The sequence below is a fragment of the Streptomyces sp. TLI_55 genome, assembly GCF_900206255.1.
Taxonomy (GTDB): Bacteria; Actinomycetota; Actinomycetes; order Streptomycetales; family Streptomycetaceae; genus Streptomyces; species Streptomyces aquilus.
In genome coordinates this window covers 7645230-7759670 of sequence record NZ_OAOJ01000001.1, presented here as the reverse complement: position 1 = coordinate 7759670, position 114441 = coordinate 7645230, and the positions used below count along the sequence as shown (strand labels likewise).

The following is a 114441-nucleotide window of genomic DNA, read 5'->3' as shown; positions in this document are numbered from 1 at the left end:
CAAGCCGACGTGGCCGACCCGGCCTCGCTGCGGGCGCTCGCCGAGCACGCGCGCGTGGTGGCCTCGACGGTGGGCCCCTACGTGACGTACGGCGAGGAGCTGGTCGCCGCCTGCGCGGAGACGGGGGCGGACTATCTCGACCTCACCGGTGAGCCGGAGTTCGTGGACCTGATGTACGTCCGCCATGACGCCCGCGCGCGGGAGACCGGGGCGCGGCTGGTGCACGCGTGCGGCTTCGACTCGGTGCCGCACGACCTGGGCGCGTACTTCACGGTGCGGCAGCTGCCGGAGGGGGTGCCGCTGCGGGTGGACGGGTTCGTGCAGGCCGACGCGATGTTCTCGGGCGGTACGTTCGCCTCGGCGCTGAACCAGTTCGCGCGCGGGCGGCAGATGCTGGCCGCCGCGCGGGACCGGGGACGCCACGAGCCGCGTCTGGTGGGGCGCCGGGCGACGACGCCGAACGGCGCGCCGCGGTTCGCCGGGGAGATCGGCGCCTGGGCGCTGCCGTTGCCGACGATCGACGCGCAGATCGTGGGCCGGTCGGCCAGGGCGCTGGAGCGTTACGGTCCCGACTTCCGCTACCGCCACTACGCGGCCGTGCGCCGGCTGCCGGTGGCGGTGGGCGGGGTCGCCGCGGTGGGCGCGCTGTTCGCGGCGGCCCAAGTGCCGCCCGCGCGGCGCTGGCTGTCGGGCCGCGTCAGGCCCGGGGACGGGCCGAGCGCGGAGAAGCGGGCGAAGAGCTGGTTCTCGGTGCGCTTCGTGGGCGAGGGCGGCGGCCGGCAGGTGTTCACGGAGGTCGCGGGCGGCGACCCGGGGTACGACGAGACGGCGAAGATGTTCGCCGAGGCGGCCCTCTGCCTCGCCTTCGACGACCTTCCGACGACGGCCGGGCAGGTCACGACGGCCGTCGCCATGGGCGACGCGCTGATCGAGCGGCTGCGGGCGGCGGGGATCGTGTTCCGGGTGGCGAAGAGCAGGTAGCGGCGGCTCAGCCCAGGATCAGCGGCAGCTTCTTGTCCAGCTCGCCCAGTTCGGCGCGTTCGGCGTCCGTCGGCGGGCGGCGTCCGGTACCGACGAGCAGGGCGTCCGTGTCGGTGAACGAGGCGGGGAACGCGGCGCCGGCGATCTGCTCCAGCAGCGCGCGGGACCTGGCCAGTCCCGCGCTCGGCGGTGCCGCCGCGTCCGGGAGGTGGGCGATCAGGTCGAGGTGGTGCAGCGTCCACTCCAGGACGTAGGCGCCGAGATAGTCCCCCGCGGTGAGGACCATGTCCTGGGTGCTCACCAGGGCGGCGGGGTCGGCGAGTCCGGCCGCGCGCCCGGCGGCGGAACCGACGTCGTCCAGGTGGAACCTGAGCAGATGCGGCTCCTGGTAGGCGGCGGCGAGCCGGACGATCAGTGCGTCGAGCGGGTCGTCCCCGGTGGGCGGCTCGTCGGCGACGTGCCAGTAGGTGACGGCGTCGGCGGTGGGCTCGGTGTCGGCGGGGGTGACGAGGGTGATCAGCACGTCCTGCGCGTCGATCACCAGATGGCACACGAGGTCCCGCACCAGCCAGCCGGCACAGCCGGACGGCTTCTCGAAGTCCTGGTCCGGAAGTTCCGCGACGGCCTTGCGCAGCGCCGCCCACGTCTGCGAGAAGAGATCCACCCTCGGCAAGCTAGTGCGCCGCTGAGACGCCCCACAAGCGCATTGCCGGGCGCGCCCTACAGCGGCCAGGTGGCGACCGTGTAGATCATCCCGCAGATCCAGGCGAGCCCCGCGAGCACGGCCAGGACGAGCGCGGCCATCACCGCCCGCTCGACGGGCCGGTTGGGGTCGGCGAGGGGCTTCGGGGAGCGCCGGCGGGGCATACGGTGCGTCGTCATGCGGCACAGCCTGCCGATCACGCCGACGCGCCACATCCGTACAGATACTCAGTTCACGTACTCAGGAGCCGAGTAGGGCCGCCACGCGCGCGTGCGTCTCAGCGAGGAAACGGCCTCCACGCGCGTGCGTCTCAGGCCGTCGCCTCCTTCAGCGCCCTGCGGCACAGGGCGTCCGCGCGGCGGGTCGTTTCCGGGAGGCGGTATTCGGGGGTCAGGGAGAGGGTGTGGGCGCAGGCGTTGTCGAGGGTGACGCGGTGGCCCACGGAGACGAAGACCGGCTTGACCGAGTCGCGGGTGCGGACGGCGCGGCCGACCTCCTCCGTGCCCGCCAGGAGCGGGCTGGTGCTGCCGCGCGGGGCGGCCGGGTCGTCGTACGTGAAGGTGAAAGGGTTCTTCGCGACGCCGATCGTGGGGAGGTCCGTGAGGACGCCCAGGTGGCTGGCGAGGCCGAAGCGGCGGGGGTGGGCGAGGCCGTAGCCGTCGCAGACGATCAGGCCGGGTGGGCAGGGCAGGGCCTGCAAGGCCGCCAGGACTGTGGGGATCTCGCGGAAGGCGAGCAGGCCGGGGACGTAGGGGAAGGAGACGCGGCCGACCGCCGTGCACTCCGCGACGACCTCCAGGGTCGCCGCGTCCAGGACGACCGCCGCGGCCGCGACGACGTCCCGCTCGTCGTCGTAGGCCACGTCGACGCCCGTCACCCGGCCGGTTCCGGGTGCTGGGCCGGGGTCGTCGAGCACCACTTTCGTCCGCAACTCGTCCTGCACGGCGTGGGCTTCGTCCTCGGTCGCGGGCCAGCCCGCGGGAATGCGTACGGTCGTCATGATGTCGACGAGCGTACGCACTTCCCTACGGGCTCCGGTCAGCCCTTCTGGCCCAGCGCCTGCTTCAGCTGGCTCTTGTTCATGTCCGAACGGCCGCTGATGTTGCGCCGCTTGGCCTCCTCGTAGAGCTGGTCGTAGGTCGGGCCCTGCGCACCCTTGCCGGACCGCTGGCCGCCCCGCTTGCCGGACGACATGTCCTGCGTGGAGGTACGGCTCGCGGTCTTGGACTCGCCGGAGCGGGCGCGTTCCTTGTTGACCGTGCGCGCGGCGATCTCCTCGGCCCGTCCGGTGCTCTCCCCCCGGTCCTGGGCGCTCTTCTTGATGTGCTCGTACTGGCGTTCCCTCTTCGGGCTCGAACCGCGTGGCATGGGGCTCTCCTTTCGCGCTAGGCGACCGGGTACCCACATCCGCGCTCAGCTCTCCAGCCGGGCCACCCGCCCCTTCTCGCCGGCCGCCCAGCAGCCCAGGTCGGGGGTGCAGTCCACGGTGTCGTACGAGCCGGTGTCGACCGTGCGCCAGGTGCGGCCGCCGTCGGTCGTGAGGTCGGTGCCCGTGGGGCCGACGGCGAGGGCCGCGGTGCGGCTGTGCGGGAGCCAGGCGACGCCGGAGCGGTAGGCGGGCGGCGAGGTGGCCGCGGGCCGCCAGGTGCGGCCGCCGTCCCCGGTCACCGCGCCCGCCTGCGGGGAGGCCTGGTCCGCGCGGTAGTCGCCGCCGACCGCGAGACCGTGCGTGCGGTCGCGGAAGGCGAGGGCGAAGACGCCCTTGGCGGGGTCCCCGGCCGGGATCGGGGTGTCGGTGGCCGTCCAGGTCAGGCCGCGGTCGGACGAGTGGAGCACGCGCGCGTGTGCCGCGCCTCCGGTGGCGAGCCAGACGTCCTTCGGACCGGAGGAGACGAGGCACTGGCCGCTCGCAGCGAACCCGGCCTCGCCCTCCAGCGCGGGCGGCATGCCGTCGCTGGGGAGCACCTTCCAGGAGCGGCCGCCGTCGTTCGTCGACAGGATGCGGAACTTCCCGTCCACAGGGTCGCTCATCGCCAGCCCGTGCCTGTGGTCGAGGAAGGTGAGGCAGTCGTAGAAGGCCCGCGCGTCGGTGTTGCGGAAGGACTCGGTCCAGGTGGCCCCGCCGTCCTCGGTGCGGTAGACCCTGGACGCCTCGCCCTCGCCGATCGCCAGGACGACGGCCCGCCGTGCGTCGAAGGCCTCGATGTCCCGGAACTGCAGTTCGTCGGCCCCGGGCGGAGATACGTTCCGCCAGGTCGCGCCGCCGTCCGTGGTGCGCAGCACGGTCCCCTGGGTGCCGGACACCCACGCGGTCGTCCGGCTGACGGCGGACAGGCCCCGGAACCGTACGTCGGGAGTGCCGCTGTCCTTCAGCTCCCAGTGCGGCGCCCGGTGCTCCGGTCCGCGCGCCTGCGCGGGTACGGCCGTCAGGGCGGCCAGCGCCGCCGCGCAGGCCACCCCCGCGGCCATCCGGGTACCGGCTCGCATCGTGCGGCTCGTACGTCTCGTCCGTCGCGTGTTCCCCAAGCGCCTCATGGCGGGCGAAGCTAGCCCACGCGCGCGTGGGCGTCCAGATGGGGTCCTGGGCGTCACAAGTGCCCTTCGTGGCACGGCAGGTCGACTGCGTCACTCCCGTGCATGAAACGCGGTGACCGAGGTCACTCGATTCCGGTGTGCACGGATGGGCCCGTTCCGACGTCTCTTCCAGTGTCCGGCCCCGTCCGCCCGGAGGTCGGTCCGGCCGTCTCAGCCGTCCGTCCAGCCGTCCGTTCAGTCGTCACAAGGGAGCAAGGCGTTGTCCACCGTCATCGAGCAGCCCGTAGAGGCCCGCCTCGTCGCCGCCGCGCCGCGGATGCCGAGCATTCCCGCCACACTGCACTACGACCGGCGCGACCCGTTCGCCGTCCGGATGACCTTCCCGGCCCCGGCCACCCTGGAGGGCGTGGACGTCTGCTGGACGTTCTCCCGCGAACTCCTCGCCGCGGGCATGACGGCCCCGGAGGGCCATGGCGACGTACGCGTGCGGCCGTACGGGTACGACCGCACGGTGCTGGAGTTCCACGCCCCCGAGGGCACTGCCGTGGTGCACGTCCGCTCGGGCGAGGTGCGGCGTTTCCTGGAGGCGACGGCCGAGCTGGTGCCCGTCGGTCTGGAGCATCTCCAGCTCGACCTGGACCAGCAGCTGGCCGAGCTGATGCGGGACGCCTGCTGACCTACCGCTGACGGCCCCCGCCCAGCAGCGCGTTGAGCTCGCCGTAGTCGAATCCGTCGGCCAGCGAGTCGTACGTGCCCGCGTCCAGCAGCTCCCGCGCGGCGCGGTGCACCAGGGCGTGCACGGCCATGGGGATGCCCGCGCCCGCGCTCACGCGCGCGACGCCGAGCGCCGCCAGGTCCGCGACCGGTGGGGCGCCGGGACCCACCATGACGTTCACAGGGCCGTCGACGCCGTCGACGAGCTCCTTCACGATCCCCGGGTCGACGGCCCCGGGGACGAAGATCCCGTCGGCGCCCGCGGCCCGGAAGGCGGCGGCCCGCTCCAGCGTCAGGTCCACTCCCCCCGCCCCGCGCAGGAACGTGTCGATCCGGGCGTTGACGAACAGCGGCACGTCCGCCGCGTCGGCGGCGGCGCGGGCGGCGGCGATCCGCTCGGCCTGCTCGGCGACGTCCCGCAGCGGTCCCGCGCCCTCCCCGTACAACGCGTCCTCGATGTTCACGCCGACCGCGCCCGCCGCGAGGACCGCGCGGATCGTGTCGGCGACTCCTTCCGGGTCGGCGGCGTAGCCGCTCTCGACGTCCGCGCTGACGGGGACGTCCACGGCGGCGGCGATGTCCGCGACGACGCCCAGGACCCGGTCCCGGTCCACCCGGTCGCCGTCCGCCGCACCGAGGCCCCACGCGAGCCCGGCGCTGGTGGTGGCGACGGCCGCGGCTCCGGCGTGCTCGATGATCCGGGCGCTCGCGGTGTCCCAGGCGTTGGGCAGGATCAGCGGGCGTCCGGGGACGTGCAGGGCGTGGAAGGCGAGGGCGCGGTCGCGGAGGGAGGTCTGCTTGGTCATGCGTTCACTCAAGCAGCGGGGGCGGGCCGGGGCTGGCAGGAAATCGACATCAACGTGACGGCTGCCGCCCCCGGCCCAGCCCGGACGTGACAGCTGCCCGCCCCACCTCTCAGGCTCCCGCCGGCGCGGCCGCCCGCGTCAGCGCGGCCCTCAGCTCCTCCCCCGCCTTCCGCGTCACCGGCCCCGCAGCCCCGCTGCGCTCGGCCAGGTCCGCCAGGCGGTCCTTGTACCGGCCGCGCTCGTCCCGACTCATCAGGGTGCGCAGTTCGGCCGCAGCGGCCAGGGTGACGACGGCCGCGTCCCGGTCGGAGACCTCCGCGACCGGCACCGGGCCTTCGAGGATCCGCCGGGCCTCCGCGCGCAGCGCGTCCACGACGGCGACGCGCTCCAGGGCGTACTCGACGGTCGGGAACACCCCGAGGGCCCGCCGCTTCTCCGCGCGGAGGTACCCGTCGGCGGCCAGTTGCTCCCGTACCGCGTCGAGCGTCACGCGCGCGTGCAGCGGCACCCAGCTGTGCCAGTGGTGCGGCCGGGACTCCCGTACGAGTTCCAGCAGCCCGTCGAGCACGGCGTCCCCGGTGTCGGAGTCCAGGTCGGCCGGGGTGGCGATGCCGTCGTCGTCGAGGAGGAGACCGCGCCGGGCCAGTTCGGTGAGGGCGCCGGCCCGCACGAGGTGATCGACGTGGGTCGTGTCGGTGAGTTCGTCGCGCGTGGTGTCCCAGGCCAGCAGGTAGAGCCGGGCGGGCAGGGACAGCGAGCCGTCGGGCACGGGGGCCTCCTCCAGATCGGGCTTCACGTTAATTCGATTGACGGTCTCGGCGCCGCTGCCTACCGTGGACAACGCTTCTGCTGCCGTCGATCGGAGAAGGACGTTGCTCCTCTGAGGTCATGAGACACCGCGTCACACACCTGAGGTGTGTGCGCCGCGTGCGACCTCGGCGTTCGAGCCGTCCTTCCGGTGCAGGGCTTTTCTCATACCCCTCTTCTGCCCGCGGAGCCTCCCTGTGGTCGCAGGTGTTCTCGATACGCGTTTGCCCCTGACCGCATCAAGCAACCGCGAGGCCTGTATGTCCGCTTCCCTCACCTGTACCTCCCTTGCCTTCTCCTGGCCCGACGGCACCTCCGTCTTCGAGGACCTCGACATCGCCTTCGGCCCCGGCCGCACCGGCCTCGTCGGCGTCAACGGGTCCGGTAAATCCACCCTGTTGAAGTTGATCGCCGGTGAACTCACCCCGGCCGACGGCACCGTGCGGGTCGCCGGTGAGGTCGGCCATCTGCCGCAGAACGTCACGCTCGACACCACCCTGCGGGTCGACGAGGTGCTCGGCATCGCCGCCCAGCGGGCCGCGCTGCACGCCATCGAGGCGGGCGACGTGTCCGAGGCGCATTTCGAGACCGTCGGCGACGGCTGGGACGCGGAGGAGCGCGCCCTGGCCACCCTCGGCGAACTCGGCCTCGGCCACATCGGGTTGGACCGCACGGTCGGCGAGATCTCCGGCGGCGAGTCGGTGCTGTTGCGGCTGGCCGCGCTGCTGCTGCGCCGTCCCGACGTGCTGCTCCTGGACGAACCGACCAACAACCTCGACCTGTACGCCCGCAGGCGCCTGTACGCGGCCGTCGCGTCCTGGTCCGGGGTCATGGTCATCGTCAGCCACGACCGTGAACTGCTCGAACTCGTCGACCAGATCGCCGATCTGCACTCCGGCGAGGTCACCTGGTACGGCGGCAACTTCTCCGCCTACGAGGAGTCCCTCGCCACCGAACAGGATGCGGCGGAGCGGATGGTGCGGGTCGCGGAGGCCGATCTGAAACGGCAGAAGCGTGAACTCGTCGAGGCCCACTCCAAGTTGGCGCAGCGCACGCGGTACGCCAACAAGATGTACGACAACAAGCGTGAACCCAGGGCGGTGATGAAACTGAAGAGGCGCTCGGCGCAGGTCTCCGCGGGCAAGCACCGCATCATGCACGAGGGGAAGCTCGCCGAGGCCAAGGAGCGGCTCGACGAGGCGGTGGAGGCCGTACGGGACGACGACGTGATCCGCGTCGACCTGCCGTACACGGCCGTGCCGCCGGGTCGTGACGTGCTGACCCTCATGGATCTGGAGCTGGCCTACGGCGCGCGCGTGAAGGGCGGTTTCGACCTGCGCGGTCCCGAGCGGGTCGCGCTGATCGGCCGCAACGGCGCGGGCAAGACGACGCTGCTGCGGACGATCGCCGGGGAGCTGGCACCGGTGGCGGGCGAGGCGCACGCGCATGTGCCGCTGCGGTTCCTGCCCCAGCGGCTCGACGTCCTCGACGACGAGCTGTCGGTCGCCGAGAACGTGGCCCGGTTCGCGCCGGCCGCCACCAACAACCGGGTCCGGGCGCGGCTGGCCCGCTTTCTGTTCCGGGGCGCCCGCGCCGACCAGAAGGCGGCGACGCTGTCCGGCGGTGAGCGTTTCCGGGCGACCCTGGCGGCGCTGATGCTGGCCGAGCCGGCCCCGCAGCTGTTGATGCTGGACGAGCCGACGAACAACCTCGACATGGCGAGCGTGCGCCAGCTGACGTCCGCGCTGGAGTCGTACGAGGGGGCGCTGATCGTGGCCAGCCACGACCTGCCGTTCCTGGAGTCGATCGGCATCACGCGGTGGCTGCTGCTGGACGGCGAACTCCGGGAGACGACGGCGGAGGCCGTCGCTGAGGTCGACGACTAGGCACGAGGGCCGGCCGCAACGGCACGGCGCCGGCGGCCCCACGGAGGTGGAGGTCGCCGGCGCCGTGGTTACTGCCGCGTATCTCAGGAGGGCCACAGCCTGGCAACGGGGGTTTTGTGTGCGCGGGCCCGCCCTGCATGATGGCGGACCGGTGCCGCTTTTTTCGGGGCGCCGCCACCTGCCGCCGTTACGGAGTTCCTCGTGCCCAGCAAGAAGGCCCTCATCCGCCGCCCCAGCCCGCGCCTCGCCGAAGGCCTGGTGACGCACATCGAGCGCGAGAAGGTCGACGTCGACCTCGCGGTCGAGCAGTGGGAGGCGTACGCCGAGGCCCTGCGCGCACACGGCTGGGAGACGATCGAGGTGGACCCGGCCGACGACTGCCCGGACTCGGTGTTCGTCGAGGACACGGTCGTCATGTACAAGAACGTCGCCCTGATCACCCGGCCCGGCGCCGAGTCACGGCGCGAGGAGACCGCCGGGGTCGAGGAGGCCGTGGCCTCGCTGGGCTGCTCGGTGAACTGGATCTGGGAGCCGGGCACCCTGGACGGCGGTGACGTCCTCAAGGTCGGCGACACCATCTACGTGGGCCGTGGCGGCCGTACCAACGCGGCGGGCGTCCAGCAGCTGCGGGCCGCCTTCGAACCGCTCGGCGCACGGGTCGTCGCCGTACCCGTGAGCAAGGTGCTGCACCTGAAGTCGGCCGTGACGGCGCTGCCCGACGGGACGGTCATCGGGAACATCCCGAAGGTGGACCGGCCGTCCCTGTTCCCGCGCTTCCTGTCGGTGCCGGAGGAGGCCGGCGGTCACGTCGTGCTGCTCGGCGGTCACAAGCTGCTGATCTCGGCAAGCGCGCCGAAGACCATCGATCTGCTGGCCGACCTCGGCCACGACCCGGTCGTCGTCGACATCAGCGAGTTCGAGAAGCTCGAGGGATGTGTGACATGCCTCTCGGTCCGCGTCCGGGAGCTGTACGCCTGACGAGTGAGCGGAACATCCGTCCAGCCCCGGGACCTGCGGTCCTGGGGCTGACGCATATGCCCCGAAACACGCTGGGAACACAGGCTGATCAGGGATCTTTACGTCAGGCTTAACCTACGTCTTCGTAACCTACGGGTTCGTAGCCTACGCTCACGTAGGTTGGGGAACCGCTCGCCGGTTACCCGACTCTCCCCCGCTTTGTTATGCGTCCCCCTGGAGTTCCCGTGACGATCACTTCCCCGCACCTCGGCAGCCCCGCCGTCTGGACCGACGCCAAGCTGCTGTACGCCCTGGAGGAAGTCGTCGAGACCGAGCTCAACCGGCATCTGAAGGTCGCCAAGGACTGGATGCCGCACGAGTACGTGCCGTGGAGCGACGCCCGTAACTTCCCCGGCTTCTTCGAGGACGGCGAGGCCTGGGACAAGGAGCAGTCGAAGGTCACCGAGATCGGCCGCATCGCGCTCGTGGTGAACCTCCTCACCGAGGACAACCTCCCCAGCTACCACCACGAGATCGCCTCCCTGTTCGGCCGCGACGGCGCCTGGGGCACCTGGGTGCACCGCTGGACCGCCGAGGAGGGCCGGCACGGCATCGTGATGCGCGACTACCTGCTCGCCTCGCGCGCGGTGGACCCGGACAAGCTGGAAGCGTTCCGCATGCAGCACATGTCGGAGGGCTTCGAGTCCGACAACCGCCACTCGATGCTGCACTCGGTCGCCTACGTCGCCTTCCAGGAACTCGCGACCCGCATCTCGCACCGCAACACCGGTCACCAGTCCGGCGACCCGGTCTGCGACCGCATGCTGGCGCGCATCGCGACCGACGAGAACCTCCACATGGTCTTCTACCGCAACCTCCTGAAGGCGGCGTTCGAGCTCGCGCCCGACCTGACCATGCAGGCGGTCCGGGACGTGGTCGTGAACTTCCGGATGCCCGGCCACGGCATGCCCGGCTTCGAGCGCTTCGCCGCGCAGATGGCCATCGGCGAGGTCTACAACATGCGCATCCACCACGACGACGTCCTCCAGCCGGTCCTGCGGCACCTGAAGGTCATGGAGATCGACGGCCTGGGCCCCGAGGGTCAGCAGGCCCAGGACGAGCTCGGCATGTTCATGGGCGGCCTGGACGCGGAGGCCCTGAAGTTCGACGAGAAGCTGGCGGCGCGCAAGGCGCGCATGGCGGCACGCGCGGCGGGCTGACCACAGCCGGGGTCCGCCGATTTTCCGGTGCGGTACGACCCCGACCAGCGGCATCATGCCGCCATGCGAGAGAACACCAGGGCGGAGCGGGCGGTCGGGTTCCTGCTCGGCCTCGTCGACGAGGAGATCGCCGTACGGGTCCGGGCCCGGACCGGCCTGCCGGAGCCCGAGAGCCCCGCGCAGGCCCGGGGCCGGGTCACGCGCGCGTGGACCTGGGCCCGCAATCTCGAGGCCTCCGTCGCGCTGTGGATCCTGGAGAACGACGACCCGCAGCTCAACGCCGTGCTGTGGCGGCACATCCCGACCGACGCGGGCCTGCGCCGCGCCATCGCGCGCGGGGTGCCGTTCACCCTCGGTCGCGTCGATCCGCTACCGGTCCACGCGGCCCTGCCCGGGCAGGAACCCGAGGTTCCCGAGGCCTACGTCCGCCACGGCCTCGTCGGCGCCTTGCGCGAGGCCGGCGCCTGGAGCGAGGCGCGCACCGCCGCGTCGATGGTGCTGACCCGCGCCGACTGGGAGACGGTCGGCGCGGCGGACCGCGAGCGTCCGCTGCCCGGTTACGCCCGCTGGGCGCTCTCCGTCCGCCCCGACTGCCCGCCGTCGGTGCGGGCCGGTTTCGGCACGCACCCGAAGTTCACCCACCGGCTGCGCCAGGCGGGCGTGTTCGAGGGCCCCGCCGACTACGTGGCCTCCGACGGCCCGGCGCTGCGGGTCCTCGAAGTGCTGTCGCTGGGTCACCTTCTGTTCCCGGCGCGACTGGCGGAGGCCGAGGACACCTTGCGGCCCTTGGTCCAGGAGCACTTGGGCGACCGTGAGGACGCGTGGGCGGTGCTGGCGCAGCTGACGGAGACGTTCCACGGGAACGCCCCGGAACTGATCGTCACGGCGGGCGCCATCGCGTAACGGGCAGGGGGGCGGGGCGGCTGGATTCGAACCAGCGTGCTTCAGTTTTGGAGACCGATGCGCCTGCCTCTGCGCTACGACCCCGCCCTTGGCGCCCGATCGTAATGCCTTGGCCCGATGTCAGTGGGCCCTGGTACCAATGAGCCACGGGGGAAACGCATTTCGGGGGGCGGGACATGGCGTACGGGGAGCGGGGGCGGCGTCCCCCGGTGGTGGACCTGGCCGACCGGCGGGCGCTGGAGGCGTACCGCCCGGCCGATCCGGAGGTCGTGGCTCAGGCGCGGCGGCTCAAGGAGGCCGCGCTGCTGGACTTCGGGCTGACGGAGTCGGCGGTGGCGTCCTGGCTGTACGCCAAGTGCCATCACCAGATCCCGACGACCGCGATCGACACGGCGGCCGTGGTGGCGTCCGGCGACGGCAGCTGTCTGCTGCTCTACAACCCGGGCTTCTTCACCGGGCTCGGCCTGGACGGCGTCAAGTTCGTGCTGTTCCACGAGGCACGCCATCTGGTGCACCGCCATCTGTTCGCCGACCCGGAGCTGCGGGACGACCCGGTCTTCGAGCTGGCCGCCGAGGTGTCCATCAACCATGTTGCGCTGGTCCGGCTCGGCAGGACCGAACTCCCGCTGCTGGACGGCCGGCCGACGGGCATCGACCCGCGCCAGGTGTACGAGCGCTACCGGGCGGACCTGACGGCGCACGACCTGGAGCCCGTCCCGTACGAGACGTTCACCGAGACGGACATGCGGGTGTACGGCGAGCTGAAGCGCATGCACCGCCCGCCGGTCCCGGAGCACCGACTGTGCGTGCATCTTCAGGGCGGCCTCGTCCCCGCCGACCAGGAGACCGTCGACGCGGTGACGTCGTCCGCGCTGCTCAACTCCCTGCTGGCGGCCCGGCGCGGGCACGCGGGCGCGGAGCGGGAGCTGCTCGACCTGATGGGCCGCACCGAGGACGGCAATGCGCGGGCCGCCCGGATCTGGGGAAACCTGGGCGCGGGCCTGCTGCGCGGCGAGACCACGCGCACGCGTACGGTCGACTGGTGGCAGCGCTGGCTCGTCGACGTGCTCGGCTCCAAGCTGCGCGACGGCGAGCGGCTGGTCTACCCGAAGAAGCGGGGCGCGCTGCTCGCCGCCCTCGGCCAGGACCCGATGCTGGCGCGGCGCGGCCCGGTGCGGGACAAGGTGCTGGTCATCGCATACGACACGTCGGGTTCGATGCCGCAGCACGTGATCGGCTGGCTCACCGAACTGGTGGGCCGCATCGACGGCGTGGAGGCGCACTGGCTGTCCTTCGACGCCGTGGTGATGCCCTTCCGGCCCGGCGAGCGGGTCTATGGCGGGGGCGGCACCAGCTTCCAGGCGGTCGCGGACTACGTGGAGGGGCGCACGGAGGTGAACGGACGCCGTTTCGACGTGAGTCCGGACGCTGTCGTGATGCTGACCGACGGATACGCGCCACCGATCACGCCCGCCGAGCCGGAGAAATGGATCTGGCTGATCACCGAGGGCGGCAGCGAGTGGCCCGAGACGCACACACCGGCGATGGACTGCCATCGCGTCACCACCGGATCGCGGTAAAGGCCCAGGGGATCACGGCACATGACCACGGACACACAGCAGTTGACCGTCTCGCGGCTCGAGTCCTTCATCGACGCGATGATCGACATGGGGCAGACGGGGCAGATCTTCGGCGAGCACGGCATCGGCAAGACGGCGACGTTCTTCGCGCACATCGGCCGCGCCCACCCCGGCACGAGCCTGGTCTACGTCCCGGCGGCGAACCTGACGCCGGACGACCTGCTCGTCAACGCGCCGGTGCGCGATCCGCACACCGGTGAACTGGTGCTGCGCCAGCTGGTGATGAGCCAGTTGAAGCCGGGCAAGCCGTTCGTGCTGCTCATCGACGACTCGCTGCAGGCGGGCGACACCATCCAGTCGCAGCTGATGCAGATCGCCTGCAACTGGACGCTGGGCGAGCACGATCTGCGGGCGCTCGGCTGCGTCGGCGTCTTCCTCACCGACAACGAGTCGCTGTCGGAGACGTCGTCCCGGCGCGGTGACCTGGCGCTCCTGGACCGTATGGTCACGCTGCGGATCACGGCCAACGACACGTCGTGGCGGCGGCATCTGGCGGCCAAGTACCGCCCGTGGGACCTGCGTCCGGTGTTCTCGCTGTGGGCGTCCCTCTCCCCCGCCCTGCGGGAGCTGCTGTCCCCGCGCACGCTGGACCATGTCCTCGCCAACGCGAAGGAGGGTTTTCCGCTGCGCTGGGGCCTGCCGCTGGTCGACGGCGACCGGCTGCGCCTCGCCGAGCCGGGCCCGGACGGAAAGCCCGGGCAGAACCGGACACGGGAGATCCTGGACCGCATCGCAGAGGCGGTGGGCGTGGCCAACCCGTCCACGATTCCCGACCCGGTACGACAGGTCGTGCGCGCGGCGCTGCGCAACCGCTGGACGGTGCTGCTGCAGGGCCCGCCCGGCTGCGGCAAGACGGAACTGGTGCGGGAGACGGTACGGGCGGGCCTGGGCCGGGAGCCGCTGTACTTCTCGCTGCCGGTGACGAACGTCGAGGACCTGTGCGCACCGATCCCGTCTGCGGACGGCACCCTCGACAACCTCCTCGCCGCGCACTTCACCGGTCCCGAGCCGAAGGCGATCGTGTGGGACGAGTACAACCGGCCCAAGGACAAGGCCGCGTTCGCCAAGCTCATGGAGATCACCCAGGAGTGGTCGCTGGCCGGGCGGCGGATCGAGAACCTGCGCGCCCAGATCGCGGTGCAGAACCCGCCGTACCATCTGGGCCGCAAGCTGCTCGTGTCGCGGAACAACATCGCGCAGGCGACGCGTTTCACGGCCTCCCTGGAGGTGGCACCGGAGGACATCCCGGCCAACGAGTGGCTGCTGGCCCGCTACGGCGCGGACGCCGAGACGGTCCTGGAGTGGTGGAAGCACGACATCGACGACGACGGCCGCGCCTGGATCACCAAGCGCACCCTGGAGCGGCTCATCAAGCTGCACCGGCGCGGGCTGCCACTGGAGATGGGCACGGTCTATCTCGGTGACGGCGAGTACGCGCCGGTGCCGCTCACCGCGCTCCTCGACCGGCTCAAGGGCCGTGAGGTCACCGGGCTGCGGGAGCTCGCCCGGGACGCCGACGCCTGGGAGGCGAGGCTGCGGCGGGCCGCCGAGCAGTCCGGGGAGGGCGGCAACGACAGTGATGTGGTCCACCAGATCCTCGCCAACGCGGAGTTGTCGCAGTTGACGAAGCACCGCGCGGTGGTGGCCCGGCTGGTGGCGCTGCTGCCGGCCAAGCTGCGGGCGACGTATCTGGTGGGGGCGTCGGAGAAACAGCAGCGGTTCTGGACGGAGGTGTTCATGGGGATGCGGAGACAGTAGGTGTCAGGCCTCGGGCGGGGCCGTGCGGTGCACGCTGCGAACGGCGGCCACGTCGGCCGGGACCGCCGGTCGCGGTACGTGCGCGCTGTGCGCCTCCAGACGCCGTTTGACGCTCGCCGCGATGCCCGATCCGAGAACGAAGCGGGTGGCCGTGACGGCGTGGGGCGCGGTGTCGAGGAGGCGGTGGGCCTCGCGGCTGCGCATACCGGTGTGGGTGAGGACGAGGTGGGTGAGGCGGTGCCGTTCGGCCGCCAGGGCGGCGGCGATGGTGCCGGCGGCTGCCAGGTCGAGGTGATTGTCCGCCGCGCCGAGGACCGCCGCCGCACGCACCCGGCCGAGGTCCAGCAGGGTGACCCCGGCCGCCTTGGCAGCCGTCACCAGCCGGGCGGCGGCCCGCGGTCCGATGCCGTTGCTGGCGACGGCGAGCCGGGTGAGCCGCCCGTACGGCGCCCGCTCCAGCGCGTCGGCCAGCCGGTCGGCGCCCGTGTCGCCCAACCGGGCGGCGGACACGTACAGTTCGTCGATCGCCCCGGCGGCGACCACCGCGCCGAGCCCTTCCGCGCCCGCCTCGCCGAGCGGGTTGCCGCCGACGAAGAGCCGCTCGATGCGGCGCCCGTTGTCCGCGGCGGCCAGCAGCGCGTCGGCGAGGACCAGGGCGCCGCTCGCGTCGAGGCCCGTCTGGACGAGGTCGAGGGTGCGCAACGACCGGGCCGACTCGATGAGTTCGGCCGCGGCGCGGCCCCCGCCGGAGCCGAGCGGGTTGCGTTTGAGCCACACCCCGGTGACGACCTGCGGCGAGGCGCGCAGCTGGTCGGCGATCCGGCAGGCGCCGCCCGCGGTGATCCCGTTGCACCCGAGGTAGAGCGTCTCGACCTCGGCACTCGCCCCGGCCACCGCCTCGGCCCCGGTGTCGCCCAGCCCGTCGGTCCCGAGCAGCAGATGCCGTACCGGAGTCGGGCCCTGTCCCAGCGCCTGGGCGACCAAGGACGCCCCCTCGGCGCCCAGTTCCTGCTTGCACAGGTCGAGGCGCCCGTCCGGCAGGGCGGTACCGGCCGGGAAGTCCAGCCGTTCCCCCGCGGGGCGCCCGGCTCTCAACCAGTCCAGCAGCGGGGCGAGTTCGGCGGCCGGGCGCGGTACGACGGACGGCACTCCGGCGAAACCACTCGTCTCCTCGGTCACCACTCCGCCTCCTGGTAGTCCTTGAGGAACACCCCGGACAGTGGCTCCCCCGCCTCCCCGCGCACGATCGGGTCGTACACCCGGGCAGCCCCGTCCACGATGTCCAGTGGCGTCCGGAACCCAGCCTGTGCCATGCGGGCCTTCTTCGGTGCCGGGTTCTCGTCGGTGATCCAGCCGGTGTCGACGGCGCACATGTGCACGCCCTGGCCGGCGAGTTCGGCGGCGCTGGTGCGGGTGAGCATGTTGAGGGCGGCCTTGGCCATGTTGGTGTGCGGGTGGCCCGCCATCTTGTTGCGGACGGCGAAGCGGCCCTCGACGGCGGTCACGTTGACCACGTACCGGCGCGGCTGCGGCGAGGCCAGCAGCAGCGGCAGCAGCCGGTCGCACAGCAGGGCCGGGGCGAGGGCGTTGACGAGCTGGGTCTCCAGCACCTCGGCCGGGTCGAGCGCGCCGAGCCGGGCCGACCAGGAGTTCTCCGGGGACGGGTCGGGCAGCAGCCCGGCCTCGTCGGCCTCGCGCAGGGCGACGGGCAGGGACGCGGCACCGCTCTCCAGCATCCGCATCGGCGTGAACCCGGGTGCCTGCCGGGCCCCTTCGGGCAGGGCGTCGTACTCCCCGGCGGCGAGCAGCGCGTAGGACTCCGGCGGTCTGCGGACCGTCTGGGCGGCGTTGTTGACGAGGATGTCCAGCGGCCGCCCCTCCTGCCGCAACTCCTCGCACAGTCCGAGCACTTGGCGGGGGTCGCGGAGGTCGACGGCGAGCACGGTCAGCCGGTCGAGCCACTTCCCGCTGCCCGGCTCGGCCCGGAAGCGGCGCAGGGTGTCGTGCGGGAAACGGGAGGTGACCAGGAGCTCGGCGCCGTCCCGCAGCATCATCAGGGCGAGTTGGAAGCCGATCTTCACACGGCCGCCGGTGAGCAGCGCGCGTCGGCCGGTGAGGTCAGTGCTCAGGGCGCGGCGGGCGGTGTTGTCGGCGGCGCAGGACGGGCAGAGCCGGTGGTAGAAGGAGTCGACCTCTCGATAGGGCGACTTGCAGACATAGCAGGTACGGGGCTTGCGGAAGACGCCCGCGGTCCCCGGCCGGGCCAGCGGGGCGTCCTCGCGGCGCTCCGGGGCGCCCGTCGCGGTCGCGGCCATCGCCGCCGCGTCGGCGGCCGAGACCTCGGTACCCCGTGTCCTACGGCGGCGCAGGCGTCCGTCGCGAGCGAAGGAGGCGGCGACCTGCTCGGCGCGCAGCCGCACCGGATCGTCGACGGGCAGGGCGCGCAGCTTGCCCACGACCTGGTGGAAGGCGGCCAGTTCCGCCTCGCTGATCGCCTCGCCCATGTGCCGTCCCCGCCCGTGTCCGCCGTACCGCGGTCCCGACCGGATTCGAACCGGCGTATCCGCCCTGACAAGGCGGCGAGTCTGCCTCTGCTCTACGGGACCCCACACGCATCCGGACGGCCGGATTCGAACCGGCGTGTTCGCCTGCGCAAGGCGGTGCGTCTGCCTCTGCGCTACGTCCGGATGCGCTCCCGGATCTTAGCCGCCCTCCGATCGGCCGGTCGCACGGATTTACGGGAGGCTCTCGCGGTGCAACGGTGCCCGCAGGGGGTGACACACCATGGCCCAGACCCATGAGTGGATGTTCTACGAGGTCATGTGGCGCGGCTGGGCGGGTCGGGACCGGGTCCCGTATCCCGTGCCCTGGTGGGCGCAGCAGGCCTTCCGGCGCTGGAGCGACGACTTCGACTCCGGCACGTACGACTCGAAGGAGGCGGCCTTCGCGTCCAACGCCCTGTACCGGTACTGGCACATGGTCGGGGTGAAGGACCATCGCCAGGAGTCACTGATCGGCCAGGCGGGCGAGATCGAGCCCGTCTACGACAAGTACAGCCTCTGCTTCTTCCTGCACGACCCGGCGACGGGTGCCCTGCGGCTGCCCCAACTCCCGGACGGGGGAAGGGTGGAGCAGCGGATGGAGGCACCGCATCTGCCGGTGGTGCTGACGACGTTCCGCACGCCGGAGGACGTGGAGTTCGTGCAGCGCACCTTCGCGACGACGGTCGGCGCGAACCAACGGGACCTGGTCGTCACGCGGGTGACCGTGGGCAGCCCCACCGGGCAGCCGCGCGAGGGTCTGTTGTGCGCGGCCGTGCTGCCGGCCGGGCCGAGCGGCTTCCAGCGGCACGACCGCAACGGCCGCGAGATCACCGACCGGCGGCTGACGTTCCTGCGCCATCTGCCGGACGAGCAACGGGTGGAGACCAATTCGGGCTGGGGCCCGGTCTTCGACACCGCGCCCGAGCAGTACGGGGTCTACGGCAACCCGGACTTCTCCCTCGATCCGGACGGCTACCTCACCCGCAGCCCGTTCCACGACCTCGTCGTCGGCGGCAAGCTGAACGGCGCGCTGGAGGCGCAGGACCAGGTGGCGGGGATGTGCAGCGCGGTGTTCGCCTGGCCGTTCCGGGTGGCGGACAGCGAGGTCTTCGAGATCGACGTACGGCTGCCCGTCGACCTGTTCAGCGGCGCGGCCGACCTCGCGGAGCTGCGGGGCACACCGGTCGCCGAACTGGAGGACGCCAACCGGGAGTTCTGGACGTCGAAGATCCTCGGACAGGGCGTGCAGCCGGGCCTGCCGCGCCCGGTGGCCCACCTCACGGACCTGTTCCGGCAGGCCCGTACCCAGCTGCTCATCCTCTCCGACCACGGCGAGATCCATCCGGGCCCCACGGTCTACGACTCCTTCTGGATCAGGGACTCCTCCGTCGAGGCGACGGCCTGCACTCTGGTCGGCGACTCCGCCCTGGCCGAACGGCAGTTGCGCACGCACTACCCGCTGAAGTTCAACCTCGGCACGGGTCGGATCGGGCCCTGTGCCGAGTACGGCTTCTACGGCGGCCCGCACGAGAAGGAGGACCGCGAGTGGGACAGCAACGGCCAAGCCCTGTGGGCGATCGGCCGTTTCGACCGCACGAGCGGGCAACAGGCGGCCTTCGGCGCCAAGTTGTACGTCCCTTATGTGCGGGACGGGGCACGCTGGCTGCGCGACAACCGCGACCAGTACGGCCTGCTGCACAGCGGATGGAGTGCCGAGCACCTCGGCGATCGCGACAAGCCGCACTACTGGGACGACTTCTGGGCGCTGGCCGGGCTCTACGAGGCCGCGCGCCTCGCCGAGCGGATCGGGGCGCCGGAGGTCGGCGAACTCTGGTCCGTCTTCGACGACTTGAAGAGGGCCACGGGCGACTCGATCCGCTGGGTGCTGGACGAGCAGCGTCGCCGTGGCGCCTGGGAGACGTACATCCCGACGGGGCCGGGCGACGTCGGACGCCTCGACTCGACGATGATCGGGGCGGCCGCGTACTTCCACCCGCTGCGCCTGCACATGGGCAGCAAGCTGGGAGACGACATCGACCGGGCCGCCCGCTGCACGCTCGACACCCTGTACGCACACTTCGTCACCGGCGGCTACCGGCACGAGGCCGCCTGGCAGGCGTACGGGCCCTATCTGACCCTGCAGTTGGCGCACGCCTACCTGCTCGCCGGGGACCCGGAGCGGATGGACGCGCTGCTCGGCTGGACGGTCGCGGCAGGGTTCGCGAGCGTGGCGGAGCGCGCGGTGGCGCTGGGCGCGTGGAACGAGCAGCACGCGTTCCCGATCGCGTCCGACTTCCGCGAAGTCCCGTACAGCCGTTGGTACATGGGCGACATCCCGCACGGCTGGGCGGCGGCAGAATATCTGCTGCTGATCCGCGACATCCTCTTCTTCGAGGCCGACGAGGACCACGACCCGCACCTGTACATCGCGCCAGGGGTACGGCCGCACTGGGTGCCCGGGGGTGAACCGGTCACCGTGGAGGCGGCACCGACGCTCTTCGGCGCGCCCTTCGGCTACCGGCTCGCACACGACCGGGCGGAGCGGAGGGTGACCGTGGACATCACCCAGGCGCCGGAGGGGGTGAGGTTCGTCTACCCGTGCCGCTTCGGCGAGGTGCGGTCGGTGGAGGCGGACGGGCGGGAGCTCGGCCGGACGGGTCAGGACGTAGGGGTGCCGGCGGGGACGAGGCGGTTCAGCGTGACGTACGGGTGATCCGTGCCTACGCGCTGCTCGGCGTGACGTACGGCGTGATCCGGGGCGTACGCCCTGCTCAGCGGGACGTGCGCCGGATCTCCAGCCGTTCTTTCTCCGACAGGCCGCCCCACACGCCGAAGCGCTCGTCGTTGTCGAGGGCGAACTCCAGGCAGGCGGAGCGGATCGGGCACAGACCGCAGATCCGCTTCGCCTCCCGTACGGAGCTGCCCGGCTCGGGGAAGAAGAAGTCCCCGCCGGTCTGCGCGCACAGCGCCTCGTCCTGCCAGTTCAGGTCGGGTGGCGTGATCGTCTCGATGAGCATGGGCAGGATCGTGCCGGGGGGCGCAAAACGTTCGATCAACGCGGGATCAACGCGGCGCGCGGTATTGCGGCGCGATTGTCAGTGGGCGGTGCAAGACTCGGGAGTGCAGTGGAACGTGACCCCTCGGAGGAGGGCAAGGATGCTCACCACCAGCTATGTCACCGGCGCACCCAACTGGGTCGATCTCGGCACCCCCGACATCGACGGCGCCGCTTCCTTCTACGGAGCGCTCTTCGGCTGGCGCTTCGAGCCCGGGCCGCCCGAGTCCGGCGGCTACGGCTTCTTCCAGCTGGACGGGAAGACCGTGGCGGGCGGCATGCAGTCCACCGCGGAGGACGGGCCGCCGTCCTGGACGGTGTACTTCCAGACGCCTGACGCGGACGCCACGGCGAAGGCCGCCGAGCAGGCCCACGGCAAGGTGCTGATGCAGCCCATGGACGTGATGGACCAGGGCCGGATGGCGATCCTCGCCGACAAGGCGGGCGTCCCCTTCGGCATCTGGCAGCCCGGCCGCCTCAAGGGGCTGGACGTGACCCAGGAGCCGGGCTCGCTGTGCTGGGTCGAGCTGTACACGGCGGATCAGCCGATGGCCGCGTGGTTCTACAACGCGGTGCTCGGCCTGGAGACGTACGGCGTCGACTTCCCGGGTGGCACATACACGACGATCAACCCGGCCGGCACCTCCGAGGACGGCATGTTCGGCGGCATCGTCCCGCTCGCCGAGGCCCCCACAGAGGCGGACGGCGCCCCCTACTGGCTGCCGTACTTCGAGGTCACGGACGTGGACGCGGTGGTGTCCGAGGCGGAGGCGGGGGGCGGCCGGGTCCGGATGCCGGCGACCGACATCCCGGGGGTGGGCCGGGTCGCGCGCCTGGCCGATCCGTACGGGGCACGCTTCGCGGTGATCAAGAGCGCACCGGCGCAGGGCTGACCCGGCGGTACGGGAGCCGAGTCGGCCGGTGAGCTGTGTCGGGAGTGGTTTCCCTCCACAGCGGGCGGTGTCGTGGCGGCCTGCTGCGACGGCCACTGCCGTGACGCTCGGGGCGTGAGCGCGTGGGGACTGTCCGCCGTTCACGCCCACGAGCACTCAGGGAGGGCCGTCCCGATGAGGTCTAGGCGGACGCTCGCCGCACCAAGGTCGTGGGGAGCACGACCCCGGACCTCACGTCCCCGGCCCCCTTCAGCAGCAGCCGGGCCATGAGTCGGCCCATCTCCTCGATGTCCTGCCGGATCGTCGTGAGGGGCGGGTCGGTCTGTTCCGCGATCGGGAGCATGTCGTCGAAGCCGATGACGGCGACGTCGTCGGGGACGCGCCGGCCGTGCTCGCGCAGGACGCGCAGGGCCCCGGAGGCGGTCAGGTCGTTCGCGGCGAAGACGGCGTCGACGTCCGGGCAGCGGTCGAGGAGTGCGCGCATCGCCCGCTCCCCGCCGGCCGGCGTGAAGTCGCCCTCGACGACGAGCCGCGGGTCGACGTCGCCCATCACGTCCCGGAAGCCCTCCAGCCGGTCCACCGCCGACGTCTGGTCGAGGGCGCCGGTGATGTGGGCGACCCGGGTGCGGCCGAGGCCGACGAGATGCCGTACGGCGTCCCGGGCGCCGCCGCGGTTGTCGCTGTCGACGTACACCACGTCCTCCCCCGTGCCGTCGCTCCAGCCGGGCCGGCCGCCGAACACGGTCGGGATTCCGGCCCGTTGGATCAGGCCGGGCAGCGGGTCGTCGAGGTGGAGGGAGAAGACGAGCGCCCCGTCGACATGGCCGCCGGCGAGATAGCGGCCGACGCGGGCGTGGTCGTCCCGGCCCTCGGTGAGCAGCAGGACGAGTTGGTTGTCGTGGGCCGTCAACTCCTTGCTGATGCCCCGGAGTTGCAGGGCGAAGAAGGGGTCGGCGAAGACCCGGGTCTCCGGTTCGGCGACGACGACGGCGATGGCGTCGTGCCGTCGCGTCACGAGGCTGCGGGCGGCCTGGTTGGGGACGTACCCCAACTCCTCCACGGCCCGCCGCACCCGCTCCACGAGCGGCTCCCTGACCCCGTCCCCGCCGTTCACCACCCGGGACACGGTGGCCCGCGAGACCCCGGCCCGCGCGGCCACGGCCTCCAGCGTGGGACGCGGCACTGTCTCGCTCACTTCGGGGCCCTCCTCCTGGTTGCGGCCCAGGATAGCCCTGGCGAGGAGCGGGAGTGAGAGCGCTCTCGGGAGGACGGAAAGGCGGTTGCGGCGGCGGACGTGACGGCATCAGCCGCCCCCGCGCACCCTCAGTGCTCGTGCCCTGCCATGTGCTCGTGCGGCTCATACCCAGGAATCGTGCCGTCCGTCTTCTTCACCAGGAACAGCCCCACCATCCCCATGTCCGAATGGCTCTGGACATGGCAGTGGTACATCCACGCGCCCGCTCCGACGCCCTCCCCCGCGATGACCTGGAAGCCGAAGGAGTCGGCCGGGCCCACGATCTTGTTGTCGATGACCTGGCTCGGGTCGTCGGGGCCGGTGAGCAGGCCGGTGCGGTTGTCCGCCCAGCGGTGACCGTGCAGGTGGAAGGTGTGGTAGTACTCGCCGTGCGTGATCATCACGAACTCGACCCGATCGCCCACGGTGGCCTCGAAGTTGGGCCCCGAATGGGCGGGCTTGTTGTTGATGAGCATGTCGTTGAAGACGATCGTGTGGGTCGCGTCCGGGAGGATGTCGCCCTTGCGGCGGACGATCACCGGGCCGTAGAGGCCTTTGCGGATGCCACCCGTGCCGTGTTCCGTGCCGACCACGTGGTCGTGGTAGTGCCAGTAGCCCGCGCTGCCGGACCGCCACGTGCCGTCCTTGCGGCGGCCGGGGGCGTGGGTGCGCCACGTGTAGGTGCGGGTGCCGCCCGGTTCGACGTCGCTCTTGTTCAACTTCGTACCGTCGCTGGAGATTTCGTAGTCCAGGCCGTGGACGTGGAGGCTCGCCGCCACGTCCATCGTGTTCTCGAACTCGATGTGCAGCGTGTCGCCCTCGTTGAGCTCGATCAGCGGGCCCGGGACCGTCGCCTTGCCCTTCTCGAAGCCGTAGCCCATCTGCCCGTCGGCGAGCTTCTCGGCGTACAGCTTGATGTGCCGGACCTCGCCGCCCGCCGGGGCCGTCTTCGCCGGTGTGTCGGCGCTCGCGGCCTCCGGGGCGGCCGACAACGATGTCGCGACGGTTCCGGCGCCCACGACGGCCGCGCCGCCCAGCAGCATCCGTCTGTTGAACCCGCGTCTGTCCATGCGGAACTCCCCAGCCTGGTAAGGAATTTGCAGAGACGTACCTGTGATGAACCGGTGAGACGGTACCGGCCGTTCCGCTGTTTATCCACACTCAGGACAAAGTTGACCCCAACTCGGTCATAGGTATTGGCGAGGTGCGCGAAGACGTCTAGCTTCCTTGGCGCTGTCGCTGTGACCGAGGAGGTGCCCATGCACTTACGAGGGTTGAGCACGAGAAGACGGATCGGTGTGGCGGGCGTGACCGCCGGGGTCGTCGTGGCCGGGCTGCTGTCCGGTCCCGCCGCCACCGCGCGCCCGGCGCCCGAACCACCGCTGACAACGATGTCCGTCAAGTCGCCGCCGGGCGGCGCGAATGTACGGGTGCTGCTCTTCTACGGATCCGCCGCGGCCGGCGAGGAGTCGCCGGTGGTGAACGCCGGGATCGAGGCGATCGAGAGGATCGGGCTGTCCGGGCCCACGAACCAGCGGTTCAAGACCGTGGCGACCGACGACGCCTCGGTGTTCACCGACGAGACCGAACTGGGGCGCTACAACGCGATCGTCTTCCTCACCGGGGGCGGCGACATCCTCGACCCCGAGCAGGAGGCGGGACTGGAGGCCTATATGGAGGCGGGCGGCGGGTTCGTCGGCATCCATGACGCCGCGCGCGCCGAGCCGTACTCGGACTGGTTCACGGGGCTCGTCGGGGCCCGTCCCGCCGCCTCCAGCCCAACCGCCGTACAGAGGGCTGTGGTTGAGGTGGGCGATCGTCAGCATCCGGCGACCAAGGATCTGCCGGTGCAGTGGAAACGGCCCGATCAGTGGTTCAACTGGGCCAAGAACCCTTCGGGTTCCGTGCACACCGTGGCCCGCGTGCGCGAGTCGACCTATCAGCCCGGCGACGGGAAGAACGGCTGGGACCACCCGGTCAGTTGGTGCCGTGACTACGACGGCGGGCGTTCCTTCTACACCGGCATGGGCGGCACGGTCTCCTCCTACGACGAGACCGACTTCCGGGCCCATCTGCGCGGCGCGCTGCTGTGGACGACCCGGCTGGCGCGGGCCGACTGCAAGGCCACCATCACCGGCAACTACAAGGCCGAGCGCCTCACCCAGCCCAACCAGCCGGGCCAGAACGACCAGATCGGCGAGCCGCACGGCCTGGTCACCGCGCCCGACGGACGGGTGCTCTACATCGGCCGGGGCGGCGCCGACTCCTCCCAGCCGGTGGTCACCGACTGGAACAACCCCGACATCGGCAAGGGCAAGGGCGAGATCCACGTCTACGACCCGAGGACCAAGAAGGTGACCCTGGCGGGCGCCCTGACCGTCTTCGGCAACAAGGGCGGCGGCGACGAACTGGTGAAGGTCGAGGAGGGGCTCCTCGGCATCGAGCTGGACCCGCGGTTCGAGGAGAACGGGTGGGTGTATCTGCACTACACCCCGCACTCACAGATCAACCGCGAGACGCGGATGGCCGAGCGGCGCGTCTCCCGCTTCACCCTCGACCTCACCACGAACAAGCTGGACCTGGGCAGTGAGAAGGTGCTGCTCAAGTGGCCGGTGCAGATCCACAGTTGCTGCCACGCGGGCGGCGGGATGACCTGGGACTCCAAGGGCAACCTGTACATCGCGACCGGCGACAACAACTCCAGCCGCTTCAGCGACGGTTACTCGGGCAACAACCCGGAGCCGAACTACAAGGGCGTCTCCTTCGCCGACGCGCGCCGCACCGCCGGCAACACCAACAACCTCAACGGCAAGATCCTGCGCATCCACCCGGAGGCCGACGGGACGTACACCCTGCCCGCCGGGAACCTCTTCACCGGGCAGGAGACCGAGGAGGGCGGCGGCAAGACGCGCGGCGAGATCTATGTGATGGGCGTCCGGAACCCGGCCCGCATCTTCGTCGACAAGAAGACCGACATCCTCTACGCGGGGTGGGTCGGCCCCGACGCCTCGGCGCCCTCCACCACCTGGGGCCCGGCGAAGTACGACACGTTCGCCGTCATCACCAAGGCGAGCAACCGGGGTTGGCCGTACTGCATGGGCAACAAGCAGCCCTACCGCGACCGCAACCTCCCCGACCCGACGAAACCGCTGGGCTGGTACGACTGCGACCACCCGAAGAACGAGTCGCCGAACAACGACGGCCTCGTCAACCTCCCGCCGGTCACCGGCAACAACATCTGGTACTCGCCCCAGGGCGGCGCCCCGGACTTCCCGCGCGACGCGAACGGCGTTCCTTCGTACAAGCAGGAGGAGTCCACGTATCTGCTGCCGTGGCTGAAGGGCGGCGGGCAGGCCGCGATGAACGGGCCGGTCTACCGCTACGACGCCGCGAGCGCGAGCGACGTGAAGTGGCCCTCGTACTGGGACGGCAAGTGGTTCGTCGGCGACTTCTACGACGCCGACCAGCCGCGCAACGCCGTGATCACCGACCCGAAGAACCATGGTGAGGGTGGGCTGCCCGTGCACTCCGAGTCGTTGAAGAAGATCGTCCCGATCGGCAACGACGGCATCAAGAACCTCATGGACTGGAAGTTCGGTCCGGACGGCTCGCTGTACGTCCTCGACTACGGCCGGGGTTTCTTCACCTCGGACGCCAAGTCGGCGCTGTGGCGGGTCACTTACACGGGCGGTGGTCCGACGCCCGCCGCCGACCAGCTGGCGAGGGGGGCTGCGCAGTGACACGGCGACGAAGAGTCCTCACCGCCCTGTTGGCGGCGGTGCTGATGCTGCTCGGCCTCCAGGCCGTACCGAGCACGGCGCAACCCGAACAGGCCGCCGCCCAGACCCTCACCTGGACCGCCGGCGACGACATCACCCGGTACACGTCGGCGCCTACGACCGCGGTGGCCGGTCAGGCGACGATCGTCTTCGAGAACAGCGCGGCCACCGGCAACACCACCGGTATGCCGCACACGTTGACCTTCGTGACGAGCGATCCCGAGTTCAACAGCGACGTCCAGCTCAACATCCTGGCCAACCCGAACGACGACATGGGCGGCCGGCACACCGCCGAGGTCACGCTCACCCCGGGCCGCTACTTCTACCACTGCACGATCCCGGGCCACGGCTCGATGCAGGGCATTCTCGTGGTGACGGAGGGCGGCGGCTCGGACACCACGCCGCCGCAGACGTCCGCGCAGGTCACGGGGGCGCAGAACGCGCAGGGTGAGTACGTCGGTTCGGCGAGCGTCGCGATCAGCGCCGGCGACGAGGGCGGGTCCGGGGTCGGCAGCGTGCAGTACGCGATCGGCGACTCGGGCGAGTGGCTGCCGTACACCACCCCGGTCGTGGTCGACCAGGTGGGCCGTCACAAGATCCGCTACCGGGCGCTCGACAAGGCGGGGAACGTCTCCGCGGAGAAGAGCGTCGAGTTCACGGTGGTGCCCCCGGCCTCCGACGACACCACCCCGCCGGACACCTCGGCGACGGTGACCGGTCAACAGGACGCCGACGGGGCGTACTTCGACATGGCGACGGTGACCGTGTCGGCCTCCGACACCGGCTCCGGGGTCAACACGATCGAGTACGCGCTCGGCACCGGGGCCTGGCAGCCGTACACCGCGCCCGTGATGGTGCACCAGCTCGGCAGCCACACCGTGCGCTACCGGGCCACCGACAAGGCGGGCAACGTGTCCGCCGAGAAGAGCGTCCAGTTCAAGGTCGTCGCGACACCCACGCCGGACACCACCCCGCCGGTGACGGGCGTGACCGTCGAGGGGACGAAGAACTCCGACGGGGCCTACATCGGCAACGCCAAGGTGACCGTGAGCGCGACGGACGAGGGCGGTTCCGGGGTGGACCGGATCGAGTACTCGATCGACGGCGGACCGTACCTCGCGTACACCACCCCCGTGGTCGTCGACCGCGCGGGCACCCACACCCTCGCCTACCGGGCCACCGACAAGGCGGGCAACACCGCCGCGGCCCGTACCGTGACCTTCACGGTGGTGTCGAGCCAGGTGCCCGCGCCCAACTGCCCGGAGTTCGACGAGCGGTTGACGGTGATCGTCGGTGACGTCGACTCCGGGGTGCCGAACCGGCTGACCAACAACCGGTGCCGGATCAACGAGTTGATCGAGGACGAGAAGGAGTGGACGTCCCACGCGCTGTTCCTCAAGCACGTGAAGACGGTCCTGGACAAGCTCCTCAAGGAAGGCGTCGTCGACCAGCGCGAGTACAACGCCGTCCAGAAGGCCGCCCGTCAGTCCGGGATCGGCAGGCCCGGGCAGACCGAGGGCTACCGGAAGATCCTCGACGGCAGCCCCGCGTCGTTCGCCAAGTGGCAGCAGGTGGGCGGAGGTTCGTTCGGGCTGAACGCCGACGGATCCATCACCTCCGGCACCACCAGGGCCGGGCTGGGCATGCTGTGGTTCCCCGAGCGCAAGTACGGCGACTTCTCGCTCCGCCTCCAGTGGCGCGACGACGCACCCGGCACCGGCAACGCCAACGCCGGTGTGTTCGTACGCTTCCCGTGGGTCCACGACCACCCCGAGGAGTCCCGCCCGGAGTGGGTCGCCATCAAGTACGGGCACGAGGTGCAGGTCCTGGACCGGCCCGACGGCGACATGTACAAGACCGGGTCGATCTACGGGTTCGACCGCGTGGGCCTGGCCGGCGCGGGCGTGACGCAGAAGGGCACCTGGAACGACTACGAGATCCGGGTGGTCGACCAGCACTACTCGGTCTACCGCAACGGCGTGCTCATCAACGAGTTCGACAACACCGGCGGCCAGGAATTCGTCCCGCCCCGCTCGGACGACCCGGGCACGGACGGCAGGCGGTTCGCCTCCGGCTACGTCGGGCTCCAGGTGCACGGCACGACGGACGTCATCTCCTACCGGGACGTGCGGATCAAGGAGTTGTAGGCCCGTCCTACGCAGTCCCGTCCTTACGGGCTCGGCTCGGCTGTACCCGCTTGGGTTCCCCCGGCATCTTCGGATACTCGGGCGGGTACGGCAGATCACCGAGGCCGTGGTCGTGCTCGTCCCGGCGGGCCAGTTCCAGCAGGGGCTCCAGCGAGAACGCGTGATCGTCCATGTCCGCGTGCACATCACCGAGTTCGGCGAAGCGCGCGGGCATGGTCGCGAGGTCGAAGTCCTGGGGGTGCGCCACGCCCACCTCGTCCCAGCGCAGGGGTGCGGAGACGGGGGCGTGCGGCCGGGGTCGTACCGAATAGGCGGACGCGATCGTGCGGTCCCGGGCGGTCTGGTTGTAGTCGATGAAGATGCGCTCGCCGCGCTCCTCCTTCCACCACTTGATCGTCACGTGGTCCGGCATCCGGCGTTCCATCTCGCGTCCGACCGCGATCGCGGCCCGCCGCACCTGGGTGAAGGTCCAACGGGGTTCGATCGGCACGAAGACATGCAGGCCGCGTCCCCCGGACGTCTTGGGCCAGCCCCGCAGTCCGCCGAACTCCTCCAGCACGGCCCGGAGTTCACCGGCGGCGCGGACGGCGTCGTCGTAGTCGGTGCCGGGCTGCGGGTCGAGGTCGATGCGGAGTTCGTCGGGGCGGTCGACGTCGTCGCGCCGTACCGGCCACGGATGGAAGGTGAGCGTGCCGAACTGGGCGGCCCACAGGACCGCGGCCTCCTCCGTGGGGCACATCTCGTCCGCGCTGCGGCCGCTCGGGAAGGTGATGTGGGCGGTCGGGATCCAGTCGGGCATGTTCTTGGGCGCCCGCTTCTGGAAGAAGTTCTCGCCCGTCACGCCGTCGGGATAGCGCTCCAGGGTGGTGGGGCGATCGCGCAGGGCGCGCAGGATGCCGGGGGCGACGGCGATGTAGTACCGGGCCAGGTCCAGCTTGGTGAAACCGCGCTCCGGGAAGAAGATCTTGTCCGGGCTGGACAGCCGTACCGTCCGGCCGCCCACCTCAAGCTCCACCGCGTCACCCATGCGAGCCACGGTAGGCCAGCACGACAAGCCTCGCATACCGGGCGAAATCCATCAGGGGCCAGCAGAATCGGAGGCATGGATCTGCCGGTCATGCCTCCCGTGAAGCCCATGCTCGCCAAGTCGGTCGCGAAGATCCCGCCGGGCATGCAGTACGAGGCGAAGTGGGACGGGTTCCGGGCGATCGTGTTCCGGGACGGGACGGACATCGAGCTCGGCAGCCGCACCGGCAAGCCGCTGACCAGGTACTTCCCGGAGCTGGTGGAGGCCCTCGGGGAGCGGGTGCCGAAGCGCTGTGTGCTGGACGGGGAGATCGTCATCGCCCGTGACGGACGGCTGGACTTCGACGCGCTCACGGAGCGCATCCACCCGGCCGACTCCCGGGTGCGGACCCTCGCCGAGCGCACCCCGGCGTCCTTCGTGGCCTTCGACCTGCTGGCGCTCGCCGACGAGTCGCTCCTCGACGTCCCGCTGACCGACCGGCGGGCCCTGCTGTCGACGGCCCTGTCCGAGGTCACCCCGCCGGTCCACCTCGCGCCGGCGACCACGGACATCGACGTCGCCCAGAGCTGGTTCGAGCAGTACGAGGGGGCCGGCCTCGACGGCGTCATCGCCAAGCCGCTCGGTCTGCGCTACCTCCAGGACGAGCGCGCGATGTTCAAGATCAAGCACGAGCGGACCGCGGACGTGGTCGTCGCCGGCTACCGCCTCCACAAGAGCGGGCCCGTCGTCGGGTCCCTGCTCCTGGGGCTGTACGACGACCGGGGCGCCCTCCAGCACGTCGGCGTGTCGGCCGCCTTCACCATGAAACGGCGCGCCGAGCTGATCGACGAGCTGGAGCCGCTGCGCATGGACGACGCCACGGGACATCCCTGGGCGGCCTGGTCGGACGAGGCCGCGCACGAGACGGCACGGCTGCCGGGGGCGCCCAGCCGCTGGTCGGGCAAGAAGGATCTGTCCTGGGTGCCGCTGCGGCCCGAGCGGGTCGCGGAGGTGGCGTACGACCACATGGAGAACGGGGCACGCTTCCGGCACACGGCCCGTTTCCGGCGCTGGCGCCCGGACCGCACGCCGGAGAGCTGCACCTACGGGCAGCTGGAGGAGCCGGTGCGCTACGACCTGGACGAGATCCTCGGCACGGCCGGCTGACGCAGGGCTTCAGCTGACTCCGGGCTTCATCAGCACCTTCACCGCGCCGTCCTGCTTGCGCTGGAACATCTCGTACGCGTGCGGTGCCTCGTCCAGCGGCACCCGGTGGGTGGCGAAGTCCTCGACGCCGAGCACGTCCTCGTCGGTCAGGTGCGGGAGGATGTCGTCGACCCAGCGGCGCACGTTGGCCTGGCCCATGCGGAGCTGGATCTGCTTGTCGAACAGGGTGAGCAGCGGCAGCGGGTCGGCCATGCCGCCGTAGACGCCGGACAGCGAGATGGTGCCGCCGCGGCGGACCAGGTCGATGGCGGTGTAAAGGGCGGCGAGCCGGTCGACGCTGAAGCGTTCCGCGAAGGGGCCGCTCAGCTTGCGCGGCAGCAGGGCCGTGGCGTTCTGGGCGAGGCGGGCGGCGGCGCTGCCGTGGGCCTCGGTACCGACCGCGTCGATCACGGCGTCGGGGCCGCGGCCGGCGGTGCGGTCGCGGATCGCGCCGACTAGTTCCTTCTCGTCGTCGAAGTCCCGCAGGTCGAAGGTCTCCACGCCGCGCTGCCGGGCCCGGCGCAGCCGCTCGGTGACCAGGTCGACCCCGAACACCGTGCCCGCGCCGCGCAGTTGGGCGACCCGGCAGGCCATGTCGCCGATGGGCCCGAGACCGAGCACGGCGACGCTGCCGCCCTGCGGTACGTCCGCGTAGGCGACCGCCTGCCAGGCGGTGGGCAGCACGTCGGAGAGGTAGACGAAGCGGTCGTCGGGCGGCCCCTCGGGCACCTTGATCGGGCCGAACTGGGCCTGCGGGACGCGCAGATACTCGGCCTGGGCGCCCGGTACGGACCCGTACAGCCGGGTGTAGCCGAAGAGCGCGGCGCCCATGCCCTCGCCGGTGACCTGGGTGGTCTCGCACTGGGTCGGCAGGGAGTTCTCACACATCCAGCAGCTGCCGCAGGCGATCTGGAAGGGGACGACGACCCGGTCGCCCGCCTTGAGGTCGGGCACCCCGGCGCCGACCTCCTCGACGATGCCCATGGGCTCGTGACCGAGGATGTCGCCCGGTGTCATGAACGGGGTGAGCACCTCGTACAGATGCAGATCGGAGCCGCACAGTCCGCTGGAGGTGATGCGGATGACGGCGTCCGTCGGCTCCTGGATCGTCGGATCGGGCACGTTCTCCACTCGTACGTCCCGCTTGCCCTGCCAGGTCACTGCCTTCATCGCTGCGCACTCCCTTCCCCCCTGCTTCCCCCTTCCAAGGCGCCCCGGGTACCCGGCCGGACCCCGCCGAACCGCGTGCTGGGCCGCTCGGCGTAGCAAACGGTCTCCCTCAGAGGTACTCACCCGAGCCGATCAAATGCGAGCGGGTATGGCCAGCAATGAACAAATAAGCGCACAATCAGTGAAACGAGACTTGGGTGGCGACGGTGGGCATGGGACGACGGGCGCGCACGCGACGCGCCGGCACTACGGCGGCGCTCCTGGCCGCCGCGCTGACGGTTTCCCTGGCGGCGGGCTGCACGGGCACGCATGGGTCCGGCCCATCGGACGATGGTCGGGCACCCGAACGGACGCACGGCGAGAGCCGGACCCCGGAGCAGAGCCAGGAGCCGTCGGAGAGCGGACTGGCCGGTGCGCCCGTGCTCGCCGTGAAGATCGACAACGCCCGGGCGGCCCGGCCGCACACCGGCACCGACTCCGCGGACATCGTCTACACCGAGCAGGTCGAGGGCGGCCTGAGCCGGCTGATGGCGGTCTACGCGACCAAGCTCCCGAAGGTCGTCGGGCCGGTGCGCAGCGCCCGCGAGTCCGACCTGGAGCTGCTGCGCCAGTTCGACCACCCGACGCTCGCCTTCTCCGGCGCCCAGGGGAAGCTGATGCCGCTGATCAACAAGGCGCCGCTGAATCCGCAGACGCCCGGCAAGACCGACGGCGCCTATTTCCGGGGCACCGCCAAGGCCGCCCCGCACAACCTCTATCTCCGGCCGTCCCGGCTGCTGCCCGCCGCTCCCGGCGCGGACGCCCTGACCACCGGCTTCACCTACGGCTCCGCCCCGTCCGACGGCAGGAAGGACACCTCGGAGACCGTGCGCTACCCGGCGGCCAGCTACTCCTTCACCTGGTCGTCGAGCCGGAATCGCTACCTGGTCTCGATGGACGGCACCGCGGCGGTGACGACCGGGGGCAAGCGGCTCGCCCCGGCGACGGTCGTCGTGCAGTACGTCAAGATCCGCAAGTCCGGCTTCCACGACTTCCTCGGCAACAACACGCCGTACACGGAGACCGTGGGCTCGGGGAAGGCGAAGGTGCTGCGCGGCGGGAAGGCGTACGACGCCCACTGGGAGCGCGACCGGGCGACGGACGGCACGACGTTCACGACGAGCGACGGCGGCCCGGTGAACTTCGCCAAGGGTCAGGTGTGGGTGCTGTTCGTGAAGGCCTGACGCTGTTCGGCAGGGGGTTCCGTCGGGTTGCGGAGCCCCTCGGCCGCGTCCGCGACCCGCTGGATCAGCTCGAAGAAGACGGACTGCTCGGCGGCGGAGAGCGGGGCCAGGAAGACCTGGTTCATGCGGGCCGTACGGACGGTCAGCTTGCGGTGGGTGCGCAGCCCGTCGTCGGTGAGGCGCAGCAGGAAGCGGCGGCCGTCCTGCGGGTCGCGCACCTTGTCGAGCAGCCCACGGCGGCCGAGCCGGCTGATCACCTCGGCGATGGTCGACCGGTCGAGCCCCACCCGCTCCCCCACCGTGCGCTGGTCCAGGCCCGGCTCGGCGACGAGCGCGTTGAGGACCGCGAACTGCGGTGAGGTGATCTCCTCCGAGACCATCGTGTTCCACAGCAGGTAGTGCGCCTGCTGCAGGCGGCGGGCCAGGTGCCCGGGGTGGGTGGTGAGGTCCACCGCAGCCATGTGCGCTCCCGAGAGAGTCGGATTCGTACGTGCACTGAACAATACCGGGCGGCATCGCGACTGTCTCTAGGCCTCCCTGGGACAACCGACCTCGCCTTTCTCCTGGGTCTTGACGCGATCCCCGTCCGATGGCAGCGTGAAAGAAACTTCACCGAAATAGTCAGTGCCCTGAGTAATCGGCGCCGTCAAGCCCCCGGGATCCCCCATGACTCTCACCCAGCACGACATCGACCAGGAGATCGCGGCCGAACACGCCGCCTACGAGAAGCGCCTCGCCGACGGCGGCCCCGTGGAACACCAGCCGCGCCGCGACTACGCCCCGTACCGCTCCTCGGTCCTGCGCCACCCGAAGCAGCCGCCGATCACCATCGACGTCTCCAAGGACCCGGAGCTGGTGGAGCTGCACTCCCCCGCCTTCGGGGAGCGGGACATCACCGAGATCGACAACGACCTCACCCGGCAGCACAACGGCGAGCCGATCGGCGAGCGCATCACCGTCTCCGGGCGGCTCCTCGACCGTGACGGGCGTCCGATCCGCGGTCAGCTCATCGAGATCTGGCAGGCCAACTCGGCGGGCCGGTACGCCCATCAGCGCGAGCAGCACGACGCCCCGCTCGACCCGAACTTCACCGGCGTCGGCCGGACCCTCACCGACGCCGACGGCCGGTACCACTTCACGACCGTCCAGCCGGGCCCGTACCCGTGGCGCCAGCACCTCAACGCCTGGCGCCCCGCCCACATCCACTTCTCGCTGTTCGGCACGGCGTTCACGCAGCGGCTCGTGACGCAGATGTACTTCCCGGCCGACCCGCTGTTCCCGTACGACCCGATCATCCAGTCGGTGACCGACGACGCGGCCCGCCAGCGCCTCGTCGCGACGTACGACCACAACCTGTCGGTGCCGGAGTTCTCGATGGGCTACCACTGGGACATCGTGCTAGACGGACCGCACGCCACCTGGATCGAAGAGGGACGCTGAGCTGCCATGACGAAGATCGACACGAGCCGTCCGGAGACGGTCCTGCCGACCCCCTCGCACACGGTCGGCCCCTTCTACGGCCACGCCCTGCCCTTCCCGGGCGGCGAGGACATCGCCCCCGTCGGCCACCCGGACACGATCGCCCTGCACGGCTACGTCTACGACGGCGCGGGCAACCCGCTGCCGGACGCGTTCGTGGAGCTGTGGGGTCCGGACCCGGACGGCAACATCCCGCGGGTCGACGGCTCGATGCGGCGCGACGGGGCCAGCGGTGGCTTCATGGGGCGCACCGGTGTGGAGTTCACCGGCTGGGGCCGCAGCCAGACGGACGCGAGCGGGCACTGGTCCGCCCGGACGCTGCGCCCGGGCGCGCGCGGTCAGAGCGCGCCGTACCTCAGCGTCTGTGTCTTCGCGCGGGGCCTGCTGGTGCACCTGTTCACCCGCATCTACCTGCCGGGCGACGACGCGGCGCTCGCCGCCGACCCGCTGCTGTCCCGGGTGGAGGAGGCGCGCCGGGGCACGCTGATCGCGACGGACGGCGGCCACGGCACCTACCGTTTCGACATCCGCCTTCAGGGCGAAGGCGAGACGGTCTTCCTGGAGTTCCAGTGACATCTGAGGCAGAGGTCGGCCTGCTCGCCCCCGGGTGGGCCGACTCCCCGGCCGCCGCCGCGACGAGCGACGCCGCGTATCTGCGGGCGCTGCTCGACGCGGAGATCGCGCTGACCCGCGCCCAGGCGGCCCTCGGGCTGGCTCCCGAGGGCGCGGCTGCCGCCGTGGCCGCGGTCGGTGGTCTCGACGCCGGGGACATCGCCGTACGCGCGCGGGCGGGCGGCAATCCGGTGATCCCGCTGGTCGCCGACCTCACAAAGGCGGTGGGGGCGGAGTACGGCCCGTACGTCCACCGGGGCGCGACCAGCCAGGACATCCTGGACACGGCCACGATGCTGGTCGCCGTGCGCACCCTCGACCTGGTCCGCGCCGACCTCGCGCGGACGGAGGCGGCGCTGGCCCGGCTGGCCGCCGACCACCGGGACACGGCCATGCCGGGGCGCACGCTCACCCAGCACGCCGTGCCGACGACCTTCGGCCTGAAGGCCGCCGGCTGGCGCTCCCTGGTACTGGACGCGCGGGACCGGGTGACCTCCGTACGGAACGCACTCCCCGCCCAACTCGGCGGCGCTGCCGGGACGTTGGCCGCCTTCACCGCGTACGGCGCACAGGACCCCACCGCGCTCGTGGCGGCGTACGCGCGCGAACTCGGCCTGCGCGAACCCGACCTGCCCTGGCACACGCTGCGCACCCCGATCGCCGATCTCGCGGGGTGTCTGGCCTTCGCGGCCGGGGCCCTCGGCAAGATCGCCACGGATGTGCTGACGCTGGCCCGCACCGAGATCGCGGAACTCGCGGAGGGCAGCGGCGGCGGCTCGTCGGCCATGCCGCACAAGGCGAACCCCGTACGGTCCACGCTCGTCGCCGCTGCCGCGCGGCGGGCGCCGCAGCTCGCCGCGACGCTGTACGGCTCGCTGGCCGCCGAGGACGAGCGGCCGGCCGGCGCCTGGCACGCCGAGTGGGAGCCGCTGCGGGACCTGCTGAGGCTGGTCGGCGGTGCGGCCCGCGACACCGCCGAACTGACCGAGGAGCTGCGGGTGAACGCGGACGCCATGCGCGCACACCTGGACCTCACCCACGGGTTGATCGTCTCCGAGCGACTCTCCGCCGACCTGGCCCCCGTCCTCGGCCGCGCCCGCGCGAAGGAGCTGCTGACCGAGCTGGCGCAGCGCACCTACGCCGAGGGGCGCTCCCTCGCGGAACTCCTGGCGGAGCAGCCGGAGTTGGAGAAGGCCGTCGACCTCGACCCCGCCCACTACACCGGCGCCGCCAAAACCCTCACCGACCGTGCCCTGGAGCGACGTTGACCGCCAAACTCCTCAACCACCACACCGAGGGCCCCACTTCGGCGCCCCCGCTCCTGCTGGGCCCCTCGCTCGGCACGTCGTACGCCCTGTGGGACAAGATCGCGCCGGAACTGTCGATCACCCACCGGGTGGTGCGCTGGGATCTTCCCGGGCACGGCGGGAGCGCGGCCGACCTGATCGGCCCCGGCGCCACGGTCGCCGACCTCGCCGAGCTGGTGATCGCGCTCGCCGACTCGCTCGGCATCGAGCGGTTCGCCTACGCGGGGGTGTCGCTGGGCGGCGCGGTCGGTCTCCAACTGGCCGTCCACCACCCGGAGCGGCTGTCCTCGCTGGCGGTGATCTGTTCCTCGGCCCACTTCAACGGGGCGAAGCCCTGGGAGGAGCGGGCCGCACGGGTGCGTGCCGAGGGGCTTGACTGGCTCGTGGAGAGCGCGGACGCCCGCTGGTTCACGCCCGGATTCACCGTGCCCCGGCTGGTCCGGGACCAGCGGGACGCCGACCCCGGGGCCTACGCCGCCTGCTGCGACGCGCTCGCCGCGTTCGACCTGCGGGAGCGGCTGCCGGAGATCGCCGCGCCGACGCTGCTCGTCGCCGGCCGGGACGATCAGGCGACGCCGCCCCCGCATCTGCGGGAGATCGCCGACGCGGTGCCCCGTGCCACGCTCGTCGAACTCCCGGGCGCCGCGCACCTGGCGCCCGCGCAATGCCCGGAGGCCGTCCTGACGGCCCTGCGCGCGCACTTCGACGGCGGGGCCAAGCGCGGCATGGAGGTACGGCGCGAGGTGCTGGGCGACGCCCATGTGGACCGGGCGCAGGCCCGGCAGACCGCGTTCACCGCCCGCTACCAGGACTTCATCTCGCGCTACGCCTGGGGCGAGATCTGGACCGACCCGACGCTCAGCCGCCGCGAACGCAGCATGATCACACTGACCGCGCTGGTCGCGCACGGCCACTACGACGAACTGGCCATGCATGTGCGGGCGGCCCGGCGCAACGGGCTGACGCCGGACGAGATCGGGGCCGTGCTGTTGCAGACGGCCGTGTACTGCGGGGTTCCGGCGGCGAACTCGGCGTTCGCGGCGGCCCAGCGGGTGCTGGCGGAGGACGGCGAAGCCTGACCCTGCCGGTCGTACCTTCGCGGGTATCACACACATGCCTCCGCCGTGCGCCTACGGTGGAGGCATGTCGACTGTTCTGATCACCGGCGCCACCTCCGGCCTCGGCCGCTACGTCGCCTTCGAGCTGGTCCGTGCCGGGCATGTGGTCCTCGCCCACGGCCGCGACCCGGGCCGTACCGAGCGACTGGTCGAGGAGCTCCGCACGGAGGGCGACGCCGAGGCGTTCGTCGCCGACCTGTCCTCGCTGGCGCAGGTACGCGAACTGGGCACCCATGTCGCGGACGCGCATCCCGACCTGGACGTGCTGATCAACAACGCGGGTGTGGGCGCCGGTTCACCCGGCGCGGCCCGCGAGCTCAGCGCCGACGGCCATGAACTGCGGCTCGCCGTCAACTACTTGGCGCCGGTGGCCCTGACCCGCGCCCTGCTGCCGACGCTGCGCGCCAACACCCCGGCCCGGATCGTCAACGTGGGTTCGGTGGGCCAGAACCCCGTGGACTTCGACGACATCGAGTTTCGCCGCGGCTACGACGGCTTCGCGGCGTACTGCCGCGCCAAGTTCGCCCTGGCGGCCCATACGTTCGCCCTGGCCGAGGAGTTGGCGGACACGGGCGTCGCGGTGAACGTCCTGCACCCGGCCACGTTCATGGACACGGCGATGGTCCGCGAGGGCGGAGTCGCTCCGTGGAGCACGGTGGCGGACGGTGCCCCGGGCGTACTGGCCCTGGCCACGCAGGAGTTGGGCACGGGCGGCTACTTCGACGGCACGAACAGGGCGAGGGCACACGAGATGACGTACGACAGCGATGTGCAGAAGCGACTGGCGACGGTGACCGATCGGTTGCTCACCCTGTGAGCTAGCGCAGTCCCCGTCCCGTCTCCAAAACCTCCCGCGCCTGCGCCACCAACCCGTCCGCCCCGCACGACCGGGCCAGCGCCAGCCCCCGCTGGATCTCCGCGACCGACCGCGCGGCGATCCCGTACTCCACCCGGGCAGCCGCGTGTTCGTACTGGCAGGGCGAGGCTTCCAGGTAGGTCACCGCCTGTGACAGCAGCCGCACCGCCCGCTGGCCCGTCTCCAGCGCGGCGGCGCACCGCAGTGCCTCGCCGATCGCGGTGTCGGTGCCGAACCGCTCGGCCCGCCGCCGGGCCTCCGTGGCGAGCTGGGCGGCGCGGGCCGGGTCCTGGCCGGCCAGGGCGCGGGCGAGGTCGAGGGCCCAGGGGACCATCACCGGGTTGTGGTGGCCGCGGGCCGCCGCCGCCTTCTCCGCGGCCTCCAGTTCGTTGATGCCGTCCTGGGTGCGGCCCACGGCCAGCAGCAGCCGGCCGCGTACCGAGCGCGGGTCGGGCAGCACGATCGTCGACGGGTAGGGCGGGGCGAAGCCGTACTGCTCGGCGATCGCCCAGGCCGCCTCGACATGGCCACGGGCGAGCAGCGTGTCGACGAGATTGCAGGTGGCCGACCAGTACAACGGCAGCCCGCGGGCGACCCGGTCGGCGATGCGCAACGACTCGCGCAGGGACTCCTCGGCCTCCCGGAGGCGGCCGCGCCTGCGGTGGTTGAAGCCGAGGAAGGCGTGGGCGAGGGCGAGGTGGCCGCCGCTCCAGCCGGCCGTCTCATAGGTGCGCAGCGCGTCGGTGAACATGCTCTCCGCGCGGTCGAGCCGGTCGGTGTAGGTGTACGAGCTGGCCAGCATCATCAGGATCTCCAGGCCCCACTCGGTGTCGGTCCAGCCGAGTCCGGGTGCCAGGCGGCCGTTGACGAGGGCGCGGTCGCTGAGTTCGACGACGACCTCGGCGTTCTCCCCGTGGGTCATGGCGTCGAAGCCGCGCAGGATGAGCAGGGCCCGCTCGGAGTTGTCCCGGCCGGTGCACCGCGAGGCGAGTTCGGCGAGCCGCTCGGAGCGGCCCGGGGAGCCGGCCTCGCCCGCGTGGATGCCCTCCCACATGTACTGCACGGCCTGGAGCCGGAGTCGGGACGGTCCGGGTTCGTGCCGGGCGGCCTCGGCCTCGACCGTGCGGACGGCGTCGTCCAGCTGGTCGTTGTGGATCAGGGCCTGGGAGAGGCGGACGACGGCGTCGACGCGCTCGGCGCCGTCGAGGCCCGGCATGGCGAGCGCGGACTGGAGGTGGTCGACCGTGGTGGCGGGTGCGGTCAGGAGGGTGGCGCAGCCCAGTTCGTAGAGCACGCGCGCGTGGGACTCCGGCCGGGGCGGTTCCAGCAGGGCCCGCTCCAGACACCGGCGGGCCGCGTCGGGCGCGCCGACGGCGAGGTGTTCGCGGGCGGCCTCGCGCAGCTGCTCGACGAGTTCCTCGTCGTCGTCCGGGTGGACCTGGAGGAGGTACCGGGAGGCCATGGCCGCGCCGAGCCCGGAGTCGGTGACGACGCGGGCGGCGATGCCGTGCATCGCGGTGCACAGGGCGGGCGGGATCGAGTTGTAGACGGCGCTGGCGATGAGCGGGTGGACGAACTCCAGGTCGCCGTCCTCCAGGTCGCCGTCGCCGGCCGGGGCGGCGGCGGGGTCGGGTCCGGTCAGGATGCGGGCGCTGCGCAGGAGTTCGGCGCAGCGCACGGCGTCCTCGGTGCTCATGGTGGCGAGCTTGGCGACGAGGCCGACGGAGATGCCGGTGCCGAGGATGGCGGCCGCCCAGGCGAACCGGGTGGCCTCGATGCCGAGGCCTTCGAGCCGGGCGACGAGGCCGCTGCCGCGGGCGGAGCGGTTGAGGGCGCGCAGTTCGGGGGCCTGGGCCTCGACCGGTTCGAGTTCGCTGTCCTGGACCTTGGCGAGGAGTTCGACGGTCTCGTAGGGGTTGCCGCCGGTGACGGCCCACACCTCGCGGCAGAACGGGGCGTCGGCGTGCTCGCCCAGGGTGGCGCGGGTCAGCCGGGCGGTGGCGTCCGGGGTCAGCGCGCTGAGCGTGGTGACGGGGGCGTCCGCGGCGGTGGCGACGGCGTCGAGGTGGCGGGCGCTCTCTCCGCTGACGTCTCCGGGGCGGCGGGCCACCACGACCAGGACGGACAGGTCGTCGAGGCGCTCGACGAACGCGGCGAGCCAGCGCAGCGTCTCCTGGTCGGCCCAGTGGGCGTCGTCGACGAGGAGCACCAGCGGCCAGTCCCGGCGGGCGAGGCGGCGTACGGCGGCCACGAGGCCGTCGCACACGCCCTGCGGGTCGGCATTGCGCTCACCGGGCTCGGTCAGGCCGAGGGCGGGGCCGGCGATGTCGTACCAGTCGCCGAGGTACTCGCGCGCCTCCTCCGGCATCAGGGACACCAGGGCGGGCTGGAGCAGCTGCCGCAGCACGTTGAAGGGGACGGACTTGAGGGTCTCGCCGCCGCGGGCGGACCAGACGGTGCAGCCGCGTGCTTCCGCCATACGTCGTGCCTCGGCCAGCAGCGCGGTCTTGCCGAGTCCGGCCTCGCCCCGGAACATCAGGACGCTGCCCGAGGACGAGCGGTCCGCGCGCAGAGTGCCGATCGCCCGGTCGACGGCGGCGACCTCCTCGTCGCGCTCCCACAGGGCGGCCGAGGCGGCCTGTGCGGGCCGTGCCTCCGTCATCCCGTTACCTCCCCAAGTCGCCCGAACGACGTACGGACCTTGAGCGTAGCCGTCCGATCGGCCCGGTGGAGGGCGGTCGGGGCAGCTGTTCCCTCGACGGGTGACAGCGGGTGCGGGCGGGCGACGCGCCGGGCCTGTGACCTGTGCCCGCTTGTCTATTGACTGTCAGTCAGGAACCTTGTCCTGAACTGACCGGAAATCCATACCGGCCCTCTCATACGACTTTCACCGACGCCTCATACGGTGGGGGCATGACGCAGGTGACTCCTCCCGGTTGGTATCCCGATCCCGGGCAGACAAGTGACGGTCCCGCCACCGAGCGCTGGTGGGACGGCAAGGCATGGACTGACCAGACCCGCCCCGCGGGGTCGGCCGCCGCATGGGGTCCCCCGGCACAGGTCCACGACGCGGTGACGTATCCGGCGTACCCGGCGTATCCGGCCCAGCCGCCGGCCGGCGGGCGGCGGGGGTTGCGGACGGGCATAGCCGTCGCGGTCGCCGTCGCGGTCCTCGCCAGCATCGGCGTGGGCGTGTGGGCGCTGACCAGTGACGACGGCGGGGGCGGCGGCACCGCCAACTCCCAGCAGGGCCCGGGCGGCAACGGCGGCACCGGGGGTGGTCCCGGCGGTCCCGGTGGCCAGGGCGGCGGTCAGGGCGGACCGGGCGGCAACGGCGGGTCCGGGGGCTTCGGGGGTTCCGGGGGCTCTGGAGGCGTGTCGCCCTCGCCGCAGGGTTCGGAGGCGCCGAAGATCGAGAGCGGTGCGGTGTCCGACTCGATCAGCGGGATCAGCATCCCGATCCCGGACGGCTGGTACGGCCAGGAGATCCAGGTCGGCGCGTCGGTCACGTCCGACGCCTCCTACCAGTGCCCCGGCGAGACGTCCAAGACGTGCACGAAGGGCGGCGCCTACTCCGCGCCCGCCTCCGTCCTCGGCCACCAGGACAAGACGGCCGAGGCGGTCGCCAAGGCCGACATCAAGGCCAACGCCGAGGAGTCCTACGGCGGCACGACCTACGGCTCGATCACCTCCCACGACGTGCTCGCCTCCAAGGCGGTGACCGTCGCCGGGCAGAAGGGCTACCTGGTCCGCTGGAAGGCGGTCACCAGCAAGGGCGCCGACGGCTACGTCGAGTCGCTCGCCTTCCCCTCCCCCGCGAACGCGCGGCAGATCGTCGTGGTGCGCTTCGGCGTCGACGTCGGCGAGAAGCAGTCGGTCATCGACGAGATCACCAAGGGGATCAAGGTGTCGACGGGCGGCGGCAGCGGCCAGGACGTCTGAGACGCCCGCCGGACGACAGTCGGCCGGGTGGGGCACCTCTCCGCTCAAGAGGAACCCCACCCGGCCGGGGGGTGCGCGCCGCCCCCGTCCCCACGGTGCGGCGCGAGCAGGTCACCGTCCAGTCATCCCGTGGACGGCGGCCTGGGTCTTCGGGTCCTACGTCCTCATGTCAGGCCCAGCGCGGGCAGCACGACCGCGTCGACGAAGCGGACCAGATAGTCGGGATCGGCGTACTCCCCCTCCACCACGGGCCGCACCCGGATCACCCCGAACAACTGACACGGGATGTACTCCAGCGCCGGCTGGTCGGCGCTGATCTCGCCGCGTTCGACCCCGCGCTGGAGGATCTCGGTCAGCGCGGCGATCTCCGGGTGGACGAGCGCCTCGCGCAGCGCCGTCGCCAGTTCCGCGTCCTGGTTGACGGCGTGCCCGAGCGCCTGGAGCAGCTTGGTGTCGCCCGTCGACCACCGGCCCGCGGCGCGCGCGACCTCGCGCAGATCGCCCGCGAGCGACCCGGTGTCGATGCCCTCGAACTTCGACACCCGCCGGGAGCGCAGCGCGGCCACCACGAACTGGGGCTTGGTCTTCCACTGCCGGTAGAGCGTGGACTTGCTGCAGCGCGTGCTGGCGGCCACGCCGTCCATGGTCACGGCCTCGTAGCCGCACTCCCGGATCTGTTCGAGCACGGCGTCGAAGAACTCCTGCTCACGCTCGCGCGAGATTTTGGAGCGGCGCGAGGCGGCGACCGTCTCCGGTCCGTCCGCGGCCTGCGACGTCATGGGCTCTTCTCCTCGTTTTCGAGTGCGGCTCGAGCGGCCGCGGCCAGAGTGCTGAGGGCTGCTTCCCAGTGTGGCGTATGTCTATCGATACTCGAGTGTACCGGTACTCGACCGTATCGGTACACTGGCGTATCGGTACGCACCCGTATCGATGAGTGGGAACCGAGGAGCGCGATGAATTACGGGCGCTCCAGGAGTCACCAGCTCAGCCCGCACCACCGTCAGCGAAGGGGCCGGGGGATGAATGCCCGCACCGAGCCTTCAGAAGGAGAGACCGAGGCAATAGCCCGGCCTCCGCTCGTCCGTGAGCTCCTGCTCGTCGCAGGGCTCTTCCTCGTCTACAAGTTCGGCCGCCAGCTGGCGGCGGGGCACACCGGCGAGGCCTTCGACAACGCGCACCGCGTGTGGGACCTGGAACGGGCCGTCCATCTGCCCGGCGAGGGCTCGGTGCAGAACCTGCTGCTGCACGGCGACACCCTCGTGCACATCGCGAACACCTACTACGCGACGATCCACTTCCCGGCCACCGCGGCCTTCCTGATCTGGCTCTATATGCGCCGCCCCGGGCACTACGTATGGGCCCGCCGCGTCCTGGCCGCCGTCACCGCCGCCGCCCTGGTGGTGCACCTCGCGTTCCCGCTGGCCCCGCCGCGCATGCTCGCCGCGGCGGGCCTGGTCGACACCGCGAAGGTGTACGGGCCGTCGGTGTACGGCCCGCCGCAGACCGACCACCTCTCGAACCAGTTCGCGGCGATGCCGTCGCTGCACTTCGGCTGGGCCCTGATGGTGGCGATCGGCCTGATCGTGGCGACCAGGTCGCGGTGGCGCTGGCTGTGGCTGCTGCACCCGCTGCTGACCCTGACGGTGATCGTGGGCACCGCCAACCACTACTGGCTCGACGCGATCGTCGCCGCCGCCATGCTCGGCGTCGCGCTCGCGGTGCTCCACCCGCCGCACCGCACCACCACGACCGCCGGACGGGTCCAGGAGAACCCGGCCCCCGTCGAGGAGAAGCAGCACGTCCTGGTCGGAGCGGGCCGATGAGCGCCACCGTCCTCGCCGTCGTCCTGTCCCTGTTCTCCGCCGTCGCCTACGCGGCCGCGGCGGTCGCCCAGGAGCGGCTGGCCGCCCGGGATCCCGGCTCGGGGATGGCCCGGATGATCACCTCGGGCGCCTGGTGGGGGTCGGTCCTGCTGAACGCCTCCGCGGCGCTGCTGCACGTGGTGGCCCTCAAGTACGGTCCGCTCACCGTGGTCCAGCCGCTCGGCGCGCTCACCCTGGTGGCCGCGGTACCGATGGGCGCGCGCGTCGCCGGGCGCCGGGTCAGCGCGACGGAGTGGCGGGGTACGGCGCTCACGCTGCTCGGGCTGGCCGCGATCCTGGTCACGGCCTCCGGGTCGGCGCCCGATGCCGTGCTGAGCACGCCCGAGGCGCTCGCCGTCGCCGGTGTGACGGCCGCGCTGATCGGTCTGCTGGCCCGCAGGGGCGCCCGTCCCGGACTGCGGCACGCGACCGGCTCCGGCTTCGCCTCCGGGGTCGCCTCGGCGCTCACCCAGACGGTGACGGTGGCGGCGACCGACCGCTCGGAGTCGCTGCTGAGCGTGCAGGTCATCGGCGTGGCCCTGCTGGTCGCGGCGTTCGCGGCGGGCGGTCTGCTGCTGTCGCAGGTCGCCTATCGGGGCGGCCTCGGGGCCCCGCTCGCGGTGGTGACCCTGGCGAACCCGGTGGCCGCCGCGGTGATCGGCCTCTCCCTGCTCGGTGAACGCCTCCAGGGCGGCGCCGCGGGCGTCCTGCTGGCGCTGGCCGGAGCGGGCGTGGCGGCCTGGGGTGTGGTGCTGCTGACCCGGGTCACGCCGCAGCCAGCGTCCGCGCCCAGCAAGGTCGTCGCCTCCGGCGGGCCCGCGACCGCCAACGGGGTTGCCGCCGACCCGGTGGCCACCGTCGCCGCCGTCAGCGACCACCCCGTGGCCGCCGTACTGGCTCTGGAGTCCGCGAGGGCGGCGACCGAGCAGGGGCTGCTGCCCCGGCAGCCGAAGCAACCGGGGCATCTCACGTCCCTCTGATCCGGCTGATCCGGCTACTCGGCGATGATCGCCGGGTCGCTCACGCCCGGGAGCCCGTTCTCGACGTGCCCGGCGAAGCCGCGCAGGAACGCGGGGTCGGCGTCGGAGGTGACGGTCAGGTCGTACCAGCGCCGGCTCGCGGCGAGGCCGACCGTGCGCTTGACGGTGGCGCCGGGCCGCACGGTCACGGACGTGGCGGCACCGCCGTACCCGTTGACGATCTTCAGGCGGACGCTCGCGGTCCCCTGGTTGGTGAAGACCAGCTCGACGTCGTCACCGCAGTGCCGCGCGGTGACCTCGGGACCGGCCGTCTTGTTGACGCCCTTGAAGGAGCGCACGAACCCGTTGGGGCCGTGCACGGTCAGGTCGTACGACCCGTTCGAGTACGCCGAGTTCCAGGTGTCGGCGACGGACTTGCCGGCCTCGGTGGTGTAGGTCCAGGGCCCGTCGGTGCGGTTGCCGGACGTGACCAGGAAGCCCGCGCCCGCCTTGGCGCCGGAGGCGAAGGTCAGCGTGAACTTGCCGGCCGCCGCGTCGACGGAACCGTCCACGCGCGGGGCGTACTTCAGCGGGCGGGCCGGGCGCACGCCGCGTTCCTGCTTCGGCAGCACCGGGTGGGCCGGCGGGGTCGGCACGTAGTCGGGGTGGCGCAGCCGGTCCGGCGGCGCGTAGCCGGCGGTGTCCGGGAGGGCGACCGGCTTGGTGTCCGTGCGGGAGAAGTCGAAGGCCGCGGTCAGGTCGCCGCAGACGGTCCGGCGCCAGGGCGAGATGTTCGGCTCGTGCACCCCGAAGCGGCGCTCCATGAACCGGATGATCGAGGTGTGGTCGAGGGTCTCGGAGCAGACGTAACCGCCCTTGCTCCAGGGCGAGACGACGAGCATCGGCACCCGCTGGCCGAGCCCGTAGGGGCCGGCGACATGGCCGCTGTCGCCCTTGAAGAGGTCGAGGGCCGGGTCGACGGTCGACTTGCCCTGCGCGGCGGAGGCCGGTGGGAAGGCCGGGACGACGTGGTCGAAGAAGCCGTCGTTCTCGTCGTACGTGATGAACAGCGCGGTCTTCGCCCACACCTCCGGTACCGAGGTCAGCGCGTCGAGGACCTGGGCGATGTACCAGGCGCCGTAGTTGGCGGGCCAGTTGGGGTGCTCGGTGAAGGCCTCGGGGGCGACGACCCAGGAGATCTTCGGGAGCTTGCCGGCCTTGACGTCGGCGCGCAGCTGGTCGAAGTAGCCCTCGCCCTTGGTGTAGTCGGTGCCGGTGCGGGCCTTGTCGTAGAGCGGGTCGCCGGGCTGGGCGTTGCGGTACTGGTTGAAGTACAGCAGGGAGTTGTCGCCGTAGTTGCCGCGGTAGGCGTCGTTGATCCAGCCCCAGGAACCGGCCGCGTCGAGGCCGTCGCCGACGTCCTGGTAGATCTTCCAGGAGACGCCCGCCTGCTCCAGGCGTTCGGGGTACGTCGTCCAGCCGTAGCCGACCTCGTCGTTGCCGAGGACGGGCCCGCCGCCCTTGCCGTCGTTGCCGGTGTAACCCGTCCACATGTAGTAGCGGTTGGGGTCGGTCGAGCCGATGAACGAGCAGTGGTAGGCGTCGCAGACGGTGAAGGAGTCGGCGAGCGCGTAGTGGAACGGGATGTCCTTGCGTTCCAGGTACGCCATCGTCGTGGAGCCCTTGGACGGCACCCACTTGTCGTACTTGCCGCCCGCGAAGGCCGCGTGGCCGTCGTTCCAGCCGTGCGGGAGGTCCTGGACGAACGCCAGGCCCAGGTCGTCGTGGTCGGGGCGGAACGGCAGGATCTCCTTGCCCGCGCTGTCCTTCTGGTGCCAGACCGACTGGCCGTTCGCCTGCTTGACGGGCCGCGGGTCCCCGAAGCCGCGGACACCGCGCAGCTTGCCGAAGTAGTGGTCGAAGGAGCGGTTCTCCTGCATCAGGACGACGATGTGCTCGACGTCCTCGATCGATCCCGTGCGGTGGTTCGCCGGGAGCGCGGCCGCGCGCTGGATGCTGCTGGACAGCGCGGTGAACGCCGTGGTGGCGCCCGCGACTTGGAGGAATCTGCGCCGATTGACTTCGGGCATGGGTGAGTTCTGCCTCTCATCCTGGGGTGCGGATGGCCGGAACGTGACGGAAGGTGCGCGCAGCGAGTGTTCCAAGAGCACCAAACGTCAGGGAAGGGTCCGGTGACACTGATGTGAAAGTCGCCGGTACGCGAGGTGCTCCGGACAGGCCGCCGCCTCCCGTGACGAACGCCGTGGCCCTGGCCTCCGTCGCCCGAATGGCTTCGCACGGCGTGCCGCCACGCCCGCGGTCGGCGGAAATGGAGCAAGCACGCACCCCGAGCGTTGGAGACCTCATGAGTGGCCCGCCCGAGCCCAGCGGCTCCGCGCCCGCCCCGCAGGACACCACCCCCGCGGACGGCGCCGCCCGGCGCGGCTCCCGGCCTGGGCGGATCGCGCGGAGCACGGGCTCGGCCGTCCTCATCGTGCTGACCTGCCTCCTCGTGCCCGTCGCCCTGCTGACGGTGTGGGTGCACGACATCGCGCTCGACACCGACCGCTACGTCGCCACGGTCAAGCCCCTGGCCACCGACCCGGCCGTCCAGGACGCGGCCGTCCGCCGCATCAGCGCGGCCGCCGACGTACGCGTGGACGGTGACCAGGCCGCCGCGGACATCGCGAGCTGGCTGACCTCGCAGGGTCTGCCGCCCCGTGCCGCCGCGGCCGTACGCAACCTCGGCCCGCAGCTGGACTCCGCCGTCGACAACACGGTGACCAAGATCGCCACCCGGTTCGTCGAGAGCGACCGCTTCGAGAAGGTGTGGACGAACGCCAACCGGGCCGCCCACAACACCGTCGTGCACGCGCTCACCGGCGAGGGCCGCGGTGCCGTCGGGGTCAGCGGCGGCACGGTGACGCTCGACGTCGGCACGGCCGTCGACCGGGTCAAACAGGAACTGGTGGACGCGGGGCTGTCCCCGGCCTCGAAGATCCCCGAGGTCGACAAGCAGATGGTGCTCTTCCACTCCGACCAGCTCGGGAAGATCCGCAAGGGCGCCCATCTGCTGGATGTGATGGGCGACTGGTTCCCCGTGCTCGTCGTGGCCCTCGGCGCGGCCGGGGTGCTGCTGGCCCACCGGCGGCGCCGCGCCCTCGCGCGCACCGCCCTCGGCGCGGCCTTCGCCTGCCTGGTCGTGGCCATCGCCCTGGTCGTCGCCCGCCACTACTACCTGGACCACCTCCCGCCCCAGATCCAGTCCCATGCCGCCGCGGCCGCGGTCTTCGACACCCTGCTGCACTTCCTGCGGGTCAGCCTGCGGACCGGGATCGTGCTCGGCGTCGTCATCGCGCTCGGCGCCTATCTCATCGGCCCCGGGCGGCTCCCCATGGCCGTGCGCAGGACGTCGGAGCGCACCGCGGACTCCGCGGCGACCTGGGCGTACGGCCACCAGGTGCGCACCGGGCGGGCCGGGACCTGGACGCAGGACCACCGGCGGTGGATCACGCTGGCCGCCCTGTTGATCGTGGCGCTGGTCTTCGCCCTATGGAACCGTCCGACCGCGCTGACGATCCTGCTGCTGGTGCTCGTCCTGCTGGCGGTGCTGGCCCTGGTCGCCCTGCTCGCCGCCTCGGGCCGCGCCACGCTGGCCGCCGAACAGGGGACGCCGGCCGGCCGGGACGGGGATCAGCTGTAGGCGTCCTCGACGGCGACTTGTCGCACGGTGCGCAGTGTCGTGCGGAGACGGTCCAGGTCGGTCGAACCCAGGGCGAGGCGGAGCGCCTGGGGTGTGTGGGTCGTGGTGGTGAAGGGCTCCGCGGTGCTCACCGAGATGTGCCGGCGGGCCAGGGTGGCGGTCAGCCGGTCTGCGCGGGCGTCGTCGGGCAACGGCAGCCACACGAAGTACGAGGACGGGTGGCCGACGAGGGGCAGGCCCGCCAGTTCCTGTCGGGCGATCGCCTGGCGGGCCTTGGCGTCCTCCCGCTTCCGCGCCTCCAGGTGGTCGACCGTGCCGTCGTCGAGCCAGCCGCAGGCGATGGCGGTGGTGAGGGCCGGGGTGTTCCAGATGGTGGCCCGGACGGCGCGTTCGAGGGACAGCACCCGGTGCGCGGGGGCGACGACGAAGCCGACGCGGAGGCCGGTGGCGATGTTCTTGGACAGTCCCGTGACGTGGACGGTGATGTCCGGCGCGGTGGCGGCCAGCGGCGGGGGCGGGTCCTCGGCCAGGTAGGCGTAGGAGGCGTCCTCGATGAGGAGCGAGCCGTGCTGCCGGGCGATCTCGATCAGGCGGGTGCGCTCGTCGGCCGGCATGACCCGGCCGAGGGGGTTGTGCAGCGTCGGCATGGTGTAGATCGCGCGGACCGGGCGGCGCGCGCACACCTGGGCGAGGGTGTCGAGGTCCGGCCCGTCGGGGGTGACGGGGATGGGCTCCAGGTCCAGCCGGAAGGCTTCCGCGAGCACCTTGAAGCCCGGGTAGGTGAGGGCGTCGACCGCGACGACGTCACCGGCGCCGAGCGTGGCCATGACGGTGACGGCCAGGCCGTGCTGGGCGCCGTTGACGACGAGGATGTGGTCCGGGTCCGGGTCGAGGCCTCGGCGTCGCACGTGCCGGGCGATGGAGGCCCGGTCCTGGGGGCGTCCGCGATGGGGCTGGTAGCTGAGCAGCGAGTCGAGGTCGCCGGAGCCGGCGAGTCCGCGCAGTGCCTGCCGCAGGAGGTCGGCCTGGCCGGGCAGCGAGGGGTAGTTGAAGTTGAGGTCGACCGCGTCGGTGGCGACGACCTGCAGATCGATGCCGTGTCCGGCGGGCACCGCGATGTCCCGTACGAAGGTGCCGCGGCCCTGTTCCCGGCTGACCAGGCCCATCGCCTCCAGCTCGGCGTACACGCGGGTCGCCGTCACCACGGCGATGCCCTCCCGCGCGGCGAGCCCGCGGTGGGTGGGCAGCCGGGTGCCCGCGGCGAGCCGTCCGGAGCGGATGTCGGACGCGAGCGCGTCGACCAGGGTCTTGTAGCGCGGGGCTGCCATGGGGCGAAGTGTATCCATGACAATTCTTTGACTGTCCTGTTCACGGGTCCCTACGGTCGTGAGCAGCCGGGACCCACTCCTCCGGAAGGACAGCTGCCGTGCACATCGCCATCCTCACCTTCGAGGGCTACAACGAGCTCGACTCCCTGATCGCCCTCGGCGTGCTCAACCGCGTGAAGTCCGACGGATGGCGCGTCACCCTCGCCACCCCGAGCCCCAGGGTGACGTCGATGAACGGCGTGACCATCGAGCAGATGTCGACGCTGGAGGAGGCGTGCGCCGCCGACGCCGTCATCGTCGGCAGCGGCATCGCCACCCGTGAGGTCGTCGAGGACGAGGCGATCATGAGCGTGCTGCGCGGCCTGGACCCCGCCCGCCAGCTCATCGCGGCCCAGTGCTCCGGCGCGCTCGTGCTGGCCAGGCTCGGCCTGCTCCGCTCGATCCCGGCCTGCACCGACCTCACCACCAAGCCGTGGGTCGTCGCCGCCGGGGTCGAGGTGCTCGACCAGCCCTTCTACGCCCAGGCCAACATCGCCACGGCCGGCGGCTGCCTCGCCTCGCCCTACCTCGCCGCCTGGATCATCGCCCGCCTCGAGGGCCAGGACGCCGCGGAGAGCGCGCTGCACTACGTCGCGCCGGTCGGCGAGAAGGAGGAGTACGTCGAGCGCGCCCGACGCGCCATCACTCCGTACCTGCCGACCCTCGCGCCGGCGACGGCCTGAGACATCGGGCTGGGCGGATCCCTCCCCCTCAACAGGCCTTCTCCACCGCTCCTTCCGTGAGACGGAAGCCGTATTGCGCCCCCGCGACGCCCTTCCCGACGATGACACCGTCACCGACCGACGGGAGCCGCAACGATGCCGCACACCACCGCCTTCGCCCGCAACCAGTGGTACGTCGCCGCCTACAGCCATGAGGTGGGGCGCGAGGAACTGCTGGGCCGCACGATCCTCGGTGAACCGCTCGTCTTCTACCGCACCGAGGAGGACGGGACGCCCGTCGCGCTCGCCGACCGGTGCGTGCACCGCCGCTACCCGCTGCACGAGAAGCCCAGCCGGCTCGACGGCGACCGACTCGTGTGCGGGTACCACGGGTTCACGTACGACACCAGCGGCACGTGTGTGTACGTGCCGGGTCAGAAGCGTGTTCCGCGTACGGCCCGCGTCGCCTCGTACCCGATCGTCGAGCAGGACTCGCTGATCTGGGTGTGGATCGGCGACCCGGCGCTCGCCGACGCCGGCACCATCCCGCGGGCCCGGCACCTCGACTCCCCCGGCTGGGTCACCGTGCGCGGCATGGAGCCCATCGACGCCGACTACGGCCTCCTCGTCGACAACCTCCTCGACCTCTCCCACGAGACGTATCTGCACGGCGGGTACATCGGCACCCCGGAGGTCGCCGAGACGCCGATCACGACGGAGGTCGACGAGGGCGCGGGAATCGTCCGGGTCAGCCGGCACATGGACGACGCCGACTGCCCGCCGTTCTACGCCAAGTCCACCGGGATATCGGGGCGGATCACGCGCTGGCAGGACATCGAGTACCACGCGCCCTGCCTCTATCTGCTGCACAGCCGCGTCGCACCGGTCGGCGTGGTACCCGAGGCGGACGGCAGCGACCCGGGCGGCTTCCACACCGAGATCACCTACGCCATCACCCCGTCCGAGGACGGCAAGGTGTACGACTTCTGGGCGGTCTCGCGGGACTGGGCGACGGACGACGCCGAGGTCACCGAGTTCCTGCGGGGCAACAACCACACCGTCGTCATGCAGGACGTCGACGCCCTCAACCTGCTGCAGAGGACGCTCGGTTCGGAGCGTACGGGGTACCAGGAGCTCAGCATCAACATCGACACCGGCGGCCTCGCCGCCCGCCGTATCCTCGCCCGGCTGGTCGAGGAGGGCGACAAGCCCGTGGAGAAGGTCCTGTGAGCAACACCCCGACCGGCGAGATCTACCGCATCGACTGGCTGCCGGGCACGGACGTCCTGCACGGCACCTGTCACTGCGGCCGCGAGCACACCGCGCAGGACCCGATCGAGATGTGGGAGTGGATGCTGGCCCACCCGCAGGGGCACGAGGTGGCGACAGATGACTGACGTGCACGAGACCGAACTCGTCGTCGAGCGAAGGGAGTTCGCCGCCGACGGAGTGCTCGCCCTCACTCTGCGCCACCCGCTCGGCGAACCGCTCCCGGCCTGGGAGCCCGGCGCCCATGTCGACGTCCTTCTCGGTCCTGGCCTGGAGCGCCAGTACTCCCTGTGCGGTGACCCGTCCGACGGCACCAGCTGGCGGATCGCCGTGCTGCGCGAGCCGGCCGGGCGCGGCGGATCGGCCCATGTGCACGAGCAGTTGGGGCAGGGCGACAAGGTGCGGGTGCGCGGGCCGCGCAACCACTTCGCCCTCAGGCCCGCCCCCCGCTACCGCTTCATCGCGGGCGGCATCGGCATCACCCCGATCCTGCCGATGCTGGCGGCGGCGGAGGCCGCCGGGGCGGAATGGTCGCTGCTCTACGGCGGCCGGACGCGTCAATCCATGGCGTTCACCGAGGAGTTGAGCCGCTACGGCGATCGCGTCACCGTCGCTCCCCAGGACGAATCCGGTCTCCTCGACCTCGCCTCAGTGCTCGACGGCGTTCCCGAGGACACGCTCGTCTACTGCTGCGGACCCGGGCCGCTCCTGGACGCCGTGCAGGCACGCTGCCCGGCCGGGCTGCTGCACCTGGAGCGGTTCACGCCGAAGGAGCAGGAGACCGGCGAGGACACGGAGTTCGAGGTCGAGCTGGCCCGGAGCGGCCGGACCGTGACCGTCCCGGCGGACGTCTCGGTGCTCGACGCCGTGCGCGCCGCCGGTGTGGAGGTGCTGTACTCCTGCACCGAGGGCACCTGCGGGACGTGCGAGACCGACGTCCTCGACGGCACCCCGGACCACCGGGACTCGGTGCTCACGGACGAGGAGCAGGAGGCCGGGGAGACGATGATGATCTGTGTGTCCCGGTGCCGGGGACGGCGGCTCGTCCTCGACCTGTAGGGGTCCGTCCGGCGCAAGTGTCAACAATATTGTCAGCCGAAGGCATTGACCAAGGCGGCGCAAGACTCTACTTTCGCGCAGTGCACCACTGTGCGCCACGCGCACAACCTGTCGGAACAACGAAGTCTGCACAGGAGGAGCCATGCGTCGCCTGCTCGCCGCCGCCGCGGCTGGAGCATTCCTCGTCACCGTGACGGCCTGTGGCTCGTCCGACGGATCCGGATCCTCGGACAGTTCGTCATCCGGCGGGACCACCGAAGTGAAGGTCGGGGTCATACCGATCGTCGATGTCGCCCCGCTGTATCTGGGCCAGAAGAAGGGCTTCTTCAAGAAGCAGGGCCTGGAACTGGAGATGACTCTCGCGCAGGGCGGCGCGGCGATCGTGCCCGGCGTGGCCAGCGGTCAGTTCTCGTTCGGCTTCTCCAACTCGACGTCGCTGATGGTCGCCCAGTCCAACAACGTGCCGGTGAAGGTCGTCACCAACGGCATCGCGTCAACGGGCGTGCAGGGCAAGGACTTCGGCGCACTCGTCGTCAAGGGTGACAGCCCGCTCAAGTCGGCCGACCAGTTGGAGGGCAAGAAGGTCGCGATCAACACCCTGAAGAACATCAACGAGACCGCGGTGCGCGAGTCGGTGCGCAAGGCGGGCGGCGACCCGGACAAGGTCAGGTTCGTCGAGCTCGCCTTCGACCAGATGCCGGCCGCGCTCGACGGCGGGCAGATCGACGCGGCGATGGTCGTCGAACCGGCGCTGGCCACGGTGAAGAGCCAGGGCGGCCGGGAGATCGCCTCGCCGCTGGTCGACGTCGCCCCGAACCTGACCGTGGCGATGTACTTCACCTCCACGTCGTACGCATCCCAACACCCGGACGTCGTCAAGAAGTTCAAGGCGGCCGCGGCCGAGTCGCTCGCGTACGCCGACGCCCACCCGGACGAGGCCCGCGCGATCGTGACGACGTACACGAAGATCCCGGCGGCCGTGCTGGCGAAGGTCACCCTGCCCGCCTGGCCCGCCGAACCGGACCGCGCCTCGCTGGACGCGCTGGAGAAGCTCGGCCAGGACGACGGCCTCTTCAAGACGTCCCCCGACCTCGACAAGCTGCTGCCGTGAAGGGACAGAACCTCGCACTCGGTGCGGCCGGGCTCGCGGTCTTCCTCGCGCTGGGTGAGGTGGTGCCGCGGCTCGGGCTGGTCAAGGAGGCCTACTTCCCGCCCGCCAGCCGGATCGCCGACGCGCTGGCCGACGAACTCTCCGACGGCACCTTCTGGACGGCCCTCGGCGACACCCTCACCGGCTGGGGACTGGGCCTGCTGATCGCCTCGACCGCCGGCATCGTGGCGGGCGTCGTCATCTCGGTGGTCCCGTACCTGAGGGACGCCACCGCCTCCACCATCGAGTTCCTGCGCCCCATCCCGTCGGTCGCGCTGATCCCGCTGGCCGTCCTGCTGTACGGCACCGAACTGAGGTCGGTGCTCCTCCTCGTCGTGTACGCCTCCTTCTGGCAGGTGCTGATCCAGGTCCTGTACGGCGTCCAGGACGTCGACCCGGTCGCCGAGGAGACGGCACGGTCGTACGGGCTCGGCACCTGGGCCCGGGTCCGCCATGTGCTGTGGCCGACCGCGCTGCCGTACGTCATGACCGGCGTACGGCTCGCGGCGGCCGTCGCGCTGATCCTCGCCGTGACCGCCGAACTCGTCATCGGCGCACCGGGGTTGGGGCAGCGGATCGCGGTCGCGCAGAACTCCCAGGCGGTACCCGAGATGTACGCTCTCGTCGTGGTCACCGGCCTGCTGGGCCTGCTCATCAACGTGGGTGCCCGCACGGTGGAGCGGCGGGCGCTGGCCTGGCACCAGTCGGTGCGCGGGGAGGTGGCGGTGTGAGGCGCGTCCTGCTGCGGGTCTTCTTCGTGCTCGCGCTGCCCGTACTCCTGGTCGGCGTCTGGTGGTTGGCCTCGGACGGCAGCACCAACGTGTTCTGGCCGCCGCTGCGGACCATCCTCAAGACCTTCCCGGACGTCTGGACGGCCGACCGCCTCAAGGACGACGTCCTGCCCAGTCTGCTGCGCCTGACGGCCGGTTACGCCTGCGCCGCGGTCGTGGGGGTCGCGATCGGCACGGTCATCGGCTCGTACCGGAGGGTGCGGGCGTTCTGCGAGCCGGTGCTGGAGTTCCTGCGGGCGGTGCCTCCTCCCGTGCTGGTGCCGGTCATCATGCTGTTCGCCGGCATCGGCGACACCATGAAGATCGCCGTGATCGCCAGCGGCTGCGTCTGGCCGGTCCTCCTCAACACCGTGGAGGGCGTACGGGCGGTGGACCCGGTGATGGCGGAGACGGCGCGGTCGTACGGCATCTCCGGCGTCGCCCGGCTCAAGGACGTGGTGCTGCGCTCGGCGAGCCCGCAGATCTTCGCGGGGCTCCGCCAGGCGCTGTCGATCGGCATCATCCTGATGGTCATCAGCGAGATGTTCGCCGCCAGCAACGGCATCGGCTTCACCGTCGTGCAGTTCCAGCGGAGTTTCGCGATCCCCGACATGTGGACCGGCATCCTGGTCCTCGGTCTGCTCGGCTTCCTCCTCTCCGTGGTCTTCCAGGTGGTCGAGCGGCGGGTGCTCGGCTGGTACCACGGTCTGCGGGCCTCGGCCCGGCGGTCCCCGTGACCCTCATGAAAGGGCGGTCCATGCACGCACTGGTCGTATCCGGCCTGCAGAAGGTCTACGAGGGGTCAGGGCGCCGGGTGGAGGCGGTCCGCGACCTCACCTTCACCGTCGAGGCGGGCGAACTCGTCTGTCTCGTCGGCCCGTCGGGCTGCGGCAAGACGACGCTGCTGAAGTGCATGGGCGGACTGCTCACCCCGACCGCCGGCGAAGTCCGCCTCGCCGGGGAGAAGGTGAACGGCCCGCCGCCGGGGATGGCGTTCGTCTTCCAGGAGTACGGTCGCAGCCTCTTCCCGTGGATGCGGGTCGGCGAGAACGTCGAACTCCCGCTGAAGCAGAAGGGGTTGAGCAAGGCGCGGCGCCGGGAGCTGGTCTCCGACGCGCTGGCGTCGGTCGGCCTCGCGGATGCCGCCGGGGCCTATCCCTGGCAGCTCTCGGGCGGCATGCAGCAGCGGGTCGCGATCGCCCGGGCGCTGGCGTACGAGCCCCAGGTGCTGCTGATGGACGAGCCGTTCGCGGCCGTGGACGCCCAGACCAGGGCCGATCTGGAGGATCTCGTACGAGGGCTGTGGCGGGAGCGCGGGATCACGATCCTGTTCGTCACCCATGACATCGACGAGGCCGTGTATCTGGGCCAGCGGGTGATCGTGCTCTCCGCCTCCCCGACCGTCGTGCAGGAGCAGCTCAAGGTCGATCTGCCGGACGAGCGCGACCAGTTGCACACCCGGGTGGCCCCGCGCTTCGCCGAGCTGCGGACCCATGTGTACGAGCAGATCCAGTCGGCGAAGCGCGGGACGTCCTCCCTCGCTAAGACAGATAGGCCTCCACTTCACTGAACTGGCCTGCGGGCCAGCCGGTGTTGGCGCTCACCGACAGGCGCAGATAGCGCAGGTTCGTGCCGCTCGGCAGGGTGACCGTGGCGGTGTTGCCGGTGGCCGGGTCGAAGCGGTAGCCGGTCGCGCCGACGACCGTGGCATAGGCGGAGCCGTCGGTGCTGCCCAGCACGGTGATGGTCTGCGTACGCGCGCCCCAGGCCGCGGACGGCGGCAGCTTCAGCACGAGGCGCCGGACCGCCTCCGCCGATCCGAGGTCGACGGTCCAGGACTGCGGGAAGGCGTTGTTGGTGGACTCCCAGTAGCTGTTCGCGTCGCCGTCGACCGCCTTGCCGGGTGTGTAGACGTCCTGGGAGCCGGTCGCGGTGGCCGGGCGGCCCTTGGCGAGGTTGCGGGTCGGGTCCGGGGCCGGGTTGCCCTGCCCGGGCTGCGGCCAGGTCGAGCAGTCGGACCAGGTACTGCTCCAGCCGGAGTTGCCGCCGCCGTCGGTGAGCGCGAAGGTGCCGGAGCTCGCCGGGTAGGGGCAGTTGTAGACGCCGGCCGAGCCTACCGAGGTCGCCGTGACGTTGCGGAAGGTGGCGGCACCCTGGGCCTCCGCCTGGACGACGACCGTGCCGGTGTTGCGGACGGTCGCGCCGTCGACGGTGACGTTGCGGACCGGGTGTCCCTGTCCGCCTCCGGAGACGAACTCGAAGGCGCTGTACGGGCTGTCGGTGATGGTGGTGTTGGTGATGTTGACGGTGGCGTTGACGGCGCTGTCGTAGGAGTCGACGCGCAGGGCGCCCATCGGGTGGTTCCAGTTGGGGTTCATCGCGCCGGTGCGGACGAGGGTGTTGCCGTCGACCGTGATCGTGCCCGCGAGGGGTGAGAAGGGGTCGAGGAACTTCTGGTTGGAGATCGCGATGCCGCTGCCGAGGGCGTTGGTGTCGGAGACCAGGTTGTTCTTCACGGCGATGTCGGTGCCGCCGTAGATCGCGATGCCGTTGGCCAGGTTCGGCTGGCTGATGGTGTTGTTCTCGAAGCTGCTGTTGGTGTCCGGCGCGTACAGCGACCACATGGCGAGCGCGTCGTCGCCCTGGTTGCGCAGGAAGTTGTTCCGGACGCGGACGCCACGGGCGTTGCCGTTGAGGTTGAGACCGTCGGCGGTGGTGTCGAGGAAGCGGTTGTTCTCGACGACGAGGTTGTCGTTGTTGCCCATCAGCCAGAGGCCGACCTTGAGGTGCTGGAGCCACATCCCGGAGACCGAACTGCCGGGTCCCAGCGCGCCGTTGACAAAGTTGTCCGGGTTGGAGTCGACGCGTTCGGTGACCTCGCCGATGACCGCGAAGTCCTTGATGTGGACGCCGCCGGACGAGCCGGCCTGGTCGATGAAGCGGGAGGTGTGCACGACGGTGTGCCAGCTTCCGGCCCCTTGCAGGGTGACGTTCTGCACCCCGCTCAGCGCGGACGTCAGCTTGTAGTCGCCGGGCGGGATCCACACCACTCCCCCTTGCGCGGCGGAGATGGCGTCCCGGAAGGCCTGCGTGGAGTCGCCGTTGCCGCTGGGGTCGGCGCCCTTGGAGGTGACGGAGACGGACCCGGCGGGCTGGGTGGCAGCGGCGGCGACCTGCTCGAAGTCGGCGACGTCCACGGTGACCTGGGTGCCCGTGGCCTGGAAGGCGACCTTGTCGCCCGCCTGGACGTTCTGGCCGAGCAACAGGCGGGCGTTGTCGAAGAAATGGTGCTGCTTGGCGCCGGGGATCCAACTCGTGTCGATGTACGAGTACTTGGAGGTGACGGGCAGGGTCCTGGCGAGCTTGGTGCCGTTGACGTACACGTCGAGCGAGCCGGACTGACCGTCGGGGACGCTGTAGGCGAGGTTCACGGCGTTGGCCGCGCGCGGCACGGTGAACTCGACGCGCTGGCCGGAGGTCAGTCGTACCGCCTGCCGCCCGGACGCCTCGGAGGCGAGGGTGCCCTGTGTGTAGTCGGGGCCGATCTTCGTGCCGGTGCTCGTCGCGGACTCGGCCTCGACCGAGGTGAAGGGGAGGGAGGCGCCCGAGGCTGCGTGGGCGGTGGGGGTGGTGGCGGTGAGGAGGCCGGCGGAAAGGGCCGTGATCACCAACACTGGCATGCCCCTGACAGTTCTCTGCATGTGCTGATCCCTTCTCGGTGGGGGTGGGGGTTCAGGCTCGGAGCCAGACCGCGACGTCCTTCGGAAGGCGTCCGGCGGAGTCCAGCGGACCGCTGCCGAGGAGAAGCGCACTGTGCGCCGGCAGTTCGGCCGGGGTGTCGGCGAGGTTCACCACGCACAGCACGCCCTCCGCGCGGGCGAAGGCGAGCACGCCGTCCGGCGCGGGCAGCCAGGTGAGCGGGCCGTCGCCGAACTCCGGCCGGAGTCTGATCGCCTCGCGGTACAGGGTGAGCATCGAGCCGGGGTCACCGGACTGGCGGTCGGCCGCGTAGGCCGGCCAGTCGTCGGGCTGCGGCAGCCAGGGATCGCCCCCGAACCCGGCGTGGGGCGCCTCGGCCGCCCACGGCAGCGGCACCCGGCACCCGTCCCGCCCCGGGTCCGAGCCGCCCGACCGGAAGTGCATGGGGTCCTCGATCCGGTCGCGGGGGACGTCCACCTCGGGCAGCCCCAGCTCTTCGCCCTGGTAGACGTAGACGGCGCCGGGCAGGGCCAGCGACAGCAGGGCGGCCGCGCGGGCCCGCCGGGTGCCGAGGGCGAGGTCGGTCGGGGTGCCGAAGGCCTTGGTGGCGAAGTCGAAGCCGGTGTCGGCGCGGCCGTAGCGGGTGACCGTACGGGTCACGTCGTGGTTGCACAGCACCCAGGTGGCGGGGGCGCCGACCGGGGCGTGCTCGGCGAGGGTCTCGTCGATGGCCGTGCGCAGCCGTCCGGCGTCCCAGGGGCAGGTCATGAAGGCGAAGTTGAAGGCGGTGTGGAGTTCGTCGGGGCGCAGATAGCGGGTGAAACGCTCGGTGTCGGGGAGCCACACCTCGCCGACGAAGATCCCGTCGTACTCGTCGGCGATCTTCCGCCAGGAGCGGTAGACGGTGTGGAGTTCGTCGCGGTCGACGTACGGGTGCGGGTCGCGGCCCTGGACGAAGTCCGGCAGGCGGGGGTCCTTGACGAGGAGGGCGGCCGAATCGATGCGGACGCCGGCGACGCCGCGCTCGAACCAGAAGCGCAGGATGTCCTCGTGCTCCTGGCGGACGGCGGGGTGAGCCCAGTTGAGGTCGGGCTGTTCGGGGGCGAAGAGGTGCAGGTACCAGTCGCCGTCGTCGAGCCGGGTCCAGGCGGGCCCGCCGAACTCCGATCGCCAGTCGTTGGGCGGCAGTTGGCCGTCGGCGCCGCGTCCGGGGCGGAAGTGGAACAGCTCTCGCTCGGGGCCGCCCGCCCGTGCCGCCCGGAACCAGGGGTGCTGGTCGGAGACGTGGTTGGGCACGATGTCGACGATGGTCCTGATGCCGAGTTCCCGGGCCTCCGCGATCAGCTTCTCGGCCTCGGCGAGGGTGCCGAAGGCCGGGTCGATCGCGCGGTAGTCGGCGACGTCGTAGCCGCCGTCCTTCAGCGGTGAGAGGTACCAGGGGGTGAACCAGAGCGCGTCCACCCCGAGTTCGGCGAGGTACGGCAGCCGGGCCCGCACCCCGGCGAGGTCGCCGGTGCCGTCTGCGTCGCCGTCGGCGAAGCTGCGGACGTAGACCTGGTAGATGACGGCGGAGCGCCACCAGTCCGTGGGCTGTCCCACTGGGGGTTCCCTTCTGTAGGCGTACGGGCGGTGTCAGCCCTTCGTGCCGCCCGCGCTGATCCCGGCGATGATGTGCCGCTGGAAGACCAGGAACAGGGCGACCATCGGGATGCTGGCGATGACCATCGCGGCGATGAGCACGGTGAGTTGGATGTTCTGCGACAGCTGGACGAGGGCCACGCTGATGGGCTGCTTGTCGGTGTCGGAGAAGACCATCAGCGGCCAGAGGAAGTCCTGCCACACGGCGACCAGGGCGAAGATCGAGACGACTCCGAGCACCGGCCGGGACATCGGCAGCACGACCGACCACAGGACACGCAGTTTCCCGGCGCCGTCGATCTCGGCGGCCTCCAGGACATCGCGCGGGATCTGGTCGAAGAACCGCTTGAGCAGATAGAGGTTGAAGGCGTTGGCGACCGCCGGGAGCCAGATGGCGAGGGGGTCGTTGAGCAGGCCGAGGTCGGCGACGGTCAGGTACTTCGGTACGACGAGGGCCTGCGCGGGGACCATGAGGGTGGCGAGGATGCCGCCGAGGATCACCTTGCCGAAGACCGGCTTCAGCTTGGACAGGGCGTAGGCGGCGGCCGTGCAGAAGACCAGCTGGAAGGCCCAGGCGCCGGTGGCCTGGACGACGGTGTTCCAGAGGTGGGTCGGCAGTTGCATCAGGTCCCAGGCGTCGGTGTAGCCGTCGAGATGCCACTGCTTCGGGACGAGGGTGGGCGGGGTCTGCGCGACCTCGTCGGGGGACTTCGCCGCGCCCGTGACCATCCAGTAGACGGGGAAGAGGAACGCCACCGCGAAGAGGACGACGACCGCGGTGAAGACCGTCCAGTACACGGCCCTGCCGCGCGGGCGGGCCAGGGTCGCCGGGGAGACGAGGGTGCGGGTGGCGGCGCTCATGCGCCCTCCTCTCCGGAGCGGGTCAGGCGCAGATACCCGGCCGAGAAGGCGCCCAGCAGGATCAGGAGCATGACGCTGAGCGCGCAGGCGCCGCCGAAGTCGTTGTAGAGGAAGGCGTACTTGTAGATCAGGTAGAGGACGGTGACCGTGGCGTTCTCCGGGCCGCCGCCGGTGATGACGAACGGCTCGGTGAACACCTGCATCGTGGCGATGATCTGAAGGAGCATCAGCATCAGGATGACGAACCGGGTCTGAGGGACCGTCACATGGCGTACGCGTTGCAGCAGGCTCGCGCCGTCCAGTTCGGCGGCCTCGTACAGCTCACCGGGGATGGACTGAAGGGCGGCCAGGTAGATCAGGACGGTGCCGCCGAGGTTGGCCCAGGTGGCCACGATCACCAGGGAGACCAGGGCGGTGTCGGCACCGTTGGACCAGTTCGAGGTGGGCAGGTGCAGGAAGCGCAGCGCCTCGTTGGCGAGACCGGCGCCGGGATCGTAGAACCACTTCCACAGCAGGGCGCTGACCACCGGCGGGATCATCACCGGCAGATAGACGACGACCCGGAAGAACGCCTTGGCGTGCCGCAACTCGTTGAGCACCAGGGCCAGGACGAAGGGGACCGCGAAACCGAGCAGCAGGGCGAGCAGGGTGAAGGAGAGGGTGTTGCGCCAGGCGGCGGTGAACTCGGGGTCGTGCCAGACGCGGGTGAAGTTGGCGGTGCCGACCCACTCGGCGCCCGAACCCGGCGTGTACTTCTGGAAGGCGATCACGATCGCGCGGATCGCCGGGTACCAGGAGAACAGGGCGAAGCAGACCAGGCCGCCGATCAGGAAGGCGTGGGCGCGGAGTTGGTCGGCGAGGCGGCGCCGCCTCCGGTCCCCTGCCGGGGGCGGCGCCTTGACCGGTCGTACGGCGATGGCCGCGGCCGGTCGTCGATGAGCCGTCTTCGTCATGGTCAGTCCCGGGCGAGGATGCCGTCGATCTTGCCGCCGGCGTCCTTGAGGAGCTGGTCGATGTCGGCGTCCTTCTTGGTGAGGACGGCGGAGACGACGCCGTCGAGGACGGAGTAGATCTGCTGGGCGTGCGGCGGCTCGATCTTCATGTCGAGGGTGTGGTTGCCGTCGAGGAAGGCCTGGTAGTTCTCCACCGGGACATTGGCGTTGGCCTTCTTGACCTGCTGGTCCTTGGCGTCGGCGGCGCCGGTGAACAGCCGGGGTTCGGGCAGGCCGACGGGGGCGTCGTGCTGCTTGGCGCGGGCGTAGTCGCCGAGGAAACCGTCTCCGGGCGTCAGGAACATATGGTCCAGCCACTTCAGGCCGGCGCGGATCTGGGCGGGGCTGTCCTTCTTGTTGAACATGTAGCCGTCGCCGCCGATGAGCGTGCCCTCCCCGCCGGGCATGGGGGCGAGCGCGAGGTCCTTGTAGTCGCCGCCCTTCTCCTTGACCAGGATCGGGATGTTGTCGGGGGCGGAGAGGTACATGCCGAGCTTGCCCGAACCCATCATCTGCTGCACGTCGTTGATGACGAGGAGCTGCTTGCTGCCCATGGAGTCGTCGGTCCAGCGCATGTCGTGCAGGTTCTGGAGGACGGCCCGGCCCTGCGGGGTGTCGATCGTCGCCTTCTCGCCGTCGGCGCTGACCACGTCGCCGCCCTGGGAGTACAGCTCGGCGGTGAAGTGCCAACCGCCCTGGTTCTGGGCGCTGTAGTCGGCGTAGCCGACGGTGCCGTCGCCGAGGGCGGCGATCTTCTTGGCGTCGGCGCGCAACTCCTCCCAGGTGGCCGGGGGTTGCTCGGGGTCGAGGCCGGCCTTCGCGAAGAGCTTCTTGTTGTAGATCAGGCCCATCGAGTAGCCGGTGCGCGGGATGCCGTAGATCTTGCCGTCGACGGTGTAGATGTCGCGCAGTTGCCGCTGGATGGTGTCGTAGCTCTTCAACTCCTTGACGTACGGCGTCAGATCGGCCGCCTGGCCGATGTCGACGACATGCTTGGCGTCGGTGAAGTACGTGTAGAAGACGTCCTCCATCTGGCCGCCGGCGAGCTTGGCGTCGAAGGTCTTCGGGTCCTGGCAGGGGAAGGCGTCGTGGGCGACGACGTCGATGGTCGGGTTCTGCTTCTCGAAGGAGGCGATGTCCGCCTCGAAGAACGAGCGGTCGACCTTGGCGCTCTTGGGCGGCATGCAGTTGACCGTGATGCGGGTCTTGCCGCTCGCGGAGTCCTCGTCGCCGGACCCGCAGGAGGTCAGGGCGAGGGCGAGCGAGGTGACGCTGAGCGCGACGAACGTACGGCGGAACCCGGTGCTTCTCATCGGTGGACCCCTCTGGACAGGAGCGGTGGGCGGGGCACACTCAAGCACCGGCGACATCCGTCCGCAAGATGTCGCGCACAATCTGAAATTATTCGACAGTCAGCTGGATCTCAGGAACGGGGCGGTGGTGCCGTCGAGCCCCGTACCACCAGCTCGGGCTCGAACAGCAGCTCCTCGCGGGTCACGAAACCGCCGTTGATCTGCGTGTTCAGCAGCTCCACGGCCGCCCTGCCCATGGCCTCGATGGGCTGCCGGACGGTGGTCAGCGGTGGCTCGGTGCAGTTCATGAACGCCGAGTCGTCGTAGCCGACGACCGACACCTGGACGGGGACGTCCAGGCCCTTGCGGCGGGCGGCCCTGATGGCGCCGAGCGCCAGCGGGTCGCTGGCGCAGATGATGCCGGTGACGCCCCGGTCGATGAGCCGGGAAGCGGCCGCGTGCCCGCCCTCGATCGAGAACATCGCGCGGGCGACATGCTCCTCGGGCAGCTCCCCCACGGCCCGCGCGGCGGCCAGCTTGCGCGCCGAGGGCACATGGTCGGCGGGCCCCAGCACCAGCCCGATCCGCTCGTGCCCCAGCGAGGCGAGGTGCCGCCAGGCCTGCTCCACCGCCACCGCGTCGTCGCAGGAGACCCCCGGGAAGCCGAGGTCCTCGATGGACGCGTTGACCAGCACCACCGGGATCTTGCGGTCGGCGAGCAGCCGGTAGTGGTCGTGCGGGGCGTCGGCCTGCGCGTACAGCCCGCCGGCGAAGACGACACCGGACACCTGCTGTTGCAGCAGCAGTTCCACGTAGTCCGCCTCGGAGACGCCGCCCTTGGTCTGCGTGCACAGCACCGGCGTCAGTCCGAGCTGCGCGAGCGCTCCCCCGATGACCTCGGCGAACGCCGGGAAGATCGGGTTCTGCAGCTCGGGCAGCACGAGGCCCACGAGCCGCGCGCGCTCACCGCGCAGCTGCGTGGGCCGCTCGTAGCCGAGCACGTCCAGGGCGGACAGCACCGCCTGCCGGGTGGACTCGGAGACACCCGGCTTGCCGTTGAGCACCCGGCTGACAGTGGCCTCGCTGACCCCGACCTTCTTCGCCACCTCGGCAAGTCGTCGCGTCATGCGCGCAAGAATAGCGCAAGAAATGCAAGCGGCTTGCGTAATGACGACAACGGGTGCGCGAGGGGCTCAGACCCGGCTGCCGGTCGCCGTGTCCGCCGACAGCCGCTGGGCGACGTAGATCGGGATCACGGACAGCAGCACCAGCACCGCCGCCACCACGTTGACCACCGGCGCCTGCTGGGGGCGGGTCATGTTGTTGAAGATCCAGATCGGCAGGGTCTCCACACCCGGTCCCGCGGTGAACGTGGTCACCACGATCTCGTCGAAGGACAGCGCGAAGGCGAGCAGCCCGCCCGCGAACAGCGCCGAGCGCACGAGCGGGAAGGTGACGTCGGCGAAGGCGCGGAAGGTGTTCGCGCCGAGGTCCATCGCCGCCTCCTCGTACGTGCCGGAGGTGCGCCGCAGCCGGGCGACGACGTTGTTGAAGACGACGACGATACAGAAGGTGGCGTGCCCGACGACCACCGTGAACAGGCCCAGCCCCACCCCCAGCGGTTCAAGTACCGTGCTGAAGGCCGAGTTGAGGGCGATGCCGGTGACGATGCCGGGCAGCGCGATCGGCAGGACCACCACGAAGGAGATCGCGTCCCGCCCGAAGAACCGGTGCCGGGCGACGGCGAACGCGATCAGCGTGCCCAGCACCAGGGCGATGGCGGTGGCCCCGAGCCCCGCCTTCACCGAAGTCCAAAGGGCCTCCCGCGCCCCGGAGTTGTCCCATGCCACCGACCACCAGTGCAGGGTCAGTCCGGACGGCGGCCAGCTCGCGCTCCGGTCGGGGTTCAGGGAGTTGACGAGGACGAGCAGCAGCGGCACGTAGATCACCACGAAGCCGAACCCGGCGGCGACGCGCAGGGCGATCCGCGCGGAGCGGGACAGTTGCACGGGGGCTCCTCTACAGGCTGCTCAGCGCGCCCGTGCGCCGCATCGCCAGCAGGTACAGCACGATGACGACGACGGGGACCGTGCCGAGGGCGGCGGCCATGGGCAGGTTGAGTTCGATGTTGGAGTAGACGAGGTTGCCGATGAGCTGCGTCTTGCCGCCGACGATCTGCACGGTGATGTAGTCGCCGAGGCTGAGCGAGAACGTGAACACCGACCCCGCCGCCACCGACGGCAGCACCATCGGCAGCACGACGGACCGGAAGGTCCGCCAGCCCTTCGCCCCCAAGTCGGCTGACGCGTCGAGGAGGTTGGCGGGCAGCTGCTCCAGCGCGGTGTGGATCGGCAGGATCATGTACGGCAGCCAGAGGTATGTCAGGGTCAGCACCGTGGCGGGCAGTCCGTACCCCGGCCCGCCGAGCCCGAACGGCTTCAGCATCCAGTCGGCGAGCCCGCCCTCGGAGAGGATGAGCCGCCAGGCGTACACCTTGACCAGGTAACTCGCCCACAGCGGGGTGAGGATGGCGACGACGAGCAGCGGCCGCCACCGAGGCTTCGCGACCCGGGCGGTGTAGAAGGCGAGCGGGAAGGCGATGACCGCGCACAGGGCGGTGACGGCCAGGGCGACCCCGACGCTCCGCAGGATCACCTGCCGGAAGACCGGCACGGTGAACAGCTCATGGAAGTTGTCGGTCGACCAGACCTTCACGACTTCCGAGGTGAAGGAGTTCGTCGTCCAGAACGCGGAGACGAACAGCACGCTGAGCGAGCCGAGATAGAGCACCGCGAGCCACAGCAGCGGAGCGGTCAGCAGGAGGGTGAGCCGGAGGCGGGGGCGCCGGTGCAGCGCCCCCGCGGTCCGTGTGATCAGGGCCATGCGTCAGCCCTTGATCTCGGTCCAGGCCTGGACCCACTTCGCGTACGGCACGCACTTGACGTCGGTGCGGCCGTCCAGGCACTGCTCGATGGGCGTGTTCCAGAAGGCGATGTTCTTCCAGTAGCCCTCGTCGGCGGCGTGGTACGTCGTGCAGAAGTTCTTGTCGCTGGTCAGCTCGCAGGCCTTGGAGTTGGCCGGTGCCTCGCCGAAGTACTCGGCGACCTGGGCGTTGACCTTCGGGGAGACGATCCAGTCGAGCCATTTGTAGGCGCAGTTGGGGTGCTTGGCCTTGGCGGAGACCATCCAGGTGTCGGACCAGCCGGTCGAACCCTCCTTGGGCACGAAGGCCTTGACCTTGGCGCCCTCGTCGGCGGTGAGGTTGGCGATGACCTGCCAGGTGGTGCCGACGACGGAGTCACCGCTCTTGAAGGCGGAGATTTCCTTGAGGTAGTCGCTCCAGTACTCGCCGATGTTCGCGTTCTGCTGCTTGAGCAGGTCCACGGCGGCGTCGAACTGCTTCTGGTCCAGGGCGTACGGGTCCTTGATGCCGAGGTCGGGCTTGGTGGCCTTCAGGTAGAGGGCCGCGTCGGCGATGTAGATGGGCGAGTCGTATGCCGTGACGTGGCCCTTGTACTTCGAGGCGTCGTCGAAGACCGCCGACCAGGAGGTCGGGGCCGGGGTGACCTTCTCGGTGTTGTACATCAGCAGATTGGCGCCGCGGCCGTGCGGGATGCCGTACATCCGCCCGTCGACGGAGTTCCAGTCGCCGTCCTTCAACCCGCTGTAGATGTCCTTGTAGTTGGGGACGAGGTCGGTGTTGACGGGGGCCGCGTCGCCGGAGGCGATGAGGCGCAGCGAGGCGTCGCCGGAGGCGGAGACGGCGTCGTACTCCCCCGTCTTCATCAGTTTGACCATCTCGTCGGAGCTGGCGGCGGTCTTGGAGTTGACCTGGCAGCCGGTCTGCTTCTCGAAGTCGCTGACCCAGTCGACCTTGGGGTCGTTGGAGCCGTCCTCGACGTAGCCGGCCCAGGCGATGAGGTTGACCTGGCCCTCGGTCGTGCCGAGTTTCGAAGGGGCCTTCAGGTCAGGGGGGTTGAGGCCGGTGGAGGAGCCTTTGCCGTCGTCGGAGGATCCGCAGGCGGTGGCGGCGAGGAGCAGTGCGGCGACGGCTGCCGCCGCCTTGAGGGTTGAGCGCACGACGTACTCCATACGTGAGGGGACGAGCTGGGGTCAGTCCGGAAGGGGTACGGCCACGGCGTGGCGTCGGTGCCATTGCAGGCGTACCCGGGTGCCGCGGTAGGCGGCGACGTCCTCGGAGGAGGTCTCCAGGTTCTGCTGGAGGGCGGTGAGCCGGCCGCCGGCGTCGAGGTCGACGAGGAAGCGGGTGGCGTCCCCGAGGTAGACGACCTCGGCGACGGTGCCGACGGCGGTGGCGTGCTCGGGCCGGCCGGCCTCGGCGGACTCCTTGAGGACACGGATCTTCTCCGGGCGGATGCTGTAGGTGCCGGGGCTGCCGACGATCCGGTGGGCGGACTCGCCCTCCAGAAGGTTGGAGGTGCCGACGAAGGACGCGACGAACGGGGTCGCGGGGCGTTCGTAGACCTCGGCGGGGGTGCCGACCTGTTCGATGCGGCCCTGGTGGAAAACGGCGATGCGGTCGCTCATCGTCAGGGCCTCCTCCTGGTCGTGGGTGACGAAGACGAAGGTGATGCCGACCTCGCGCTGGAGCGCCTTGAGCTCGACCTGCATCTGCTCGCGCAGCTTGAGGTCGAGGGCGCCGAGCGGTTCGTCGAGCAGCAGGACGCGGGGGCGGCCGACGAGCGCACGGGCGAGGGCGACACGCTGCCGCTGGCCGCCGGAGAGCTGCGAGGGCCGCCGCTTGCCGAAGCCTTCCAGCCGCACCTCCGCCAACGCCTTCCGGGCCCGGACCAGCCGCTCAGCCTTGGGCACCTTGCGGACCTTGAGCGCGTAGGCGACGTTCTGCTCGACCGTCATGTGCGGGAACAGGGCGTAGTCCTGGAAGACCGTGTGGACGTCCCGCTCGAAGGGGGCGAGCCCGGTGACCTCCTGCCCGGCGAGCTCGATCCGGCCGCCGCTCGGGGCCTCGAACCCGGCGATCATGCGCAGGACGGTGGTCTTGCCGGAGCCGGAGGGGCCGAGCATCGAGAAGAACTCACCGTCCCGGATCTCCAGATCGACCCCGGCCACGGCGGTCGTCTCCCCGAACGACTTCCGCAGACCCTGCAGCCGGATGGCCATTCCCTCCATGGGCGGGAACCTTCCTGGTGCTCTCGCGCGTTGACCTATTGACCGGAAACATATGAAGTCATAGTTCAAAGCTCAAGGCCCCCTTAGGGTAAAGCTTGAGTCAATGAGCAAGGTGGTGGCCGTGAAGCAGCAGCAGATGAACGGCGGCGCCCGGAAAGCCGTCTTCGCCCCGGTCGACAGCCGGGCGCGGGTCGACGCCGTGGTGCGCCGGATCGGCGACGCCATCGAGCTCGGCCTGCTCGCCGACGGCGAGCAACTCCCGGGCGAGACCGAGCTGGCGGGCCAGCTCGGCGTCTCCACGGTGACGCTGCGGGAGGCGCTCATGGCGCTGCGCCAGCAGGGCCTGGTCACCACCCGCCGGGGCCGCGGCGGCGGCTCCTTCGTCTCGCTCCCCGAGGTCCCCGGCGAGGAGCGCCTCAAGGTCCGGCTGCGCGGCTGGAGCACCGAGGAACTCCGCGACCTCGGCGACCACTGGGCCGCCCTGTCCGGCACGGCGGCCCGCCTCGCCGCCGACCGCACCGAACCCGACGACCTCGGCCAACTCCGCCGTACGGCCGAGGAGTTGACGCAGGCCGCGGGCGCGGCGGCGCGCAGCCGGGTGTACGGCCGCTTCCACGTCGAACTCGCGGCGGCGGCGCAGTCCGCCCGCCTCACCCGGGAGCAGGTGGCCCTCCAGACCGAAGTGGGGGCGCTGCTCTGCCTTGTGCTCGGGGACGACGAATATCGTGAAGAGGTCTGCGAGCGACTCCGATTCGTAATCTCCGCCGTGCAGGATGGGGCCCACGAATTGGCCAGGGAACAGGCCGAGCGGTGCGTCCGGGAGTCGACGTCGCGGCTGATCGCCCTGCGTCTGACGCTGTAGCCGCACCGCTCGCGAGGTCCCCGTCCGCTGGAGGGCAGCCATGAGCCTCGCGACGGCAACGCGCGACAAGGCACCGGAGGAATCGGTCGTGGCCCGCGTCCGCTCGACGCTGGAGGCCGTGTTCGACGCGGTCGCGGCGACCCGCGCCGACACCGCGGCCCTGCTGGCCCGGGTGGCCGCCACGGGCCGTCGCCCGGCGACCGTGGACCTCGCCGCCCTGCGCCCCGGTCTGCACGACCGCCTGGCCCGCGACACGTTGGTGTCCGGCGTCGGCTTCGTGGCCGCGCCCGGCCTGCTGAGCGACGTACCGGCGTGGCTGGAGTGGTGGCAGACGGGCTCCGACGGCGACGTACGGCCGCTGCTCCTCGATCTCGACCCCGAGCACTCGGCGTACGCCGACTACACGCACTGGGACTGGTTCGCGCTGCCTCGCGACACCGGGGAGCGGGCGGTGGCAGGCCCGTACGTCGACTACCTCTGCTCGGACGAGTACAGCCTCACCCTGTCCGCGCCGGTGCAGGTCGAGGGCCGGTTCGCCGGGGTGGCCGCCGCGGACGTGTATCTACGGCACTTCGAGGCGGCCGTCATGCCGATGCTGCGCCGGTTGCCCGGCCCGGCGCGGCTGGTGAACGCGCGGGGGCGGGTGGCGGCCTCCACCGACCCACGCCATCTGGTGGGTTCGCTCAGCAAGGGCCCGGATTTCGGGCAGGTGCTGACGACGGGCCGCCCGGAACAGACGGGCGGGGTGCGGCTGGTGCCGTGCGACGGGGTGCCGTTGGTGCTGGTGAGCACGGGTCAGGAGTGAGATCACCCTTCCGCTGTGGGGACCACCCTCAGGTGCGCGGCCGACCGGCGCGTCCCACGCGCGCGTACCGGGGCGCGCCGCGTCTCGCGCAGGACCAGGGTGAGCCGGGTGCAGCCGAGGTCGCGGAGGGTGCCGGGCGTCTCGTCGACGACCCGGCAGTCGGCGGCGCCCCAGCGCGGGTCGGGGTGCAGCAGCGGCCGGACGGCGCCGTCGTGCGCGAAGGCGCGCTCGCCGACGGCCCTGATCCAGTGCGGCAGGCCGTGCCGGTAGGCGGCGTCCATGATGGGGTCCTGGGCGATGTCCCGGCGGATGGCCTGCAGGGCGTGATCATGCCCGTCCCGCTCCACCGCGGCGGCGAAGTGGGCCAGCATCGGCAGGCACCAGCTCGACTCGTGCTCCCCGAGCACGGTGCCGGCGTCCGGGTGGAAGAGCACGAATCTCAGGAAGTTGTCGTCCGGCATGGCGGTCGGATGCGGACCCACACCGCGGAAAAGTGACGCGAAAGCGGCGTTGGACAGAACGACGTCCCACCGCTCGTCGAGCACGAACGAAGGAAAGGGAACGGCTTCCAGAAGGGTGGCGTAGTCCTGGAGATACGCCCGGGCCTCGGGACTGTCGGGGACGGCCCGCGGCTGCGGCCGCTGCCCTCCTGCCTGCTGTGCCATCGGGAGGTCACCCCTCTTGCCTATGCGGCCACGCGCGTGGCGCCCTGATCCTGCTGCCCGGACGCGAGCGGTGTCAACTATCGTGGCATTTCGTGACGGTTGACGGCTGAAATTGGCCACAGTTGTGGCGAGACCTGGATGTGCGTTCGAACAACGGCTACTCTCCCGGGAGTTCACGGCAACCGCTTGTGTTGAGCTGCTTGTGAGAAGCCTGTGAGAGACGTAGGAGATCTGTCGGTGGCGGATGGCTTCGCGAGTCCGGGTTCCCCGGTGACGGCTGCACTACCGGCCGTCGTCGCTCGCGTCACCGCACTCGCCGACCGGCTCGGTGTGCCGCACGCGGAGGTCTTCCACACCGGCCGCCTGTCGGTGGCCAGCGGTGTCCCCGAGTCCGTGGTCAAGGCCCTGCTGAGCGGCCGTCCGGCCGGCGAGCCGGACATCCAGGCCCGCTTCCTGCAGCGCCTGGACCTCCTGCGCCGCACCCGTCTGAAGCCCAACGGCCGCAAGTACACCCAGCAGGAGATCGCCGACGGCGCCGGCATGTCGCGCCAGCAGGCGGGCGCCCTCATCAACGGCGACCGGCGTCCCACGATGGAGCACTGCGACGCCATCCAGCGCTTCTTCCGGGTGCACGCCGGTTTCCTCACGGCGGAGGACCCCGAGGCGCTGGCCGGCGCCCTGCAGCGCACCGAACAGGATCTCCTGCAGAAGCTGGCCGACCGGGAGAAGGAGGCGGTCGCCACCGCGGGCGACCCGCTGGAGCAGCTCCTCCAGGACCACGGTGTCCGCGGAATCGCCTGGCGGGCCGCACAGCTGCCCACCGATCAGCATCGGGACAAGGTCGCCGAATGGCTGGACATGCTTCTGGAGAGCGTCAAACGGCCCGAGTCGTGAGCCGGGGGTTAACTGTGGGCATCGGTAGGGAAATGCGCCGCCTGTGCGGCGAACTGGTCGCGGAGCTGCCCTTCACGGCCCCCGCGGCGCATCCCACGGAGCTGTACACGGCCCTCTGCGAGGCGATGAGCCGCCGCCGCGGTCGCCCGGTCCACTTCCGAACGTCGGCCTTCCCGGTCGGCACCGCGAGCGGCCTGTGGCTGGACATGGCCGACCAGGACCTGGTCGTCGTCGAGGAACGCACCGCCCCCGACCACCAGTTGGTCATCCTCGGCCACGAGCTGTGGCACATGCAGGCCGGCCACAACAGCCACCATGTCGAGGGCGCCGCCGTGGCGGCCCGCATGCTCAGCGACGACGCCGACCTCAGGGCGGCCGTCCTCAAGGTCGCCGCCCGCAGCCGCTTCGACCAGGAGGACGAGAAGGAGGCCGAGCGCTTCGGGCTCCTGCTGGCCAGCAAGTGCCGTACCTGGCTGGACGGTTCGTCGGTACGGGGTCCGGTGCAGCGGGACCGGCTGGCGGGCCGTATCGAGGCGTCGCTGGGCTATCTGGGCCCGCAAGGCTGAGTACGCCCGACTCGTACGACTGCCCTCACGTGGCTCCGCGCTCGCCCGCGCCTCGCCCGCCTCCCTCACGTGGCGCTGCGCTCGCTCGCCTCCCGCAGCTCCCGGTCCGCGGTCCGCTCACGGGCGCCACCGGCCCGTCCGGCAGCCGACCCCGGCCGCCCCTCCCGCAGCAGCTCCCGCCAGTGCTCCCGGCTCCAGTCGGCCGGCGCGGTGTCCCTCGTGAACTCCTCCACCAGCGCCACGAACCGCCCCGGGTCGGCGTGGAACGGGAAGTGCCCGGCGCCCTCGAAGATCTCCAGCCGGCTCCCCGGCATCGCCTCGTGCGCCCCGAACGCGTGCCGCACCGGCACCACGCTGTCCCGGTCGCCCCACAGCAGCATGGTCGGCATGCCCTCGGTGAGATAGCACCGGTCCAGCATCGTCACGACCTGCCCCCGCCAGTCCACGACGGCGCGCAGGGTCCGGATGAAGGCGTTCCGGGAGGTCTCGTCGGGCAACGCGTCGACCAGGTTCAGCAGATCGGGCGCGTCCTGCCCGAGGTCGGTGTCCATGGCCTTCATCATCCGTACCGCGAGCCCCACTTGAAGCCGGGCGCCCGGCAACCGCAGCGCGGACAGCATCAGATGGGCGCCGGGCAGGGAGACGAGCCGCAGCACCGGATTGACCTCGCGGCCCACCCCGCCCGCGCTGACCAGGATCAGCCGCTCGGTCCGCTCGGGGAACTGGTAGGCGAACTGCATGGCCACGCCCCCGCCCAGCGAGTGCCCCACCAGGGTCGCCGACTCGATGCCGAGCGTGGTGAGCAGGTCCCGCACCCCGTTGGCGTACGCGGCCACCGAGTAGTCGGCGCGGGGCTTGTCGGAGGCGCCGTGCCCCAGCAGGTCGGGGGCGATCACGGTGTGCGTGCGGGCCAGGTCGGGGATGAGCTCGGCCCAGGTGGCCGAGGAGTCCCCGATGCCGTGGATGAGGACGAGCGCCGGGCCCTCACCGGCCATGCGGAAGGCACGCCGGTATCCGTGCACCATCCGGTACTGCAACTCGAGTTCGCCGTCGCCCACCGAGCGCAGCCTGACGGCGCGCGCGGAGGGCCGATGTGGGACGTCGACCACGTACGTGCCTCCCGTTTCCCCAGCCGCCCGCCCGGCCGTGCCTGGCCGCCGGGCGCGACCGAAAGCCCTTCCACTCCAGCGTAGAACCCTCTTCCCACCCGCGATTTCGATCAGGTTTCACCTCGGCTAAGCGGGCGAACGGACGGGGAGCGGGACCGGATTGTCAGTGGTGGTTGGCAAGCTGGAGTCGGGCCCTCATTGGCGGGGCCGACCGACGAGCCGACTTGGGGAGAGCCGACCGATGCCCACCGCCGTACTCACCGACCGCGAGCGCACCGCCGTACAGGCCTACCTGCGGCTGCTGCACACCGTCCGGGCCGCCTTCGACGGTCCGCCGGACGGCAGGCGACCACCCGTCGTGCCGCCCGCGGTCCTCGCGGAGGCGGAGCAGGCGCTGGCGGAAGCGGGCCTGGCGGGCAACGAGGAGGCCTTCTTCCGGCTGCTCCGGAACTGGTGTCCGCCGGCGCCGTAGGGAGCCGGTCGACGGCCGGCGGGGAGCCGGCCGGCACGGACCGGCCGTGCCGCACGCTCAGGCGTGCGGCACGACCACCGACGTGGCCACCAGACCGTCCCGGACGGTCCAGCGCCCTTCGAAGACACCACGCCGCTGCCCGCCCAGGACCGGTCCGGGGACGAGCAGTTCGGCGCGCAGCCGACCACGGGGGAACTCACCGGCGTCGACGAGGATCTCGATGTCGGCCTCGGCGAAGTCGAGCCAGACGCCGGTGAGCGGGAACCACGCCTTGTAGACGGACTCCTTGGCGCTGAACAGCAGCCGGTCCCAGTGGATGCCGGGGCGCCTCGCGGCGAGGTGGCGCAGCCTGATCCGCTCGGCGGGCAGCGACACACTCTCGAGGACGCCGTCCGGGAGCGGTCCGTGGGGTTCGGCGTCGATGCCCAGGGAGGCGAGCTCGGCCGCGCGGACGAGGGCGGCGGCGCAGTAGCCGTCGCAGTGGGTCATGCTGCCGGTCAGGCCGGCGGGCCACTGCGGGGCGCCGCGTTCGCCGGGCAGCACCGGCTGCGGAGGGACGCCGAGCTTCTCCATCGCCCGCCGGGCGCAGGACCGTACGAGGGCGAACTCGCGGCGGCGTTTGGCGACGGACTGCGCGACGAGCGCGGCCTCCTCCGGGTACAGCGTGATGTTCTCCGCGTCGCCCTGGCCATGTGTCTCCACGGCGACCACGGAGTCCGGCAGCAGGTCCTCGATCACAGCGCGCCGACCTCCCCGGGCGCGATACGGCGCAGCCGTCCCGGTGGCTGAGGCCGCTTGCTCCACTCCCGCGGATAGCCCACCGACACCTCCTCGAACCGGACCCCGTCGAGCCAGGTGGTGCGGGGGATGTGGAGATGGCCGTAGACCATGGTCTCGACGCGGAACCGGCGGTGCCAGTCGGCGGTCAGGGTGGTGCCGCACCACATGGCGAACTCGGGGTACCACAGGACGTCCATGGGGTGCCGGTCCAGCGGGTAGTGGTTGACCAGGATGGTGGGCAGATCGTCCGGCAGCGCCTCCAGCCGGCGCTCGGTCTCGGCGACCCGGGCGCGGCACCAGGCCTCGCGGCTCGGGTAGGGGTCGGGGTGCAGCAGGTGCTCGTCGGTGCAGACGATGCCGGTGCCGTGCGCGTACTCCAGGCCCTGTTCCTTGGTCGTGCAGCCCGAGGGCAGGAAGGAGTAGTCGTAGAGGAGGAAGAGCGGGGCGACGGCGACCGGGCCGCCGGGTCCCTCCCAGACGGGGTAGGGGTCCTCGGGGGTGAGGACGCCGAGGTCACGGCAGACCTCCACGAGGTGCTCGTAGCGGGCGACGCCGCGCAAGGTGACGGAGTCGCTGGGGTGGGTCCACAGCTCGTGGTTGCCGGGCGCCCAGATCACCTTGCGGAAGCGGCCGGCGAGGGTTTCCAGCGCCCAGCTGATCGCCTCGACGGTCTCCGCGACGTCACCGGCGACGAGCAGCCAGTCGTCGTCCGTCTCCGGGCGCATGGCCTCCACCAGAGCACGGTTCTCGGGATAGCCGATGTGCAGGTCGCTGATCGCCAGCAGTTGTGCGGCGCCACCGGCCGTCGACGTCACGTCTCGCCCCCTCCGTGCACCCGGATACGACCACGACAGGATATGCGGGCGGCGCCGGGAGAGTGGTTCAAGATCGAAAAATCCGTAACACGCACGTTGCACGCGGGGGCCCCGGCAGGCCGTATGATCGCCCCAACACCACCGCCATGAACTTCCCTTCTTACAGGGCGGTTTGGTGTCCCTAAAAACCACCCTGGCCGGGCCCGGCCTGCTTCGCTGTGCCCGAAAACCCCGAAAGGCGGCCTGCATGATCTCTCGCGTACGCGTCTGGCTCAACCGCACGTACGCGGAGAACGTGTTCTTCATGGATCAGCTGCGGAAAAATCCCAGCGATCGCGCCGTCGAGATCCATGCCACGCACGGCGACGCGGACTCCCCCGTACTGGCAGCCGCCGACACGGCGGACCTGGAGCCGGAAGGCCTGTCCCCGGCCGGGTACGTGGAGTACGCGCTCGACCAGTGCCAGCGCCGCGGCATCGACGTGTTCGTGCCCCGGCTGCACCAGTCGGCGATCGTGGCGCACCGGGCCGAGTTCGAGGCGGTCGGGACGGCGCTGCTGGCGCCGCCGCCGGAGGCCGTGGCCGTCTTCGAGGACAAGGTGATCGCCTACGAGGCCGTGCAGGCGATCGGGGTCCCGGTGCCGCCGTGGTTCCGGGTCCGGTCCGCCGACGAACTCGTCGCGGCGGTCGAGGAGTTGGAGGCGGGCGGCCACAGGGCGTGCTTCAAGCCGGCGTCCGGTGCGGGCGGGGTGGGCTTCCGTGTGATCACGCGCGCCCCCTTCTCGCTCGTCCACCTCAACGGCTTCCCCAGCCCGTACGTCCCGCTGGACGTGGTCGTCGAGGCGCTGCGGCAGGCCGACGAGGCGGTGGACTGGCTCGTGATGCCACGCCTCGAGCAGCCGGAGGTGTCGGTGGACTGCCTCACGGGGCCCGACAACCGGATTCGGCTGGCCGTGGGCCGTACGAAGAACGGGCGGCGGCGCGGGTTCACGCTGCACGAGCAGTGGCTGGAGCCGGCGCGGCTGATCGCGGAGGGGTTCGGGCTGCACTACCTGTCCAACATCCAGTTCCGGATGTTCGGCGACCGGCCTGTTCTCATGGACGTCAACACGCGTCCAGCTGGGGGTTTGCACCAGCTGTCGCTGTGCGGGGTCAACGCGCCCTGGGCCGCTGTGCAGTTGGCGCTGGGTGAGGACCCGGGGGAGATGGTGCCGCCGTTCCTGGGGCAGGACTACACGGTGGTGTCGGGGCCGCGGCCGCTTCGGGCGGTGTCGCTGCCGCAGCAGCGTGAGGCGTCCGAGCCGTTGCCTGCCGTGCCGGCGCCTGTGGTGACTGAGCCCGTTGTGGTGGAGGCTGCGGCTTCTGTCCTGCCGCTTTAGGGTTCGTTGCCGGGTGCGGGTTCGCTGTGGCTGGTCGCGCAGTTCCCCGCGCCCCTTAGGAGCCTCACCCACACCGGTATGGACCAATTCCGTCAATCTCCTTGACAGGCCTATTGGTCCATACCAACTTTGTTGCGCACCCCCTGCACTCCCGAACACCCCCATTCCTTCAGGGAGATCGCGTGCGCAACAAAGCCCGACGTCCCAGACGTCGTCTCCTCGCCCTTCTCGCCACCGCCGGGCTCGCGCTCACCGGAGCCGTCGCGCTGCCCGGCACCGCTCAGGCGGCGAACATCCTGACCAACCCCGGCTTCGAGTCGGGGAGTCTCTCGCCCTGGTCCTGTACCGGGAACCTCGGCTCGGTCGTCTCCTCCCCCGTGCACAGTGGCTCCAAGGCCCTTGCGGGGGCGGTGAGTTCGAGTGACAACGCCAAGTGCAGCCAGACCGTCGCCGTGAAGCCGAACACGGCGTACACGCTGAGCGGCTGGGTGCGCGGCAGCTACGTCTACCTCGGGGTGGACGGCGGCGCCTCCACCTGGACGACGTCGCCGTCGGCGTACGCCCAGCTCAGCGTCAACTTCACCACCGGTGCCTCGCAGACCAGCGCCACGATCTACACCCACGGCTGGTACGCGCAGGGCACCTACTACGCCGACGACATCAGCCTCGACGGGCCCGGTGGCGGCGGCGGTTCGGACACACAGGCGCCGACCGCGCCGACCAGTCTGCGGTCCACCGGCAAGACCTCCTCGACCGTGTCGCTGGCCTGGAACGCCTCGACGGACAACGTCGGCGTCACGGCGTACGACATCTACAGCGGCTCGAACCAGGTGCTGAGCGTCTCCGGTACGACGGCCACCGTGAGCGGGCTTTCGGCCAGCACCGCCTACACCTTCACCGTGAAGGCCCGGGACGCGGCCGGGAACACCTCGGCGGCCTCCAACGCCGTGAGCGTCACGACCGACGCGGGCGGCGGGGGCGGTACCGGGTTCAAGCAGGCCGCGCCCTATCTGTACGAGGGCTGGGGCGATCCGCCGAGCGTGTCGACGGTGATGAGCTCGACCGGTATCAAGTGGTTCACGATGGCGTTCATGCTGGACGGCGGCGGCTGCAACCCCATGTGGGACAGCAACCGGCCGTTGACCGGCGGGGTCGACCAGACGGTCATCAACCAGATCCGCTCGGCGGGCGGGGACATCGTGCCCTCGTTCGGCGGCTGGCAGGGCAGCAAGCTCGGCGCCAACTGCTCCTCCGCCAGTGCGCTCGCCGCCGCGCTGCAGAAGGTGATCGACGCCTACTCGCTCAAGGCGATCGACATGGACATCGAGAACACGGACGAGTTCGAGAACGAGGCCGTGCAGGCGAGGATCCTCACCGCGCTGAAGACGGTCAAGGCCAACAACCCCGGCCTGAAGACCATCGTCACCTTCGGCACCTCGACGACCGGCCCGACCTACTACGGCAACCGGCTGATCGAGCAGGCCAAGTCCATCGGCGCCGACATCGACGTCTTCACCATCATGCCGTTCGACTTCGGCGGCGGCTCCGACATGTACGGCAACACCGTGAACGCGACGGAGGGTCTGAAGGCCAAGCTGAAGTCCACCTTCGGCTGGGACGACGCGACCGCCTACGCCCACATCGGCATCTCCGGCATGAACGGGCTCAGCGACCAGCAGGAGCTGACCAGCCCCGCCATCTGGACGCAGATCCGTGACTGGGCCAACTCCCACCACATCGCCCGGCTGGCGTTCTGGTCGGTCAACCGCGACCGGCCGTGCGCGGGTGGCGGCGTGGTGAGCAACTGCTCCGGCATCAGCCAGAACAACTGGCAGTTCACCTCGATCACGGCCGGTTTCACCGGCTGAGCCACGCCGAAGGACGCCCCTGGTCACGGCCGCCCGGAACAGGGCCGTGACCAGGGGCCGTTTCAGAAGCGGCCTGACCCCCGGTACAGCTCCAGCTCCCCGTCCAGCTCCACCGCCAGCACCGTCGCATGCGGGTCGAGGTCGATCAGCGCCGGCGGGTCGATCCACAGCACGCCGACCGCCTCGTGCAGCCCGCCGACGACCCGGTGGCCGAGCTCGGTGCCGGTGCCGAGCACGGTGACCTTCCGGACCGCCGTCGCCAGGCCTCGGACGCCGATCTCGGCGCGCGGGATGTCGAACAGGGTGAGGTAGAGCGTGCGGCGGTCGGCGGAGAGGGTGCTGGGACCGTAGTGGTGCCCGGCGGGCAGGCCGCGCACGGTCCCGTAGACCGCCTCCGCGTGCTTGCGGATCCACTCCCCCAGCCCCTCCAGCCGCTCCACCTGCGGCTGCGGGATGGTGCCGTCCTCCATGGGGCCGACGTCGAGCAGCAGGTTGCCGCCGCCCCCGATGGTCTCGGTGAAGTAGCGGATGAGCTGGCTCAGCGACTTGTGGTTGTGGTCGGCGTGCTGGTAGCCCCACGAGTCGTTGATGGTGAGGCACAACTCCCAGGGCCCGTCCGGCGGTTCGATGGGCGCACCCTGTTCGGGGGTGGCGTAGTCTCCCTCGCTGAGCATGCGGGCGTTGAACACGACGTCCGGCACGTACGACCGTATGAGCGCGGCCAGTTCGGGGATGCGCCACTGCTCCTCGCTGCGGTCCCACTCGCCGTCGAACCACATCAGGTCCGGCCGGTAGCGGGAGGCCAGTTCGCGGATCTGGCCGTCGCGGTAGGCGATGAAACGCTCCCAGGCCTCCAGGTCCTCGTCCTCGGCGGCCACCTCGGAGTAGCGGTTGTCCTCCTGCTCCGGCGGGCGGCCGGGCTTGCGCGTGGAGGCATAGTCCGGGTGGTTCCAGTCGGAGTGGGAGTAGTAGAAGCCGACCTTGAGGTCCTTCTCGCGCAGGGCCTCGGCGTAGGGGCCGACGTAGTCCTTGCCCAGGTTCAGGTCGCCGAACTGCGTGTCCCACAGGGCCACTCCGTCGTGGTGACGGGTCGTCAGCACGGCGTACTTGGCGCCCGCGCGGGCGAACAGGTCGGCCCAGGCACGGGGGTCGTACTTGGCGCCGGTGAAGCGCTCCAGCTGGGACATGTACCGGTCGTGCGGCACGATGTCGTCGTAGAACGACCAGGACTCCTGGACGCCGTCGACGGCGTAGATGCCCCAGTGGACGAAGATCCCCAACTTGGCGTCGGTGAACCACGGTTGCATCGGCATGGTTCACCCCCTCCGCAGCCGGAGCGTCAGGATCTGGAAGGGCCGCAGCGCGACGGAGACGGCGCCGTCCGTGACGTCCGCGGTCTCCAGCGGGCGCTCCAGCAGGTCGGTGACGTCAGCGCCCGTGAGCGGGAAGCCGGTCCGCAGCAGACCCCGCGCACGGCCGCCCCGCGACTCGTACAGCCGCACCACCACGTCACCGGACCCGTCGTCGGCGAGCTTGACCGCCTCCACGGTGATGCCGTCACCGTCGACCGAGACGACCGGCTCGGGCGCGCCCTCCGCGTCCGCCACCCGGAGCGGGAGGTTGAGGGCATAGCCCTCGGCGACGGCGTCCTCGATGCTCGCGCCGGGCAGCAGCGCGTAGGTGAAGCGGTGCTTGCCCTGGTCGGCCTCCGGGTCCGGGATCCGCGGGGCGCGGACCAGGCTGAGGCTGACCTTGGTCGTCGTACCGCCGTCCTCGCGGACCGTGCGGGTGACGTCGTGGCCGTACGTCGAGTCGTTGAGGACGGCGACGCCGTAGCCGGGCTCACCGACATGCACCCAGCGGTGGCCGGAGACCTCGAAGCGGGCCGCCTCCCAGCTGGTGTTGGTGTGGGTGGGGCGCTGGATGTGGCCGAACTGGATCTCGGCGGAGGAGTGCGCGGCGCGGACGTCCACCGGGAAGCCCGCCTTGAGGATCTTCTCGGCCTCGTGCCAGTCGATCTCGGTCTCGAAGTCGATGCGGGGGCTGCCGGCGCGCAGGGTGATGGTCTGGACGAGCTTCGAGCCCTTGCCGAAGTCGCGCGTGACGCGGACGGCGGCGCGCAGCGGGTCCGCCTCGACGACCTCGACCGACGCCCCCTCCAGCAGGTCCGTGTACCGGTTGCGGTAGTGCTTGTCGATGTCCCAGGCGTCCCAGTAGTTCGGGAGGTCGGTGTGCAGGCGCAGCAAGTTGCCCGCCTCCGCGAGGACTTCGCGCTGGGCCCGCAGGTCGTAGACGGACGACAGCGTGCCGTCCTCCGCGACCTCCACCCGCACCAGGCCGTTGTCGAGGACCCGGCCCTCGACCGTCACCGGCTGGGCGGGCTCGGATGCTGCCAGAGCGGCGCTGCCGTTCGCGGGCACCGACACATACGCCAGGGAGCCCTCAGCTGTGCGGATCACCTCGGCGCGGTCGTAGGGGCTGGTGTTGAAGACCCGCGCGCTGCCGCCGCCCAGGGCCGCGACCGCCTCCGCCGTCAGCGCCTCCAACTCCTCGGCGACGCGGGCGTATTCGGCCTCCGCCTCGCGGTGCACCCAGGCGATCGAGGAGCCCGGCAGGATGTCGTGGAACTGGTGGAGCAGGACCGTCTTCCACAGCCGGTCGAGCTTGTCGTACGGGTAGGCGTAGTCCGGCGCGTGCAGTGCGGCCGTCGTCGCCCACAACTCGGCCTCGCGCAGCTTGTGTTCGCTGCGTCGGTTGCCCTGCTTGGTGCGGGCCTGCGAGGTGTAGGTGGCGCGGTGGAGTTCGAGGTAGAGCTCGCCGTGCCAGACGGGGGCGTCCTCGTACTCGGCGCGGGCCTTGGCGAAGAACTCGTCGGGGTGTTCGACGACGACCTTCGGGGAGCCCTCCAGGTCGGCGAGCCTGCGCGCGCGTTCCATGATCTCGCGGGTGGGGCCGCCACCGCCGTCGCCCCAGCCGAAGGGGGCCAGCGAGCGCGTACCGGCGCCCTTCTCGGCGTAGTTGCGGACCGCTCGGTCCATCTCCTCGCCGGAGAAGCGGGCGTTGTAGGTGTCGACGGGCGGGAAGTGGGTGAAGATGCGGGTGCCGTCGATGCCCTCCCACCAGAAGGTGTGGTGGGGGAACTTGTTGGTCTGGTTCCAGGAGATCTTCTGGGTGAGGAACCACTCGTTGCCGGCGAGCTTGGCGAGCTGCGGGTAGGCGGCGTTGTAGCCGAAGGAGTCCGGCAGCCAGACGCCCTTGGTCTCGACGCCGAAGTGCTCGATGAAGAACCGCTTGCCGTGGATGAGCTGGCGGGCGATGGCCTCGCCGCCGGGCAGGTTGCCGTCGGACTCGACCCACATGCCGCCGACCGGCGCCCACTGGCCCTTCTTCACGGACTCCTGGATACGGGCCCAGACGTGCGGGTAGTTGTCGCGGACCCACTCGTACTGCTGGGCCTGGGAGCAGGCGAAGATGAAGTCGTCGTACTCGTCGGCGAGCGAGGTGACGTTCGAGAAGGTGCGGGACGTCTTGCGCTTGGTCTCGCGGATGGGCCACAGCCAGGCCGAGTCGATGTGGGCGTGGCCGACGCCGGAGACGACGTGGGCGCTGGCGTGGGCGGGCTTGGCCAGGACCGGGGCGAGGATCTCGCGCACGGCCGGTGCGCTGCCGGAGACGTCGTCGAGGTCGAGGGCGTCCATGGCCCGGTCGAGGGCGTGCATGATCTCGTGGCGGCGCGGCTCGTGGTCGCCGAGGTGGGTCATCACGCCGAGCAGCACCTGGATGTCCAGGTCGAGGTGCCAGACCTCCTCGTCGAGGACTGCGATCTCGGCGCGCCGGAAGGTGTAGAGCGGCTTGTCGCCCGCCGTCAGGACGTCGCCGAGCAGCGTGGGCTCGGAGAAGTTGTTCGCCAGGATGTCGGGGTTGGAGGCGGCCTCGACCAGGTAGTCGATCCGCTCGCCGCCGGTGGCCGGGTTGGCGATCGGGACGTACTGGTTGAGCGGGTTGACCGCCTTCAGGGGACGCCCGTCGGGGAGGTGGACGAGGGCCTCGGCCTGGTTGCCGGGCCAGTCGCCGGTGAAGCCGAGGTCGATGACCGCCTCGACGCGCCGCCCGGCGAACGCGGCGGGCACCTCACCGCGCATCCGGAACCAGGTGGTGCCCCACGGCGGGCCCCAGGGGGTGTTCATGGCGAAGGGCTCGTAGCGGGCGGCGGCGGCCTCCTCGAAGGAGACCGGCTCCCCGGGCGCCTGCCACGCCTCGACGTCGAAGGGAACGGTGGCCGCGTAGATCGCGGGCTTGATGCGCTGGGTGTGGAGGCGCTCTACGCGCTCCTCGATCCGTCGGCGTTCGTCGTGCATGAGGAGTCTCCAGGAGGGAGCGGTCTGAAAGGAGTGCGGAAAGCGCTTACCAGCAGGTGGTCACCTAAGGTACGCCAGGCCAGGATGGACCTCGCGATAGCCCTCCACCAGCCGCCGGGCGACGTTCACGGAGTCCACGAGCGGATGCAGCGCGAAGGCCTTCACGGCGGTCTCGCGGGAGCCCGACTCGGCCGCGGCGAGCACCTCGCGCTCGACCGCCTTGACCGCGCAGACCAGGCCGGTGGCGTGGTCGGGCAGCGGGGCCACGGTGACCGGGTGGGCGCCGTTGGCGTCCACGAGGCACGGGACCTCGATCACGGCATCGTTGTCGAGCACCGAGAGGGTGCTCCGGTTCCGGACGTTCAGGATCAGGGTGGTGCGCTCGTCGCGGGCGATGGCCCGCATCAGGGCGAGGGCGACCTTCTCGTAGCCGCCGGACAGGTCGTCGGCGTCGCGCTCGCCGGCGCCGGCGGTCTCTCGGTTCTCGGACATGTAGGTGGCCTCGCGCTCGGCGCGGGTGCGGTCCCAGACGTCCAGGGCCTTCGCACCGGGGGCGCCGACCTCGTCGTAGAAGCGGGCCTGCTGGTCGTGGAGGAAGGCGCCGCGGGTCTTCTCGGCCTGCTGGTAGGCGCGGACGGCCTCGCGGTTGAAGTAGTAGTAGTGCAGGTATTCGTTGGGGATCGCGCCCAGGGACTGGAGCCAGTCGACGCCGAAGAGCTTGCCCTCCTCGAAGGAGCCGAGCAGCTCCGGGTCGGCGAGCAGCCGCGGGAGCTCGTCGCGGCCCGCGACGCGCAGGCCGCGGACCCAGCCGAGGTGGTTGAGGCCGACGTAGTCGATCCAGGCCTCGCGCGGGTTCGCGCCGAGCACGCGCGCGATACGGCGGCCGAGGCCGACCGGCGAGTCGCAGATGCCGATGACGCGGTCGCCGAGGTGGCGGGACATGGCCTCGGTGACCAGTCCCGCCGGGTTGGTGAAGTTGATGACCCAGGCGTCGGGGGCGAGGCGGGCCACCCGCCGGGCGATGTCGACGGCGACCGGGACCGTGCGCAGGCCGTAGGCGATGCCGCCCGCGCCGACCGTCTCCTGGCCCAGGACGCCCTCGGCGAGGGCCACCCGTTCGTCATTGGCGCGGCCTTCGAGGCCGCCCACCCGGATCGCCGAGAAGACGAAGTCGGCGCCGCGCAGGGCCTCGTCGAGGTCGGTCGTGGCGGTCACCACGGGGGCGTCCGGGACTGCCGCGGCCTGCTCGGCGAGCACCCGGGTGACCGCGGTGAGCCGGCCGGCGTCGAGGTCGTGCAGGACGACCTCGGTCACCCGCCCCTCGCCGCGGTCGCCCAGCAGCGCCCCGTACACGAGCGGCACCCGGAACCCGCCGCCGCCCAGAATCGTCAGCTTCACGCTTGCGCCTTTCCTGCCAGCATCACCTCGACGCCGGCCTCCTCCAGGGAGGCCCGCGTCGCCGGGTCCGCCGGCGCGTTCGTCACCACCACGTCCAGGTCCTCGGGACCGCAGACCTTCGCCATCCCCGTACCCGGGAACTTCGCCGCGTCGGCGAGCAGCACCACCTTGTCGCTCGCCTTGATCATGGCGCGCTTGACCGGCACCTCGACGACCGTCGTGTCCATCACCTGCCCACCCGGGCGCACTCCACTGGTGCCGAGGAAGAGCCAGTCGGCGTGCAGCTGGCGCAGGTTGTCCTCGGTGAGGAAGCCGACCAGGGAGCGGTACTCGCGGCGGACCATGCCGCCGAGCAGGACCAGCTCGATGCCCTCGTCGTCGGCGAGCTCCTCGTAGACCACCAGGTTGCTGGTGATCACCGTGAGGCGGCGGCCGTGCAGCTGGCGGGCGAGACGGTAGGCGGTGGTGCCGATGTCGAGGAGGACCGACTGGCCGTCCTTCACCATCGCCGCCGCGTGAGCGGCTATGGCGTCCTTCTCGGCCACCCTGACCTCGGCGACCTCGGCGAAGGGCTGGTCGCCCTCCTCGGCACGGGCACCGCCGTGGACCCGGGTGAGCAGCCCGTCCTCCTCCAGTTTGACCAGGTCACGCCGGATGGTGGCGGGGCTCACACCGAGCTGCTCGGAGAGGTCGGTCACAGCCGCGGGGCCGCCCGAGCGCAGGGCCCGCAGGATGAGTTGATGTCGTCGTTCCGCCAGCATGCCGTGAACAGTACTCGTCATCTTCAATCATTTCCATGCTCAGTTCTGCTCGGGTATTGACCAATCGTGCGGAGCGGCGCACGATTCCGGTCATCGAAATTGACGAGTTTTGACGAGCCCGCTGCCGCGACCGACGAGAGGTGCCGAGTGTGGACGACGACATGCCCGACGTACTCCTGACCGGGCTGCTCTTCTACGACCTCGTCCTCACGGGGCTCGGAAAGCCGCCGACGCCGGGCGAGGAGATCTGGACCGGCGGCATGGGCTGCGGCCCCGGCGGCATCGCGAACCTCGCGGTGGCCGCCTCCCGCTTCGGTCTGCGCACCTCGCTGGCCACGGTCTTCGGCGACGACTTCTACGGCGAGTACTGCCGGGACGCGCTGTGCGACCAGGAGGACGTCGACCTCGCGCTCTCCCGCACCGCGGACGGCTGGCCCACCCCCGTCACCGTCTCGCTGGCCCAGGGCCACGACCGGGCCCTCGTCACCCACGGCTCCGAGCCGCCCTTCTCGCAGGACGCGCTGATGGGCGACCCGCCCGAGGCGCGTACCGCCCTCGTCCACCTGGAGGCCGAGCCCCGCGAGTGGATCGCCCGGGCCGCCGCGAACGGCACCCACGTCTACGCGGACGTCGGCTGGGACCCCACCCAGCAGTGGTCCACCGACCTCCTGGACCAGCTCAAGCTGTGCCACGCCTTCCTCCCCAACGAGTCCGAGGCCATGGCCTACACCCGCACCGACAGCGCACGGGCCGCCCTCGGCACGCTCTCCGAGCTGGTGCCGGTGGCGGTGGTCACGCGCGGCGGTGAGGGGGCCGTCGCGGTCGACCAGACGACCGGCGAGTACGCGGACGTCCCGGCCCTCGACATCGATGTCCTCGACGCGACCGGCGCCGGCGACGTGTTCGGCGCGAGTTTCGTCGCCGCCTCGCTCGGCGGCTGGCCGCTGGAGGAGCGGCTGCGGTTCGCCGTCCTCGCCGCCGGGCTCTCCGTCCAGCGGCCCGGTGGCGCGCTGGCGGCTCCCGGCTGGTACGGCGTCGACCGCTGGTGGCGCTCCCTGACCGACCCCGACCTGAAGTCGGCGTACGGCTTCCTGACGGACCGGCTCCCGGACGATCCCGGGCCGCCCGTCGCGTACGCCCCCGTGACCCCACCCGCACGGCAGACCTGACTCCCCCACGCCCCTTCCCCCTTCCCCGCGAAGTCCCGAAAAGATCCGAAAGGCGGTGGGAGCTGTGCGGCTCTCACGAAGAGGCCTGCTCCGCGCGGGCCTGGCCGGTACGGCCGCCACGGCGCTCGGCGGCCTGGCGTCCGGCTGTGCCGTTCCGACCGGCTCGACCGGCCGGAACATGGTCCTGTGGTACTGGAGCGGCGGTCTGAGCGACACCGTCGTGAAGAACGCCAAGTCCCGCTACGACCGCTCGGTGAGCCTGGACGCCATCCAGATCGGCGGCCAGTACCGCTCCAAGCTCATCACCACCATCACGGGCCGCGCCCACATCCCCGACATCGCGGGGCTCAAGGGCGAGGACATGGCCGCGTACCTCCCCAACGCGGACCAGTTCATCGATCTGCGGACGCTGGGCGCGGAGAAGTACAAGGACCAGTACCTGTCCTGGAAGTGGGACCAGGGCATCGCCGACGACGGCACGATGGTCGGCTTCCCGATCGACTGCGGGCCGGTCGCGCACTACTACCAGTACGAGGTCTTCCGCAGGGCCGGGCTGCCGTACGAACCGGCCGACGTGTCCAAGGAGCTGAACACCTGGGAGGCCTTCTTCGCCGCGGGTGAGCAGCTGAAGAAGCGGATCCCGGGGACCATGCTCCTCACCGACGTCAGCTCCGTCTTCGGGAACGTCGTGGAGCAGGGTTCCAAGCGGTACGTCGACAAGGACCGCCACTTCATCGGCGACCAGGAGCACGTGCGCCGGGCCTGGGCGTTGGCCGTCGAGGCCAAGCGGCGGAAGATCGTCTCCGACCTGGTCAGCGGCACCCCGGACCAGCTGTCCGCCATCCAGGACGGCAAGCTGCCGAGCCAACTCAACGCCTCCTGGGCCTCCTTCGACATCAAGAACGGCGTCCCGAAGACCAAAGGCAGGTGGCGCGTCGCGCAGATGCCGGTGCGGCCCGCCAACAGCGGCGGCTCGTTCCTGTCGATCACCAAGGAGTGCCGGGAGCCCGAGCAGGCCTTCCAGATCATCACCTGGATGCTCAACGCGCCCAACCAGGCACAGGGTTACGTCGACGCGGGCCTCTTCCCCTCCACGCCCGCTTCCTACGACCTCAAGCAGATGCAGGAGCCGGACGAGTTCTTCGGCGGCCAGGTCACCACCGACGTGTTCGGACCGGCCGCACAGAAGATCGCGGTCGCCTACAACAGCCCGTTCGACGTCGCCCTCGGGCAGCCCATCAAGGACGAGATCAAGAACGTCGGCGTCCTCGGCAAGGACCCGAAGAAGGCCTGGGGTGACGCCATGAGCAAGTGCCGTCGCATCGCGAAGCACCTGGGGGTGAGCTACTGATGGCCGTCCTCGAACAGACCCCGCCGGCCGTGGCGCAACCGTCAACGACCAAGCCCAGAAGCGGCTTCCGCAAGTACTGGCATCTCTACGCCGCCATCTCGCCCTTCTACCTGATCTTCCTCGCCTTCGGCCTGTTCCCGGTCGGCTTCTCGCTCTACCTGTCCTTCCACCGCTGGGACGGCCTCGGCTCGATGGAGTGGGCCGGGCTCTCGCAGTACCAGTACCTGCTGAGCGACAGCGACTTCTGGAACTCGATCGGCAACACGATCATCATCTGGGCGCTGGCCACCTTCCCCATGATCTTCCTGGCGATGGTCACGGCCGTGATGCTCAACTCCGCTGTCCGGTTCAAGGGCCTGTACCGCGTGGCGTACTTCCTGCCGAACGTCACCTCGGTCGTCGCCGTCGCGATCGTCTTCGGCTCGATCTTCTCCACCAACAACGGCGTCGTGAACGCCGTGCTGCACGGCGTCGGACTCGACCAGGTGGCCTGGCTGAACACGCCGTGGGGCATCAAGGTCACCATCGCCGCGCTGATGACCTGGCAGTGGACCGGCTACAACGCGATCATCTTCCTCGCCGGCCTCCAGACCATCCCGAGCGACCTGTACGAGGCCGCGCGCATGGACGGCGCCGGGCCGATCCAGACCTTCTTCCGGATCACGCTGCCGCTGCTGCGGCCGACCCTGCTCTTCGTCCTGGTCGTCTCGACGGTCACCGGATTGCAGAGCTTCTCCGAACCACAGGTGCTGCTCCAGACCTCGTCCAACGACTCCACGTTCGCGGGCGGTCCGGGCCACTCCGGCCAGACGATGGTCCTCTACTTCTTCCAGCAGACCTTCGACAACAACGACTTCGGGTACGGCGCCGCCGTGGCGTGGGGCATCTTCCTCGTCGTCGTCCTCTTCTCGATCATCAACTGGCGCCTCGTGCAGCGCCGGGGCGACTAGGAAGGCGCGCGCATCATGGCTTCCATCAAGGGCTCTCGCCGCAGAGGGATCGCGCTGCACCTCCCGCTGATCCTCGGCACGATCATCTCGGCCTTCCCGTTCTACTGGGCCGTGATCATGTCGACGCACAGCTCGACGGAGATCTTCTCCTACCCGCCCAAGCTGCTGCCGGGCACGCACTTCCTGGAGAACGTCCGCCATCTCTTCGACGCCGTCGACTTCTTCGGGTCGATGTGGAACTCGCTGATCGTCGCGGTGTCGGTGACCTTCCTGGTCCTGCTCTTCGACTCGCTCGCGGCCTTCGTCTTCGCCAAGTTCGAGTTCCCCGGCAAGAACGTGCTGTTCGGGCTGCTGATGGTCATCTTCATGGTGCCGGCGCAGCTGTCCGTCATCCCGCAGTTCGTGATCATGGCGAAGATCGGCTGGATCGGCTCGATGACCGCGCTGATCGTGCCGGCCGCGGCCAACGCGTTCGGCATCTTCTGGATGCGCCAGTACATGAAGTCGGCCATCCACGACGAGCTCCTCGACGCCTCCAAGCTCGACGGCGCGAACTTCCTGCGGCAGTACTGGCACGTGGCGCTCCCGGTGGTCCGCCCCGGTCTCGCCTTCCTCGGCATCTTCACCTTCATGGGCCAGTGGAACGACTTCGCCTGGCCCCTGATCGCCCTCACCAACCCCGACAACGTCACACTTCAGGTCGCCCTGTCCCAGCTCAACGGCACCCACGGCACCACGGACTACGGCATCGTGATGACGGGCGCGCTGCTCGCCCTCATCCCGCTGCTGATCGTGTTCGCGGTCGGCGCCAAGCAGATCATCGGCGACCTCGCGAAGGGAGCCGTCCGCGGATGAACCGCGATCCGCTCGACCCGCTCATCGCACTGCGCCCCTGGGAGGCACCCGAGGTGACCTCCTGGGGGCGGCTCCCCATGAACGCCGTCGACCGGCGCTCCGGATCACTCCCCCTGGACGGCGACTGGCGTTTCCAGTTGCTGCCCGGTCCGGACGCGCCGGTCGGCGGTTCCTGGTCGCCGGCCCACGTCCCCGGCGTCTGGACGATGCAGGGCACGGACGACCTGCCGCAGTACCTGAACGTCAGGATGCCGTTCGCGCAGTTCCCGCCGTCGACGCCCGCGGAGAACCCGACGGGCGTCCACGAGCGTGAGGTGGCCGTCCCCGCCGACTGGGCCGGACGCCGGATCGTCCTCCAGGTCGGGGCCGCCGAGAGCGTGCTGCTCGTGCACGTGGACGGGCGGCCGGTCGGCCTCTCCAAGGACTCCCACCTGGCGGCCGAGTTCGACCTGACGGGCGTGGTCGCGCCCGGTTCGTCGAGCTTGTTGCGCCTCACGGTCGTCAAGTGGTCCGACGCCTCGCACATCGAGGACCAGGACCAGTGGTGGCACGGCGGCATCACCCGCTCGGTCCTGCTGTACGCCACGGACCCGCTGCATCTCGCGGACGTGACCGTGCGGGCCGCGTACAGCGGCGAGCTGCGCGTCGACTGCCGGGTGCGGGACGCGGGCGGGGCGCTGCCCGAGGGCTGGTACGTCAGCGGAGACCTCGACGGCCTCCCGCTGACGCAGGACACCGAGTTCGACCGTCTGAACACCGAGGACGACCGCGTCTCCGACTTCCTCGGCGAGGCGCGGATGCAGACGGTCGTCCCCGAGGTCCGCAGCTGGAACGCCGAGACGCCCGAGCTGTACGGCCTGACCGTCCGACTGCACCGTGCGGACGGCACGGTCGCCGACACGTCGTACCACCGGATCGGCTTCCGTGACGTCGAGATCGCCGGCCGGGACCTCCTCGTCAACGGCGAGCGGGTCTACATCCGGGGCGTCAACCGCCACGACTTCCACCCGCTGACCGGGCGGACGGTGTCGTACGACGACATGCGCGCGGACCTGGTCCTGCTGAAGCGCTTCGGCTTCAACGCGATCCGCACCGCCCACTACCCGAACGACCCCGGCCTGTACGACCTGGCCGACGAGCTCGGCTTCTACGTCGTCGACGAGGCCGACATCGAGTCCCACGACCACGCCCACGAGATCGCCGACGACCCGCGCTATCTGAACGCCTTCGTCGACCGCGTCTCGCGGATGGTGCTGCGCGACAAGAACCACCCCTCGGTGATCATCTGGTCCCTCGGCAACGAGTCCGACTACGGCGCCAACCACGACGCGGCGGCCGGCTGGGTACGCCGGCACGATCCGACGCGGCCCATCCAGTACGAGGGCGCGGCCAAGCTGGACTGGGCGGCGGCCGGCGACGCCTCCGACATCGCCTGCCCCATGTACGCGCCGCTGGAGGACTGTGTGGCGCACGCGCTGTCCGGCGAGCAGACCAAGCCGCTCATCCAGTGCGAGTACTCGCACGCCATGGGCAACAGCAACGGCACGCTGGCCGACCATTGGGCCGCCATCGAGTCCACCCCGGGTCTTCAGGGCGGGTTCATCTGGGAGTTCTGGGACCACGGAATCCTTCAGCGCGTGAGCGACGGAAGACCGGTCGGGCGTGGGGGCGCCGGGCTCTATGACAACGGTGTCGCCGTGCCCGGGTACCGCTGGGCGTACGGCGGCGACTTCGGCGAACGCGACCATGACGGCGCGTTCATCGCGGACGGCGTGGTGTTCCCGGACCGCACGCCCAAGCCGGTGATGTACGAACACCGCGAGATCGCGGCACCGGTACGGATCGAGGCCTACCGGCACGAGGGCATCGTGCTCGGCAACCATCAGAACTTCCGGGGTCTGGACTGGCTGTCCGGCGAGTGGGAGCTGTCCTTGGCGGACGGCCGGGTGCTGACGGCGCCGGCCGAGCTGCCCGACCTGCGGCCCGGGCAGACCGCGGCCGTGCCGCTGCCCTTCGCGCTGCCGGCGGACGGTGGGGAGGCGTGGCTGACGCTGCGGATCACCACCGCGCGGGAGGAGGCGTGGGCGCCTGCGGGGACGGTGGTGTGCCTGCCGCAGGTGCGGTTGCGGGAGGCGGGTGTACTGCCTGAGGGTTGGGCGAACCGTTTCCCCACGGCACTCGTCGACGTGGACGCCGACGGTCTGCTCGTCCACCCCCTCCTCACCGCCGCCCCCGCGCTCTCCCTGTGGCGGGCGCCCACCGACAACGACGAACTGGGCGGCATGGCGCTGCGCTGGCGGTCCTGGGGGCTGGACGCCCTCGTCCGCAAGGTCGTCGACGTACGCCGGGACGGGGACCAGGTCACCGTGCTGGCCGAGTACGCCGCCGAGGTCGGTGTCGTACGGCATGTGCAGGTGTTCACGCCGGTCGAGGGCGGGGTGCGGATCGAGGAGTCGGCCGAACTGCCGGACGCGCTCGCCGATGTGGCGCGGGTGGGCTCCGTGTTCGAGACGGTGCCGGGGCTCGACCTGATGGAGTGGTACGGGCCCGGGCCGTGGGAGTCGTACCCCGACCGCCGTACCGCGCCCGTCGGCCACCACTCTGTGCCGGTGGACGAGCTGTTCACCCCCTACCTGCGGCCCCAGGAGAGCGGCGGCCGCAACGGCGTACGGCACTTCAGGCTGTCGGCGCCGGACGCCACCGGGCTCGCGGTCGCGCTCGACGAGCCGCGGCAGGTGTCGGTGACGCGTTACCGGGCCGCCGATCTGAGTGCGGTGGCCCATCACGACCAGCTGGTGCCGCGTCCCGGGTGCGTGGTGCACATCGACGCGGCGCACCGGGGGCTCGGCACGGCGTCGTGCGGCCCCGACACCTTCCCGTCCTATCTCGTCGCACCGGGAGTCCACCGCTGGAGCTGGACCCTGCGCGCGCTCTGAACTCCTCCTGTTTCTCCCCCCTTCTCCTCCCCTCCTTTTTCTCCCCTCCTTGGGCCTTTCCCTTCTTACGGAGCACACGTGTGCACTTTGCCTGAACACGGGGCCGAGCATGCCCAGGCGGGCGCCGGACGGCGCAGCTTCCTGCGGGCCACCGCGCTGCTCGGCGCCGCCGCCACGGCCGGGGTCGCGCTGCCGACCGCGGCCGAGGCCGCCCCCTCCGCGTCGCACTGGCGACCCGACACCGACAGCCGCCGCTTCACGCTCGCCGTGATGCCGGACACGCAGTACCTCTTCGACGGACCGAGCATCGACAAGGCTCCCGTCGAGGCATCCCTGCGCTATCTGCTGGAGCACGGCAAGAAAGAGAACATCGTCTTCCTGTCCCACCTCGGCGATCTCACCCAGAACGGGGCGAGTGCCGAAGTCGCCGCGATCAGCGAGGCGTTCAGGCTGCTCGACCGGCGCGGGGTCGGCTACAGCGTCCTCGCCGGCAACCACGACGTGAAGTCGTCGACCACCGACCAGCGCGGGGCGACGCCGTATCTGGACGCCTTCGGCCCGGACCGGTTCAAGGGTCACAAGACCTTCGGCGGTGCCTCCCCCGACGGCTACAACACCTTCCACCTCTTCCGGGCCGCGGGCCGGGAGTGGATGGTGCTGGCGCTGGACTGGCGGCTGTCGGACAAGGGGTACGCATGGGCGAAGGAAGTCCTCGCCGCCCACCCGAAGACGCCGGTCATCCTCACCACGCACGAGCTGGTCGTCGAGGACGACACCCTGTCCGCCTACGGGCAGCAGCTGTGGGACCGGCTGGTCGCGGACCACGACCAGATCTTCCTCACCCTCAACGGCCACTACTGGCCCGCCGCCCGCGCGACGCGCAAGAACGCGGCGGGACATGACGTCCACCTCCATCTGACGAACTATCAGAACCGCTACTTCGGCGGCGCCGCGATGATCCGGCTCTACCGTTTCGACCTGGACCGGGGCGTCATCGACGTCGAGACCGTGTCGCCGTGGATCCTGGGCCGGGCCGGGAAGGGGCTCAACGAGCTGGAGCGGCAGGAGATCGAACTCAGCGGTGACGCCGACCGGTTCACGGTCGAGATCGACTTCGCCGACCGTTTCTCCGGCTTCGCCCCGGTGCCCGCCCGTCCGGCCCGGCCGGTGTCGCGGATGCTGATACCGGGGACGGTGGCCTACTGGCGGTTCGACAGCGCGGTGACGGACAAGGTCCGTGACCTGTCCGGGCGCGGCAACGACCTCGGTCTCGTCACGGTCGGCGGCGGCACCCTCGGCTGGTCCGCCGACCACCATCCCGATCAACCCGGCCACGGCAGCCTGGAGTTCCAGGGGTACAAGTCCCCACTGAAGGGCGCGTATCTGCGCACCGTCGACGGCGCTCCGCTCAACTCGGCGACGTTCAAGGCGGGTTACACCATCGAGGCGTTCTACCGCCTCCCCGCCGACTGGGACCCCGACCACCACGCCTGGTCCGGCATCGTCAGCCGTACCGGTACGGGCGGCGCCGCCGGCAAGACCGGCGACGACCCCGACGAGCCGCTGGCCACGCTGTCCCTCTCCAACGACCGTGAGCCGCAGTGGGCGATGCGCCCGCTGAACCAGGAGGTCATCGCCACCAACTGGGGCCAGGAGACGCCGCTGGAGACCTGGTGGCACCTCGCCGTCGTCAACGACGGCCGGCACACCACCCTCTACGTCGAGGGCTGCCCGGTCGTCCGCAATCCGAAAGCCGCCGCGATCGGCATCACCTCCGTGGGCCTGCCCTGGCTCCTGGGCGGCTACGAGTACGGCGGGAAGATCGACCAGATCCTGCACGGCCGCCTCGGCGACGTCCGCATCGTCGAACGGGCACTGCCCGTCACGTCCTTCATGAACCACTGAACTGCCGAGGATCACCATGACCGAGCAGCAGCTGCCCTCCTGGGCCGACCCGTCCGTCTCCCCCGCCGAACTCGACCCGCAGGGCCTGTCCAGACGCGGACTCCTGCGCCGCGCGGGCCTGTTCGGCGCCGCCTTCGCCCTCGGCGGGGCGGCCGTACCCGCCACGCCCGCCGCAGCCGCCGAGCAGCGCCTCGGCGGCCACGACCCGCATCTCGCCTACCTCGTCGGCGACCATCACGTCCACTCCGTGTACAGCCACGACGCCAAGTACACGTTCTCCCAGCAGGCGCAGGCCGCCGCCAAGTACGGCCTCGACTGGATGGTGTTCAACGAGCACTCCAACTTCGGCCACGCCAACTACGGGGCCAAGCTGGAGCACGCCGAGATCGTCAAGGCCCGTGCGGAGAACCCGCGGCAGCTGATCTTCCAGGGCCTGGAGTGGTACATCCCGGCCGCCGAGCACTGCACGATCTTCGCCGCGCCCGGCCCGCACGAGACCGATCTGCTCACCCAGTTCGAGCTCGCCTACGACGGCAAGCTGCTCGGCTACACCGACGGCTCCGCGTCCGGCGCGGACACCGCCCGCAACGAGGCGCACGCCGTCAAGGCGATCAAGTGGCTGGCGGAGCAGCGCGATTCGGGCTACGTCGACGACGTCCTCGTCCTCGCCAACCACCCGCTGCGCCTCGGCATCGACTCCCCGCACGAGATGCGCAACTGGCGGGACGCGGCCCCCGAGATCATGATCGGCATGGAGGGCGCGCCCGGCGCCCAGGGCGCGGCGATCCCCGGCTGGCGCGGCGCGAACTCGATCCGCGGCGAGTACGAGAACAAGCCGAGCGCCCAGTCCTGGGCGGGCTACCCGGCGGACGCCTACCTCACCTACGGCGGTTTCGACTGGGCGACGGCGACCGTGGGCGGCCTGTGGGACGCGCTGCTCGCGGAGGGCCGCCTCTTCACGATCACCACCAACTCCGACAACCACCGCACGGTCTTCGACACCTGGAAGAACGGTGACTGGCCCGCCGGCCAGAACTTCGACAACACCGGCAAGCTCCCCGACCCGGTGAACACCGACACCCCGCAGCCCGGCAGCGACTTCTGGCCCGGCGAGTTCAGCCGCACCCACGTCGGCGTCACCCGCTACGGCTACCGCGCGGTGATGGCGGGCCTGCGCGCGGGCCGCGTCTGGCTGGACCACGGCCATCTCCTCGACGGCCTCGACGTCCGCCTGAAGCGGGACTGCGACGCGGGCCGGGGCGTCACACTCGGCGGCCGGCTGCGCGTCCGCAAGGGCGAGAAGATCAGCCTGTACGTGACGGTCACGACCGCGTCCCGCCCCAACCCCCAGGGAATCCTGCCGGAGTTGGCGCACGTGGACGTGATCCGGGGCGCGGTGCGCGGCCCGGTGACCGACCGGGACTCCTGGCGGGCCCCCGACACCAAGGTCGTGCAGACGAAGGACGTGAGCGGCCGGAAGGGGACGTACACCCTGCGCATCCCGCTGACCGCGGGGGACGAGTCCTTCTACGTCCGGCTGCGCGGCAGCGACGGCAACCGCCATGGTGCGGGTTACCTCGGCGCCGCCGTCGACCCCAACGGCCCGATCCCGCACACCCCCGGGGACGGTGACCCGTGGGCGGACACGTGGTTCTATTCGAACCCCATCTTCGTCGACGTGGCGGGTGCCTGATGTGACGTCATCTCACTGTCCTGGGCTGCTTATTCGGCACCGCCGCGCTGGGCGCGGGCCCGGCGTCGGCGACCGGTGAGCCCGCTTGGGCCGAGACCGGTACGACGTACACCGACACGCTCGGCGGCGGGCAGGGGCTCGCCGCCCGGGCGGACGGCGCCCTCCTGCACCGCGGACTGGCCGGCACCCCGCTGTCGCTGCGCGTCAAGGGCTGGAACCACGTCGGCGACCCGGACATCGCACGGGGCTACGTCTTCGACGCCTACCGGGGCCCGGACACCGGCACGTCGAAGATGTTCCCGGTGACGACATCCAGGGCTGCGACCTCGTGACGGACACCCGCCTGCTCTGCGCCTCGAACGACGCCACGGGCGCCGTGTTCCCGGAGGTCCGCCCCCTACCTCCAGGTGGACCTGCCCCGCAAGCTGGACGGGCAGCCGATCACGGGTGCGGTGAAGAGCCTGTTCGCGCTGCCGCAGCGCAGCGTGTGGACGGACGGCACCTTCGAGGCGGAGGGCGTCGGCTACGACACGCACAGTGGCACGCTCCGCGCGGAGGTGATCCCGCCGGGCGGGTGCGCGGTGGCGACCGCCGTCTCCTCGTACCGCCAGGTCACAGGCTGATCGGAGCGCGGTACCGGCGGCCTCGGGAACGGCCGGGAGAGGTACCGTGGGCCGCGTGACCACGGAAGAGTCGCTGCGGCCCCAGTCCCTCATGCTCACGTTCCTGGGCGACCAGGTGCTCGGGCGTGACGTCTGCGTGTACTCCGGCAGCGTCATCGACGTGTTCGCCCGCGTGGGCGTCGGCGAACAGGCGACCCGCTCCACCCTCACCCGCATGGTGAACCGCGGCCTGCTGCGCCGCCAGCGCGAGGGCCGCCGCATGTACTTCGGCCTGACCGAGCACTCGGAGGCGGTCCTGCGGGACGGGGAGCGCCGCATCTGGCAGACCGGAGCGGTCAACCGCCACTGGGACGGCACCTGGACCCTCCTCGGCTTCTCCCTCCCCGAGTCCTGGCAACGCCAACGCCACGACCTGCGCTCCAAGCTCACCTGGTCCGGCTTCGGCCCCCTGTTCAGCGGCCTGTGGATCGCCCCCGGCGAGGTCGACGTCGCGAACCTCGTCGGGGAGTTGGGCCTCTCCGCCCATGTGAAGGTCTTCCGCGCGCACGCCGACGCGGGCATGGACATCGGCGCGATGATCGAGGAGACCTGGGAACTGCCCGAACTCGCCGACCGCTACGAGGCGTTCGTACGCCGCTGGCAGCCGTGGCAGACCCGGGCCCCGCAGGCCGACGAGGCGTTGGCGCAGCGGTTGCTGTTGCAGGCGGAGTGGCTGCGGGTGATCCGACGCGATCCGCGCCTGCCGGTGAAGCATCTGCCGGACGACTGGCCTGCGGAGCAGGCGGAGAAGACGTTTCGGGGGGTGCATGAGCGGTTGACGCCGCCGGCGCGGGAGGCGGCGGGGCGGTTGCTCGACCTCGTGGCGGTGCGCGGCACCGGGGACGACGAGGGCTGATCCGCTCCATCACACGAGCTGCGGCTCCAGGTCCTGGTGGATACGGCGGCCCTCTCGGACGCTCATCGTGTGCGGATGTTCCGCGCCGAGCAGCCGCTCGAAGTCGTCCAGCGCGCTTGCCCGCAGCTGATCGGCTTCGGTGACACGGCCGATCGCGCGCAGGGTGATGGCAAGGTTGGCTCGGACCACGACGGTGTCCGGATGGCGGTCGCCCAGGGCGGTTCGGAAACCGGCGAGGGCCGCCCGCTCCAGTTCCTCGGTGCGGGCAGGCTCGCCGAGCTCTGCCAGGACGTTGGCAAGGTTGACCGAGCAGGCCAGCGTATAGGGGTGGCACTCGCCCAAAACGGTACGCAGAGTGGCGAGGTTGCGTTCCAGCAGCAGCCGGGCCTGCCCCGCTTCTCCCGAACCACTCAGGAAGATGCCCAGGTCGTTGACCGCGGCGAGCGTCGCCGGGTGGCGTTCACCGAGCGCGGCGCGGTACTGGCCGACGATGTCCCGGGCCAGGTCCAGCGCCCGCACGCGGGCCCCGGTGGCATAGAGGTCACAGGCGTGGTTCAGGGTGCAGTCGAGGACGTCCGGGGTGGTCACCGGGGTCTCGCGCAGCCGGTGGTGCTCCTGCGTCTGCTCGGTGAGGACGCGGGCCCCGTCGGCCATGCCCGCCCGGCGCAGGGAGACGGCAAGGCTCTTGGCGGTGCGCAGCGTCTCCGGGTGGTCCTCGCCGAAGAGTTCCCGGTACAACTCGTGGCTGTTGCTCAGTTCCGACACCGATTCCTCGTAGTGACCCGTCTCGCGCAGATCGCGCCCCAGGTTGGTGAGGGTGAACAGGGTGTGCGGGTGCGCGCTCCCGAGGAGGGTGCGGCGGCGTTCGTAGATGTCCTCGTCGAGGGCGCGAGCCTCGGCGTACCGGCCGAGGAGCCGCAGGCACAGGGCGAGGTTGTTGCGGGCGCTCAGCGTGCGCGGATGGTTCTCGCCGAAGAGCTCCTCGAAGCCCGTGTGGGCCTCGGTGGCCAGCTCCAGGGCCTCCTCGAAACGGCCGAGGCTGCCGAGGTCGGCCGCGAGTGCGGTGGCCGTCATCAGGATGTGCGGATGGCCCGGCCCGAGCAGGGCGCGCTGCCCGGCCAGCGTGGCGAAACCCAGTTCCGCCGCCTCTGCATACCGGCCCAGGGAGCGCAGTACGTTGCCGGTCTGGCTCTGAAGGCGCAGCAGCTGGGTCTGGAGCGCCATGTCCTGGCTCGTGGACAGGCGGCTCTGCCATCGGGTGCGCAGCTCCTCGGTGAGCGAGAGTGCGAGGTTCAGGTCACCGCGGCGCCACAGGTGGCGGACGCGGTCCAAGAGCAGTTGCCGGGTCTCCGGGTCGTCGCAGTCGGCAGCTTCGGACGCCTCGAGGTGGGGCCAGATCGCCGCGAAGAGGGGCCCGTTCTCCGGGTCGTCGACCGGCTCGTTGCCCGACGGCCGGGCGGCGGCCAGGATGCGGTGCACGGTGTGGCGTGCCTCCGCCTGTTCCTGCGGGGTGAGCACGGAGCGGATCACGGCCTGCACCAGCCGGTGCACCTGGATCGACTGGGTGGCCGAGTCCACCCTCGCGAGGGCGAACCGGCCGATCTCCCTGATCACTCGGCCCACGAACAGTTTCTCGTGGAGCGCGGGGTCCTGTGCGGCCAGGACGCTCACCATCAGGTCGCTGTAGAGCAGCTTCATGGAGATGGGTTCGGTGCCGAAGAACGCGCACAGTTGGAGCAGCCGCACGGCTGCCGGAGAGCGTTCCTTGAGGCGTTCGATCGAGACGTTCCAGGTGGCGCCGACCGGCTCGGGATAGTGCGCGAGCCGCCCGAACGACATCACCTGCGCGGCCTGCCGCTCCAGCTCGGCGAGGTAGGTGTCGACGGGGGTGCCGGTCTCGGCGAGCCATGCGGCTGCCTGGTCGAGGGCCAGGGGCAGGTCGCCGACCGCCGCGGCCACCAGCTCCGCATCGTCGAGCCGCAGGTCCGGGGCGCGGCGCAGCAGACGTTCGACGCTCTCCTCGCGCAGGAACGGTTCTATCTCCAGCGCCTCGACGTACTGCAGCCATGCGCGGTTGCGGGAGGTGATCAGCACATGCCCGGTGCCTCCGGGGAAGTAGCGCCTGACCTCGTCGGGCTCGTCGGCGTTGTCGAACACCAGGAGCCACCGCAGGCCGGACGCCTGACGCAGATGGTCGAGGGCCTCCCGGGCGGCCTGGGCGACCTCGTCTCCCGTACGCAGCCCCAGTCGGCGGCCGAGCTCGGCGAGGGCGTCCACCACGTACTCGTTCTGCTCGGCGCAGATCCACCAGACCACGTCGTAGTCGGCGGCGAACCGGTGTGCGTACTCCAGCGCGATCTGGGTCTTGCCGACGCCGCCCAGCCCGTACAGGACGAACGGTGACGGAGTCCGGCCGGAGGTTCCGTGGCTCAGGGCGTCGCGCAGCCGCTCCAGCAAGGAGCTACGGCCGGTGAAGTGGGCGTTGCGGGGTGCGGCGTTCCAGAAGCGGGGCACCGTGCCGGGGAAGCGGGTGTCGGTGTCGGTGACACCGTCCGCCGCTTCCATCGGCTGAGCCGGGCGTCCGAGGGCGCCGAGCAGAGCGGCCGCCGCGTCCCGCTCGTCACTACCCGTCAGGTCGAGCCACGGCCGCTCGTCGTACGTACTCGCCGGGTGTACGGGGCCGACGCGGACCGCGACGACCTGCCGGTGGTCGGCGCGGTCGCCACCGGTGGCGGCCTGCCAGACGAGGCGGGCGCGTGCGGAGCGCTGGAAGGCAGGGGACAGCACGAAGACCGTGCGGTCGGCCGGCTGTTCGGCGCCGTCCTCCGCGCTGCCGACGTACCTCGGCAGCACCCGGAAACCGGCACGCGTCAGCACGTCGGCGATCCAGTCGGACCACAGTCGGTCCTCGGCGACGTAGCTGAGCCTCACCTCGGCGGGGAGCGGAATGCGGGCGCGGCTGAACTTCTTCCGGACGCCATCGCGGACGTCTCCGGGCATGCGGGGCAGCCGAGTGACTGTCTGCTCACTGATCACGCCGGCGAGGCGCTCGAACGCGGCCAGCAGAGAGGTGGAGACCCCGGGCTCGTCGCCGAACGCGGCCAGGGTCTCCTCGTAGGCGTAGTAGGGCCGGTACGGGATCTCCACGGCCCCCCAGTAACCGGCGAGTCCGTCCTCGTCCAGACCCGTCGGGAACCCGTCGAAGCGTGCCCTGGCCAGGGCACGCCCGGCGTCCGCCTTTTCCTTCTCACCCTCGTCGATGCGCATGGGGACGGGCAGGATGCGGATGCTCCGGCCGTGGAAGCGTTCGTGGATGTCGCGGGCGACGGCGGCGGCGCCGTCGATGCTCTGGTCGCTGAGGGTGAAGCAGTCCACGAGGACGTCCGGTAGATGAGCGGTGCAGATGTCGGCGATGTCGGAGAGGCCGGTGCGGCTGTCGATGAGGACGTAGTCGTAGTGCTCACTCATGTCGTCGCGCAGCGCGTCGATGAACAGGCCGCCACCGAGCCGGTCGTAGAAGTTGTCCCAGTCGAACGAGGTGACAGTCGACGCGTAGTCACGGTTCTGCCGTCCGGCGAGCATCAGGTCGAGGGTGCCGGGCTCGGGGAACAGCCAGTTCAGGGAGACGGCATGGCGTTGGACGCGGGCGTAGTCACGGTGCCAGTCGGGGGCACGTTCCTCGAGGGTGGAGCCGTCGCTGGTGGCCGCCCAGGCGTAGTCCAGGAGCAGGTCGACGACTCCGGAGGTGGCGCGGACGGTGCCCGGGTCGAGAAAAGGGTGGAAGAAGCGATGCAGTCCGGGGGCCTCAAGGTCCCAGTCGACGGCGAGGACGCGGTTGCCGTTGGCGGCCAGGATCCAGGCGACGTTGGCGAGGGCCATGGTCCGGCCGGTGCCGCCCTTGTACGAGTAGAACGTCACGATGCGGCCTCGTCGGCCACCCGGTGCGTCAGGTCCGCTCATCGTGTGCCTCCTTCTCGTCCTCCGGGTGCGGTGCCGTCGCCCAGCCGCCGGAGGCGCCGAGACGGAAGCGTGGGAGAGCCTGCCCGGCCGGTGTCACGGGCCGGGCGCTTCTGAGGTACTGGCCCTCCGCCCAGCGGACGACGCGCGGCAGCACCTCGCGGAAGGACCTTTCGTCGGGTACCCCGCGTACGGCGGCCCGGCATGCATCGCGGCCCTGCCGCGCCCTGCGCGGGAGGGTGGCGTCCAGCTGCGCAGCCAGTTCGTGTTCGGTCTCGTCGCCGTCGGGGTCGTCGTCGTTCCACGGGACGACGAGGCCGACGGGGGGTCCGTCCCCGCTGTCGTACGTGCCGAGCCGGGTGCGGTGCCCGGGGTCGCGCAGCACCCAGCGGTCGAGCAGCAGCACCTCGGGGGCGTCGGCGGGCGCGGACCTGTCGTCGAACTCACTCACGTCGGCGCGGAAGTCGAGGCGGGCGGCGATGCCCGCGGCGACCTGCGCGAGAGGCTGGTCGGAGGCCGGGTGGTAGGGGTTCCAGTGCAGTGGTGTGGGGCCGTAGTAGCGCGCGCTGCGCCCTTCGGGCAGCCGGCCGAGACTGCCGGCCGCCACACTGATCCGCAGCCGTCGCCCGGCCGGCGCGACGGCGGAGGGCGGGCCGGCGAAGGCGTCGTGCGCGGTGTGCAGGCCGTCCGGGGCCCCACGTTCGACGACGACGCTCTCGCCGACCTCGACGATGCGCCTGGCCAGGTGGAGTACCGCCTTCTGGTAGTCGCGGCGGAACGCATGCAGCTTGGCCAGTCCGTAGAGGCCGAAGGTGCGGTAGCGGTCACCCAGTTCGGGGTGCGCGTACTGCACCTCCTTCACACAGTCGGGGAGCCTGCGGTCCGGCACCGGCGCCCAGAGGGCCGGCACGATCGCACTGGGCCTGCCCCGCGTCTCGGGATCCCGGTGGCATGCCCGGCGTTCGCCGAAGGCGGCCCATTCCTTTCCGCACCAAGGGCTGATGAAGTAGCGCGGCGAGTACAGCGGCACGAAGACGCGGCAGCCGCCGAGCGACTCGGCCAGTTCGTCGCTCCAGATCTGACCCGCCCGCATCGAGCGGTCCATGAACCCGGGCGCACCGGGGTGTGCGGTCAGGTTGCGGATGTGTTCGCAGAGATCGCGGAACAGTCGGTGCACCCACAGGTCCGGGTCGGGTTCCTCGGGGCGAGCCGACGGAATATGGGCATAACTCAGAAAGAAGTAGGGCGCGGTGGCGTCCGCCCCCGCAGGCTCCGTAGGTTCCACGCGACCCCCCGATCCCGTCCCCCGCGCCCGCTGGGGGTGAACACTCAGTGTAGGAACTACGCAGCTCCCTGTGACGATGCTGGTGGAATGTGACTGCGTCGAATTCCGGACAGCCAGCCAGTGGCGAAGTCCACGGCCGCGGCCAGCGGGAACAACCGGGCGTCCGCGTCCCCGACGGAGCCCTTGCGCACGGCAGGGTCGGGTCCGCTGCCCCGGCAGGCCTCGAAGTCAGCGCCCAGGATCCCGAAGGTGCTGTCGTCCAGTTCCACGTCCTTGAAGGAGGTCCAGCGGCGCTCGCCGTCGCTCTGGACGACACAGCGGTACTCCCGACGGGGCTGGTTGGGCAGCCGGTACTCGGCGAGGTGGAAGCCGGTGCATCTGTCGAATCCGACGCCGAGGAGCAGCACCTGCGCCCGCGCCAGCTCAAGCCGGCCGAGCGGCGAGTTCGGGCCCAGGTGGCACGCCTCCTTGTGGTCCGCCATCAGCTCGTCGGCGCGCGGGCCGAGCGCGGCGAACGACGTCTGCGGATGCGCACTGCGTACGGCTCCCGGGCTGCGGCGCACGGCCTCGGCGAGTTGGCCCATCTCGGCCGAGGGGGTGCGCCGGATGTCGAAGGGGGGCATCGTGTCCTGGTACGCGGCTCTTTCCCTCTCCGTCATGCCACGCGTGCACCTGCGGTACGCCGGTGACGTGTCGGAGTTGCCGGCCGTGAAGGTCGGCACCACCAGGGTGCCGTCGGGGCCGAGGGCTTGGAGCAGAGCGGCCAGGACCTTGTCGGGTGCGGTGCCCACTCGGCTGCACGCGGCGTGCACCAGCAGCACTGTTCCGGCCAGCAGGCCCAGCGCCATCAGTTCCTCGACGAGTGCTGTGGTGGCAGTCATAGGCTCCGTCCGATGCCGTCGACGAACCGTCGTCCGAGTGTGGTGAGCGAGGAGGCCGCTGAGAGTACCTCCCACTGGGTCCGCGTGCGACGAGCAGCTTCCGGGTCCCGGAGCAGTAGATCGGCTGCCGCGCGCGCATAGGTGTCGTTCAGGAGTGCGCCCGTATCGGTGTCCGTCTCGTCGTACAGGTCGCACTGATCGAGCAGAGCGTCGAGCACCCCGGCTCGAAAGCCGCGCACCAGGTCGACCGCTGCTCGCAGGGGGTCGCCGTCGAGACCGACGCCCAGGGCCGCGAATCCGCCGCCTGGTGCCGTCGGTCCGCGGTCGGACACGGCAAGTGGTGTGATCACCCGGACGCCGGACGCCATGGCATCTGCGACCGCGGGCAGCTCCCTGCGGATCAAGGCCCAGGCCCGCCCCAGCACCCGCCGCAGGCGCTCGGCGTCGGCATCGCTCAGCCGGTCGTGGACGGGGACTTCGAAGCAGTCGCGGAAGGGGTCGAGGTCGTCCAGGATGACGTCGAGCCCGTCCGTGCACACTCTGCGCAGGGGTTCCCAGCGGGGGCCGGCGAGATCGGCCTCGGTCAGGCGGACGGTCGGAGCCGTCGCGGCTACGGCGAGGCGCCCTCGGCCCGGCAGGTAGGCGAACCCGTCACGCACCGGCACCTCGGCGGGGAACTGTGACGCCGGAGCGAAAGCCGCCACGAGAGAGACCAGATGGTCGGGCGAGGCAGTGCCGCCGGCGCAGCGCACGGCCCAGCTGCGGGTGTAGGGGTGGGACAGCAAGGGCTCCAGGTCCGGCGCAAGCCGCATGGCGGCGGCGAACAACGCGTCGGCGTCCGGAGCGCCTTCCCGGTGCGCGAGGAGGAGCAGCTCGCGGGTGATGTGCCGCCGTTCCACGGCCAGTTCCCGTACCGCGGCGCCGTCGCCGGTACCGTCGGCCAGCCTGTCGAACCCGTTGATGGGCCGGTCCGCAGCGGCACCGGTGCGCTCACCGATCGTTCGGATCAGCTTCATCAGGTCCGCGCAGTAGACCGAGGGATTGGCGAACCCGGTCCCGTCGCGATAGCGGTGGGCGAAGAGTCCGCCGCCGCAGGAGCTCAGCACGGAGCAGCCGCGGCACTGTTCGGCGAGCCCTTCCGTTCCCTGTCCGCGGGCGCGCATGGACGGGTGGCGGGCGACGTCGTCGAGGCGGTGCGTGAAGACGTCCATGCCGGTGAAGGGCGCACCCTCGTACGCGGTCTTCAGTGAGTCCGTCTGCTCGAACGTGCCGTCCGTCTCGACCACGACGATGTCCGGCGCCTCCAGTCCCAGCGCCTCGGTCTGACTGGGGCCGCCGCTGAGGGTGTTGACGATCGAGTCGAACAGCCGCACCGGCACCGGCCGCCCCAGCGCGGTCCATCGGTCGTGGACCGCCAGCAGCCAGCGCGCGTACGGCGTTTCGGTGCCGTCGGGACGCAGGGGTGGAGCGTCCCAAGTGGCGTGCGGCAACAGGAAGTCGATGTGGGGCGGGTCGAGGGCGAGCAGCGCGTCGAGCACGGCGACGGGGTCGTTGCGCACATCGACAGTGCACAGGATCCCGGCGAACAGGTGGCGGTAACGGTCCTGGGTGAGCAGGCGGATCGCCGCGACCACCCGGTCGTGACTGCTGCGCCCGTCGGCGAAGAGGCGGTGCCGGTCGTTGGCCAGGCGATCGCCGTCCAGGGAGACACCCACGCGGACGTCGAAATCGGCGAACACGTCGAGGCAGGCCCTGTTCAGTTGCACCGCATTCGTCTGAATGCGCAGGTCCAAGTCGCACACCCCACATAGGGCAGCCGTGATCGCCTTGCAGATGTCCCGCAGTCGGGCAGGGCCGACCAGAAGCGGCTCTCCTCCGTGCAGCACCACACGTACGGATCGCAGCTGGTGCGTCTTGGCGTGCTCGGCGAGGCGGAGGGCCGTCCAGGAGACGGCCTCCGGCTCGATCGTCATGGGCTTGGTACGCCAGCTCTGGTCGGCTTGCTCGTACACATAGCAGTGGTCGCATGCCAGATCGCATCTGCTGTGCACCTTCAGCACGAGCTGCCGGAACGGCCTGCCCGAACAGGACACGACGGTGGTTCGGTGGGTCAGATGCTGGACTGGAAGGACGCGACGACCCGCTCGGGTGTCTGTGTGGACGCGAGTGCGCGCCGGACACCGCGCACCCTGCGCGGGTCAGAGGGAACGCGGAGTCGGGACAGGGAAGGGCGGGCCTCGGCGGCAACCGCGGGGCGGCTCTGGGTGGTTGCTGAACCGATCATGGCGATCCCCAATCGGTAAAAGGGGTAAGGCGATGCACTCCCGAACGACGTCAGGCGGCGGGATGTGCCGGCACAGTACAACCGATCAGGCCCGGCGAGAGCACACGTACGCCTCGCCATGATTGTCGGGCCAAATCCCTGACGGCACTCTCACCATATCCCTCCACACCCCCTCCAAGCCGCTTCAGAGGTAGAACCGCGAAAGACTCTGCAACACCGCCGCCGGCTTCGCCCCGCCCTCGATCTCGATCGCCCCGTCGACCGTGATCTGGACTCCGCCCGGCACGTCCTCGACGTCCGTCAGCTTCGCCGCCAGGCGGATGCGGGAGCCGACCTTCACCGGGGACGGGAAACGGACCTTGTTCAGGCCGTAGTTGACCTTCGTCGTGACGCCCTGGACGTCCAACAGCTCGGTGAACAAGGGGATGAAGAGGGAGAGCGTCAGGTAGCCGTGGGCGATCGGGGCGCCGAAGGGGCCCTCGGCCGCGCGGGCCGGGTCGACGTGGATCCACTGGTGGTCGCCCGTCGCGTCGGCGAAGGTGTTGATGCGGTCCTGGGTGACCTCGATCCACTCGCTGGTGCCCAGGTCGCTGCCGGCCAGCTTCTTGAGTTCGTCGAGGCCGTTGACGGTGATGCTCATGAGGTTCCTTCGCTGTTGCCGTACCGGGTACGGACACGGGACTTGAGGAGTTTTCCGGAGGCGGTGCGCGGCAACTCGGCCGCGAGGACCACCGACTTGGGGATCTTGTACTTGGCGAGGCGGCCGGAGAGGGAGGCCAGTACCTCGTCGGGGTCGAGCGAGGCGCCCTCCCGGGGGACCACGACCGCCCGCGGCACCTCCCCCCACTTGTCGTCCGGTACGCCGATGACCGCGCACTCGACGATGTCGGGGTGGGTGAGAAGCAGGTCCTCGATCTCGGCGGGGTAGATGTTCTCGCCGCCCGAGATGATCATGTCCTTGATGCGGTCGACGATGAAGACATACCCGTCGTCGTCCACGCGGGCGGCGTCCCCGCTGCGGAACCAGCCGTCCGTGAAGGAGGCGGCCGTCTCCTCGGGCAGCCCCCAGTAGCCGGGCATGACGTGCGGGCCGCGGACGACGACCTCGCCGGTCTCGCCGACGTCGACCGGTGCCATGTCCGGTCGTACGACCCGTACGTCGCTGAAGAAGTGCGGCACGCCCGCCGAACCGGCCTTGACCACCGCGTGCTCGGCGTCCAGGAAGAGCGTGCCGGGGGCGGCTTCCGTCATGCCGTAGCCCTGGAGGAAGGTCAGGCCGCGTTCCTGGTAGACCGCGATCATCGAGGTGGAGACCGGTGAGCCGCCGCAGGTGAGGATGCGGAGGGAGGACAGGTCCGCGTCCGGCCAGCGCGGGTGGCGGGCGATCTGTTCGAACATCGTCGGGACGCCGAACATGAAGGTGATCCGGTGGCGTTCGATCAGGTCGAAGGTCGCCGACGGGTCGAAGGCCTCCACCAGGACGCAGGTGCCGCCCTTCAACAACACCGGCAGGGTCAGCATGTTCAGGCCCGCCGTGTGGAACAGCGGGGCCGAGACCAGGGCGCGTTCGTCGGCGATCAGGTCGTGGTCGACGAGGACGTTGATCGCGTTCCAGGTCAGGTTGCCGTGGGTGAGCATCGCGCCCTTGGGACGGCCCGTCGTCCCCGAGGTGTACATGATGATGCAGGTGTCGTCGGGCGTCACCGGGGCGTCGATCGGCTCGCTGGACGACCTCGCCAGCTCCTCCTCGTACTCGGCGCCCACCTCCACGTACGCCCGTACGTCCGTGTCGCCCGGCAGGCCCGCGACCAGGCCCGCGTACTGGGGGCCGTAGACGAGCGCCTTGGCGCCGGAGTCGGCGAGCTGGTAGGCGATCTCCGGGCCGGCGAGGCGGATGTTGAGCGGGACGAAGACCGCGCCGAGGGTGCCCGCCGCGAACAAGGTTTCCAGGTAGGAGGGGTGGTTGGGGCCGAGGTAGGCGATGCGGTCGCCGCGGCGGACGCCCCGGGCGCGCAGGGCGTGCGCGAGGCGGGTCGTGCGCTCGTGCAGCTGGGCGTACGTCCAGGTCGTGTCGCCGTGCACCAGTGCGGTGCGGTGCGGGGTCTTGCGGGCCCGGCGTGCGGGCCACGACCCCAGTCCCTCGTTGCGCATGTACGGCCCCTTATGGCTTCGTCAGCCCGAGCAGGCGGGCGGCGTTCTCCTTGAGGATCTTCGGCTTCACCTCGTCCTTGATCGACAGCTTCTCGAAGTCGGCGAGCCAGCGGTCGGGGGTGAGGACGGGGAAGTCGGAGCCGAAGAGGACCTTGTCCTTGAGCAGGGTGTTGGCGTACTGGACGAGCTGCGGCGGGAAGTACTTCGGGGACCAGCCGGAGAGGTCGATGTGGACGCCCGGCTTGTGCGTGGCGACCGCGAGGGCCTCGTCCTGCCAGGGGAAGGACGGGTGCGCCAGGATGATCTTCAGATGCGGGAAGTCGGCCGCCACGTCGTCCACGTGGAGGGGGTTGGAGTACTTCAGGCGGATGCCGCCGCCGCCCGGGACGCCCGCGCCGATGCCCGTCTGACCCGTGTGGAAGAGGGCGATCGTGCCGGTCTCCTCGATGACCTCGTAGAGGTCGTACGCCACCGAGCGGTCGTTGGGGAAGAAGCCCTGGATGCTGGGGTGGAACTTGAAGCCCTTCACCCCGTACTCCTCGACCAGGCGGCGGGCCTGCTTGACGCCGGCCTTGCCGCGGAAGGGGTCGATGGAGGCGAAGGGGATGAGGACGTCCGCGTTCGCGGCGGCGGCTTCCGCGACCTCCTCGTTCGGGACCGGCGCGGTGCCGGTCGCGGACTCGGCGTCGACCGTGAAGATCACGGCGGCCATCTTCCGCTCGCGGTAGTAGGCGGCCGTCTCCTCCAGCGTCGGCTTCCGCTTGCCCTCGACCTTGAAGTAGGCGGAGGAGGCGTCGTGCAGATCGTCGTCGAGGGAGGAGTGGCCCTTCGACGACACCTCCGCGTGGGTGTGTACGTCGATGGCGACCAGCTCGTCGATGTCCATCACGCCTCCGGGAGCTTCGGGGCCGGGATGCCGACCGACTGGAGTTCGGCGCCGACCGAGGTGGGGAAGGCGTCGGCGAGGGTGTCCGGGGTCCAGCCGCCGTCGGCGTACGCCGTCTTGATCTCCTGCGGATGCGACCAGAGTGCCACCTTGTCGCCGCCGATGCCGATGGCCTGGCCGGTGATGGAGCGGGCGGCCTCGGAGGCGAGGAAGGGGACGAGGGCGGCGCAGTCCTCGGGGGTGCCGAAGCCCTCGCCCTTGCGCAGGAAGTCCGGGAGCGGCTCGCCGTTCCTCATGGCCTCGATGTACGGGGCGAAGGCGGGGATCGTCTCGGTCATCGCGGTGGCGGCGACCGGCACGATCGCGTTGACGGTGATGCCCGCGCGGCCCAGCTCCATGGACCAGGTACGGGCCATGGCGGCGATGCCGGCCTTGGCGGCGGCGTAGTTGGTCTGGCCGAAGTTGCCGCGCTGGCCGGCCGGGGAGCCGACCAGGATCAGGCTGCCGCCCTCGCCCTGCTCGCGCATGCGGACGGCGGCGGCGCGGGCACAGGTGAAGGTGCCCTTGAGATGGGTGGTGATCACCGCGTCGAAGTCGTCGTCGGTCATCTTCCACAGCACCTTGTCGCGCAGGATGCCCGCGTTGGTGACCAGGACGTCGAGCCGTCCGAACTCCGCCACCGCCCGGTCGACCAGGCGCTGTGCCGCCTCGGTGGTGCCGACCGGGACGACCTCGGCGACGGCCGTGCCGCCGGCCTCGGTGATGGACTTCACGGCCTGCTCGGCCACGGCCTCGTCGACGTCGTTGACGACCACGGAGGCGCCGTGGGCGGCGAGGGCGTGCGCATAGGCGAGGCCGAGGCCCCGGCCGCTGCCGGTGACGACGGCGACCTTGCCGGAGAGATCGATGCTGGGCACGGGGGAGGTCCCTTCACGAGCTGATGCGGGGGACGCGCCCTGGAGAGGCGCGTCGCTGCGGCTTCGAGATCGAAGCTAAGAGCAATAATTGTTGACGTCAATAGTTGTTGGCGACCCACGGGTGCGTCATGCTGGAATCTGCACGCCGGTACCGCGACCCAGGGAGCCCGCCATCACTCGCCAGCACGCCACCCCCAAGCCCATCGACGCGGACGAGCCGTGGATGCGCGGGCTGCACGCGGACACCGGCTATCTGCTCTACCGCCTGGGACTGCGCTCGGGTCAGGTCTTCAACACGTTCCTCCAGGAGTCCGGGCTGCGGCTGCGCCACTACGCGGTGCTGCGCTATCTCGCCGGTTCCGCGGGCGCCCTCCAGCGGGAGCTGAGCACCCGGCTCGGCTACGACCCGAGCGCGATCGTCGGCCTGGTCGACGACCTGGAGAAGCTGGACCTCACCGAGCGCCGGCCCTCCCCCGACGACCGCCGCAGCAAGATCGTCGTCCTCACCGAGAAGGGCCGCGCCTTCCTCCGCGACACCGACGAGGCGGGGCGGCGGGTGACCAACGACCTGCTGGAGCCGCTGGACGCCGGGGAGCGCGACGCGCTGCACGCGCTGCTGCTGAGGATCGCCGACCAGCCATGACCGGTCAGCCGAGGGTCCGCTCACGCGACGCCGCCACCGCGCCCGAGCGGCTGCTGTCCGTGCTGGGCGCCTTCGACCACGGGCACCCGGCGCTGAGCCTCACGGACATCAGCCGCCGGGCGGGCCTGAGCCTGACCACCGCGCACCGACTCGTCGGCGCCCTCACCGAGTGGGGCGCCCTGGAACGCGACGACTCCGGCGTCTACCACGTGGGCCTGCGCCTGTGGGAGGTCGCCGCCCTCGCCCCGCGCGGGCTCGCGCTGCGGCAGATCGCGCTGCCGTATCTGGAGGACCTGTACGAAGCGACGCACGAGAACGTGCAGTTGGCGGTCCGGGACGGCACGGACGTCGTCTACATCGAGTGGCTGTCGGGGCGTTCGGCGGTCGGCGTGCACATCAGGGTCGGCGCCCGCTGGCCACTGCACGCCACCGGCGTCGGGCTGGCGCTGCTGGCCCATGACACCCCGGAGTTCCAGGAGCGGTACTGCGCGGGCCCCCTCGCCTCCTTCACCCCGTACACGATCACGGACCCGGCACGCCTGCGCCGGGCCCTGGCCGAGACCCGGCGCACGGGGGTGGCGGTGAGCGACCGCCAGGTCACCGACGACGCGTTGTCGGTGGCCGCCCCCGTGCGCGGGACGGGCGGGGCGGTGGTGGCCGCCGTGTCGATCGTGGTGCCCCAAGTGGATGCGCAGGTACCGGTGTTGGTGCCGGCGGTGCGGGTCGCCGCGCGGGGGATATCGCGGGCTTTGGGGTGGCGGCCGGAGAAGTGAGGGTCCGGGGCCGGCAGTTGCCGGCGCTGGAGGGCCGGGAAGCCGATCATGACGGCGCCCCGCAGACCAGCCCGCGGATATCCCTCTCACCGGCGAGGCCCCGCCCCCGGCCGCTCGTGATACTGGAACGGCCCCTGCCCCGAGGAGCCGCCGATGTCCGCTCAGCCCTGGTTCGCGCCGCTCGTCGAGCGGGTGCGTACGGCGAATCCGTACGTCGTCGACACCGCGCTCGCCGCCCTCGTGCTGTTCGCCGCCTCGCTTCAGTGGATCTTCCCTGACGAGGGGGACGACCGGCTGACCTGGCAGGGCTGGCTGCTCGGCGCGGCCACCGCCGTGCCCCTGGTCTGGCGGCGCCGGGCGCCGTTCGTGATGGCCTGCGCGGTGTCGGTGGCCACCCCCGCCCAGGCGCTGTACCACGCGCCGCCGCCGGACCTGATGTACGGCGGGTTCGTGGTCCTGTACACCATGGCCGCCCTCGGCACGCCCTGGCAGCGGCGCTTCATGCTGGTGGGCTGGACGATCGGGGTCACGCTCGTCATGACGCACAAGGAGAGCCCGGAACCCTTCGAGTACGCCTTCCAGTTGATGAGCGTGGCCTGCGCCTACGCGTTCGGTGTGCTGGCCCGGGTCCAGCGCGCCTACACCGCCGAACTGGAGGACCGGGCGCGGCGGTTGGAGCGGGAGCGGGCCGCGGACACCGCGCGGGCGACGGCGCAGGAGCGGGCCCGGATCGCCCGGGACATGCACGACATCCTGGCCCACGCGGTGAGCCTGATGGTGGTGCAGGCCGAGGCCGGGCCGGTGGTGGTGCGCAGTGATCCGGCGCGCGCGGAGGCCGCGTTCGACGCGATCGCGGGGGCGGGCCGGGACGCGATGGCGCAGTTGCGCCGCATCCTCGGCGTCCTCAAGGAGGAGCAGCGCAACGGGACTTCACCGCAGCCCGGCATCCGGGCACTGCCGGCGCTGGTCCGACAGGTGGGTGAATCCACCGGCCTGCGGGTGCGGTTGAGCACGACCGGCGAGCCGCTTCCCCTGCCGCCGGACACCGACGTCGCCGCCTATCGGGTGGTGCAGGAGGCGCTCACCAATACCGTCAAGCACGCGTACGCTTCCTCCGCGACCGTCGAACTCGACTGGGCGGAGGAGGCGTTGACGCTGACGGTGACGGACGACGGAGCCGGCCCCACAGGTTCGGCAGGGGGACCCCGCGGACACGGGCTGATCGGCATCCGGGAGCGGGCGGCCGCCTGCGGCGGCGAGGCTCGTGCCGGGCGCGGCCCGGACGGCGGCTTCCGGGTCCTCGTACGCCTCCCGGCCGGTGACCGGCAGGCGGCCCTCGGGTGAGCATCCGGGTGGTCGTCGCCGACGACCAGGAACTCGTGCGCAGCGGCTTCAGCATGATCCTGGAGGCGCAGGCGGACATCGAGGTCGTCGCCGAGGCCGGGGACGGCGCCGAGGCGGTCGCCGCGGTGCAGCGGCACACACCGGACGTGCTGCTCCTCGACATCCGCATGCCGGTGATGGACGGCCTGGAGGCGGCCCGCCGGGTGTGCGGGCAGTCCGCGTGCAAGGTCGTCATGCTGACCACGTTCGACCTGGACGAGTACGTCTACGAGGCCCTGTACGCGGGCGCCAGCGGCTTCCTGCTCAAGGACGTGCGCCGGGACGACCTGGTGCACGCCGTGCGGGTCGTCGCCGCCGGGGACTCGCTGCTCGCGCCCGCCGTGACCCGGCGGCTGGTCGCGGACATCGTGCGCCGCCGCCGGGAGGAGGCCACGGCCGAGGTCACCCCGGACCGCCTGGACGTGCTGACCGCCCGCGAGGTGGAGACGCTGCGGATGCTGGCGCGGGGGCTGTCCAACGCGGAGATCGCCACCACGCTGTTCGTCAGCGAGCACACCGTGAAGACCCATGTCAGCAATGTGCTGAGCAAGTTGGGGCTGCGGGACCGGGTGCAGGCGGTGATCTGCGCCTACGAGACCGGGCTGGTGACGCCGGGCGCCGCTTAGGGCCGGTCCCCGAGCTCTTCGAAGAGCGTCAGCTGCAGCGAACCCGGCGCCTCCATACGGGAGTTGAGGGAGTTCCAAGGGGTGCGGGTCGGCTCGGCGAGCACCTCGGCGCCCGCGGCCGCCAGCCTCGCCGTCGCGGCGGTGGCGTCGCCGACCTGGAAAGCGACACGGATCTGCCCGGCGACCCGGCGGCCGACCTCCACGTCGTCGATGAACGCGGCATGGTGCGGATCGGTGATCTCCAGCGTGGCCCGACCCGCCTCCAGGATGGTGACCCGGCCGTCGGGCGAGGAGAAGGCGGCTCGTTCGGGCAGGCCGAGGACGTCGCGGTAGAAGCGCAGCGCCTCGTCGTAGTCATCGGCGGTGACGACGAGGCGGAGTTCACGGACGGCGGTGACGTCGGACATACGGGCTCCTTCACGATCCCGGGCACTGACATGGAGGGCAACTCATCCACCGGTCGGTTGGTTCCTCCCCCTGAGGAGTGAGACCGGCGGCCCTCTCCCCCGTACGACGGAGTCCCGGAAACCGCTCCCTCCGGCGATCCGGCGCCACCTCCTCCCCCGCGAGCCTGAGGGCATCAACCGACGTCTCGCCGGGAGGGACCGTGCTCTCCACACTCGCCCGGACGGC

General features: G+C 71.0%; 97 protein-coding genes, 3 tRNA genes and 1 pseudogene (2 of these 101 running past the window's edge). 52 read left to right on the top strand and 49 right to left on the bottom strand.

What is annotated here, in order from left to right:
• Positions 1-981: the 3' portion of a saccharopine dehydrogenase family protein gene (locus tag CRP56_RS35470; RefSeq protein WP_097271043.1), read on the top strand. It extends 198 nt beyond the left edge of the window; 981 of the gene's 1179 nt are visible here — the last part of the coding sequence; its start codon lies beyond the left edge, outside the window; the stop codon is at positions 979-981.
• 7 nt (positions 982-988) lie between these two features.
• On the opposite strand, the gene CRP56_RS35465 is transcribed toward CRP56_RS35470, so the two are convergent.
• The 5 genes from CRP56_RS35465 to CRP56_RS35445 all read right to left on the bottom strand — a co-directional run bounded on the left by CRP56_RS35465 (position 989) and on the right by CRP56_RS35445 (position 4153).
• The gene (locus CRP56_RS35465; protein WP_097271041.1) at positions 989-1645 is read right to left on the bottom strand and encodes a maleylpyruvate isomerase N-terminal domain-containing protein; all 657 of its coding nucleotides are present in this window, start codon (positions 1643-1645) and stop codon (positions 989-991) included.
• Positions 1646-1701: 56 nt separating this feature from the next.
• Positions 1702-1863 carry a morphogenic membrane protein MmpA gene (mmpA, locus tag CRP56_RS35460; RefSeq protein WP_179851196.1) on the bottom strand — a complete coding sequence of 54 codons (162 nt, stop codon included), beginning with the start codon at positions 1861-1863 and terminating at the stop codon, positions 1702-1704.
• Between the two features lie 131 nt (positions 1864-1994).
• A complete protein-coding gene (locus tag CRP56_RS35455) occupies positions 1995-2684 on the bottom strand; it encodes an endonuclease V (RefSeq protein WP_097274762.1) in 690 nt (229 codons plus the stop codon).
• A 38-nt stretch (positions 2685-2722) separates the two neighbouring features.
• Positions 2723-3052: a plasmid stabilization protein gene (locus tag CRP56_RS35450; protein ID WP_097271039.1), complete on the bottom strand. Its 330-nt coding sequence runs from the start codon at positions 3050-3052 to the stop codon at positions 2723-2725.
• A 45-nt stretch (positions 3053-3097) separates the two neighbouring features.
• A complete protein-coding gene (locus CRP56_RS35445) occupies positions 3098-4153 on the bottom strand; it encodes a WD40/YVTN/BNR-like repeat-containing protein (protein WP_097271037.1) in 1056 nt (351 codons plus the stop codon).
• Positions 4154-4478: 325 nt separating this feature from the next.
• On the opposite strand from CRP56_RS35445, the gene CRP56_RS35440 reads away from it, so the two are divergent.
• A complete protein-coding gene (locus tag CRP56_RS35440; RefSeq protein WP_097271035.1) occupies positions 4479-4895 on the top strand; it encodes an SsgA family sporulation/cell division regulator in 417 nt (138 codons plus the stop codon).
• 1 nt (position 4896) lies between these two features.
• On the opposite strand, the gene CRP56_RS35435 is transcribed toward CRP56_RS35440, so the two are convergent.
• Positions 4897-5739 carry an isocitrate lyase/PEP mutase family protein gene (locus CRP56_RS35435; protein ID WP_097271033.1) on the bottom strand — a complete coding sequence of 281 codons (843 nt, stop codon included), beginning with the start codon at positions 5737-5739 and terminating at the stop codon, positions 4897-4899.
• 109 nt (positions 5740-5848) lie between these two features.
• Positions 5849-6508 carry a GOLPH3/VPS74 family protein gene (locus CRP56_RS35430; protein WP_097274760.1) on the bottom strand — a complete coding sequence of 220 codons (660 nt, stop codon included), beginning with the start codon at positions 6506-6508 and terminating at the stop codon, positions 5849-5851.
• A gap of 298 nt (positions 6509-6806) precedes the next feature.
• On the opposite strand from CRP56_RS35430, the gene CRP56_RS35425 reads away from it, so the two are divergent.
• From CRP56_RS35425 to CRP56_RS35410, 4 genes are all read left to right on the top strand, one after another.
• Positions 6807-8432, top strand: a complete 1626-nt coding sequence (locus tag CRP56_RS35425; protein WP_097271032.1) for an ABC-F family ATP-binding cassette domain-containing protein — start codon at positions 6807-6809, stop codon at positions 8430-8432.
• Between the two features lie 201 nt (positions 8433-8633).
• On the top strand, positions 8634-9410 hold the full coding sequence (ddaH, locus tag CRP56_RS35420) for a dimethylargininase (protein WP_097271030.1): 777 nt from the start codon (positions 8634-8636) through the stop codon (positions 9408-9410).
• 224 nt (positions 9411-9634) lie between these two features.
• Positions 9635-10609, top strand: coding sequence for an acyl-ACP desaturase (locus tag CRP56_RS35415; RefSeq protein WP_097271028.1), 975 nt, complete (start codon positions 9635-9637; stop codon positions 10607-10609).
• Between the two features lie 63 nt (positions 10610-10672).
• A complete protein-coding gene (locus CRP56_RS35410) occupies positions 10673-11512 on the top strand; it encodes a hypothetical protein (RefSeq protein WP_097274758.1) in 840 nt (279 codons plus the stop codon).
• Between the two features lie 10 nt (positions 11513-11522).
• On the opposite strand, the gene CRP56_RS35405 is transcribed toward CRP56_RS35410, so the two are convergent.
• A tRNA-Trp gene (locus tag CRP56_RS35405) sits at positions 11523-11598 on the bottom strand.
• Positions 11599-11688: 90 nt separating this feature from the next.
• On the opposite strand from CRP56_RS35405, the gene CRP56_RS35400 reads away from it, so the two are divergent.
• A complete protein-coding gene (locus tag CRP56_RS35400) occupies positions 11689-13092 on the top strand; it encodes a vWA domain-containing protein (protein WP_097271026.1) in 1404 nt (467 codons plus the stop codon).
• Positions 13093-13113: 21 nt separating this feature from the next.
• Positions 13114-14910 (top strand): AAA family ATPase, encoded by a 1797-nt coding sequence (locus CRP56_RS35395; RefSeq protein ID WP_097271024.1) that lies wholly within the window; start codon positions 13114-13116, stop codon positions 14908-14910.
• Positions 14911-14913: 3 nt separating this feature from the next.
• Here CRP56_RS35395 and CRP56_RS35390 read toward each other — a convergent pair whose 3' ends face one another.
• From CRP56_RS35390 to CRP56_RS35375, 4 genes are all read right to left on the bottom strand, one after another.
• Positions 14914-16089: a ribonuclease inhibitor gene (locus tag CRP56_RS35390; RefSeq protein ID WP_097274756.1), complete on the bottom strand. Its 1176-nt coding sequence runs from the start codon at positions 16087-16089 to the stop codon at positions 14914-14916.
• Positions 16086-17414, bottom strand: a complete 1329-nt coding sequence (locus CRP56_RS35385; protein WP_097271022.1) for an SDR family NAD(P)-dependent oxidoreductase — start codon at positions 17412-17414, stop codon at positions 16086-16088. The genes CRP56_RS35390 and CRP56_RS35385 overlap by 4 nt, the downstream gene beginning before the upstream one ends.
• Before the next feature lie 30 nt (positions 17415-17444).
• Positions 17445-17516: transfer RNA gene (locus CRP56_RS35380), tRNA-Asp, on the bottom strand.
• A 9-nt stretch (positions 17517-17525) separates the two neighbouring features.
• Positions 17526-17597, bottom strand: a tRNA-Arg gene (locus CRP56_RS35375).
• A 97-nt stretch (positions 17598-17694) separates the two neighbouring features.
• Between CRP56_RS35375 and CRP56_RS35370 the strand changes: the two genes are divergently transcribed.
• Positions 17695-20166, top strand: coding sequence for a hypothetical protein (locus tag CRP56_RS35370; RefSeq protein WP_097271020.1), 2472 nt, complete (start codon positions 17695-17697; stop codon positions 20164-20166).
• A 58-nt stretch (positions 20167-20224) separates the two neighbouring features.
• On the opposite strand, the gene CRP56_RS35365 is transcribed toward CRP56_RS35370, so the two are convergent.
• Positions 20225-20470, bottom strand: a complete 246-nt coding sequence (locus CRP56_RS35365) for a WhiB family transcriptional regulator (protein WP_179851195.1) — start codon at positions 20468-20470, stop codon at positions 20225-20227.
• A 139-nt stretch (positions 20471-20609) separates the two neighbouring features.
• Here CRP56_RS35365 and CRP56_RS35360 point away from each other — a divergent pair, with 139 nt between their 5' ends.
• Complete coding sequence (locus CRP56_RS35360; RefSeq protein ID WP_097271016.1) at positions 20610-21401, top strand: VOC family protein; 792 nt, start codon at positions 20610-20612, stop codon at positions 21399-21401.
• Between the two features lie 181 nt (positions 21402-21582).
• Here the strand turns inward: CRP56_RS35360 and CRP56_RS35355 are convergent, their stop codons facing one another.
• Positions 21583-22596 carry a LacI family DNA-binding transcriptional regulator gene (locus CRP56_RS35355; protein ID WP_097271014.1) on the bottom strand — a complete coding sequence of 338 codons (1014 nt, stop codon included), beginning with the start codon at positions 22594-22596 and terminating at the stop codon, positions 21583-21585.
• 128 nt (positions 22597-22724) lie between these two features.
• Positions 22725-23705, bottom strand: coding sequence for a multicopper oxidase domain-containing protein (locus tag CRP56_RS35350; RefSeq protein ID WP_097271011.1), 981 nt, complete (start codon positions 23703-23705; stop codon positions 22725-22727).
• Positions 23706-23894: 189 nt separating this feature from the next.
• On the opposite strand from CRP56_RS35350, the gene CRP56_RS35345 reads away from it, so the two are divergent.
• Positions 23895-26375: a ThuA domain-containing protein gene (locus CRP56_RS35345; RefSeq protein ID WP_179851194.1), complete on the top strand. Its 2481-nt coding sequence runs from the start codon at positions 23895-23897 to the stop codon at positions 26373-26375.
• 44 nt (positions 26376-26419) lie between these two features.
• Positions 26420-28561 (top strand): OmpL47-type beta-barrel domain-containing protein, encoded by a 2142-nt coding sequence (locus CRP56_RS35340; RefSeq protein ID WP_097274753.1) that lies wholly within the window; start codon positions 26420-26422, stop codon positions 28559-28561.
• A gap of 7 nt (positions 28562-28568) precedes the next feature.
• Here CRP56_RS35340 and ligD read toward each other — a convergent pair whose 3' ends face one another.
• Positions 28569-29588: a non-homologous end-joining DNA ligase gene (gene ligD, locus CRP56_RS35335; RefSeq protein ID WP_097271009.1), complete on the bottom strand. Its 1020-nt coding sequence runs from the start codon at positions 29586-29588 to the stop codon at positions 28569-28571.
• A gap of 75 nt (positions 29589-29663) precedes the next feature.
• On the opposite strand from ligD, the gene CRP56_RS35330 reads away from it, so the two are divergent.
• Positions 29664-30734: an ATP-dependent DNA ligase gene (locus tag CRP56_RS35330; protein ID WP_097271007.1), complete on the top strand. Its 1071-nt coding sequence runs from the start codon at positions 29664-29666 to the stop codon at positions 30732-30734.
• Between the two features lie 9 nt (positions 30735-30743).
• Here CRP56_RS35330 and CRP56_RS35325 read toward each other — a convergent pair whose 3' ends face one another.
• Positions 30744-31943, bottom strand: a complete 1200-nt coding sequence (locus CRP56_RS35325) for a zinc-dependent alcohol dehydrogenase (RefSeq protein ID WP_097271005.1) — start codon at positions 31941-31943, stop codon at positions 30744-30746.
• A gap of 212 nt (positions 31944-32155) precedes the next feature.
• On the opposite strand from CRP56_RS35325, the gene CRP56_RS35320 reads away from it, so the two are divergent.
• Entirely contained in the window at positions 32156-33166 is a 1011-nt protein-coding gene (locus CRP56_RS35320) for a DUF3048 domain-containing protein (RefSeq protein ID WP_097274750.1), read from the top strand.
• Here CRP56_RS35320 and CRP56_RS35315 read toward each other — a convergent pair.
• Positions 33136-33627 carry a MarR family winged helix-turn-helix transcriptional regulator gene (locus tag CRP56_RS35315; RefSeq protein WP_097271003.1) on the bottom strand — a complete coding sequence of 164 codons (492 nt, stop codon included), beginning with the start codon at positions 33625-33627 and terminating at the stop codon, positions 33136-33138. The two genes, CRP56_RS35320 and CRP56_RS35315, sit on opposite strands and share 31 nt — an antisense overlap.
• A 205-nt stretch (positions 33628-33832) precedes the next feature.
• On the opposite strand from CRP56_RS35315, the gene pcaH reads away from it, so the two are divergent.
• The 5 genes from pcaH (at position 33833) to CRP56_RS35290 (ending at position 38499) form a co-directional block, all read left to right on the top strand.
• Entirely contained in the window at positions 33833-34606 is a 774-nt protein-coding gene (gene pcaH / locus CRP56_RS35310; RefSeq protein ID WP_097271001.1) for a protocatechuate 3,4-dioxygenase subunit beta, read from the top strand.
• Positions 34607-34612: 6 nt separating this feature from the next.
• On the top strand, positions 34613-35218 hold the full coding sequence (gene pcaG, locus CRP56_RS35305) for a protocatechuate 3,4-dioxygenase subunit alpha (RefSeq protein WP_097270999.1): 606 nt from the start codon (positions 34613-34615) through the stop codon (positions 35216-35218).
• On the top strand, positions 35215-36525 hold the full coding sequence (pcaB, locus tag CRP56_RS35300) for a 3-carboxy-cis,cis-muconate cycloisomerase (RefSeq protein ID WP_097270998.1): 1311 nt from the start codon (positions 35215-35217) through the stop codon (positions 36523-36525). The genes pcaG and pcaB overlap by 4 nt, the downstream gene beginning before the upstream one ends.
• Positions 36522-37643 carry a bifunctional 3-oxoadipate enol-lactonase/4-carboxymuconolactone decarboxylase PcaDC gene (gene pcaDC, locus CRP56_RS35295; protein WP_097270996.1) on the top strand — a complete coding sequence of 374 codons (1122 nt, stop codon included), beginning with the start codon at positions 36522-36524 and terminating at the stop codon, positions 37641-37643. Before pcaB ends, pcaDC begins: the two co-directional genes overlap by 4 nt.
• A gap of 64 nt (positions 37644-37707) precedes the next feature.
• The gene (locus CRP56_RS35290; RefSeq protein WP_097270994.1) at positions 37708-38499 is read left to right on the top strand and encodes an SDR family NAD(P)-dependent oxidoreductase; all 792 of its coding nucleotides are present in this window, start codon (positions 37708-37710) and stop codon (positions 38497-38499) included.
• Between the two features lies 1 nt (position 38500).
• Here the strand turns inward: CRP56_RS35290 and CRP56_RS35285 are convergent, their stop codons facing one another.
• Positions 38501-41200, bottom strand: coding sequence for an ATP-binding protein (locus CRP56_RS35285; RefSeq protein ID WP_097270992.1), 2700 nt, complete (start codon positions 41198-41200; stop codon positions 38501-38503).
• A 251-nt stretch (positions 41201-41451) separates the two neighbouring features.
• On the opposite strand from CRP56_RS35285, the gene CRP56_RS35280 reads away from it, so the two are divergent.
• Positions 41452-42480, top strand: coding sequence for a DUF2510 domain-containing protein (locus CRP56_RS35280; RefSeq protein ID WP_097270990.1), 1029 nt, complete (start codon positions 41452-41454; stop codon positions 42478-42480).
• A gap of 164 nt (positions 42481-42644) precedes the next feature.
• Here the strand turns inward: CRP56_RS35280 and CRP56_RS35275 are convergent, their stop codons facing one another.
• On the bottom strand, positions 42645-43259 hold the full coding sequence (locus tag CRP56_RS35275) for a TetR/AcrR family transcriptional regulator (protein WP_097270988.1): 615 nt from the start codon (positions 43257-43259) through the stop codon (positions 42645-42647).
• A 240-nt stretch (positions 43260-43499) separates the two neighbouring features.
• Between CRP56_RS35275 and CRP56_RS35270 the strand changes: the two genes are divergently transcribed.
• Both CRP56_RS35270 and CRP56_RS35265 read left to right on the top strand, forming a co-directional pair.
• Positions 43500-44303 carry a phosphatase PAP2 family protein gene (locus tag CRP56_RS35270; RefSeq protein ID WP_097270986.1) on the top strand — a complete coding sequence of 268 codons (804 nt, stop codon included), beginning with the start codon at positions 43500-43502 and terminating at the stop codon, positions 44301-44303.
• Positions 44300-45322 carry a hypothetical protein gene (locus CRP56_RS35265; RefSeq protein ID WP_097270984.1) on the top strand — a complete coding sequence of 341 codons (1023 nt, stop codon included), beginning with the start codon at positions 44300-44302 and terminating at the stop codon, positions 45320-45322. Before CRP56_RS35270 ends, CRP56_RS35265 begins: the two co-directional genes overlap by 4 nt.
• A gap of 14 nt (positions 45323-45336) precedes the next feature.
• On the opposite strand, the gene CRP56_RS35260 is transcribed toward CRP56_RS35265, so the two are convergent.
• A complete protein-coding gene (locus CRP56_RS35260; RefSeq protein WP_097270982.1) occupies positions 45337-47391 on the bottom strand; it encodes a phosphocholine-specific phospholipase C in 2055 nt (684 codons plus the stop codon).
• Between the two features lie 275 nt (positions 47392-47666).
• On the opposite strand from CRP56_RS35260, the gene CRP56_RS35255 reads away from it, so the two are divergent.
• A complete protein-coding gene (locus CRP56_RS35255; protein ID WP_097270980.1) occupies positions 47667-49004 on the top strand; it encodes a hypothetical protein in 1338 nt (445 codons plus the stop codon).
• Here CRP56_RS35255 and CRP56_RS35250 read toward each other — a convergent pair.
• Positions 48995-50332: an aminotransferase-like domain-containing protein gene (locus tag CRP56_RS35250; RefSeq protein WP_097270977.1), complete on the bottom strand. Its 1338-nt coding sequence runs from the start codon at positions 50330-50332 to the stop codon at positions 48995-48997. The genes CRP56_RS35255 and CRP56_RS35250 overlap by 10 nt on opposite strands.
• A gap of 98 nt (positions 50333-50430) precedes the next feature.
• On the opposite strand from CRP56_RS35250, the gene CRP56_RS35245 reads away from it, so the two are divergent.
• The 8 genes from CRP56_RS35245 to CRP56_RS35210 all read left to right on the top strand — a co-directional run bounded on the left by CRP56_RS35245 (position 50431) and on the right by CRP56_RS35210 (position 56851).
• Positions 50431-51054, top strand: a complete 624-nt coding sequence (locus tag CRP56_RS35245) for a DJ-1/PfpI family protein (RefSeq protein ID WP_097270975.1) — start codon at positions 50431-50433, stop codon at positions 51052-51054.
• A gap of 135 nt (positions 51055-51189) precedes the next feature.
• The gene (locus CRP56_RS35240; RefSeq protein WP_097270974.1) at positions 51190-52263 is read left to right on the top strand and encodes an aromatic ring-hydroxylating dioxygenase subunit alpha; all 1074 of its coding nucleotides are present in this window, start codon (positions 51190-51192) and stop codon (positions 52261-52263) included.
• Positions 52260-52430: a hypothetical protein gene (locus tag CRP56_RS47780; RefSeq protein WP_097270972.1), complete on the top strand. Its 171-nt coding sequence runs from the start codon at positions 52260-52262 to the stop codon at positions 52428-52430. Before CRP56_RS35240 ends, CRP56_RS47780 begins: the two co-directional genes overlap by 4 nt.
• Complete coding sequence (locus CRP56_RS35230; RefSeq protein WP_097270970.1) at positions 52423-53361, top strand: PDR/VanB family oxidoreductase; 939 nt, start codon at positions 52423-52425, stop codon at positions 53359-53361. Before CRP56_RS47780 ends, CRP56_RS35230 begins: the two co-directional genes overlap by 8 nt.
• A 142-nt stretch (positions 53362-53503) precedes the next feature.
• Positions 53504-54472 carry an ABC transporter substrate-binding protein gene (locus CRP56_RS35225; RefSeq protein WP_097270968.1) on the top strand — a complete coding sequence of 323 codons (969 nt, stop codon included), beginning with the start codon at positions 53504-53506 and terminating at the stop codon, positions 54470-54472.
• Positions 54469-55242, top strand: a complete 774-nt coding sequence (locus tag CRP56_RS35220) for an ABC transporter permease (protein ID WP_097270967.1) — start codon at positions 54469-54471, stop codon at positions 55240-55242. Before CRP56_RS35225 ends, CRP56_RS35220 begins: the two co-directional genes overlap by 4 nt.
• Entirely contained in the window at positions 55239-56018 is a 780-nt protein-coding gene (locus tag CRP56_RS35215) for an ABC transporter permease (RefSeq protein WP_097270964.1), read from the top strand. The genes CRP56_RS35220 and CRP56_RS35215 overlap by 4 nt, the downstream gene beginning before the upstream one ends.
• A gap of 20 nt (positions 56019-56038) precedes the next feature.
• Positions 56039-56851: an ABC transporter ATP-binding protein gene (locus CRP56_RS35210; RefSeq protein WP_097270961.1), complete on the top strand. Its 813-nt coding sequence runs from the start codon at positions 56039-56041 to the stop codon at positions 56849-56851.
• Here the strand turns inward: CRP56_RS35210 and CRP56_RS35205 are convergent.
• The 10 genes from CRP56_RS35205 to CRP56_RS35160 form a co-directional block, all read right to left on the bottom strand.
• Positions 56823-58961 carry a discoidin domain-containing protein gene (locus tag CRP56_RS35205; protein ID WP_257041439.1) on the bottom strand — a complete coding sequence of 713 codons (2139 nt, stop codon included), beginning with the start codon at positions 58959-58961 and terminating at the stop codon, positions 56823-56825. The two genes, CRP56_RS35210 and CRP56_RS35205, sit on opposite strands and share 29 nt — an antisense overlap.
• A gap of 52 nt (positions 58962-59013) precedes the next feature.
• A complete protein-coding gene (locus CRP56_RS35200) occupies positions 59014-60579 on the bottom strand; it encodes a glycoside hydrolase family 13 protein (RefSeq protein ID WP_097270957.1) in 1566 nt (521 codons plus the stop codon).
• 33 nt (positions 60580-60612) lie between these two features.
• Positions 60613-61479, bottom strand: coding sequence for a carbohydrate ABC transporter permease (locus tag CRP56_RS35195; protein ID WP_097270955.1), 867 nt, complete (start codon positions 61477-61479; stop codon positions 60613-60615).
• Positions 61476-62432, bottom strand: coding sequence for a carbohydrate ABC transporter permease (locus CRP56_RS35190; RefSeq protein ID WP_097270953.1), 957 nt, complete (start codon positions 62430-62432; stop codon positions 61476-61478). Before CRP56_RS35190 ends, CRP56_RS35195 begins: the two co-directional genes overlap by 4 nt.
• Positions 62433-62434: 2 nt before the next feature.
• Positions 62435-63784 (bottom strand): ABC transporter substrate-binding protein, encoded by a 1350-nt coding sequence (locus CRP56_RS35185; RefSeq protein WP_097270951.1) that lies wholly within the window; start codon positions 63782-63784, stop codon positions 62435-62437.
• Between the two features lie 110 nt (positions 63785-63894).
• A complete protein-coding gene (locus CRP56_RS35180) occupies positions 63895-64890 on the bottom strand; it encodes a LacI family DNA-binding transcriptional regulator (protein WP_097270949.1) in 996 nt (331 codons plus the stop codon).
• A 66-nt stretch (positions 64891-64956) separates the two neighbouring features.
• Complete coding sequence (locus CRP56_RS35175) at positions 64957-65772, bottom strand: ABC transporter permease (RefSeq protein ID WP_097270948.1); 816 nt, start codon at positions 65770-65772, stop codon at positions 64957-64959.
• Between the two features lie 10 nt (positions 65773-65782).
• Positions 65783-66646: an ABC transporter permease gene (locus CRP56_RS35170; protein ID WP_097270946.1), complete on the bottom strand. Its 864-nt coding sequence runs from the start codon at positions 66644-66646 to the stop codon at positions 65783-65785.
• 3 nt (positions 66647-66649) lie between these two features.
• On the bottom strand, positions 66650-67855 hold the full coding sequence (locus CRP56_RS35165; RefSeq protein WP_097270944.1) for an ABC transporter substrate-binding protein: 1206 nt from the start codon (positions 67853-67855) through the stop codon (positions 66650-66652).
• A 21-nt stretch (positions 67856-67876) separates the two neighbouring features.
• Complete coding sequence (locus CRP56_RS35160; protein ID WP_097270942.1) at positions 67877-68914, bottom strand: ABC transporter ATP-binding protein; 1038 nt, start codon at positions 68912-68914, stop codon at positions 67877-67879.
• 103 nt (positions 68915-69017) lie between these two features.
• Between CRP56_RS35160 and CRP56_RS35155 the strand changes: the two genes are divergently transcribed.
• Entirely contained in the window at positions 69018-69776 is a 759-nt protein-coding gene (locus CRP56_RS35155) for a FadR/GntR family transcriptional regulator (protein ID WP_097270940.1), read from the top strand.
• A 40-nt stretch (positions 69777-69816) separates the two neighbouring features.
• On the top strand, positions 69817-70581 hold the full coding sequence (locus tag CRP56_RS35150) for a cache domain-containing protein (protein WP_097270938.1): 765 nt from the start codon (positions 69817-69819) through the stop codon (positions 70579-70581).
• Between the two features lie 2 nt (positions 70582-70583).
• On the opposite strand, the gene CRP56_RS35145 is transcribed toward CRP56_RS35150, so the two are convergent.
• The gene (locus tag CRP56_RS35145; RefSeq protein ID WP_097270936.1) at positions 70584-71246 is read right to left on the bottom strand and encodes an MmyB family transcriptional regulator; all 663 of its coding nucleotides are present in this window, start codon (positions 71244-71246) and stop codon (positions 70584-70586) included.
• Between the two features lie 237 nt (positions 71247-71483).
• Between CRP56_RS35145 and CRP56_RS35140 the strand changes: the two genes are divergently transcribed.
• Together CRP56_RS35140 and CRP56_RS35135 are read left to right on the top strand one after the other, a co-directional pair.
• Positions 71484-72140, top strand: coding sequence for a helix-turn-helix domain-containing protein (locus tag CRP56_RS35140; RefSeq protein ID WP_097270934.1), 657 nt, complete (start codon positions 71484-71486; stop codon positions 72138-72140).
• 32 nt (positions 72141-72172) lie between these two features.
• Positions 72173-72706, top strand: coding sequence for a toxin-antitoxin system, toxin component (locus CRP56_RS35135; RefSeq protein ID WP_097270932.1), 534 nt, complete (start codon positions 72173-72175; stop codon positions 72704-72706).
• 65 nt (positions 72707-72771) lie between these two features.
• Here CRP56_RS35135 and CRP56_RS35130 read toward each other — a convergent pair whose 3' ends face one another.
• On the bottom strand, positions 72772-73815 hold the full coding sequence (locus tag CRP56_RS35130; protein WP_097270930.1) for an alpha/beta fold hydrolase: 1044 nt from the start codon (positions 73813-73815) through the stop codon (positions 72772-72774).
• A gap of 241 nt (positions 73816-74056) precedes the next feature.
• Between CRP56_RS35130 and CRP56_RS35125 the strand changes: the two genes are divergently transcribed.
• Positions 74057-74287: a hypothetical protein gene (locus CRP56_RS35125; protein WP_097270928.1), complete on the top strand. Its 231-nt coding sequence runs from the start codon at positions 74057-74059 to the stop codon at positions 74285-74287.
• A gap of 57 nt (positions 74288-74344) precedes the next feature.
• On the opposite strand, the gene CRP56_RS35120 is transcribed toward CRP56_RS35125, so the two are convergent.
• Positions 74345-75025, bottom strand: coding sequence for a 4'-phosphopantetheinyl transferase family protein (locus CRP56_RS35120; protein WP_097270926.1), 681 nt, complete (start codon positions 75023-75025; stop codon positions 74345-74347).
• The gene (locus CRP56_RS35115; RefSeq protein ID WP_097270924.1) at positions 75022-75882 is read right to left on the bottom strand and encodes a metallophosphoesterase family protein; all 861 of its coding nucleotides are present in this window, start codon (positions 75880-75882) and stop codon (positions 75022-75024) included. The genes CRP56_RS35120 and CRP56_RS35115 overlap by 4 nt, the downstream gene beginning before the upstream one ends.
• A 247-nt stretch (positions 75883-76129) precedes the next feature.
• On the opposite strand from CRP56_RS35115, the gene CRP56_RS35110 reads away from it, so the two are divergent.
• Positions 76130-77260, top strand: a complete 1131-nt coding sequence (locus CRP56_RS35110; protein ID WP_097270922.1) for an ATP-grasp domain-containing protein — start codon at positions 76130-76132, stop codon at positions 77258-77260.
• Between the two features lie 182 nt (positions 77261-77442).
• Entirely contained in the window at positions 77443-79128 is a 1686-nt protein-coding gene (locus CRP56_RS35105; RefSeq protein WP_097270919.1) for a carbohydrate binding domain-containing protein, read from the top strand.
• 62 nt (positions 79129-79190) lie between these two features.
• Here CRP56_RS35105 and CRP56_RS35100 read toward each other — a convergent pair whose 3' ends face one another.
• Genes CRP56_RS35100 through CRP56_RS35085 form a run of 4 tightly spaced genes read right to left on the bottom strand, consistent with a single transcriptional unit; the run spans position 79191 to position 85645 of the window.
• On the bottom strand, positions 79191-80441 hold the full coding sequence (locus CRP56_RS35100; RefSeq protein ID WP_097270917.1) for an alpha-L-fucosidase: 1251 nt from the start codon (positions 80439-80441) through the stop codon (positions 79191-79193).
• A 3-nt stretch (positions 80442-80444) separates the two neighbouring features.
• Complete coding sequence (locus CRP56_RS35095; RefSeq protein WP_097270915.1) at positions 80445-83486, bottom strand: alpha-mannosidase; 3042 nt, start codon at positions 83484-83486, stop codon at positions 80445-80447.
• A gap of 60 nt (positions 83487-83546) precedes the next feature.
• Positions 83547-84884 carry a 6-phospho-beta-glucosidase gene (locus CRP56_RS35090; RefSeq protein ID WP_097270913.1) on the bottom strand — a complete coding sequence of 446 codons (1338 nt, stop codon included), beginning with the start codon at positions 84882-84884 and terminating at the stop codon, positions 83547-83549.
• Positions 84881-85645 (bottom strand): DeoR/GlpR family DNA-binding transcription regulator, encoded by a 765-nt coding sequence (locus tag CRP56_RS35085; RefSeq protein ID WP_097270911.1) that lies wholly within the window; start codon positions 85643-85645, stop codon positions 84881-84883. The genes CRP56_RS35090 and CRP56_RS35085 overlap by 4 nt, the downstream gene beginning before the upstream one ends.
• Before the next feature lie 149 nt (positions 85646-85794).
• Here CRP56_RS35085 and CRP56_RS35080 point away from each other — a divergent pair, with 149 nt between their 5' ends.
• The 9 genes and pseudogenes from CRP56_RS35080 (at position 85795) to CRP56_RS35040 (ending at position 98022) form a co-directional block, all read left to right on the top strand.
• On the top strand, positions 85795-86814 hold the full coding sequence (locus CRP56_RS35080; RefSeq protein ID WP_097270909.1) for a carbohydrate kinase family protein: 1020 nt from the start codon (positions 85795-85797) through the stop codon (positions 86812-86814).
• A gap of 64 nt (positions 86815-86878) precedes the next feature.
• Complete coding sequence (locus tag CRP56_RS35075) at positions 86879-88165, top strand: ABC transporter substrate-binding protein (RefSeq protein ID WP_097270908.1); 1287 nt, start codon at positions 86879-86881, stop codon at positions 88163-88165.
• Positions 88165-89115, top strand: coding sequence for a carbohydrate ABC transporter permease (locus CRP56_RS35070; protein WP_097270906.1), 951 nt, complete (start codon positions 88165-88167; stop codon positions 89113-89115). The genes CRP56_RS35075 and CRP56_RS35070 overlap by 1 nt, the downstream gene beginning before the upstream one ends.
• Before the next feature lie 15 nt (positions 89116-89130).
• Complete coding sequence (locus tag CRP56_RS35065) at positions 89131-89970, top strand: carbohydrate ABC transporter permease (protein ID WP_097270904.1); 840 nt, start codon at positions 89131-89133, stop codon at positions 89968-89970.
• Positions 89967-92906 (top strand): glycoside hydrolase family 2 TIM barrel-domain containing protein, encoded by a 2940-nt coding sequence (locus tag CRP56_RS35060; RefSeq protein WP_097270902.1) that lies wholly within the window; start codon positions 89967-89969, stop codon positions 92904-92906. Before CRP56_RS35065 ends, CRP56_RS35060 begins: the two co-directional genes overlap by 4 nt.
• Positions 92907-92984: 78 nt before the next feature.
• Positions 92985-94811: a LamG-like jellyroll fold domain-containing protein gene (locus tag CRP56_RS35055; protein ID WP_097270899.1), complete on the top strand. Its 1827-nt coding sequence runs from the start codon at positions 92985-92987 to the stop codon at positions 94809-94811.
• A 16-nt stretch (positions 94812-94827) separates the two neighbouring features.
• Entirely contained in the window at positions 94828-96504 is a 1677-nt protein-coding gene (locus CRP56_RS35050; protein ID WP_097270897.1) for a PHP domain-containing protein, read from the top strand.
• Between the two features lie 20 nt (positions 96505-96524).
• Positions 96525-97127: pseudogene (locus CRP56_RS35045) on the top strand (hypothetical protein).
• 55 nt (positions 97128-97182) lie between these two features.
• Positions 97183-98022: a PaaX family transcriptional regulator gene (locus CRP56_RS35040; RefSeq protein ID WP_097274748.1), complete on the top strand. Its 840-nt coding sequence runs from the start codon at positions 97183-97185 to the stop codon at positions 98020-98022.
• A gap of 9 nt (positions 98023-98031) precedes the next feature.
• Here CRP56_RS35040 and fxsT read toward each other — a convergent pair whose 3' ends face one another.
• The 8 genes from fxsT to CRP56_RS35000 form a co-directional block, all read right to left on the bottom strand.
• Positions 98032-101982 (bottom strand): FxSxx-COOH system tetratricopeptide repeat protein, encoded by a 3951-nt coding sequence (fxsT, locus tag CRP56_RS35035; RefSeq protein ID WP_097270895.1) that lies wholly within the window; start codon positions 101980-101982, stop codon positions 98032-98034.
• Positions 101969-103264 carry a TIR-like protein FxsC gene (locus CRP56_RS35030; RefSeq protein WP_143664964.1) on the bottom strand — a complete coding sequence of 432 codons (1296 nt, stop codon included), beginning with the start codon at positions 103262-103264 and terminating at the stop codon, positions 101969-101971. The genes fxsT and CRP56_RS35030 overlap by 14 nt, the downstream gene beginning before the upstream one ends.
• A gap of 56 nt (positions 103265-103320) precedes the next feature.
• Positions 103321-104145, bottom strand: coding sequence for an aminoglycoside N(3)-acetyltransferase (locus tag CRP56_RS46850; protein WP_101924605.1), 825 nt, complete (start codon positions 104143-104145; stop codon positions 103321-103323).
• Positions 104142-106205, bottom strand: a complete 2064-nt coding sequence (locus CRP56_RS35020; protein ID WP_441349499.1) for an FxsB family cyclophane-forming radical SAM/SPASM peptide maturase — start codon at positions 106203-106205, stop codon at positions 104142-104144. The genes CRP56_RS46850 and CRP56_RS35020 overlap by 4 nt, the downstream gene beginning before the upstream one ends.
• Positions 106206-106613: 408 nt before the next feature.
• Entirely contained in the window at positions 106614-107069 is a 456-nt protein-coding gene (locus CRP56_RS35015) for a MaoC family dehydratase (protein WP_097270889.1), read from the bottom strand.
• Entirely contained in the window at positions 107066-108580 is a 1515-nt protein-coding gene (locus CRP56_RS35010; RefSeq protein WP_097270886.1) for an acyl-CoA synthetase, read from the bottom strand. Before CRP56_RS35010 ends, CRP56_RS35015 begins: the two co-directional genes overlap by 4 nt.
• A 10-nt stretch (positions 108581-108590) precedes the next feature.
• Positions 108591-109466 (bottom strand): amidohydrolase family protein, encoded by an 876-nt coding sequence (locus tag CRP56_RS35005; protein ID WP_097270885.1) that lies wholly within the window; start codon positions 109464-109466, stop codon positions 108591-108593.
• The gene (locus tag CRP56_RS35000) at positions 109466-110383 is read right to left on the bottom strand and encodes an SDR family NAD(P)-dependent oxidoreductase (RefSeq protein ID WP_097270883.1); all 918 of its coding nucleotides are present in this window, start codon (positions 110381-110383) and stop codon (positions 109466-109468) included. The genes CRP56_RS35005 and CRP56_RS35000 overlap by 1 nt, the downstream gene beginning before the upstream one ends.
• Positions 110384-110606: 223 nt before the next feature.
• Between CRP56_RS35000 and CRP56_RS34995 the strand changes: the two genes are divergently transcribed.
• The 4 genes from CRP56_RS34995 (at position 110607) to CRP56_RS34980 (ending at position 113808) form a co-directional block, all read left to right on the top strand.
• Positions 110607-111026: a MarR family winged helix-turn-helix transcriptional regulator gene (locus tag CRP56_RS34995; protein WP_097270881.1), complete on the top strand. Its 420-nt coding sequence runs from the start codon at positions 110607-110609 to the stop codon at positions 111024-111026.
• A complete protein-coding gene (locus CRP56_RS34990) occupies positions 111023-111799 on the top strand; it encodes an IclR family transcriptional regulator (RefSeq protein WP_097270880.1) in 777 nt (258 codons plus the stop codon). Before CRP56_RS34995 ends, CRP56_RS34990 begins: the two co-directional genes overlap by 4 nt.
• A gap of 153 nt (positions 111800-111952) precedes the next feature.
• Positions 111953-113143 (top strand): sensor histidine kinase, encoded by a 1191-nt coding sequence (locus tag CRP56_RS34985; RefSeq protein WP_097270878.1) that lies wholly within the window; start codon positions 111953-111955, stop codon positions 113141-113143.
• Entirely contained in the window at positions 113140-113808 is a 669-nt protein-coding gene (locus CRP56_RS34980; protein WP_097270877.1) for a response regulator, read from the top strand. Before CRP56_RS34985 ends, CRP56_RS34980 begins: the two co-directional genes overlap by 4 nt.
• On the opposite strand, the gene CRP56_RS34975 is transcribed toward CRP56_RS34980, so the two are convergent.
• Complete coding sequence (locus tag CRP56_RS34975) at positions 113805-114215, bottom strand: VOC family protein (RefSeq protein ID WP_097270876.1); 411 nt, start codon at positions 114213-114215, stop codon at positions 113805-113807. The genes CRP56_RS34980 and CRP56_RS34975 overlap by 4 nt on opposite strands.
• A gap of 200 nt (positions 114216-114415) precedes the next feature.
• Between CRP56_RS34975 and CRP56_RS34970 the strand changes: the two genes are divergently transcribed.
• Positions 114416-114441: the 5' portion of an MMPL family transporter gene (locus CRP56_RS34970; protein WP_097270875.1), read on the top strand. Its footprint extends 2077 nt past the window's final position; the window shows 26 of its 2103 coding nt (coding positions 1-26); the start codon lies at positions 114416-114418; the stop codon falls past the right edge of the window.

Coding starts and splice junctions, on each gene's coding strand:
- mmpA (WP_179851196.1), bottom strand. CDS start 1,863: ATGACGACGCACCGTATGCCCCGCCGGCGCTCCCCGAAGCCCCTCGCC.
- CRP56_RS35455 (WP_097274762.1), bottom strand. CDS start 2,684: ATGACGACCGTACGCATTCCCGCGGGCTGGCCCGCGACCGAGGACGAA.
- CRP56_RS35450 (WP_097271039.1), bottom strand. CDS start 3,052: ATGCCACGCGGTTCGAGCCCGAAGAGGGAACGCCAGTACGAGCACATC.
- CRP56_RS35445 (WP_097271037.1), bottom strand. CDS start 4,153: ATGGCCGCGGGGGTGGCCTGCGCGGCGGCGCTGGCCGCCCTGACGGCC.
- CRP56_RS35435 (WP_097271033.1), bottom strand. CDS start 5,739: ATGACCAAGCAGACCTCCCTCCGCGACCGCGCCCTCGCCTTCCACGCC.
- CRP56_RS35425 (WP_097271032.1), top strand. CDS start 6,807: ATGTCCGCTTCCCTCACCTGTACCTCCCTTGCCTTCTCCTGGCCCGAC.
- CRP56_RS35410 (WP_097274758.1), top strand. CDS start 10,673: ATGCGAGAGAACACCAGGGCGGAGCGGGCGGTCGGGTTCCTGCTCGGC.
- CRP56_RS35400 (WP_097271026.1), top strand. CDS start 11,689: ATGGCGTACGGGGAGCGGGGGCGGCGTCCCCCGGTGGTGGACCTGGCC.
- CRP56_RS35395 (WP_097271024.1), top strand. CDS start 13,114: ATGACCACGGACACACAGCAGTTGACCGTCTCGCGGCTCGAGTCCTTC.
- CRP56_RS35385 (WP_097271022.1), bottom strand. CDS start 17,414: ATGGGCGAGGCGATCAGCGAGGCGGAACTGGCCGCCTTCCACCAGGTC.
- CRP56_RS35370 (WP_097271020.1), top strand. CDS start 17,695: ATGGCCCAGACCCATGAGTGGATGTTCTACGAGGTCATGTGGCGCGGC.
- CRP56_RS35365 (WP_179851195.1), bottom strand. CDS start 20,470: ATGCTCATCGAGACGATCACGCCACCCGACCTGAACTGGCAGGACGAG.
- CRP56_RS35360 (WP_097271016.1), top strand. CDS start 20,610: ATGCTCACCACCAGCTATGTCACCGGCGCACCCAACTGGGTCGATCTC.
- CRP56_RS35350 (WP_097271011.1), bottom strand. CDS start 23,705: ATGGACAGACGCGGGTTCAACAGACGGATGCTGCTGGGCGGCGCGGCC.
- CRP56_RS35345 (WP_179851194.1), top strand. CDS start 23,895: ATGCACTTACGAGGGTTGAGCACGAGAAGACGGATCGGTGTGGCGGGC.
- CRP56_RS35340 (WP_097274753.1), top strand. CDS start 26,420: ATGCTGCTCGGCCTCCAGGCCGTACCGAGCACGGCGCAACCCGAACAG.
- ligD (WP_097271009.1), bottom strand. CDS start 29,588: ATGGGTGACGCGGTGGAGCTTGAGGTGGGCGGCCGGACGGTACGGCTG.
- CRP56_RS35330 (WP_097271007.1), top strand. CDS start 29,664: ATGGATCTGCCGGTCATGCCTCCCGTGAAGCCCATGCTCGCCAAGTCG.
- CRP56_RS35325 (WP_097271005.1), bottom strand. CDS start 31,943: ATGAAGGCAGTGACCTGGCAGGGCAAGCGGGACGTACGAGTGGAGAAC.
- CRP56_RS35320 (WP_097274750.1), top strand. CDS start 32,156: ATGGGACGACGGGCGCGCACGCGACGCGCCGGCACTACGGCGGCGCTC.
- CRP56_RS35315 (WP_097271003.1), bottom strand. CDS start 33,627: ATGGCTGCGGTGGACCTCACCACCCACCCCGGGCACCTGGCCCGCCGC.
- pcaH (WP_097271001.1), top strand. CDS start 33,833: ATGACTCTCACCCAGCACGACATCGACCAGGAGATCGCGGCCGAACAC.
- pcaG (WP_097270999.1), top strand. CDS start 34,613: ATGACGAAGATCGACACGAGCCGTCCGGAGACGGTCCTGCCGACCCCC.
- CRP56_RS35290 (WP_097270994.1), top strand. CDS start 37,708: ATGTCGACTGTTCTGATCACCGGCGCCACCTCCGGCCTCGGCCGCTAC.
- CRP56_RS35285 (WP_097270992.1), bottom strand. CDS start 41,200: ATGACGGAGGCACGGCCCGCACAGGCCGCCTCGGCCGCCCTGTGGGAG.
- CRP56_RS35280 (WP_097270990.1), top strand. CDS start 41,452: ATGACGCAGGTGACTCCTCCCGGTTGGTATCCCGATCCCGGGCAGACA.
- CRP56_RS35275 (WP_097270988.1), bottom strand. CDS start 43,259: ATGACGTCGCAGGCCGCGGACGGACCGGAGACGGTCGCCGCCTCGCGC.
- CRP56_RS35270 (WP_097270986.1), top strand. CDS start 43,500: ATGAATGCCCGCACCGAGCCTTCAGAAGGAGAGACCGAGGCAATAGCC.
- CRP56_RS35265 (WP_097270984.1), top strand. CDS start 44,300: ATGAGCGCCACCGTCCTCGCCGTCGTCCTGTCCCTGTTCTCCGCCGTC.
- CRP56_RS35260 (WP_097270982.1), bottom strand. CDS start 47,391: ATGCCCGAAGTCAATCGGCGCAGATTCCTCCAAGTCGCGGGCGCCACC.
- CRP56_RS35255 (WP_097270980.1), top strand. CDS start 47,667: ATGAGTGGCCCGCCCGAGCCCAGCGGCTCCGCGCCCGCCCCGCAGGAC.
- CRP56_RS35250 (WP_097270977.1), bottom strand. CDS start 50,332: ATGGCAGCCCCGCGCTACAAGACCCTGGTCGACGCGCTCGCGTCCGAC.
- CRP56_RS35240 (WP_097270974.1), top strand. CDS start 51,190: ATGCCGCACACCACCGCCTTCGCCCGCAACCAGTGGTACGTCGCCGCC.
- CRP56_RS35230 (WP_097270970.1), top strand. CDS start 52,423: ATGACTGACGTGCACGAGACCGAACTCGTCGTCGAGCGAAGGGAGTTC.
- CRP56_RS35225 (WP_097270968.1), top strand. CDS start 53,504: ATGCGTCGCCTGCTCGCCGCCGCCGCGGCTGGAGCATTCCTCGTCACC.
- CRP56_RS35210 (WP_097270961.1), top strand. CDS start 56,039: ATGCACGCACTGGTCGTATCCGGCCTGCAGAAGGTCTACGAGGGGTCA.
- CRP56_RS35205 (WP_257041439.1), bottom strand. CDS start 58,961: ATGCCAGTGTTGGTGATCACGGCCCTTTCCGCCGGCCTCCTCACCGCC.
- CRP56_RS35195 (WP_097270955.1), bottom strand. CDS start 61,479: ATGAGCGCCGCCACCCGCACCCTCGTCTCCCCGGCGACCCTGGCCCGC.
- CRP56_RS35190 (WP_097270953.1), bottom strand. CDS start 62,432: ATGACGAAGACGGCTCATCGACGACCGGCCGCGGCCATCGCCGTACGA.
- CRP56_RS35185 (WP_097270951.1), bottom strand. CDS start 63,784: ATGAGAAGCACCGGGTTCCGCCGTACGTTCGTCGCGCTCAGCGTCACC.
- CRP56_RS35180 (WP_097270949.1), bottom strand. CDS start 64,890: ATGACGCGACGACTTGCCGAGGTGGCGAAGAAGGTCGGGGTCAGCGAG.
- CRP56_RS35170 (WP_097270946.1), bottom strand. CDS start 66,646: ATGGCCCTGATCACACGGACCGCGGGGGCGCTGCACCGGCGCCCCCGC.
- CRP56_RS35165 (WP_097270944.1), bottom strand. CDS start 67,855: ATGGAGTACGTCGTGCGCTCAACCCTCAAGGCGGCGGCAGCCGTCGCC.
- CRP56_RS35160 (WP_097270942.1), bottom strand. CDS start 68,914: ATGGAGGGAATGGCCATCCGGCTGCAGGGTCTGCGGAAGTCGTTCGGG.
- CRP56_RS35155 (WP_097270940.1), top strand. CDS start 69,018: ATGAGCAAGGTGGTGGCCGTGAAGCAGCAGCAGATGAACGGCGGCGCC.
- CRP56_RS35150 (WP_097270938.1), top strand. CDS start 69,817: ATGAGCCTCGCGACGGCAACGCGCGACAAGGCACCGGAGGAATCGGTC.
- CRP56_RS35145 (WP_097270936.1), bottom strand. CDS start 71,246: ATGGCACAGCAGGCAGGAGGGCAGCGGCCGCAGCCGCGGGCCGTCCCC.
- CRP56_RS35135 (WP_097270932.1), top strand. CDS start 72,173: ATGCGCCGCCTGTGCGGCGAACTGGTCGCGGAGCTGCCCTTCACGGCC.
- CRP56_RS35125 (WP_097270928.1), top strand. CDS start 74,057: ATGCCCACCGCCGTACTCACCGACCGCGAGCGCACCGCCGTACAGGCC.
- CRP56_RS35110 (WP_097270922.1), top strand. CDS start 76,130: ATGATCTCTCGCGTACGCGTCTGGCTCAACCGCACGTACGCGGAGAAC.
- CRP56_RS35100 (WP_097270917.1), bottom strand. CDS start 80,441: ATGCCGATGCAACCGTGGTTCACCGACGCCAAGTTGGGGATCTTCGTC.
- CRP56_RS35095 (WP_097270915.1), bottom strand. CDS start 83,486: ATGCACGACGAACGCCGACGGATCGAGGAGCGCGTAGAGCGCCTCCAC.
- CRP56_RS35085 (WP_097270911.1), bottom strand. CDS start 85,645: ATGCTGGCGGAACGACGACATCAACTCATCCTGCGGGCCCTGCGCTCG.
- CRP56_RS35070 (WP_097270906.1), top strand. CDS start 88,165: ATGGCCGTCCTCGAACAGACCCCGCCGGCCGTGGCGCAACCGTCAACG.
- CRP56_RS35065 (WP_097270904.1), top strand. CDS start 89,131: ATGGCTTCCATCAAGGGCTCTCGCCGCAGAGGGATCGCGCTGCACCTC.
- CRP56_RS35060 (WP_097270902.1), top strand. CDS start 89,967: ATGAACCGCGATCCGCTCGACCCGCTCATCGCACTGCGCCCCTGGGAG.
- CRP56_RS35050 (WP_097270897.1), top strand. CDS start 94,828: ATGACCGAGCAGCAGCTGCCCTCCTGGGCCGACCCGTCCGTCTCCCCC.
- fxsT (WP_097270895.1), bottom strand. CDS start 101,982: ATGAGCGGACCTGACGCACCGGGTGGCCGACGAGGCCGCATCGTGACG.
- CRP56_RS46850 (WP_101924605.1), bottom strand. CDS start 104,145: ATGACTGCCACCACAGCACTCGTCGAGGAACTGATGGCGCTGGGCCTG.
- CRP56_RS35015 (WP_097270889.1), bottom strand. CDS start 107,069: ATGAGCATCACCGTCAACGGCCTCGACGAACTCAAGAAGCTGGCCGGC.
- CRP56_RS35010 (WP_097270886.1), bottom strand. CDS start 108,580: ATGCGCAACGAGGGACTGGGGTCGTGGCCCGCACGCCGGGCCCGCAAG.
- CRP56_RS35005 (WP_097270885.1), bottom strand. CDS start 109,466: ATGGACATCGACGAGCTGGTCGCCATCGACGTACACACCCACGCGGAG.
- CRP56_RS34995 (WP_097270881.1), top strand. CDS start 110,607: ATGCGCGGGCTGCACGCGGACACCGGCTATCTGCTCTACCGCCTGGGA.
- CRP56_RS34990 (WP_097270880.1), top strand. CDS start 111,023: ATGACCGGTCAGCCGAGGGTCCGCTCACGCGACGCCGCCACCGCGCCC.
- CRP56_RS34985 (WP_097270878.1), top strand. CDS start 111,953: ATGTCCGCTCAGCCCTGGTTCGCGCCGCTCGTCGAGCGGGTGCGTACG.
- CRP56_RS34975 (WP_097270876.1), bottom strand. CDS start 114,215: ATGTCCGACGTCACCGCCGTCCGTGAACTCCGCCTCGTCGTCACCGCC.